Genomic DNA, 114,794 nt, shown 5'->3' with positions numbered 1-114,794 from the left:
AGGACGTGTCGTTCACCTACCCGCTGCTGGCTGTGGCCGAGCGGATCAGCACGCTGCCCCGGGTCTGCGTGCACTACCGGCAGCGGCGTACCGGGGCGATCACCCGTACCCTCGACGACCGGCATTTCGAGATCTTCGACCACTGGACGCACGCGCTCGAGCTGGTCGACGAGCACTCCGACCGCGGCCCACAGCTGCGGCCACTGCTGGTACGGCGGATGCTCTGGCACTACCTGGTCGTGCTGGACAACCAGGAACGGCTGGCCCGGGGCTCGCGCAAACGGTTCTTCGCCCGGATGCACGAGGACTACCGGCGGTACGTGCCGGCCACCGGCTATCCGGCGCCAAAGGACGATCAGGTCGTCCGGCACCGGCTGGTCGAGCGCGGGTGGTACCCGGCGTACCAGGCGTGGGAGATCGCGTCCCGGGTGCGCACCGCGGTCGCCGGGGCCACCACCGCCGGCCTGAACCTGGCTCGCACGGTCGCCCGCAAGGCCCGGCAGGGCGTCTTCCAGATCTACTACCGCGGACAGCTGCGCCTGCCGGTCGACCAGAACCTCGCGGTCTTCGCCGCCTACTGGTTCCGCGGAGTGTCCTGCAACCCGGCGGCGGTCGCGGCGAAGGCCACCGAACTGGTCCCGGGCCTGCGTGCGGTCTGGGTGATCAGCCGGGCCCGGGTCGGTTCGGTGCCGCCCGGCACCGACTACGTGGTGGCCGGCACGCTCCGGTACTACCGGACCATGGCCCGCGCCCGCTGGCTGGTCAACAACGTCAACTGGCCCCGGCCGATCGTGAAGCGCCGGGGCACCACGCACGTGATGACCCACCACGGCACGCCGCTGAAGATGATGGGCCTCGACCAGGTGGACCACCCGGCGGCGGCGACGGACCGGGACTTCGCCGGGCAGATGCGCCGGGTGGACCGCTGGGACTACAGCATCACCGCGAACCGGCACACCACGGTGGCCTGGGAGCGGGCCTATCCGGCCCGGCACGAGACGCTGGAGGTCGGCTATCCGCGTAACGACCGGTTGGCGGTGGCCACCGCCGAGGACACCGCGGGGGTACGCGCGAAGCTCGGCCTGAGCCCGGACCGGACCGTCGTGCTCTACACCCCGACGCACCGGGAGTGGCTGCCGCCCGGCACGCCGACCCTGGACGTGGAGGACCTGGCCGACCGGCTGGGCCCGGACACGGTGCTGCTGGTGCGGGCGCACTACTTCCACGTGGCGCCGGCCACGGTCGCGAAGCTGGCGCGGCAGGGCTCGATCCTGGACGTCTCGGCGTACCCGGTGGTCGAAGATCTTTATCTGGCCGCCGACGTGCTGATCACCGACTACTCGTCCGCCATGTTCGACTACGCGGTCCTGGACCGGCCGGTGGTGATCTACGCGCCGGACTGGGCCGCCTACCGTGCCCTGCGGGGCGTGTACTTCGATCTGCTCGCCCAGCCGCCCGGCGCGGTCGCCACCAGCTACCCCGATCTGGTCGAGACGCTGCGCAGCGGGGTGCATGCCGGGCCGGCGGCCACCGCGGCGCGGGCCGCGTTCCGCGCCCGGTTCTGCGGACTGGACGACGGCGGGGCGGCGGAGCGGGTGGTCCGGCGGGTCTGGTTCGACGGGAAACCGAGATAACGTTTCGACGACGGGAACCGGAGATAACCGGCCGGATTCCTGGCGGTGAACAGCACTGGCCAGCGGGTTTTATCTGCGCGCCGACCATCGTTGTCATACCAAACCTGTAATGATGTGGTAACCCTAGGCGAATGGCACGTTCGCCCGATGGCCAATCGTCGATGGCGCTGGTCACAGTAGGCGCGATCGCGGGTCTAAGGGGGCCTGGATCGCCGCTGCTCCGACCGCAGGAGGTTGACGGTGTCGACCGTCAGTATCAAGGACGTCACCAAAGTCTGGCCGGACGGCACGGTGGCGGTCGACAAGGTCAGTCTGGACGTCAACGACGGCGAGTTCATGGTGCTGCTCGGCCCGTCCGGCTGCGGCAAGTCGACTGTCCTGCGCATGATCGCCGGCCTGGAGGACCCGACCAGCGGTGACATCCTGCTCAACGGAGAGCCGGTGCTCGACCTGGCTCCCCGGGAACGCAGCATCGCGATGGTGTTCCAGGACTTCGCGCTGTACCCGCACATGAGCGTGAGCGACAACATCGGGTTCCCGCTGAAGCTCTCCGGCGTGCAGCCGGAGTCCCGCTCCGAGCGGGTCGGCGACGTGGCCAGCGCGCTCGGCATCGGCGACGTGCTCGGCCGCCGGCCCAGTCAGCTCTCCGGCGGCCAGCGCCAGCGGGTGGCGATGGGCCGGGCCATCGTGCGCCGGCCCGGCCTGTTCCTGATGGACGAGCCGCTGTCCAACCTGGACAGCGGGCTGCGCGCGGAACTGCGTGCGGAGATCACCGGCCTGACCAAGGAACTCGGCGTCACCACCATGTACGTGACCCACGACCAGGCCGAGGCGCTCACCATGGCGGACCGGGTCGCCATCCTGCGCAAGGGCGTGCTGCAGGACATCGGCACCCCCACCGAGGTGTACGGCCGCCCGGCCACGCTCTACGTGGCCGCCTTCCTCGGCGCGCCCCGGATGAACCTGCTCGAGGCGTCGGTGTACGTGCACCTCGACCGCTACATCGCGCTGAATCTCGGCGAGCAGGCGCTGTACCTGCCGTGGACCGACATCCGCGCCCGGGCCGTCGCGCACTACCACGGCGAACGCATCGTCGTCGGCATGCGGGCCGAGGCGCTGACCCCGGTGGCGCCGGACGCGCCCGGCGACGTGCTGCACGGGCGGATCCGCTACCTCGAACACCACGGCCACGAGTCGCTCGCCTTCCTGGACATCGGCGCCACCGCGATCCTGGTCGACGAGATGGGCGGCGCGGTGCACGACGGTCCCGAGGAGAGGGGCGCGCTGCAGCGGTTCGGCGGAGCACTCCAGCGCCTCACCGGCCGCGCCGACCGGACCAACGGCAGCAAGCCCGGCGTCCGGGACGCGGAACAGACCAGCGTGCTGGCCGATCCGGGACGGCACCACCGGCGCCCGGCCGAGCTGGCGGTGCGGCTGGCGCCCTACCCGGCGGTGTCGCCGGGCCATCCGTTGGCCATCTCGGTCCGGATGGACGCCCTGCACTTCTTCGACGAGCGCGGCGACCGGATCGACGTCGGCTGGCGTTAGCCCCGGCGGACGCCCCCGCGCGCCTCGGCTTGGCGTGCGGTGCTCAAGTGTCCGGGCGCAGGAACCGGCGGCTCGCCCGCAGCGGGGACAATTCGGGCGCTCAGTCCTCAAGCTCCGGCAGAGTCCGGGGGGAGCGGCGCATGGCAAGCCCCGCCGGCCGGGCCTGGTTCGCGCGATGCGCAGTGCGTGTGGCTTCCGGGTGCGGAACTAGCCGCACCTCCACACGCCGGGCCCGAGGCCACCGGTCGTGTCGAGTTGCGGTGCGTAGCGCGCCATCTCGCCACACGCCCTACCCGGTGCGAGGGGGCGTGTGGAGTTGTGGTGCGTAGCGCACCATTTCGTCACACGCCCTACCCGGTGCGACCGGTCGTGTGGAGTTGTGGTGCGTAGTGCGCCATCTCGTCACACGCCCTACCCGGTGCGAGGGGGCGTGTGGAGTTTCGGTGCGTAGCGCACCATCTCGCTACACGCCGGGCTCGGGGCGACGGGGTGTGGCGCGGAGTGAACCGTCTCGCCGGGCACGGGGCAACGGGGCGTGTGGAGCTCCGGCGCGCAGCGAACCGTTCTTCCACGCGACGCGGCCAGGCCGGCCCTTGGTCCGCCGGAAGGGCCGCTGTCGAGCGAGTGGTCGATCGACAACGCCAGCGCTCCTAGGAGCACGCCTCGGTGGCGATGGCGTGACGTCGTCGGATGGCCACGATGGCTGGGGCGGCCGAACTACGTACCCGTCAATGAGGGTTTGTCATCTGATGGGCGATTGTGATCTTGGCATGTGCGCGCCTCTTACATGTCTTGCCTGGATGGCATATCGTTCGCGCACACGTCGGTGCGATGGCGTATCGACGTCGAAGTGAAGGGTGGCCGTCGTGGCGAACGCATCCGGCTTACTGGTGATCGAACGGATCCTGCGGGACCGACAGGGCATCTGGCAGCAGGTCGTGGACGACCGCGACCTCACCCGGCTGACCGGCCAGATGCTGATCAGCTCGATGGCCGCACTGGCCGTCTACGGGGCCGTGCTGGGTTCCTTCCACAGTGTCCTGATGGCGCTCACCTCGGCGGTGAAGCTGCCCCTGCTGTTCGCCGTCACGCTGGCCATCTGCCTGCCCACGCTGTACCTGTTCAACCTCGTCTTCGGCGCCCGGCTGTCGGTGCGGCAGTCGTTGTCGCTGGTCATGGTGGCGCTGACCGTGACGGCGATGCTGGCGCTGGCGTTCGCGCCGATCAGCCTCTTCTTCCTGATCACCGCGCCGGACTATGGCTTCTTCAAGCTGCTCAACGTGGCGATCCTGGGCCTCGCCGCGCTGGTCGGCCTGCGCTTCCTCACCGGCGGCATGCGGGTGCTCAACGACTACGGCCTGCTCTCCCCGGCGGCGCCGGACGTGCCGCCGGCCGCCCCCGTGCCCGCAGCCACGCCCGCGGCCACCCCGGCTCCGGCGGCCACCCCGGGCGCGGCGCCCAACGGTGCCACCCCGGCATCGGCCACCCCCGCACCGGCCGGCACCGCGGTGGCCGTCGCCGAGCCCGCCGCTCCGGCGGTCACGGTTCCGCCGGGCTACGTGCTGCAGCCGGTGCGCCCGGCGCCGGCCCCGTACCCCCGGGCCGCCCGGCCGGCCACCGGCACGCCGCCGAGCATGACGCTGCTGTACGTCTGGATCTTCCTGTTCGGGTTCGTCGGCACCCAGCTGGCCTGGACCCTGCGGCCGTTCTTCGGCAGCCCGGGGATGAAGTTCAGCCTGTACCGGGAGATCGACGGCAACTTCTACGCCGAGATCTTCCGGACCATCTCCGGCCTGGTCTGACCCGCCGGCCCGGTCCGGTGGCCGGGAACGGCCGGATGTTGTCTGCCACGAGGGCGTCGCACAGCGTAGGCTGCACGACGGTGGACGAGACATACGGTCTGCAGCGGAGCCAGGATGCGCTGCGTTCGGCTCCGGCGCGGGAGCCCGCTCGGCATGCGGTTCCGGCCACGTCGCCGCATCCGGAGTTGCTGGATCGGACGTTCGGCCGGGACGAGATCACGGTGGTCCGGCACGAGGTCCAGGCCAGCCTGACCGAGGCCGGGCTGGGCGGCGACCGGCTGCACGGGTTCGTGCTGGCGGTCAACGAGGTGATCACCAACGTCGTGTTGCACGCCGGCGGCCACGGACGCATCGTCGTGTGGCTCGCCGGCGACTCGGCGTGGTGCACCGTGACCGACTCCGGCCCGGGCATCCCGCAGCGTTTTCACCGTGCGCCGGAGGTGCCCGAGGCGTTCGAGGTCGGCGGTCGCGGCATCTGGTTGGCGTACCAGTTGTGCGACGAGGTCACCATGGCGACCGGTCCGATCGGCACCACCATCGGGTTGCGCATCTCTCTGGCCGCCGCCTGAACAGCGTCTGTGCAGGTCAGCACGATGTGACGGCCGGATGAAACACGTAAGAATCGCCGGTGAAACGTTGGGTGCGATGTTGTGGGGATTCTCCGACCGAGGGCGACTACATTAGGCCGGTGCTCGGTCTTCCTCCACACGTGACCGCCTGCCTCTTCGACCTCGACGGTGTGCTGACGCAGACCGCCCTGGTCCACAACGCTGCGTGGAAACTGACGTTCGACGCGTTTCTGCGGATCTGGTCCGCGCAGCACGGGCAGCCGTTCGTACCGTTCGATTCCGGCGACGACTACCACCGATTTGTCGACGGCCGGCAGCGAGCCGATGGCGTACGCACGTTCCTCGCCTCTCGTGGCATCACCCTGCCCGAGGGCGCCCCCGACGACGCTCCGGACGCGGAGACCGTCAACGGCATCGGAAATCGCAAGAACGAGCTCGTCCTGCAGAAGATCCAGGAGGGGGCCGTCCAGGTCTATCCCGGGTCGGTCGACTACCTGCACGCGGCCCGCGACGCGGGTCTGCGGCGCGCCGTGGTGTCGGCCAGTGCCAACTGCAAGGACGTGCTGGAGGCGGCCGGTATCGCAAACCTGCTAGAGGTACGCGTAGACGGCGTGGTGGCCCGGGAGCGACACTTGCCGGGTAAGCCGGCACCGGACACCTTTCTGCTCGGCGCCGAGTTGCTCGACACCCCTAAAGAGCACTGCGCCGTTTTCGAGGATGCGCTGGCCGGCGTCGCCGCCGGTCGGGCAGGCGGCTTCGGGATCGTGGTCGGTGTCGACCGCGTCGGACAGGCCGAGGCGATGCTGGCACATGGTGCCGACATCGTCGTCCAGGATCTGTCCGAACTCCTGACGCGATGATCGCGTAACTCCCCACAGACTTTCTTCTTTCATAGTCATCGAGAGGCACCACCGTGATCCGTGAACGGGCATATCCCGTCGACCCCTGGCACGTGCGGGAGACCCGGCTGGACCTGGACCTGCTGGCCCAGTCCGAGTCGGTCTTCGCGTTGGCCAACGGTCACATCGGGCTGCGCGGCAACCTGGACGAGGGCGAGCCGCACGGCCTGCCCGGCACCTACCTGAACTCGTTCTACGAGTTGCGCCCGCTGCCCTACGCGGAGGCCGGCTACGGCTTCCCGGAGTCCGGCCAGACGATGGTCAACGTCACCAACGCCAAGCTGATGCGGCTGCTGGTCGACGACGAGCCGTTCGACGTCCGGTACGGCGAGCTGCGCTCCCACGAACGGGTCCTGGACCTGCGGGCCGGCACGCTGGAGCGGACCGCCGAGTGGGTGTCGCCGTCCGGTCAGGCGGTGCGGATCCGCACCGTGCGGTTCGTCTCGTTCACCCAGCGGGCCGTGGTCGCGATCCTGTACGAGGTCGAGCCGCTGGAGCAGGGCGCCCGGCTGATCCTGCAGTCCGAGCTGGTGGCGAACGAGCAGTTGCCGCCGACCAGCAAGGACCCGCGGGTGGCCGCGGTGCTCGACCACCCGCTGCAGGCGGAGGAGATGCTCGAGCAGCGCACCGGCGGTCTGCTGGTGCACCGCACCAAGGCCAGCGACCTGCGCATGGCCGCGGCCATGGAGCACCTGGTGGAGACGCCCGGCAAGCACGCCATCACCACCGAGGGGCACCCGGACTGGCTGCGCACCACGGTGGCCTGCAAGCTGGAGCCGGGGCAGAAGCTGCGGGTGGTCAAGCTGGCCGCGTACGGCTGGTCCAGCCACCGTTCGCTGCCCGCCGTCCGGGACCAGGTCGGCGGCGCGCTGGCCAGTGCCCGGCTGGACGGGTGGGACGGGCTGCTCGACGCGCAGCGGGAGTACCTGGACGAGTTCTGGGACCACTCCGACGTCTCGGTCGAGGGCGACCCGGAGGTGCAGCAGGCGGTCCGCTTCGGCCTGTTCCACACGCTGCAGGCCGGTGCCCGCGCCGAGCAGCGGCCGATCGGGTCCAAGGGGCTCACCGGCCCCGGGTACGACGGCCACACGTTCTGGGACGCCGAGACGTTCGTACTGCCCGCGCTGACCTACACCCAGCCGTCCGCGGCGGCCGACGTGCTGCGCTGGCGGCACTCGACGCTGGACCTGGCCCGGGAGCGGGCGCAGACGCTGGGTCTGCAGGGTGCCGCGTTCCCGTGGCGGACCATCCGCGGCGAGGAGTGCTCGGCGTACTGGCCGGCCGGCACCGCCGGTTTCCACATCGGCGCCGACATCGCGGACGCGGTGCGCCGGTACGTGCAGGCCACCGGCGACCACGACTTCGAGCGCGAGGTCGGCCTGGAGCTGCTGGTGGAGACGGCCCGGTTGTGGCGCTCACTGGGGCACCACGACCGGCACGGGCGCTTCCACATCGACGGCGTCACCGGCCCGGACGAGTACACCGCCGTGGTCGACGACAACGTCTACACGAACCTGATGGCGCAGCAGAACATGTTCGAGGCCGCCGAGGCCGCGAAGCGCCACCCGGACGTGGCCCGCCGGCTGGGCGTGGACGACGAGGAGGCCGCGTCCTGGCGGGATGCGGCCGCGGCCGTGCACATCCCGTACGACCGGGAACTCGGCGTGCACCAGCAGTCCCAGGGGTTCACCCGGCTGCAGGAGTGGGACTTCGGCAACACCCCGCCGGAGGCGTACCCGCTGCTGCTCAACTACCCGTACTTCGACCTGTACCGCAAGCAGGTGGTGAAGCAGGCCGACCTGGTGATGGCGATGTACGTGCGCGGCGACGCGTTCACGCCGGAGGAGAAGGCCCGCAACTTCGCGTACTACGACGCGCGGACGGTCCGGGACTCCTCGCTGTCGGCCTGCATCCAGGCCGTGATGGCGTCCGAGGTGGGTCACGTGGAGCTGGCCCACGACTACCTCGGCGAGGCCGCCCTGATGGACCTGCACGACCTGCACCGCAACGCGCGGGACGGCGTGCACGTGGCCTCGCTCGCCGGCTCCTGGATCGCGCTGGTGGCCGGTCTGGGCGGCATGCGGGACTTCAACGGCCAGCTGTCGTTCGCGCCGCGGCTGCCCAGCCGGATCAACCGGCTGGAGTTCTCGCTGCTGTGGCGGGGCCTGCGACTGCGGGTGATCGTGGCGGCCGACGAGGTGACGTACTCGCTGCGCAACGGCGGTGGCTCGGCCCGCCTGGACCTCATGCACTACGGCAAGGAGGTCACCGTGACGCAGGTGAAGCCGGTGGTGGTGCAGATCCCGCCGGCCGTGCCCGCGGGGCCGGCGCCGGAGCAGCCGGCCGGCCGCGCGCCGGTCCGCCGCGCCACGCTGTCCTGACGCCCGGAACACGAAGGCCCCCGGTCGGGTGACCGGGGGCCGTTCCGTATGCGGTGCGGTACGTCAGATCATCGACACGTGTACGTGGTCGGTGTGGTCGCTCGGCCCGCTGTACGAGTGCCAGTCGGACGCCGGCTGCCAGATCTGCTTGTTCCAGATGACGTACAGGACGCCCAGCCGGTCGGCGTTGCGGACCAGGAACGCCATCAGGTTGTTGCCGTACTCCCGGGTGTCCCGGTTGTGCCACGGCGCGAACCCGCTCTTCTGCAGCGACCAGTCGCAGGCCCGGCCCTTCGGGTGCTCGAACGGCCCGCCGCTGCGGTGACAGCCGACGAAGCGGTTGAAGCCGGCCTTCTTCACCTCTTTGTACATGTGCAGCGTCCGCGGTGTGACGCAGCCGCCGGTGGTGGGGTCGTCGATGGTGCAGCCCTGCGGGGAGAACCCGCCGTCGGAGTTGCGCGGCGCGGCCTTCGCCACCCGGGACTTGACGTCCACGAAACCGCCGGTCACGGTCTTGCCGCCGACCAGGCTGAGCGCCTCCTCGGCGGCCTGCTTCTGCTTCTTCATCGAGGCCAGATGCTGCTGCTGCGCCTTGACCTCGGCGTCCAGGCTGGCCTTGCTCTTGGCGACCAGCTCGATCGCGTCGTTGAGCTCCTTCAGCTTCTTGTTGTTGATCGCGTTCATCTCCTCCAGGGAGACCGCGCGTTCCAGGAAGTTGTCGGAGCCCGCGCTGTTGAGCAGGAAGCTGGCCGCGGAGATGCCGCCGATCCGGTACTGCTGTCCGGCCACGGCGCCGACCTCCGGCAGCAGCGCGTCGCGCTTGGACTCGGCGTCGCGGACCTGGACGGCCAGCGCGAGCTGCTTCTTGGTGGACTTGGCGACCGCGGCCTTGGCCGCGAGGTAGCGCCGGCCGGTGGAGTCGAGCACGTCGTTCAGCATGGGATTGTCGTCGCCGTCGTCCGCCGTCTTGGAGGACTTGCCGGACCCGTCCGGCTCGGCGTGCGCCGGGGTCACCGGCGTGATGAGCATCGTCATGGCGACGAGTGGTGCCAGGGCGAGGATCAGCCACCGGCGAGGACTTGCCGTCATTCAGGTGTTCCTTCCGTGTTGCCGCCGACCGAGTTAGCTGACGGGTTCGGGATGGAAGCGATCCCTACCGCTCGTGTGCGTGCACACACGTGCGGATTCACCCCAGGAAAAGTGGTTCCCCGGTACGCCTTGCGGCGATTAAGCGGTGGCCTGCCGGTGCCTTGGGGGCGGCACCTTTTGGCAGTGACCGGCGGCCAGCTTACCCGACGAATCTCCGTCCTTCAGCACCACGACCGCGGCGAATTGCCGTTACTGCGCAATGACTTTGCGTGAGATTGGGCCGTAACCACGTATTAATGTGAGTCGTTGCATTCTGCCCGCGATCTCATCGCTGAACGTGGTCGATATGTAGCGCTCAGTACTACCGCTGGCGATTCGGGAATTCGTCGGTATCGTTCGTCTCGGTCACCGTTACCGAACGGTGATCGCCGTCTAATCGCCGCGAGGCGAGCCGGGGAACCACAACCCAGGTAATGGGGTGAATCCGCCCGGGCGTCCGACGTCCGGCGCGGTAGGGATCGCTTCCGTCCCGAACCCGTCAGCTAACCCGGTCGGCGGCCGACGGAAGGAAGGCACGTGAAGTACCACACTGTCCGGCGACGATTAGCGCCGATCCTCGCGCTGGTGATCGCCATGTCCGGACTGGCCGTCGCGCCGGCGCCGGCCGGCGCCGCGCCCCGCCCGCTGGCCGCGCCCGGCGACTCGGGTGACGACGGCGAGGGCGGCAGCAAGTCCCTGATCGAGCAGCTCGAGGCCGCGTCCAAGGGGTTCGTCGAGGCCAAGGAGGCGCTGGGCCGCTCCAAGAAGCGGCAGGGCGAACTCACCGGGCTGCTGAAGAAGCTCGACGCCGAACTGGGCCCGCGCCAGCAGGCGCTGGACGAGATCGCCCAGCAGACGTACCGCACCGGGCGGCTCGGGCCGATGAAGGCGCTGTTGACCGCGTCGTCCACCGGCAGCCTGCTGGACCGGGCCGAGACGCTGGAGACGCTCGCCGTCAAGCAGGACCGGGCGTTGCGCGAGCTGAAGGAGACCCGGACCAAGCAGGCTCAGGCCAAGGCCGCGATCGACGCCACGGTCAAGGAGCAGCAGAAGCAGCTCGACGTGATGGCCAAGCGGAAGTCCCAGGCGGAGAAGGCGCTCAAGGCCGCCAACCAGGGGCAGGACGCGGGTTCAGCGGGTGGTGGCGGGAACACCGACCGGGCCGCGGCGGCGCCGCGCAACTCCGACGGCTCGCTGTCCGGCGAGGGCTGCACGGTCAACGACCCGACCACCAGCGGTTGCATCACCCCGCGTCTGGCGCACGCCATGAAGGAGGCGCAGAAGGACGGGTTCACCCGCTATGTCGCCTGCTTCCGGGAGCAGAACAGCGGTGAGCATCCCAAGGGCCGGGCCTGCGACTTCGCCGCCGACAAGAACGGCTTCGGCGGGGACGCCACCGGCGCGAGCCGGGACTACGGCGACCGGCTGGCGGACTACTTCGTCGACAACGCCGACGCCCTGGGCGTGCTCTACGTGATCTGGTACCGGCGCATCTGGCTGGCCAGCAGCGACCGGTGGAAGTCCTACTCCGGTGCCGGCGGCGATCCGTCCAGCGACCACACCAACCACGTGCATCTCTCGGTGCGCTGAGCGCACCCGGCCGGATCGGGTACGGGGCCTACTTGCGCATGTAGGCCTCGTACTCCTTCAGCACCTGCTCGGTCGGCCCGTCCCCGCGGATCAGGCCGGACTCCAGCCAGATGCTCCGCTCACAGGTGTCCCGGATGGACTGCTCGCTGTGGCTGACCAGGAACACCGTCCCGGCCTCCTTGCGCAGATCCCGGACCCGCTGCTCGCTGCGGCGGCGGAACTTCGCGTCGCCGGTGGCCAGCGCCTCGTCGATCAGCAGCACGTCGTGCTCCTTGGCGGCGGCGATGGAGAACCGCAGCCGGGCGGCCATGCCGGAGGAGTACGTCCGCATCGGCAGGGAGCTGAAGTCGCCGCGCTCGTTGATCCCGGAGAACTCGATGATGTCGGCGGTCTTCGCCTTCACGTCGGCCGGCGTCATTCCCATCGCCAGGCAGCCGAGCACCACGTTGCGCTCGCCGGGCAGGTCGTTCATCAGTGCCGCGTTGACGCCGAGCAGCGACGGCTGGCCGGCGGCGTAGATCGCGCCGCTCTGCACCGGTAGCAGGCCGGCGATCGCGCGCAGCAGCGTCGACTTGCCGGAGCCGTTGCTGCCGATCAGGCCGATCGCCTCGCCGCGGTAGGCGACGAAGCTGACCCCCTTGATCGCGTGCACCTCGCGGACGGCGGCCTGCTTGGTGCCGGTGACCAGGCGCTTGAAGCTGGCCACCGGGGTGCCGCTGCCCGGGGATCCCGAGCCGTGCACCCGGTAGACCACGTGGGCGTCGTCCACGATCACGGTGGGGACGCGCTCGCCGGTGGGGTCAGCCACGGCCGTAACCCTTCTCTCCGCGCCAGAAGTAGACAAATCCGCCGATGCCGACCACCAGTGCCCACCCGGCGGCCTGGGCCCACAGCACGGCCGGCGGGTTGGCCAGTTCGACCTTCTCCATCAGCGCGTGCCGCATCAGCTCGATGTACACCAGCAGCGGGTTGGCCTCGACCAGCGCCAGTTTCCAGCCGCTGAGCCGCTCGGCGAAGAAGCTGACCGGATAGAGCACGGCGGAGCCGTACAGCCAGATCCGCATGACGAACGGGACCAGCTGGCGGATGTCGGTGAGCTTGGCGCCGAGGCGGGCACCGGCGGTGGCCATCCCCGCGTTGAACAGTGCCTGGAGCAGCAGGACCGGGGGGATCAGCAGCCACTGCCAGGTGATCGGCTCGCCGGTGCCGACCACGATGACCATCAGTACCGCCATCGCGGCCATCATGTTGCGCAGTTCCACCAGCACCACCGCGATCGGCAGGCAGGCCCGGGGAAAGTGCAACGCCCGGATCAGGCCCAGGTTGCTGGTGATCGACTGCACGCCGGCCTGGGTCACCGACTGGGTGAACCCGAACAGGAAGACCCCGATGCAGAGGTACGCGATGAAGTTGTCCATGTTCCGGTGGGTCTTGAGCAGCACCCCGAAGATCACCAGATACACCCCGGCGTTGATCAGCGGGGTGAGGACCTGCCAGAGGCTGCCCAGCCGGGTCTTGCCCAGCGACGAGGTGACCTTCGCGTTCGCGTAGGACGAGATGAAGTGCCGGTACGACCAGAGCTGCCGGGTGTACGCCGGGAAGCTGGGCAGTGCGCCGGCCGAGCTGAGGCCGTGTCGATGAGCCAGCTCCTTGAGCGTGAGGCCGGTGTCGGAATCGGCGACCGCCGTCTGGGGCATGGGGTGGCGCTCCGATCTGATCGGTCCGTCGGCATCCGCGGACCAAGGGGACTTGCGCGTCAACACACTAACCAGGTTTGCGCCGATGAAACGGAGTCGTATCGACGTGCGGCTGACGCTAGCCGACCGCACGCCGGAACGCAACCGTTACGACGTAGCGCTATAGTGACTGAGTGGCAACAGTCAAGCGAGCACCGGCGGGGGCCGCGGTGCTCCGCGGGGACATCACCAAGGCCATTCGAAACGCGGTGATGAACGAGCTGGCCCAGGTGGGCTACGGCCGCCTTTCGATCGAGGCGGTGGCGCGCCGTGCCGGGGTCGGCAAGACCGCAATCTACCGCCGGTGGAGCAACAAACTCGAGATGGTCCTGGAGATCGTCTCGGATGTCGCCGGACGGGCCGTGCCGCTGCCGGACACCGGCAGCTTCGCCGGCGACCTGCAGCTGCTCATGATGATCGCGACCAAGGCTCTGCAACACCGGTATGCCTCCCAGATCATTCCCGACCTGATGGCCGAGGCGGCCCGCAACCCCAAGATCGCCGAGACGCTGCAGAAGGCGCTGCGCAGCCATCAGCAGGCGGTCGGCGACAAGCTGGTCGGCCAGGCCGTGGCGCGCGGCGAGCTGCCCGCCGACGCCGACCCCGAACTCGCCGTCGACCTGATCCTGGGCCCGCTGTACTGGCGGCTCGCGGTGGCCCGCACCCCGGTCAGCGACGACTACCTGGAGCGGTTGACCGAGCTGGTCACGGCCGCATTGCAAGCCGGCTCATCAGCTCGTTAGACAGCTGCTCCGGCGCCATCGGCCGGGCGAAGTGGAAGCCCTGCGCCCGCAGATAGCCGAGGCTCTCCAGCCGGGCCGCCTGGGCCGGTGTCTCCACCCCCTCGGCCACCGCCTCGACGCCGAACGCGCGGGCCAGCTGCACCACCGCGTTGGCGATCGCGTCCGGGCCGGGCACCGGGGCGAACGAGCGGTCCAGCTTGATCTGGTCCACCGGGCAGGTGGCCAGCAGGCTGAGCGTGGAGGCGCCGGTGCCGAAGTCGTCGAGCGACAGCCGTACGCCCAGGGAGCGCAGCCGCCGCAGGGTGTCCTGGGTGGCGCCGCCGCCCACCGCGGTGGACTCGGTGATCTCGATGGTGAGCCGGTGTGCGGGCAGGCCGCTGTCGCGCAGCGCCTGGGCGACCTCGGCCGCGAAGTTGGGCTCGCGCAGCTGGCGGGCCGACGCGTTCACCGAGACCGAGCTGGGGCTCATGTCGCCGTACTCGGCGAGCCAGGCCGCCGCCTGCCGGGTGGCCTCGCGCAGGACCCACCGGCCCAGCGGCACGATCAGCCCGGTCTGCTCGGCGGCGTCGATGAAGGCGATCGGCCCGAGCAGGCCCTCGGTCGGGTGCTGCCACCGGAGCAGCGCCTCGACGCCGGTGATCCGGCCCTCGGGCAGCGTCACCACCGGCTGGTAGTGCAGCACCAGCTGGTCCTCGGCGATCGCGGCCCGCAACGCGGTGGCGTGCCGGCTGCGCTCCGCGCCCCGGGCCTCCATGCCGGGCTCGTACCGCTGGTAGCCACCGTCCCCGCGTTCCTTGGCGTCGTACATCGCGATGTCCGCCTGCCGCAGCAGGTCGCCCGCGTCGTCGCCGTACTGCGCGTCCACCACGCCGAAGCTGGCCTGCACGGTGAGCAGGTGGTCGTCGATCTGCGCCGGCTCGCCCAGGGCGTACGCGATCCGGCCGAGCACGTCGTCCACCGACGTCTCACTGAGGTCCTCGAACAGGATGGCGAACTCGTCGCCGCCGAGCCGCGCCACCACGTCGGTGGGCCGGACGCTGACCCGCATCCGGTCGGCCACGTGCATCAGCAGCGCATCGCCGACCGCGTGGCCGAGCGTGTCGTTGACGGTCTTGAAGTCGTCCAGGTCGACCAGCACGATGCTGATCCGGTGGCCCGGGCGGGCCTGGGCGAGGCAGGTGTGCAGACGCTCGGCGAACAGCGTCCGGTTGGCCAGCCCGGTCAGCGCGTCGTGGGTGGCCTCGTGGCTCAGCCGGTCCTGGATCTGGCGCGTCTCGGTGATGTCCCGGGCGTTGCTGACGATGCCGGCGACGCTCGGTTCGTCGGACAGGTTCGCGCTGATCACCTCCATCCAGCGCCAGGAGCCGTCGGCGTGACCCAGGCGGGCCTGGAAGGTGGCGGTGTTGCCGGGACGCGTCGCGACGTGCGCGATGTTCTCCGCGACCACGGGCGCGTCGTCCGGATGCACGAGCGGGGTGTAGCCGTTCCCCTCCAGGTCTTCGACGCTCCGGCCGAGGACCCGCTCCAGCGCCGGGCTGACGTAGCTGATCACGCCCTCCGGGCTGCTGATCGAGACCACCTCGGTGGAGTTCTGCACCAGGGCCCGGAACCGCTGCTCCTTGTCGCGCAGCGCGCGCATGCCGGCGTCCAGGCGGTTGACCAGGTTGTCGTTCTCCCGGAACGCGGTGACCTGCCGGACGATCACCAGGCCGGTGAGCACGACCGCGACTCCCGCGATCAGCAGGCGGTCGGGCGCGTCGGTGGCGACCGCGACGACCAGCAGCACGTCCGTGGCGACCACCGCGAAGTACGGCGTCAGGCTGTAGCGGCGGGCCGGCCGGGTAGCGTCGGCGACCGGCGTGCGGGCCGCGACGGTCTCCTGGCGGGCTGCCACGGCCAGCAGGAGGCAGGCCACCGGGGCGATCACCACGGTCGTGTCGAGGTACGGGTGGCCGGCGAGTTGCGTGGAAAGGGCCGGGCCGACGCCGGCCACGGTCAGAGTGAGCCCGATCGTGCGCAGTGCGCCGTGGTTGACGAAGGCGGCGCCGGTGAGCAGTACCTTGGCGGCGACGAACACCCCGAGGAGGGCGCCGATCATCAAGGCGAGCCCGGCCAGCACGGTGGCGTCCGGGGTGCCGGCGTGCACGGCGGGCCCGAAGTGCCAGAGGAAGATCGAGGTGCAGGCCATCAGGGTGGTGATGTCGAGCCAGAATGCGGCGCGTTGGGCGCCGGTGCGGATGCCCAGCGGCATCCGGGCCAGCGGCCACACGATCAGCACGACCGCGATCCCGTGCAACGCGGCGCTGTGCAGGCTCAGCCGTGCCGTCATGGTGAGGTCGGCGTTGATCGAGTCGATGATCCGGGACACCATCGATACGCTGAACACGGCCAGGGCCAGGGTGGTCAGCCGCCAGAAACGCCGGGCGGTCGGGGACACTCCGGCGGTGCCGGCCGCCCGGTGACACAGCACCGCGGCGAGCGCCGCCGAGGCCGGGCTCAGCAGCCAGCCGGCGAGCACCGGCTCGACCGGTCCGGCGACGAGCTGGGTGGCGAACCACACCACGGCCACCAGGGCCAGCGCGGCGGAGACGCGCAGGGGCCGGCTCGCCCACACGGCGCCGTGGTCGCGGGCCGGTGCCGCGTCCGGAACGTCGTGGGCCATCCGGCCTCCCTCTCGTGTCTGCGGGTACTGCCAGGCACGATCGGTAACCAACCGGAGCTGCTGAGTCTTTCCCCCGATCAGGGCGTGGCGTTCAACAGGTCGAGCACGCTGTGCTGGCAGCTGTGGTTGGTGTACACGTACGGGCCGGCCCAGTGGCTGCCGTAGGAGTCCAGCGAGTCACGGTTGTGCGCGTGGTTGCTGTCCGCCTGCCGCCGCAGGTAGGTGGTGTAGGCCCCGCCGGTCGCCGCGTTCAGCACGCCCAGCCCGCGGATCGCGGCGCCCTTGAACGAGACGCCGTCCCCGCTGCAGGTGTTGCTCTCCAGGGGTTCGGTGAGGATGCCGCCGGGGCTGAGCCTGGTGGTGAGCGCGTCGCCGATCCGGCGGGCGGTGGCCAGCAGCTCGGCATCGCCGGTGACCCGGTGCAGCTGGACCAGCGCGTTGATCAGTACGCCCTGGTTGTAGGTCCAGGCGACGTCGCCGTTGTCGCCGCAGGTGCTCAGGTTCACCCCGTCGTTGACCAGGTTCGAGCTGTTCAGCATGCCGGTGCCGCGGAACCAGGTCCAGCCGGCCTGGGCCCGCTGGCGGTAACCGGCCTCGCCGGGCACGCGCTGCGCGAGCGCCGCGTTGAGCTGGATGTAGAGGCTGTTCGCGATGGCGTTCTTCACCCTGCGGTCGGTCTTCCAGTACACGCCGCCGCCGCAGCGGGTGTCCCAGTACCGGAACATGTGCTCGGCGGCGACCCGGGCGGTGCTCAGGTACCGGCTGTCGCCGGTGAGGTCGTACGCGGCCACCCAGGCCAGCCCCCACCACCCGGTGTCGTCGACGAACTCGTTGCGGAACTGTCCCTCCCGCGCGTTCACGTTCTTGTCGTACGTGGTGGCGATGGCGTAGTCGTAGCTGCGCATGCCGGTGACCCGGATGTTCTCGATCAGGGCGGTGAGCGCGTTCGCGCCGGTCCACCAGCCGTTGGTGTCGAACAGGCCGGTGCCGCGGTCGAAGCGCATCATCAGCGCGGTGGCCGCCGCGGTGCGCCGGTCCTGCGCGTTCCAGGTGCTGCGGGCCCACGCGGTACAGGCGATGTCCGGCCGGTCGACCGCCTTGCCGCAGGCCCGCAGCGCGCCGACGCCGCGGGCGGCCCAGTCGTCGGTGTTGAACATGGCGGTGCGCCATCCGGTGGCGCCGGCCGGGATCCGGGCGTCACCGAGCCGGCTGCCGTCGCCCCAGCTGCGGCCGCCGTCGAAGGACCGGTCCAGCCAGAGCTGGTCACCGGGCTGCCCGCCGTCCACCGACGCCCAGCCCATGGCGTCGGCGTCGGCGAAGTGCAGAGCGAACCGGCGGCCGTGCAGCGTGACGGTGACCGGCTGCCGGTCGCCGGTCGCCAGGGCCGGGTCGCGACCGTCGCAGTGCCGGTTGCAGACCGCCGCGGCGGCGTGCGCGGCCGGGCCGGACGGGACGGAGACCAGCGTCGCGGCGATCGTCAGGAGTACGGCTGCGGTCAGGCTGCGCGTCTGCATACCTGTTAACAAAACAAACATATCGGCGGACGTCAATGATTTAGTAAAGAAAGGCAACCGAACGGGAACCGGTGATCCGCTCCGTCCCGGCGGTCCGCGGCCGACCGGGAGGGGACCCGCCCCCGCACCCCTCGGAGTCCGACCGTGCACACCCTCCGCCGCCCGCACGTCGACGCCACCGTCCTCGGTGCCGCGCCCCTGCTCGCCCTCGCGCTGAGCAACTCGCGGGTGGACATCGTCGCGACCCAGGTGCCGCCCGGTCCCGGCGACCCGAGCACCGCCGGCACGTGGCGCAGCGCGGACGGCGAGGTGGACCTCGAGCTGGACGGCGACGGCACCTACCGGCTCCGCCTGGCCGGCCGGCGCCGGCCCGCCTCCGGGACGTTCCGGGCCGACGGCCGCACCGTCGTGCTGTACGAACGGTCCGGCCTCCGGACCCACGCCACGCTCGTGGACGGCGCGGTGCTGGAGATGGCCGGGCGCGAGTTGTTCAGAGTCCTGCCTGATTGAGTCGCCCGCGGCCCGATGCAGACATTTAGTTTCATCTATGTGATGCTGGTGTTCGTCATTTGTTCATCCATTGAACAAGGGTGATGTGGCCGTGCCCCGCGGCCCGACAGATGGGAACCACCCATGCTCTCGAAGTCCACCATCCCCGCGGCGGCGCTGGCGGCCCTGATCGCCGGCGCCGCGGGCCTGGCCGCCCCGGGTACCCCTGCCGGTGCCGCGAGTGCCCTGGCGCCGAGCCCGGCGACCCAGACGGCCATGGCCGCCAACGCCCCCGACCACGATGCGCCGGCCGACCACCAGTGGAACGCCGCCGACGTCGTACCGATCACGCTGACCGGCGCGACCGCGACCGCCAACAGCAGTGCCGTGACCATCGCCGGCCGTCAGGTGACCATCACCGCGCCCGGCACCTACCAGATCACCGGCACGCTGAGCGACGGTCAGATCGCCGTCGACTCCGACTCCGGCGGCATGGTCCGGCTCATCCTCAACGGCGCCTCGATCACCAACTCCACCAGTTCCGCGATCAATGTGGTGGACGCGGACGAGGCGATGGTCGTGCTCGCCGCGGGCACCACGAACCGCCTGGTGGACGCCACCCGGTACGTCTACCCCGACGCGCAGACCGACGAGCCGAACGCCGCCCTGTTCAGCGACGCGAACCTGACCATCGCCGGCACCGGCACGCTCGACGTGCGCGGCAACCAGTTCGACGGCATCGCCAGCAAGGACGGCCTGGTGCTCAGCTCCGGGACGATCACGGTCAACGCGGTCGACGAGGGGATCCGGGGCCAGGACTACGTCGTGGTCGACGGCGGCACGACCACCGTGACCGCCCGCGGCGACGCCGTCCAGTCCGACGAGGACACCGACACCACCCGGGGCTACGTCTCGATCACCGGCGGCACCCTCAACCTGACCGCGACCGGTGACGGCGTGGACGCCTCGACCGACGTCGTGGTCAGCGGCGGCACCACCACCGTGCGCTCCGGCGGCGGCAGCGGCACCCAGCCGGGCGAGGAGTCGGCCAAGGGACTCAAGGGCGACGCCAGCGTGGTGATCGGGGACGGCCGGGTCACCCTCGACTCGTCCGACGACGGCATCAACACCAACAACGCGGTCATCATCGACGGCGGCACGCTGAGCGTCGCCTCGGCCGACGACGCGATCAAGGCCGACACCGAGGTGAACATCTCCGGCGCCGCCGCCGTCACGGTGACCCGGGCGTTCGAGGGCATCGAGGCGCTGCGCGTGCTGATCAGCGGCGGCACCATCGACGTGACCTCCAGCGACGACGCGATCAACTCGGTGGAGGAGGGGCTGGACGAGTTCGCCGTCTCGACCCTCGCCTACACCCGGATCACCGGCGGCACCGTGCTGGTGAACTCCGCGATCGACGGGATCGACAGCAACGGGGCGGCCACCTTCTCCGGCGGCACCGTGGTGATCAGCGGACCGGCCAGCGGCAGCCCGGGCGAGGGCGCCATCGACGCCAACGGCACCACCTCCTTCACCGGCGGCGTCGTGCTCGGCGCCGGCTCGACGTCGATGGCCGTGTTCGCCGCGCCGCCGACGAACGGACAGGGCTGGGCCGCGCCCCGGCTGAGCGCCCGGCAGAACGCCAACACCGTGATCCACCTGGTCGCGAACGGGCAGCCGGTGGTGTCGTACCGGTCGCCGAAGGCCTTCCAGGAACTGGTTTTCTCGTCCAACCGGATCACCAACGGGCAGACCTACGACGTCTACACCGGCGGCAGCGTCACCGGCACCACGGTCGGCGGGATGTCCACCACCGGCAGCCTGTCCGGCGCCACCCGGCTCACCACGGTCACCGCCGGCCAGTACAACGGCGGGCTGATCGGCTTCCCAGGCTTCCCGCCGGGCGGTCCCGGCACGCCGCCGGGCGGACCGACCACCCCGCCGGGCGGACCGACCACCCCGCCGGGCGGTCCCACCACCCCGCCGCCGTCCGGCACCCGGACCTGCACCGCCAGCTACGCCATCACCAGCCAGTGGGCGGGCTCGTTCCAGGCCGACGTGCGGGTCACCGCGGGTACGTCCGCGATCAGCGGCTGGCGGGTCGCCATGACGTTCGCCAACGGGCAGACCGTGACCCAGGCGTGGAACGCGACCGTCGCCACCAGCGGTTCCACCGTGACCGCGACGAACGTGGCGCACAACGGCAGCCTGGCGCCGTCGGCGAGCGGCACGTTCGGATTCATCGGTACGTGGAACGGTACGAACGCGGCCCCCACGCTGACCTGTACCGCCTCCTGAGTCGCCCGGTGCCGGCGTTCCCCCGTCCGCACGATCCGGGGAACGCCGGCCGGGTGACATCCTGATCCGGTGATCGACTGGTTGAACAGCACCGCGGTGACCGCGTTCGGCGTCGGCACCACCTGGGCGGAGCTGCTCGGTTTCGGCACCGGCCTGGTCAACGTGGGGCTGCTGGTCCGCCGGCACATCGCCAACTGGCCGGTCGGCATCCTCAACGTGCTGCTGCTCATGGTGGTGTTCTGGTCGGTCGGGCTGTACGCCGACGCCGGCCTGCAGATCGTCTACGTGATCCTGGGCTGCTACGGCTGGTGGGCCTGGCGGTACGGCGGCGCGCAGCACACCGAGTTGCGGGTCCGCGGCACCACCCGGGCCGAGTGGCGGTGGCTGGCCCTCGCCGGGGTCCTGCTCACCGCCGCGCTGTGGCTGTTCCTGGACCGGTTCACCGGCTCCACCGTGCCCCTGCCGGACGCGCTCACCACGGCGCTGTCGCTGCTGGCCACGTACGGCCAGACCCGCAAACTGGTGGAGAGCTGGTGGCTGTGGATCGCCGCCGACCTGATCTACATCCCGCTCTACGGCTACAAGGGCCTGTGGCTGACCGCGCTGCTCTACTGCGCGTTCCTGCTGCTCTGCGTGCTCGGCCTGCGGGCCTGGCGGGCGGCGCGGGAGGCGGACCGGGTCACGGCCCGATGAGTACGCCACCGGCCTGGTCGTCGGCAAGTTCTATCCGCCGCACGCCGGGCACCACGCGCTCATCGAGGCCGCGGCGGCCGTCTGCGACCGGTTGATCGTGGTGGTCGCGCCGTCGTCCGCGGAGTCCGTGCCGCTGGCGCTGCGCCTGGAGTGGCTGCGCGAGACGCACGGGACCGGAGTGCACGTCGTCGGCCGGTACGACGACCACCCGGTGGACTACGCCGACCCGGCGGCCTGGGACCGGCACATGGCGGTGTTCCGGGCCGCGGCCGGCACCGACCGGGTGGACGCGGTGTTCTCCTCCGAGGCGTACGGCGCGGAACTGGCCCGCCGCTTCGGTGCCGTGGCGGTGACCGTCGACCCGGCCCGGGAACGGGTCCCGGTGTCCGGCACCGCGGTCCGCGCCGACCCGGTCGGGCACTGGGACCTGCTCGGACCGGGCGTACGGGCCTGGCTGACCCGGCGGGTGATCGTGGTGGGCGCCGAGTCCACCGGCACCACCACCATGGCCCGGGCGCTGGCCCGGCACTACCGGCTGCGCGGCGGGGTGTGGGCGCGGACCCGCTGGGTGCCGGAGTTCGGCCGCGAGCTGACCGCGCGCAAACTCGCCGCGTTGCGCCGCACCCGGCCGCGGGCCACGGTCGACGAGGTGACCTGGGACCGTGCCGACTTCCGCCGGGTCGCCGCGGAGCAGAACGCGGCCGAGGACGCGGCCGCCCGGGACGGCGCGCCGATCCTGTTCGGCGACACCGACGCGTTCGCCACCACGATCTGGGAGGAGCGCTACCTGGGCAGCGGGTCGCCGGAGGTGGCCGGGCAGGTCCGGGCGCCCGCGCTGTACCTGTTGACCGACGACGCGGGCGTGCCGTTCGTGGACGACGGACTGCGCGACGGGGAGGCCGTCCGGTCCTGGATGACCGGCCGGTTCCGGGCCGAACTGGCCGCTCGGGACGTACCCCATCGGGTCCTGACCGGGGGTTATCCGGAGCGTTTGCGGGCCGCCGTGTCGGCCTGTGACGACCTGCTCGCGCGCGGCTGGTTCTTCGCCGAACCACTCAGCCCGGCCGGGTCCGGGCCGAACGGAGAGTGACGGAAACGGTGGACCGGGGGTGGCATGCGGCTCAGGACGGTGATCGGCGGGCTGGTCACGGCCGTGGCCGTGCCGCTCCTGCTCGGCGGGTGTGGCGCGCTGGGCCTGGGCGCCGCACCGGCGCCGGGCGGCACGGCGACCACCGCACCGGGCCCGGTCAGCGACGCGGGCTGGCTGGTCTCCGCCACCGGCAGCCCGACGCCCAGCCCGACCCCGTCGGTCCGCACCGGGTCCCGCCCGCCGGGCCTGCCGCCGGTGAAATTCCTGCCGACCGAGCCGGGGTGCGGCGCCTTCACCTGGACCGTCGACCCGGTGCTGATCCCGCTGACCGTCACGCCGGGCGCCGGTTCGCTGACCGTCACCTGGCCCCGCCAGTACGAGTCCGGATACCGGATCGCCGCGGTGCCGCAGCCACTGGTGCCGGGCGGCCAGCAGGAGTACACCTGGCAGACCGTGCCGGCCGGCACCGACTGCACGGTGACCGCGACCCTCCGCGGGCTCACGCCGGGCACGGCGTACGTGGTGTGGCTGGACGCGCCGGACACCGGGCACGAACGGGACGGGGCCCGGCACCCGTACAGCGGCGCCTCCGGCGTGGTGTATCCGAAGTAGGCCGGGCCGGTCAGGCCGCGATGGTGTTGCGGCCGCTCCACTTGGCCGCGTACAACCGCTCGTCGGCCACCCGGAACAACATGTCCCCGGTCATGCCGTCGGTGAGCGCGGCCATCCCGACGCTCACGGTCAGGCGTACCCCGGCCAGGATGTCGGCCCGGGCCACCGCGCTCCGGATGCGTTCCGCCATCTCCCGGCCGGTGCCCGCGTCGCCGTGCAGGAACAGCACGAACTCGTCGCCGGCGTAGCGGACCGCCTCGTCCTCCGTCCCGCAGTGCGCGCGCAGGATCGCCGCCACCTCGCGCAGCGCGCGGTCCCCGGCGCTGTGCGAGTACGCGTCGTTGACCGCCTTGAAGTGGTCCAGGTCGACCAGGAGCAGCACCAGCGGCCGCGGCAGCCGCCCGTCGTCCACGCCGGACAGCAGTTCGTCGAAGCGGCGCCGGTTGCCCAGGCCGGTCAGCGGGTCGCGGAGGATCTCCCGCTCGGCGCGGGCCCGGGCGGTCTCCGCCTCCTCGCGCTGCCGGGCCTGGCGGAGCATGGACAGCCGCTGCTGGCGCAGCAGCCACAGCTCGCGCACCTGGCCCTCGACCGCCTCGAACAGGTCCCGGCTGGACTGGCTGCCGTCCAGTTCCAGCGCGGTCACGGCCATCTCGTAGCGGATGATCTGGGCCTCGGCCGGATGTGGCCCGTACCCGCAGAGTTCCCGCGCGGCGACCAGCTCCCGGCGGGACTCCAGCAGGTCACCCTGCTCGCGCCGGCTGATGCCGAGCGCCAGGTGGGCCATCCGCGCGTGCTGGTGGCTCTTGCCGGCCCGCAGCGGGAGGATCACGTCCCGGGCCAGCTTCTCGGCCACCACCACGTCGCCCAGCTTGGCCAGCGCCAGGGCGTGTGCGGCCAGCACGCACGGGTCGTTGCCGGTGCGGTCCAGCCAGCGCCGGGTGATCGCCGCGCTGCGCCGCAACCGGACCGTGGCCTCGCTGCCCCGGCTCACGTGGGCGAGGCGCAGGCCCCAGTAGAGCAGGGTGGTGGCGTAGACGATGTCGAACGAGGTGGCGCGGCCCGGCTGGTCGAAGGCGCAGAGCCGTTCGTACGCGGCGGCGGCGGTCTCGTACATCTCGGCGACCGTCGCGGTCTCGGCGAACGAGCACATCGCGGACCGGTGCCGGTCGGTGCCGGCCGGTCCGGCGTCCAGCAGCACGCCGGCCCGGGCCAGGTCGTGCATGCCGTCCACGTACCGGCCGCGGAGCACGTGCATCTGGGCCAGGTCGCAGAGCGTCTTGGCCTCCTCGAGGACCTTGCCGGTGGCCTGGTGCGTGGCGAGCAGGCGCTCGCCCAGCCGGGTGGCCTCGGGAACCCGGCCCATGTCGAGGTAGGCGTACATCTTGGCCTGGATCAGGAAGCTGACGGATTTCTCGTCGCCCACCGCCCGCGCGATCGCCAGGTAGGCGTCCGCGGCGATCAGGGCCTCGGGGGAGCGGCCGGTGCTGGCCAGCCGGTGCACGCGCGCGGCCAGGAGCTGGAGCGGACCGTATGCCGTCACCGGCACCGGCAACCGCTTCCCGGCGTCGCTTCCGTCCTCCATGCCCCCAGTATCGACGGTTAGCTCCTCCTGCCAATCCTGCTGTCCGCTTTACTTCTCTGGACTTTGTGGACCGAAGATCATGTCGAGCTGGGCCTCGAGCGCGGCCACCGCGCTCTCCGCGGAGTAGTGACCACCGAGCAGGTAGACACCGAGCCCTTCCAGCACCGCGAGCAGGCCGGCCGCGGCACCCGCCGGATCCACCGCGCGGTTCGCCCCGCGGATCAGGCCGGTGACCAGATCGAGCATGTCGCGGGTGTCGGCGCGCAGTGGTTCGGCGGCCTCCGGGCGAACCGCAGTGTAGGCGAGGAAGGCGAGGCCCACCCGCCCGTACGCGCGGCTCTCCGGGTCGAGCGGCAGCACGGTCAGGAACAGGGCGCGCAGCAGGTCACGCGGCGCGGGATCGGGGCCGAGCCGGCCCACCGCCTCGCTGACCCTGAGCTGATGCCGCTCGCGCACCACCGCGAGGGCGAATCGCATCATCTCGTCCTTGGTGCGGAAATAGTGCTGCACCATGCCGGACGACACGCCCGCCGCGGTCGCCACGTGCCGCAGGCTCACCGCCTCCAGCCCCTGGTCGGCGGCCACCCGGACCAGCGCGTCGGCGATCAGCGTGCGGCGCTGATCATGGTCCACCCGTTTCGGCATGCCTCCATGTTTTCACAATGCAGTTGTATTGACACCTGCGCTCCCGAGCTTTTACATTGCAACTGCAACGTAAAAGACGGGAGCGAACCATGACCTACGCGATCGAGGCCACCGGCCTGGTCAAGCGGTACGGCGACGTGACCGCGCTGAACGGCGTCGACCTGGCCGTCCCGGCCGGCTCGGTGCTCGGGGTGCTGGGGCCGAACGGCGCCGGCAAGACCACCGCGGTCCGCATCCTGGCCACTCTGCTGCGGCCGGACGCCGGCACGGCCCGGATCGGCGGGTACGACCTCCGGCGCCAGGCACACGAGATCCGCCTGATCATCGGGCTCGCCGGCCAGTACGCCTCGGTCGACGAGGACCTGAGCGGGCTGCACAACCTGACCATGGTCGGGCGGCTGCTCGGCCTGCCCCGGGCCGAGGCCCGCAGACGCGCCGACGACCTGCTCGCCGAGATGGACCTCGCCGACGCCGGCGGCCGGTCCGTCAAGACGTACTCCGGTGGCATGCGGCGCCGCCTGGACCTGGCCGCGAGCCTGGTCAACCGCCCGGCCGTGCTCTTCCTCGACGAACCCACCAGCGGGCTCGACCCGGCCAAGCGCAACGACATGTGGGCGAGCATCCGGGCCCTCGCGAACCAGGGCTCGACCGTGCTGCTCACCACGCAGTACCTGGAGGAGGCCGATCACCTGGCCGACGACATCGTGGTGATCGACGCCGGCCGGGTGGTCGCCCAAGGCTCACCCGGCGACCTGAAACGCCGCGCCGGCACCCAGACGCTGGACATCCGGCTGGTCGACCCGTCCCGGACCGCCGAGGCCGCCGCGCTGGTGGCCGCCGTGGTCGGCGTGGAACCGGCCCGGCACCGCACCGCCGGGCACCTCAGCGTCCCGGTCACCGGCGGAGCCCTGATGCCCGCGGTGATCCGGCGCATCGACGACGCCGGCGTCGAGGTCGCCGAGTTGGCGCTGCGCCTGCCCAGCCTGGACGACGTCTTCCTGGCTCTGACCGGTCACACGGCACGCACCCTGGAGGGAACGACCACATGAACGTCACCGCCACCCAAGGTCTCCGCCAATGCCTCGAGCTGTCCTGGCGGTGCATCGTCAAGATCCGCCGTAACCCGTTGGTGCTGGCCGACGTGCTGATCGGCCCGGCCGTCTTCCTGGTCCTCTTCGTGTACGTCTTCGGCGGCGCCATCCAGGGCAGCGCCCAGGACTACCTCGACTACATGGTCCCCGGCGTCCTCGGGCTGACCACGTTGCTGGCCACCATGGGCGTGGGCGTCTCGCTCAACACCGACCTGGAGAAGGGCGTCTTCGACCGGCTGCGCAGCCTGCCCATCTGGCGGGCGGCGCCGCTGATCGGGGCGATCGGCGGCGACATGGTGCGGCAGGTCGTCGCGATCGCCGCCCTGCTCGGCTTCGGCACCCTGCTCGGCTTCCGGGTCCGCACCGACGCGTGGTCGGTGCTGGCCGCGTGCGGACTGGCGATCGCCTTCGCGTTGGCGTTCTCCTGGGTGTGGGTGCTGCTCGCGCTGGTGATGAAGGACCCGCAGAGCGTGCAGGGCCTGGGCGCGCTGCTGATCTTCCCGCTCTCCTTCGCCAGCAACATCTTCGTCGATCCGGCCACCATGCCCGGCTGGCTGCAGGGATTTGTCGCGATCAATCCGGTCCGGCACCTGATGGACGCGATCCGTGGCCTGATGCTGGACGGACCGGTGGCGAGGCCGCTGCTGTGGACGGTGCTGTGGATGGCCGGGGTGGTGCTGGTCTTCGTGCCGCTCGCGCTCGCCGCCTACCGCCGCCGCGCCTGAGCCGGCCGGCCCCGGGATCACCGCGTCCCGGGGTCTGACGGCCGGTCGGCCAGGGGTGCCCGCCGCCTGCGCGCTGGACAGCCGAGGTGGCCGGTCCGGGAACGGTCAGCCGGTGGGCAGGCCGGCCGCGGCCCAGGCGGCGAACCCGCCGACCACGTCGGTGGCCCGGGTGAGGCCCAGGTCGTGCAGCGAGGCGGCCGCCAGCGAACTGGTGTAACCCTCCTGGCAGAACACGATGACCTGGAGGTCGTACCGGGTGGCGAAGCCGAGCCGGGCGTCGCTGCGCGGGTCGAGCCGCCATTCCAGCACGTTGCGCTCGATCACCAGGGCGTCCGGTATCGCGCCGTGCGCGGCGCGCTGTGCGGCCGGGCGGATGTCGATCAGCACGGCTCCCCGGTCCGCGGCGCGGTGCGCGTCGTGCGGGTCGAGCCGGTGCAGGCGGGACCGGGCGGCGGCCAGCAGGTCGTCGATGCCGGCCGAGCCGGGCGGCGCGAAGGTGCCTGATGCGCCGGGTGGCGTGACGGTGCCCAGCGGAGGGGGCGGCGTGACGGTGCCCAGCGAGTGGGGTGGCGTGACGGTGCGCGGCGTGACGGTGCCCAGTGTGGAGGCGCTCACCACTGCACCCCCGCCCGCTCCAGCGCGGTGATCTCCAGGCCGCGGGCGCCGATCCGGTACCGGGTCATCGCGGTGAGCGCCGGACCGTACACGTGGATGCTGACCGCCGGCCGGTTCGTGCGGTTGGTGATGCGATGGATGTGCTGGCCACCGAACCGGCGACCGGCGCCCTCGCCGAGTTCCCGGGCGGCGATGCGCGGCGGTTGCCCGGCCGGGGACGTCACGGTGTCCTCGGTCAGCGTGCCGGAGACGACGTGGAAGGCGCCGGCCGAGCCGCCGTGGTCGTGCAGGTCGGTGCCCTGTCCCGGCAGCCAGGTGAGCAGCCACACCTCATGATCGAACTCGGCGGCGATGCGCTGGTACCAGCGTTCCGTCGCGTCGAACCGGGGCGCGACGGGCCAGCGCTCCGGGGCCGCGGCATGCCAGGCGGCGAGGGCGAGATGGTCGGTACGGACGACAGCTGCGGTCACGGGCTCCTCCTCGGGTTACCTACAACGCCTATCAGTTATATAGGTTTAGTGCCGAGGATGTGGGCGCCACCCCGAAATGATCTCAACAGGTGGTCGGCGGGCGCGGTGGTCGGCGGGCGGTTGGCGGGACGGGGTGCGCAGTGGCGTGCCGAGGCGGGGTGGGCAAGCGGCGGGCCGGCGTGGGCGGTGGCGGGTCGGCGTGGGCAGCGACGGTGGCGGGGGCGCGCAGGTCGTTGACGTCGCGCGGCGGGTCGGCAAGTGCGCGGCGGCAATGGCGGATTGGCGGCGGCGGTGGTGGGTGGGCGGCGGCGACGGCGGATTGGCGGCGGCGATGGTGGGTGGGTGGCGGCGCTGGCGGGACGCGGTGGGCGGCGTGCCGCAACGCCGGGGTGCTGCTGGCCGGGATGTGCGAGTCGCACCGGTTCGCCCGGACGTCCGCGGGCGCGATCGGCCCGCGTCCCGCCCGCGCCGAAACGAGTGCCGATCACCACTGCCCGCAAAACGATAGACAATCGCAAATAAATGCGTGCTGAATTTGTTTCGTAAAGCGCCGGAATTGCACCTTCCACTTAAGATCATCGCACGGCGAAAGTTGAAGGAAGCCGGTATTTCGGCGCCCGATTTGGGGCTGTCCTGCCCCTCATTGTCCGCACGGACCGGCTACCCGAGGACATAACGGACATTTTGCCGGTCTATCATGGACAGACGCGCGCCAACCGGGGTTTTATGGGTCACCCGAAAGAACCTCGGACCGTCTTGCCCCTTTCGTCGACACGCTCAAATTAGACGTAGTGCTATCGAACCAACACGTTCCGTTGACGGTATTCGGCCGGGAATCACCAGATCGGACCGCGACCTCAGCCGTTAAGACTAAATTGCAGCTCGGCCCGGGACTCGGCAATCGAGCCAGCTATATGGTGAGCATCGACCGCCGAGAACCGGTGCCGGAGGCCCCCCGCCCCGCCCGCCTCTAAGCCCCAGACGAACGAGGACGGACACGTGTCGATTCCCCGCCGCGGCTTAGTCGCCGCCGGCCTAGCCGTAGCCGTAGTCGGCTCCGTGGGAGCCATCTCGACCCTCAACGCCGGCGCAGAGCAGATTCCGCAGCCGCCCGCCGCAGTGTCGAGTCCGGCTGCCGCGGTCGACGACACCCCGGATCCGCCGTCCACGCTCCCGTGGGGCGCGAAGCCGCAGCGCCTGAAGATCGGCCGGCCCGGGGCCAGCAGCAAGGCCCTCGCCGCGGCCGGCGCGGACGCCGCGTTGTCCGAGCCCGGTGATTCGCTCGCCCTCGATCCGGAGTTCATGCCGAAGGGCCCGGTCACCAAGCGCGGCCCGCGCAAGACCAGCGGTCGCCCGGTCGCGCCGCCGGCGCCGGCGCGCCTCTCCGCGCTAGCCGACCCGCCCCCCGAGCCGCGGGCGAGCTACTACTACAGCACGGCCTTCCAGTTCGTGGAGAACAGCGGCTCCTACGCCAACCTGGTGATCAGCAAGCCCAGGCTGGGCGCGAACGACTATCACTCGCTGGCCGAGATCGCGGTGCAGACGCCGGACGAGCGGCAGACGGTGGAGGTCGGCTGGACCGTCAACCGGGCCATGCACGGTGACGACGACCCGCACCTGTTCGTCTACCACTGGATCGACAAGCGGGAGACCTGCTACAACTCCTGCGGATTCGTCCGGTACAGCCAGACCGTGAAGCCGGGCATGAAGCTGCCCGAGGGCGTCTCCAAGCGGTTCGGCATCCAGTACTTCAAGGACGGCGACGGCAACGGCGCCTGGTGGATCGCGTACGACAGCGAGTGGGTCGGCTTCTTCCCGGACACGCTCTGGCAGGGGCGGTTCACGTCGTCCGGTCTGGTGCAGTGGTTCGGCGAGGTGGCCTCGCCGGTCGGCGCCCAACCGTGCAGCGACATGGGCAACGGCCTTCGGCCGGACGACGAGCGCGCCGCCCGCATCGGCACGATCTCCCTGCTCGGTGGCGCGGAGGTGAGCTACTCGCTCAAGGCGGAGAATCCCTACTATGCCAACCTGCGGTTGAGCGAGCGGACCATGCGGTACGGCGGGCCCGCACCCGCCTGCTGAACCGGCGACCGACCCGCCCGGCGATGCCCGGTTCCTGACGAGGGGGCCGGGCATCGTCCTGTTCGGCGTACCCTTCGAACCGGCTGCGCACCCACGGTGTACAACCAGGTGACCGGCCGGAACGCCGAGGAGGGACCGGGCAGGCGATGAAGAAACGGGCGACGCCCGACGAGGAGCTGATGACCGCGCTCTACACCGAGCACTATGCGGTGCTGCTCAGCTTCATCTCGCGGTACGTGCACGACCGTCACAAGGCCGAGGACCTGGTGCAGGAGACCCTGCTGCGCGCCTGGAAACACATCGATCACCTCGACACCGAGCCCGGCCGTACCCGGTCCTACCTGCTCACCATCGCGCGGAACGTGGTCACCAACGCGTGGCGGGCCGAGCAGCGCCGGCCGCACCTGGTGGCCGACGAGGCCGCGGTCAACGCGATGCCGTCCGCCGACAACGTCGATCAGATGGTCGAGGGCTGGCTGGTGGCCGAGGCGCTGCAGCGTCTGTCCGCCGAGCATCAGGCCGTCGTCCGGGCCATGTACTACGAGGGGCAGAGCGTCGCGGACGCAGCCCGCAAGCTGGCCGTGCCGGAGGGAACGGTGAAGTCCCGCGCCTACTACGCGGTACGCGCGCTGCGGACCGCGTTCGAGGAGATGGGGGTTCTGCGGTGAGCGGAGCAACGCGGCTACGGCCGGAGTCCCCGCGGTGGACGGGCACCGGTCCGCGGAGGGGAGGTCTGCGATGAGTGTCGGCGATCATGACGAACTGCGCCGTCTGCTCGGCGGCTACCTGCTCGGCGGGCTGGACGAGGCGGACACCGACCGGCTGGACGCGCACCTGCGGGACTGCGACGACTGCCGTACCGAACTGGACCGGCTGGCCGCCGTACCCGAACTGCTCAAGCGTCTGCCGGAGGCGCAGCGCGCGGCCGGCGCGGTGACGACCGCGGCCCCGGTGATCGCCATCGGCACCCGGCCCAGCGCGGAACGCATCGAAGGCCTGCTCCGGAAGATGCGCGCCGAGCGGTCCCGCAGCCGGCGCATCGCCGGCGTCCGCTGGCTGGCCGCCGCGGCGGTGGTGATGATCGCCGCGGTGATCGGTTTCGGGGTGGTCACCGCGGACCGGGGTGGCCGGCAGCCGCAGGTGCTGCCCAGCCCGCAGCTGGTCACCGCGCAGTTCGAGTCGGCCGCCGGCAGCGGACTCTCCGGCGAGGCGGTGCTCACGCCGAAGACCTGGGGGGTCTCGGTGGCGCTGGACGTGTCCCGGCTGGAGGGCGACGGGCCGTTCGTGTGCCAGGTACGCAACACCAGCGGCGAGACCGAGCAGGCCGCGGTGTGGGGGCCGACGCCGACCGGCAGCGCCAAGGTGATCGGGGCGAGTTCGATCCAGCTGAGCAACGTGAGCGCCATCGCGATCGCCGACCGGGAGGGCCACGTCCTGGGCACCGCCGAGGTCAGCTAGGTCAGCGGCGGAACAGGCCGGACGCGCGCTGCAGGTCCCACTCGGCGCGCAGCCGGCCGTACAGTTCGAGGGCCTCCGGATCGCCGGCGTCCTCCAGCGCCCCGGCCAGCTCCGGGATCCGGCCCACCGCGCGGTAGTGCTCGGCGGCGGCCCGGGCGCCGGACGGGTCCCCGGTGCGCAGCGTGCGGATCCGCTCGGCGGCGGCGAACGCCCGGGCCGGCACCGACTCCTTCTTCGCCTCCTCCTCGCTGATCTGCGCCGCGGTGTCGATCACCGCGGAGTCGCCCACCGACTGGGCCAGCCGGACGATGTCCGGCAGCCACTGGTGGCGCAGCATCATCGGCGCGTACGACGGCTCCCGCAGCGGCGCCAGCACGGCCAGCGCCTCCTCCGCCCGGCCCTGCTGCTCCAGCACCAGCGCCCGGGCCATCAGCAGGAAGTCGCAGCTCTCCCGTTCCGCACTGGTGGTGGGCAGCTGACTGTCCGCGGCGTCCAGGTGGGCCTGGGCGGTCTTCAGGTCACCGCGGCGGCCGGCGATCAGCGCGGCCACGCCGTGCAGCAGCATCGCCACGGCCGGTGGTTCCCGGGTGCCGTGGAAGGTGATGCCCGGATCGTCCTCGGTGATCCAGCTGATCTCCGCGAGTGCGTCGTCCCAGCGGCCCAGCCAGTAGTACTGGACGGCGGAGGCGACCTGGAGGCTGGACGGCAGGTGATGGCGCGCGGCGACGTCCGCCGCCGACTGCAGGGTGCGCTGGGCCTCCTCCAGCCGGTCCAGGTTCTGCAACGAGAACACCCGGTTGTCCAGCAGATCGAAGAGCAACGTGGCGTCGGCGTCGCCGAGGGTGGCGATGGCCCGGTCGAGGTGTGCCAGCGCGCTCAGGTGGTCGCGGCGGATGGAGTCGATCAGCCACCGGGTCTGCAGGGCGAACGCGGCCTCGTACGGCGAGCCGGCGGCGGCGTGCGCGGCCACCGCGTTGGCCTCCGCCTCGTCCAGGTCGTCCAGCTCGCAGCGGCGGAAGTTGGCGAGCAGCACCCGGTGCCGGGTCCGCCAGATCTCCGGCACCGCCGGATCGTCCACCGCGTCGCTGAGCAGCGCGATGGCGCCGTCCGCGTCGCCCCGGCGGTACCGCATGGCGGCCAGCAGCTGGCGCATCTCGGCCCGGTCCGCCGGGTCGCGCGCCACCATGAGGGCCTCGCGCGCCTCGTCCTCCGGGTACTCGTCCAGCCGGAACAGCAGCTTCACCGCGGCCACCAGCAGGATCTCCCGCTGGGTGAGGTCCGGCACGTCCGTGGTCAGCGCCTGCCGCAGCAGGTCGGCGGCGATCCGCGGGGCCCGCCGGGTCAGTCCGGCGTGGTTGCTCACCAGCCAGTCCACCACCCACGGGTCGACCACCGCGGCGTCCGCGGCGAGCTGTTCCGCGATCCGGGTGACCGCGCTGCCCGCCCGGGCCAGCGCCTCGGCGGCGTGCCGGCGCAGCGTGGCCCGCAGCGGCCCGGGGATCGCGTCGTGCAGCGCCTGCCGCAGGAACGGGTGCCGGAAGGTGAGGTGGCTGCCGGACTCCAGCACCACGCTGGCGCCGACCGCCTCGGCGAACGTGCGGGTCAGCAGCACCGGCGAGCGGCCGGTGAGCGCCACCAGGTCGGTGGTCGCGAACTCCATGCCGAGCAGCGCGGCCAGCCGCAGCACTTCCTGGGTGTCGGGGGAGAGCGAGTCGAGGGTACGGCCGACCGCGGCGAGCAGCGACCCGGGCAGCCGGTCGGCCACCGTGCCGTCCACCTCGGCCACTCCGTCCACCACCGTCACGGACCGCTGGCGTACCAGGTCGGCGGCCATCTCCCGGGTGTAGAGCGGATTGCCGGCGGTACGGACGGCGAGCGCGCGCAGGCTCTCGCCGGGTGCGGCGCCGACGATGCCGCCGATCAGCGTCTCCACCTCGGGCGGGCTGAGCGGGGCCAGGTCCAGCAGTACGCCGTCGCGGCTCCCCACGGCCCGGCGCAGCTGGGCCAGCTCCCGGCGCGCGGACTCCGGCCGGGACGCCGCGACCAGCAGCAGCGGGAGCCGTCGTACCGCCGCGGTGAGCCGTCCCCAGACCAGCAACGTGGCGTCGTCCGCCCAGTGCATGTCGTCGATCACCAGGACCAGCGGGCCCTGCCGGCTCGCTTCCCGGATGAAGGCCAGCAGCCCCTCGTCCTGGTCGCCCTGGAGCTGTTCGGCCACCGCCGCGAGCCGGGTGTCGCTGGACGTGGTCTCCAGCCCGAGCGCCTCCATCAGCACCTGCAGCGGGACGCGCTGGCCGAGTTCGTCGGCCACACCCCAGGCAATCTGGCAGTCCACCCCGGCGAACGCGGTGGTGAGCAGTTCGGACTTGCCGATGCCGGGTTCGCCGTCGATCCACACCGCGCCGCCGCGCCCGGCCCGGACGTCGGCGACCAGGCCGGCGAGCACGTCGAGTTCGGCCCGCCGGCCGACGAACGTGTTGCGCGGCCGGGACAGGTGGGCGGGCTGGACCCGGAGCAGGGGCAGCGGCTCGGCGGCCGGAACCTCCAGGATGGAGCGTTGCACCCGGCGCAGGGCCGGACCGGGTTCGACGCCGAGCTCGTCGATCAGCGTGCGCCGGGCGGCCTGGTAGACGTCGAGGGCCTCGGCGGTCCGGCCGGCCTGTGCCAGGGCCCGCATGAGCAGCTCGTACAGGCTTTCCTGGAGCGGATGCTCGCGGACCAGTCTCTGCAGTTCGGCGACCAGGTCGGCGCTGCCACCGAGATCCAGGAGGGTACGCGCGCGCCGCTCCAGCATGGCCAGGCGCATCTCCGCCAGGCGCGGCCGTTCCCGCTCGACGAACGGCCCGGACACCCCGGTGTACGGTTCTCCCCGCCACAGGGCGAGCGCCTTGTCCAGGGTGGCGACGGAGCCGGCCGGGTCGCCGTCGCGGAGTTGCCGCGCGGCCTCGTCCCGCAGCCGGGTGAAGTCCGTCACGTCCAGGCTGGACAGTCGCAGGTGGTAGCCGCCGGGCACCGTGGCCAGCAGTTCGGCGGCCGGTCCGAGCGCGCGGCGCAGCCCCGAGACGTACGTGTGCAGGCTGCCGCCGGCGCTGGCCGGCGCGCTGTCGCCCCAGACCGCGTCGATGAGTTCGTCCCGGCTGACCGCCCGTGCGGAGTTCAGGGCCAGCACCGCGAACACGGCGCGCTGGCGGGACGGTCCGAGTGGTGGGTCGGCGTCACCGGCCCGGGCGCGCAGTTGTCCGAGCACCTGGACGTGAAGCTCGACCACACGCCCTCCTGACGATTTGTATCTGTTTTTCCGGCCGCCCGGGCCATTGTTGTCCACGCCTGCAAATTCGGCCAGACGTTGTGGAGCAACTCTGGAGAAGTCGTGAAGCCTCGCTCAGCACACTGCCATCGATTGACCGATGTCGAGGGGGCAGCAGTGAAGATAGTGGTGCACGCGGCGGACGCGTTGAGCCGGGCCGGACTGTCCGGTCTGCTGGACGCGGTGCCCGGGACGGAGATCGTGGCGAGTTGGGTGGACGCCGACGTCGCCGTGGTGGCGGCCGACCGGCTGCGGCACGACGTGGTGTCGATGCTGCGTGCCGAGGCGGTCCGGGCCGAGGTGCCGGTGGTCCTGGTGGTTCCGGAGCTGACCGACGCCGAACTGCTCACCGCCATCGAGTGCCGGGTGATGGCGGTCCTGCCCCGTACCGCGCTGACCGAGGACCGGCTGTGGCACTGCGTGCGTACCGCGTTGGCCGGCGGCGGGGTGATCCCGCCCAGCCTGGTCGGCGGTCTGCTCAAGCACATGGGCCGGTTCCAGCGCGAGGTGCTGGCACCGCACGGCCTGAACGCGTCCGGCCTCACCGAGCGGGAGATCGACGTGCTGCGGCTGATGGCCGAGGGGCTGGAGACGCCGGAGATCGCGGCCAAGCTGTGCTACTCGGAGCGGACCGTGAAGAACGTGCTGTACGGCGTCACCCACCGGCTCAAGCTGAAGAGCCGCTCGCACGCCGTGGCGTACGCGATGCGTGCCGGGGTCTTCTGACGGTCACGGTGCCGGTGGGACGAACCGGAACGTGGCCGTGACCGCGTCGAACAGGTCGTGCATCTCCGCGGCCAGCGCCACGATCGGCGTGCTGCCGGTGACCAGGGCCACCCGCGCCTGACCCGGGCCGGGGAACGGCACGAACGTCTGCAGCAGCGCCGCGCGGATCCAGCCGGCCCCCTCCGGCAACGTGACGTCCTCCACACCCCGGGTCCGGGTGACCCGGCCGACGTGCGGCAGGTCGACCTGCTCGACGACGCGCCACGGCCGGTCGTCGCCGGTCCGCCCGACCGGGCGCAGGTACTCGCCGACCGACGCCACCTCGCCCGGCGCGGCCACCACCGACACCGTGACGGTCGCGGTGAGCAGCGCGCCGCCGAGACCGTCGACCATCACGCCGCAGTACGCCGCGCCGTGGGCGTGTGCGGTGCGGGCGGCGCCGCGCAGGGCCCGTACCAGTGCGGTGCGGTGCGTGCGCAGCTCCGGCATCTGCCGGACCCGCTGCCGGACCAGGCTGTTGATGCTGCCGTCGCGGGTGTTCGGGTGCACGTCCACCTCGAACCAGGTGGGCGGCACGGCCAGGGTGAACCCGGTCGGTGCGGCGACGGCGGCGCTCAGCACGCCGCCGTGCCGCCCCGCCCCATCGTGGCCGCGGCCCGGTCGGCGAGGTCGCCGACCAGCCGGCAGTTCTCCTGGACCCGAATCCGGCCGTCGGACCAGCGCGACCCGAAACGCGCGATCGCCTCGTCCACCCGCGGGTCGCCGACGTCGCCGCGGAGCCATCCCGGTGCCGTCCACATGGCCTCCGAGATCTCCGTCAGCGTCGTCGAGAACGTCCGCAGCTCCAGGTGGTCCATGCCGGAACTGTGGCACCGCGCCGTCCCCGGACGGAAGTGACCGGGGCGAACGCCCACGATTCCAGGTGTCTTCGTGCCAACGGCTACGTGTCGGATCTCCGACCGGGACACCATCGGCCGCAACGTGATCATGGAGGGGTGGATGAGCCGGCCGTCGGACTGGTGGGTGCTGGACCTGGCGTCGGACCCGGCGCCGGGGTCACCGGACGACGTGGAACGTCTCGCCGGGAGCCTCGCCGAGTTCGCCGACCGGGCCGAGGGTGCGCACCGCACCGTGCTGCGGATGCGGGACGACGACGCGGTGCTGGCCTGGGCCGGCCTGTCCCGGGACACGTTCCGCGAGCGGTTCGGCGAGTTCCCGGCGCAACTGGCCAAGGTGCACGCCGCGCATCGGCTGGCGGCCGACGCGTTGACCGCGTTCGCGCCGCGACTGCGGGCCGCCCAGGCACAGGCCGACCGGGCCCTCGCCGAGGGCCGGGACGCCCGGTGCCGGCTGGCCGGCGGGCCGGATCCGGAGCAGCTCCGCCAGGCGCTGCGCGATGCCGAGGCCGCGCGACGGGCCGCCGCCGCGGAGCCGGACGCGTACCGCGCGCTGGAGGCCGCGCGGACCCTCGCCGACCAGGCCCGGCGCCTGCGGGACGACGCGGCCGTCGCGTGCGCGCGGGCGGTCGACGTGGCGTCCGACGCGGCCGTGCCGCCGCGGGAGTTCTGGGACAAGCTCGCCGACGCGTTCACCATGCTCTGGGATGTCGTGCACGAGGTGGCCAAGTGGGTGGCGCTGGTGGCCGGTGCGGTGGCGCTGCTGCTGGGCGGTCCGGCGGCCTGGCTCGCGCTCGGGGCCGGCACGTTGCTGCTGGTCGCCGCGGCGGCCCGGGCCGACCGCGGCGCGATGTTCGACCTGGTCCTCGGCCTTCTCGGACGGGTTCCGGGGGTACGGGGGCGGAGCGCGCCGGACCGGCCCGCGCCCGGGAACCACACCGCCCTGGGCGGGTCCGAGCGGGCGTCGATGCGGAATCTGCTGACCGCGTCGCGGCCCGAGACGCCGGTGATCGTGGAACTGGTGACCGGGGAACCGGGGGCGGCCCGTACCGGCCCGGTCACGCCCGACGCCGGAGCGGTACGGTACGCCGAGACCGACCTCGACCTGCCCGGCGCGCTGCCGTTGACGCTGACCCGCACGCACCGTTCCGACGCCCGCCCCGGCCGGTTCTTCGGCACCCACTGGACGTCCACTCTGGACCAGCGGATCCGGCTGCGGGACGGCGGCGTCGAGCTGCTCACCGAGGACGGCGTGCTGCTCGACTATCCCGAGCCGGACGGGACGGAGCCGGTGCACCCGCGGCACGGCACCGGTCCGCCGCTGCGCCGTACCGGCGACGGTGGGTTCGTGGTCAGTGACCGGCCGGTCGGCCGGCGGCGCTGGTTCGCCGCGCCGGACCGCACCGGCGTCGCGCTGCTGAGCGCCGTCACGTCCGGAGCGGACCGGATCGACATCGCCCGCGACCCGCACGGCGTACCGACCGCGCTGACCGGCCCGGGCGGGACGCGGGTGACCGTCGGCGCGGTGGACGGCCTGATCACCGCGCTGCAGGTGACCGGCGACGACGGCCGGCCGGTGCCGGTGCGGGAGTTCGACTACGACGACGGGCAGCGGCTGGTCGGCGTGGCGAACGGCTCCGGCCTGGCGACCGCGTACGGCTACGACCCGGCCGGGCGGCTGGTCCGCTGGGCGGACCGGGTCGGCACCTGGTACGCCTACCGGTACGACGCCGCGGGCCGGTGCGTGCGCGCCACCGGACCCGACGGCTACCTGAACCACCGGTACGAGTACCGGCCGCGCCGGATCCGGTGCACCGACTCACTCGGGCACCGCAGCACCGTCTGCCTCGACGACCTCGGGCAGGTGGTGGCCGTGGTCGACCCGCTGGGCCGGACCACACCGGGGCACCGGCCGCCGGTGCCGAACCAGCCGCCGGTCGGTGCCGGGCCGCCGGTCCGCCACGCCGGCTACCGGTACGAGACCGACGGCCGTCTGCTCGCCCGTACCGGCCCGGACGCGCGGGGCGAGCGACGGGCGTACGACGCCGAGGGCAACCTGGTGGAGATCGTGGACCGGCACGGCGACCGGACCGCGCTGGAGTACGGCCCGTTCCGCCGGCTCCGCACCCGGACCGGGCCGGCCGGCGCGCAGACCCGGTTCACCTGGGACACCGAACTGCGGCTGACCTCGGTGACCGACGAGCACGGGCGGTGCCGGACGTACGAGTACGACGCGGTGGGCCGGCTGGTCCGGGAGCGCGACGGCGACCACCGGGCGCGCACCTTCGAGTACGACGCCGCCGGCCGGATCGTCCGGCCGGACCTGCGCGGGACGGCCTGACCCGGCGCCGGGCGCAATCAGGGCCGCTCGGCGCCGTACAGCCGGTCGCGCTGGGCCTGCGGCAGCGAGCACGCGGCGGTGCCGCCCGGCAGCATGTGCCGGTGGTCCGCCACCCAGCGGTACGCCGGCCACGCGGCGAACCGGACCGGCCGCAACTGCAGCGCCCGCCCGGGCACCTGCCAGAGCCGGCCGGCGTCCCGGAGCAGCAGCGCGATCGCGTCCGGACCCGAGGCCACCGTGCCGTCCGCGGCCACCCACTGCACCGCCGCCTCGGCCTGCTCCTGGGTCAGGCCGAGCGACGGCAGGTCGGCGAACTGCCACGGCACCACGGTCGCGCGGGTCGGGATGCGGCGCTCGACGAACCGGGCACAGTCGCTGCAGAACGAGCAGTCACCGTCGTAGACAAAGGTCGCGGTCACCCGCCAATCATGTCACGCGCCGCAGCTTGACCAGGTAGGTCTGGGCGACCACCACGACCGCCAGGAACGCGCCGCTGATCACCTGCTGGTAACTGGACTGCACGTTGCCGACCTGATTGATCATGTTCTGGATGACGCCGAGCAGCAGGACCCCGGCCACGGTGCCGGCGATCGTGCCCGCGCCGCCGGTGAGCAGCGTGCCGCCGATCACCACCGCGGCGATCGCGTCCAGCTCCATGCCGGTGCCCAGCACGGTCACCCCGGACCCGAGCTTGGCCGCGTTGATCGCACCGGCCAGCCCGGCCAACAGCCCGGACAGGACATAGACCCAGATTTTGGTACGCCGGACCGCCACGCCCATCAGGCTCGCCGCGTCCTCGCTGCCGCCGACCGCGTACACCGCCCGCCCGAACCGGGTCCGCGCCAGTGCCACCATGCCGATCGCCACCAGCGCCCCGACCAGCCACACCTGGTACCCGATGCCGAGGAACGAGCCGGTGCCGAAGGTGCGGAACGCGTCGCTCTCCACCAGGTAGGTGTTCGAACCCTCGCTGCTGAACGCCCGCATCAACCCGCGCGCACCGAGCAGCGCGGCCAGCGTCACGATGAACGGCGCCATCCGGGTGTACGCGATGAGCAACCCGTTCGCGACACCGATCGCGCCGCACACCGCGAGCGGCGCGAAGAACGCCGGCAGCAGACCCCACTGCGAGGCGTACGCGCTGACCACGCCGCCGAGCACGTAGAGCGAGCCGACCGACAGGTCGATGCCGCCGGTGATGATGACGAACGTCATGCCCAGCGCGATCAGCATCGGCGGGGCGGCCGCCATCAGGATCGTGCCGGCGTTGTCCGCGCTGCGGAAGTTCGGCCAGGTGGCGGACGCGATCAGGACCACCACCAGGAGCACCGCCAGGGCGCCCTGCCGCTGCACGATGCCGACGACGCGGTCGGTGCGTTCCGCCCGGCGCACGTCCGCGGCGGCCACCACCGTCGGTGCCTGCTGTTCCGGGGCGATCTGCTGGGTCACCGGGTCTTCCTCTCACGGGCCACGTACACGGCGATGAGGATGATGACGGCCTGCACCATCTCCGTCGTGGACGGCTGCAGGTTGTGTTTGATCATGGTGGCGACCACCAGCTGCATCAGCAGGGCGCCCGCCACGGTGCCCAGCACCCGGACCTTGCCGCCGGTCAGCGGGGTGCCGCCGACCACCACGGCGGTGATCGCGGACAGCTCGATGAGCAGGCCCACCGCCGAGGCGTCACTGGACTGGATGCGGGCCACCGCCAGCACCCCGGCGATCGAGGCGAGAATGGCGCACACCACGTACACGGTGATCAGGACCCGTTTGACCGGCAGGCCGGCGAGTTCCGCCGAGGCGCGGTTGCCGCCGATGGCGAGCAGGCGTCGGCCGAAGACCGTGCGCCGCACCACGAACGCCACCACCACGACCAGCGCCGCGGCGATCCACACCAGCACCGGCAGGCCGAACAGGTCGCCGGAACCCAGGTAGAGCAGGTCGGCGTTGCGGACGTCGCGCAGCTGCCCCTCGGAGAAGACCAGCGCCAGCCCGCGCCCGCCGACGAACAACGCCAACGTCGCCACGATCGGTTGCAGCCCGACCCGGGCCACCAGGGTGCCGTTGATCAGGCCGACGACCAGGCCGGCCAGCAGGGACACCCCGATCGCCGCGATCACCCCGTACCCGAGATAGAGCGGGATGAGCGCCGCGGCCAGGGCCATCACCGACCCGACCGACAGGTCGATGCCCTCGGTGCCGATCACCAGGGCCATGCCCAGCGCCACGATGATGATCGGCGCCACCTGGATCAGCTGGATGCGCAGGTTGCTCCAGGTCAGGAAGTTCGGCGTGAACAACACGTTGTAGAGGACCAGCAGCACGATCGCGACGTAGACGCCGTACACCGGCAGCCACGCGCGGACCCGCGCCAGGTCCAGGGTGGGCCGCCGGACGGCCACGGTCTCAGTGCTCATCGGTGTCCTCCGGTGCCGCCGCCGCGATCGTCTCCAGCAGGTCCTCGGTGGTGACCTGGTCACCGGTCAGCACGCCGACCACCACGCCGTCGCGCAGCACCACGACCCGGTCCGCGCCCTCGATGAGTTCCTCCGCGTCCGACGAGACCAGCACCACGCCGAGCCCCTCCGACGCCAACTCGTCGATCAGGGACTGCACCTCGGCCTTGGCGCCCACGTCGATGCCGCGGGTCGGCTCGTCCAGCAACAGCACCTTGGGCTCGGTGGCGAGCAGCCGGGCCAGCAGCACCTTCTGCTGGTTGCCCCCGGACAGGTCGCCGACCCGTTGATGCGGACTGGACGCCTTGATCCGCAACCGTTTCATGTACCGGTCGACCACCTCGTCGACCCGGGCGTCCGACACCACGCCCAGTTTGGACATCCGCGGCAGGACCGCCAGCGCGATGTTCTCCCGCACCGACAGGCCGGCCACGATGCCCTCGGCCTTGCGGTCCTCCGGCTGGATCGCGATGCCGGCCTTCACGGCGGCCACGGTGGTGGGCCGCTTCAGGGTCCGGCCGTCGACCTGGATCTCGCCACCGTCCAACGGGTACGCCCCACCGATCGCCTTGATCGTCTCGCTGCGCCCGGCCCCGAGCAGCCCGCCCAGTCCGACCACCTCGCCCGGACGCACGTCGAAGCTGATGTCGTGCAGCTTGCGCCGGCTGTTCAGGTCGGTGACCCGCAGCACCGGCGGGGCGTCGGCGTCCCCGGTGGTCTCCCCGGAGAACGCGGTGGCACCCTCCCGGCGTACCTCCGACATGTCCCGCCCCAGCATCAGCGAGACCAGCCGGATCCGCTCCAGGTCGGCCAGCCGCCCGGTGTGCACCACCCGGCCGTCGCGCAGAATGGTGACCGCGTCGCAGATCTTGTACAGCTCGTCCAGCCGGTGGCTCACGTACACGATGCCGATGCCGTCGGCGTGCAGGTTCCGGATCACGCCGAACAGCGTCTCCACCTCACGCGGCTCCAGCGACGACGTCGGCTCATCCATGATCACGACCTTGGCGTCGATCATCACGGCCCGGGCCAGCGCCACCATCTGCTGCGCGCCCAGGGCCAGCGTGCCGAGCCGCCGGCGGACATCGGTGACGACGCCGTACCGGTCCAGGATCTCCGATGCCTCCCGGTTCATCCGGGCCTCGTCCAGCATGCCGAACCGGTTGCGCGGCTCTCGCCCGAGGAACAGGTTGTGCGCCACGCTCATCAGCGGGATGAGGTTGACTTCCTGGTAGATCGTGGAGATGCCGGCGCGCTGAGCGTCCATCGGAGTGCCGAACGAGGCCGGCTGATCCTGATAGCGAAGGTGGCCGCCGTCCGGCTGATACACACCGGTCAGCACCTTGATCAAAGTGGACTTGCCGGCGCCGTTCTCACCGACCAGGGCATGCACCTCGCCGGCCCGCAACTCGAACGACACGTCGTCGAGCGCCCGCACGCCGGGGAACACCTTGCTGACGTTGACGACCTCCAACAGCGACATGATCGCATTCACTCATTTCCCAACACATTCCGTCAAGACCTCCGTCAATTTCGCACATCGACGGGGGTGGGGTGTCGGCAATCTGCGTGCCGCGTGTGTGGGTCTCGGGTGCGGTGCGCGCCGTAGCTCCGCACGCACGGTTCGCGCGATGGCGGTGTGTCGAGTTGCGGCACGCAGCGCGCCCCTGCGCCACACGCCACGGCCGAGAAGCCGTCCGCAGCCGGCAGGGGAGGCGAAGTCGTGCAGCTGTGTCGACAGACGACAGACGACCCCGGCTGCACAAGATCTCCCGGCAACCGAGGCAAACACCACCGCCGGAAGACGACGCCGAGTGCGGACCCGACGGCGCGGACCTTAGCCACCCGCACCGACGCCGCTCCGTGCAGCGAACGCCACCGTGGTCGTCGCGCCCATACCGACGCTGGTGTACCAGTGGAGCGCTCCACTGGTACACCAGCGTCGAGGGCGCTCAGCCGAGTGGAGCGGCGTCGGCCCAGGTGGCGTCGGCGGGGTAGCTGCCGGGGTTGTCCCAGGCGTTACTGCCTCCGGTGGTGGCGATATACACCGCCTCGCTGTAGTGCCGCCAGTAGTGGCCGGGGTAGTTGAACGACTCCAGCGACACGTTGCCCGCGCCGCCGTTCAGGGGTGGCTGGGCACAGAACGTCGCGTCCTGGGCGAACACCGTGGAGTTGTCGTTCGACGCCTTCTGCAAGCGGTAGCCCGCGTGCCGCAGGTACTGCCCGGAGAAGTTGGCCGACTCGAACGAGTAGCAACTGCTCTCCGCCAGGCCGGGCCGGACGATGTACGTGGCGTCCAGCCGGTCGGTGGCGCCGCTGCCCGGGCCGAGCACGTCGGTGCGGGCCAGGCCGTCCCGGTGGCGGAGGTACCGGTCGGTGAAGCCGGGCGTGGTGACCCGGAACGACCGCCGCTGTCCCGCCGCCAGGTCGGCACCGCTGCGCCACCATCCGGGGACCACCGCCCAGGTGGCGTCGGCGGCGAAGGTGCCGCCGGTGCTCTGCTCCACCCAGATCTCGGCGTTGCGGTGGCGCAGGTAGTGGCCGGACAGGTTGGCCGACTCCAGGGACGTGCCGCCGCCGGACAGGCCGGGCCGGGCGCAGTAGGTGGCGTCCGCGTTGAAGGTGCCGCCGCTGTTCGCCTCGCTGTACACCCGGTTGCCGCGGTGGCGCAGGTACCGGCCCGGGAAGTTCCGGGACTCGAACGAGTAGCACGCGCCGTTGGACAGGCCGGGCCGCACGTAGTACGTGGCGTCCAGCTTGTCGACGGTGGCGCTGCCGGCGGTCACCGGGTCGGTACGGGCGGCGCCGTCCCGGTGGCGCAGGTAGCGGTCGGTGAGGCCGGGCGTGGTGACCCGCAGCGAGGACAGCCGGTTCAGCGGCAGGGTGGTGCCGTTCGCCGCGCCGAGGACCCGTTGGTGCAGCTCGCGTACCCGGGCGAAGTCCATTTTGCGGATCTGCCGGTCGTACGTGAAGAAGCCGTTGAGTTCCTCCTCCACGTCCGTCGGTTCGGTGTAGACGGATCCGGAGAGGCCGTTGCCGTTGATGAGTTCGGTCAACCGGCCGGTGATCTGCAGGTACCGGTTGGTGAGGGCGGTCGGGTCGGGCAGCCATTCGTAGGCGAACTTGCCGGACGTCGGCCATTCGTGACCGGGGGTACGCAGGCCCAGTCCGCCGTATTCGCCGTTGACCGCGATCCGGGTGGCGGTGGGCGGGCGGCTGATGCCGGGTCCGACGTACACGTGGTCGTCGATCACGTCGCCGTTGCCCGGGTCCGGGTCGGAGTCGCAGCAGTTGGAGCCGGAGTTGTGGTTGACCAGCCGGGTCGGGTCCCAGCTCTTGACCAGGTCGGCGATGCGGCCGGCGTCGTACTCGCCCCAGCCCTCGTTGAACGGCACCCACTGGACGATCGAGGTGATGTTCTTGTGTTCGTCGATCATCTCGCGGAGCTCCCGCTCGAACCGGGTGCGCCCGGCCTGCGACGGTTCCCGGCCGCTGCCCAGCGACGGCATGTCCTGCCACACCATCAGGCCGAGCCGGTCCGCGTGGTAGAACCAGCGGTCCGGTTCCACCTTGATGTGCTTGCGGACCATGTTGAAGCCCAGCGCCTTCTGCTGTTCCAGGTCGAAGGCGAGCGCCGCGTCGGTCGGTGCGGTGTACAACCCGTCCGGCCAGTAGCCCTGGTCCAGCGTGCCGAGCTGGAACACGAACCGGCCGTTCAGAGTGGGCCGCAGCGTGCCGCCGAGCATCGCCTTGCCGAGCGAGCGCATGCCGAAGTACCCGCCGACCGTGTCACCGCTGGCCAGGGTGACCCGCAGGTTGTAGAGGTAGGGGTCGTCCGGCGACCAGAGCCGGGCATTGGGTACGGGTATCCGCAACGACGCGCCGACCGTGCCGGTGGCGGTGCCGACGACCGTGGAACCGGAGAGTGCCTGCGCGGTCACCGCGGTGCCCGGGGTGGTGCCCTGCACGACCAGGTCCAGGGCGCCGGCGGCCACGTTCGGGGTGGTGTCCAGGCGGGTGATCCGGGCCTGGTCGGTGGGTTCCAGCCAGACGGTCTGCCAGATGCCGGAGTTCGGCGTGTACCAGATGCCGCCGCGGCTGCGCCGTTGCTTGCCGACCGGGATGTCCTGGGCGTCGGTCGGGTCCCACACGCCCACGATCACCTCGTTGGCGCCGGACCGCAGCGCGCCGGTGATGTCGTACGAGAACTTGTCGTAGCCGCCCTCGTGCGTACCCATCAGGGTGCCGTTGATCCAGACCTTGGACTGCCAGTCCACGCCGCCGAAGTTGAGCTGGACCCGGCGCCCGGCCCAGCCGGCCGGGACGGTGAACGTGCGGCGGTAGTACATGAAATCCTCGTGCCGCATGATCCCGGAAAGGGCGCTTTCGATCGGGTACGGGACCAGCACCTCCTCGCCGAGCGTGGTGTTCACCGGGGGCGTGTTGAGGTTCGGGGCGGCGGCGAACTGCCAGATGCCGTTGAGGTTCTGCCACTCGGTGCGGGTGAGCTGCGGGCGCGGGTATTCGGGGAGCGGGTTCGTGGTGGAGACCTGGTTGGTCCACGGGGTGGTGAGCGGCGGGGTCTTGGGGTCGAACGCGGCGGCGGGGGCGGACGTGGCGACCAGTCCGCCGGCGGTAGCGGTGAGTGTCGTGGCGGCCACGGCTATGCGGCGTCGCCAGGACCGGGGGGAGCGGGGATGTGCAGTCACGTGCTCTCTCCTTCGAGAAAGTCGACCAGCTTGACACACATACTGACGTGACCGAACATCGGCGGCAATAGACAAACATCTATGGTGGTTGCGGAACCGACCGTGGTGTTCCACTGGAGCGCTCCAGTGGAACACCACGGTCCGGCGATCAGGAGTACGAGTTCGCCAGGTCCGCCTTGGCGTTGCTCTGGTCGTACTCACGGTCGGTGATGATGATGTTCTCCGGGATCGGCTCACCGTTGAAGAACTTGGTGGCGGTCTCGAAGGCCAGCGGGCCGAACCGCGGGTTCGACTCGATCACCGCGTACAGCCAGCCGTCCACGATGGCCTGCACCGCGCCGCGCGTGCCGTCGATCGAGACGATCTTGACGTCGCCGGCCTTCTTGCCGGCGCTCTTGAGCGCGGTGACGGCGCCGAGCGCCATCTCGTCGTTCTCCGCGTAGATGCCGTTGATGTCCGGGTTGGACTGCAGCAACTGCTCGGAGACCTTCTGGCCCTCCTCGCGGGAGAACTGGCCGGTCTGCTCAAAGGTGATCTTGACGTCCGGCGCGATCTTGGCGATCTGGTCCTTGAAGCCCTTGGTACGCAACGTGGTCACGTTGTTGCCGGGCGCGCCGAGCAGGATCGCGACCGAGCCCTTGTTGCCGAGGGCTGCCGCCATCTTGTCCGCGGCGCGCTTGCCCTGCTCCTCGAAGTCCGACCCGATGAAGGTCAGGTAGTTGGTGCAGGACTCCGCGTTGATCTTCCGGTCGATGGTGATGATCGGGACCTTCTTCGCCGAGGCCTTGGCGAAGACCGAGTCCCAGCCGTCCGAGTTGAGCGGCGCGACGATCAGCAGCTGGACGCCCGAGTCGATCATCTGCTCGACGTCGCTGATCTGCTTGTTGAACTGCGAGTTGGCGTTGGTCGCCTGGAGGTTGTCCTTCGGGATGCCCAGCTTGGCCGCTTCGTCGCGAATGGACTTCGTCTCGGCGATGCGGAACGGGTTGGCCTCCTTCTCCGACTGGGAGAAGCCGACCTTCGCGGTCTTCAGGTCGATCTTCGTGCCGCCGAACTGGTCCAGCGTGCACGACTTGGCGCCGGGGGCGGCCGACTGCGCCACCTGCGCGGCGTTGGCAGCTGCTCCACTGTCGCCGGTGGCGCCGGAATCCTCCGACTTGGCACACGCGCTGACGAGAAGAAGGGCCGCTCCGAGGGAAATGACTGCCGGCCTCCAGCGACCGGACATGGCGCTCATGACATGGGCTCCTTAGCAGGTGGATGGGGACATCAGGGGGTAACCATCCGGAAACACATTCACCCACTATCGAACTTTTCTTGTCAAGGTCAGCTCCATAACCAACCAGAAACGAACGCGGAGCCGCCGACCGTGCGCAGTGGAACGTCGACCGCTCCGGGCCGGGTGGCGAGTGCGAGGGCAGAAAGGACGGTTCGCGGGGCACTGTCGATGCACCTACCTTCCGGAGCGGGCGGCGTACCTGATGAACTGCCCTACCGGCCGGTAGTAGAGAGGACCTCACTGTGAGTGCTGACGGCGATGTGCAGCCCTTCGCCGGTGAGCTGTTCCTGACGCTGGCCGCGGAAGGGCGCCTGGTCCTCGACGCCGCCGCCGCCGACCCGGTCATCGCGGATCTCGAGCAGACCCTGGAGGCGGTCACCCGGCGCCTGGAGCTGCTGACCATCTGGCGAAACAACCCGGGCCTGGCCATGGACTGCCTGCCCGCGGACATCGCCGCCAGCCTCACCGACGCCGCGTTCCTCGACCAGCTGACCCCGGGCCGGCTGGAACGCGCGGTGGAGGAACTGCCCAAGTACATCGAGGCGCTTCGCATCGCCAGTCGCGGCTGAGCCCGCACCGTGTTTGGGCGCCGTGAAGTCGCCGTGGAGATTTCCTGAAGAGCGCGCCTCCACACTGTTCGTAATTGACAGTGGTCCATCGGAGGTAGCAGTGGAACCGATCCGGGTAGCCCTGCAGGCTACTGACCCGCTCAGTCACGCCGGGCTCGCCAACATCCTGCAAGCCCGCGAGGGATTCCGGCTCCTGCCCAGGACCGGACGGTCGGAAGCCGACGTCCTCGTGGTCGCGACCGACCGACTGACCGCGGAAATCATCGCGTCCCTGCGTCGCGCGGCCGGTGAGATGCCGGCTCCGGTCGTGCTGGTGGTCAACGAGATCACCGAGTCGGAGCTGCTCACCGCGGTGGAGTGCCGGGTGGTGGCGGTCCTGCCGCGCGCCGCGGTCACCGCCGAGCGGCTGACGCAGAGCATCACGGCCGCCGCCCAGGGTGGTGGCGTGCTGCCGTCCAACCTGGTGGGCGAACTGCTCAAGCACGTCCAGCGGCTGCAGCGGGAGGTGGTCACGCCGTCCGGGATCAGTTCCGCCGGGCTCACCCAGCGTGAGGTCGACGTGCTGCGCCTGATGGCGGACGGCCTCGACACCAACGAGATCGCCGGCAAGCTGTGCTACTCGGAGCGCACCGTGAAGAACGTCATCTACGGCGTCACCCACCGGCTCAAGCTGCGCAACCGGTCGCACGCGGTGGCGTACGCGCTCCGCAGCGGGATCATCTGACGCCGCGAATTCCGGTTGCCCGGGCGGGTTGGATGGACCCATGGCACCCGCTCTGACCACCCCGCCCAAGCTCCGCCCCGGTGACCGGGTCGCGATCGTCTCGCCGTCGTTCGCCGCGCCCGGTGCGTTTCCGGCCGTGCACGAGCAGGCGTTGCGCCGGCTGCGCACCGAGTTCGCCCTGGAGCCGGTGGAGTATCCGACCACCCGGCGCCTCGGTGCGTCGCCGGCCGACCGCGCCGCGGACCTGATGGCGGCGTACGCCGACCCCACCATCCGGGCGGTCCTGGCCACCATCGGCGGCGACGACCAGATCACCGTGCTGCCGCACCTGGACCCCGCGCCGTTCCGGGCCGACCCCAAGCCGTTCTTCGGCTACTCCGACAACACCAACCTGCTGAACTGGCTGTGGGCGCACGGCATCGCCGGCTACCACGGCGGTTCCACCATGGTGCACCTGGCGCGCGGCGCCGGCCTGCAACCGGTGTCGACCCGGTCGCTGCGGGCCGCGCTCTTCACCACCGGCGACCTGGAGATCCACCCGGTGGAGCGGTTCAGCGAGGAGGAGGTCGACTGGGCCGACCCGGCCGCGCTGACCGGGTCCGCGCCGCAGACGCACAGTCCCGGCTGGGTGTGGCACCGGCCGGACACCGTGGTCAGCGCGCCGACCTGGGGCGGCAACCTGGAGATCCTGCACTGGAACCTGGCCGTGAACCGGTGGATCCGCCCGGTCGAGGAGTACGCCGGGTGCGTGCTGCTGCTCGAGACGTCCGAGGAGATGCCGAGCGCCGAGGACGTGTACCGGATGCTGCGCAACGCCGGGGAGCGCGGCCTGCTCCGGCAGTTCCCCGCCGTGCTGGTCGGTACCGCCAAGGGGACGAGCCTGGCCGAGCGGCGCGCCCCGGAGGAGCGGCAGGCGTACCGCGACGGCCAGCGGGAGGCGGTGCTCCAGGCGCTGAGCGACTACCACCCGGAGGCGATGGCGGTGTTCGGCGTGGACTTCGGACACACCGACCCGCAGTGGGTGCTGCCGTACGGCGGGCGGATCACCGTGGACGGACCGGCCCGGCGGATCACCGCGCACTACTGAGGGCCTACTCCGCCTGACCGAAAGTGGCCACCTCGGCCTCGAACAGTTCGTCGGCGTCCAGCCCCATCGAGGCGAAGTTGCCCTCGATCTCCAGGCTGACCAGGCCGTGCATCCGGCTCCACAGCAGGACCGCCCGGGCCGCGGCGCCCGGGTCCAGTTCCTCGTGCCCGCGCCGGCGCCCCCACTCGGTGAGCTGGCCGGCCAGCGGCCGACTCGGGGCCGGACCGGTGGTCAGCACGCCGAGCACCACGTCCATCACCGCCTGCGCGGCCTTGACCAGGTGCTCGTCGTGGGCGTCGTATCCGGGAAGGGGCGCAGCGAAGAGCAGTCGGTACCGGTGTGGCTGCGCGGTGGCCCACGCCCGGTACGCGGCGGCCATCTCGCGCAGACCCGGCCCGGCCGCCTCCAGTTCCGCCGCCAGATCGGTGTACGCGTCCACGATCAGCTCGGTGAGCAGCGCGTCCCGCCCGGCGTAGTAGCGGTACAGCGCCGGACCGGAAACGCCCAGTTCCTTGGCGATCGCGTTGACGGAGAGGGCGGCCGGCCCGCCCTCGGCCAACTGCCGTAGCGCCACGTCCTTGATCTCCTGCAGCATCTGGGCGCGGAATCTGTCCCGGATGCCGCCGGCCGCCGATGCCACGTGATCTCCCCCTACGCCGTCGCGGACCCGAACGCTACGGGCTCACCCTGACGCTAGAGTATCTAACCGCCGGCGTGGGGTATCAGTTCGCCGACGTTTCGGGCGGCAACGAGATCAGGTAATCCACCACGCCGCTCGTTTCATACAGCCTCGGTCGCGCGGTCAGCATCGGGCACCGGTGGTCGATGGCGGCCAGCGCCGCGGACGCGGCATCCACGTGCTCGACATCCCGATACATCGCCGCGAGAGCGGGCCAGTCGGATCCGTTCAGGTCGAGAATCGCGGTGGCCCGGTGCTCCAGCAGAAGGTCCAGCCAGCCCGTGTCGGTGAGCCGGTGACCGGCCTCCACGAGGCTGAGCACGGGCAGCCCGACCGCGCCCCGCTCGTCGTCGATCTCGCTGAGCGTCTCGCCGACGTCGACCGAGCCGCGGGTGCAAGCGATGATCGCCGAAGTATCCAGAATGATGTGGACCGGGCGTTCGGTCACGCCGACCGCCGATCCAGCCCGTACCGCGACCGCAGCGCGTCCCGATCCTCCGGGGTCATCCGCGCTTCGGCCTCGAGGCGGCGAGCGCGGGCGCGGGACATGCCGCCTTTGGAGATGAAGATGCCGCGTTCGTCGATGAATCCGTCGTTCGCTTCCTGCTCCCCGTCGGCCATGGACCGATAGTACAGATGTTCGGGTAGGGGTGTCAGCCCGCGGAGGCGGGTCAGTCGACCAGTTCGCGCCAGTCCGACTCGCCCAGCTCGATGTCGTAGTGCTTCGCGGCCGCCCGGATGTTCGCGAACGCCTGGTCGCGTTCCGCGTCCGTGACGTCCTGGACCTGGGCGAAGCGGGCCAGCGCGTTTCGTACGTGCCGGGCGTCGGTCAGGGGTTCCTTGCGCTTGCCCGGGAACGCGTATGCGCTGTCGGGCAGGTCCTTACGGTCCCCGGCCGAGAGCGTGCCGTGCTCGTCCACGGGCTTCCAGGTGGTAGCCATACTCCGCCGGTACCCGGGTGCGCCGGCCGCGACACCCCTCGGTCAGGCGCTGTGCCGGAACGGTTGCACCCGGGGCAGCGGCGCCGCGCCCGGCCGGTGCAGCGCGTGCCGGGCGGCCAGCATCGCGGCGGTGGCGGACCGGGTGGTTCCGCCGGGGCGGCGCAGCAGCATGCTGTCCAGGCGCGCGGCCAGTTCGGCGCGGTGGAACGGCTTGGTCAGGTAGTCGTCCGCGCCGGCCAGCATGGCCTCGACCACCCGGTGATCGTTCACGTCGGCGGTCACGAACATGATCGGCAGCAGCGCGGTGGCCGGCTCGTGGCGCAGCCGGCGGCAGAAGTCGATGCCGGACTCGTCGGGCATCCGGACGTCGAGCAGCATGGCGTCGACGGTCCCGGCGCCGATCAGGGTGTGCGCGGTGAGGGTGTCGCCGGCTTCCACCGCGTCATGGCCGAGCTTGCGCAGGGTGAGCGTCAGCAGTTCACGGTGGTCGGCGTCGTCGTCGGCTACGAGCACGGTCGGCACACGTACCTCCTTCGGTTTGTTCCCCACCCTGTTCGGCACACCCGGTCCCGGCGCTGAGCCGTTTGCGGGTACCGGCGGCGCCGGGGCCGGTGTGGCGGGTGGGACGGCCGTATTGTGGGGGTCGTGATCCGGCTCGCCACCGAGGCCGACCTTGCGGGCTTGCGCGACATCGAACGCGCGGCCGGGCGGGCGTTCGCGGACATCGGCATGGCGGCGATCGCCGCCGACGAGCCGCCGACGCTCGAGGTGCTCCGCCACTACCGGCGGAACGGTCGCGCCTGGGTCTACCTGCGGACCGCGCCGGTGGCCTATCTGCTCGCCCGGTGGGCGGACGGCGCCGTGCACGTCGAGCAGGTGTCCGTGCACCCGGACCAGGCCGGCCACGGAATCGGGCGGGCCCTGATCGAGCACGTGGCCGGCTGGGCCCGGGAGCGCGGCGCGCGGGCGCTCACCCTCACCACGTTCGCGGAGGTGGCCTGGAACGCGCCCTACTACGAGCGGCGGTGCGGGTTCCGCCGACTGCGCGACGACGAACTGGGCCCGGAGCTGCGTGACATCCGGGCCGCCGAGGCGGGACACGGGCTGGACCGCTGGCCGCGGGTGGCCATGCGCCGCGACCTGGAGCCGTAGCGGGGCGTCAGGGTGCGGTGAGCGAGTCGGCGACCCGTTCCACACCGCGCCCGTCCACCGCCGCCCAGGCCCGGGCGGACAGCGCGGCCCGGCGCGGCGCGTCGGTCAGCAGGTCCCGGAGCACCGCCACGGCGGCCTGCGCCTCGGCCGAGTCCGGCTCCCGGAGCGACGGCAGGTGCCCGACCCCGGCGGCGAGACCGCGTTCGATCGTGCGGCCGTACCCGAGGATCTGGTTCTCCACCACCCAGACCAGCGCGGCCGGCAGGCCCAGGCAGAGCAGTTCCCAGGTGGACGTGCCGCTGGCGCTGACCGCCAGGTCGGCGTCCGCGAGCAGCTTGGGCAGGTCGTCGGTGGGCGCGATGACGTCGATCCGCTGTTCCGGCCCGGGCCGGAGCGCGAGCAGCTCGGCGCGCAGCTCGTCGTCCGCGGCCACCACCACGGCCTCGAACGCCGCGCCGGTGCGCACCAGCAGGCCGGCCAGGACCGGCGCGGCACGGTAGGCGTCGGTGCCGCCGAAGAAACACACCACCCGGGGGGTACGCCCGGAGCCGGCGACCCGGGGCGCCGGTGGACGCAGCCGGCGTACCACCGAGCGCAGCAGCGCGTAGTCGAGGCCGGCCAGCCGCACCGCGCCCGCGGGCAGGGCCGGGTCGGCCAGGTCCGAGTCGAGGTTCTGGTCGACGTAGAGGTCGGCCTGCTGCCCGAGCAGGTCCCCGTCCACCACGGCGAGCACCCGGCGGCCGGAGGCCCGCAGCGCGCCGCTCTGGCCGGCCGGCAGGGTGTACGAGTCCAGGATCACCGCGTCGAGCGCCAGCCGGTCCGCCGCGGCGAGCAGCCCGGCCGTGTCGGCGGGCGCCGGGTGCCACGGCAGTCCCCGGGCGCGGAGCTGCTGCTCGGCCCAGGGCAGACCGCCCAGGTCGCTCAGGAAGTGCACGTCCACGCCGCGGGCGGTCAGTTCCTCGGCGAGCGCCACGCACCGCACCAGATGACCGACCCCGGTACGCGCTCCCGCGTCACACCGAACCCCGACGATCACGCCGAGCCGCCCTTGGCGTGCGCTCCCGGCCCCTGCTTCGCTGCGGTGCAGTCGCTCACGCCTGGACTAGGGCCTTCTGCTCCACGTGCGCGTTGAGGGCGGTCAGTTCGGGACGGTGGGCCAGCCAGTCGGTGAGCGTGCGCACCGGCACCGCCTGGTCGCCGAAGTGCGCGATGACCGCCTCGATCAGCGCCCAGTCCTCCGGGGTGTCCAGCGTCAGGCGCAGGTGCGACAGGTCGGGCTGCAGCGTGAGCCCGAGCACCGTGTAGTCCTCCGGGTGGGAGTAGATGTACGACGTCACGTGCGTGCGGTGGTAGTCGGTGGCCAGCTTGTCGATCGACCGCAGCACGTCGGTGCGGACCACCTCGACGTCCAGGCCGCGGGGCAGCGTGCGGTGGATCGACGTGCTCAGGTAGTCGACGTACGGCGCCGCGGTGAACACCTTGACGGCCAGCGCGATGAGTTCCGGGTCGAGCAGCGGCGAGTCGGCGGTGAACCGCAGCACGACGTCCGACTCGTACTCGTCGAGCACGCCGAGGAAGCGGGCGAGCACGTCGTCGACCGGGCCGCGGTACACCGGGACACCGATCCGCTCACACTCCGCCACGATCTGGTCGTCGAGTGGTTCCTCGGTGGTGGCGACGACGAGCTGGTCGAGCACCTCGCTGGCCTGGGCGGCGCGGATGACCCGGTCCAGCACGGTGCGTCCGCTGAGCCGGCGGAGCACCTTGCCGGAGAGCCGGGTGGAGTCCATCCGGGCTTGGACGATGCCGAGCGTAGACATCAACGTTCCTTCGTCGAGAGGGTATGCGGTCTGTGGTCAGTGCCGGGCGCGACGCAACAGGTCACGGGCCCGGCGGGCGGCACCCATCCCGACTTCCGCCACCTTGTAGGCGCGTGAGCCGCGAAGGGCGCGGAGCTGCTTACGGGTTTTCCGCAGCTCCTTCTCCTTGCCCGCGAGCTGTTTCTCGTACCACTTCACGTGCTTTCGGGTGTCGTCCAGCTGTTGCCGGAGCGCACGGAGCTGTTCCTGGTGCTCCCGCAGCGAGTCCGGCGGCGGCACCTCGGCGGGCACCGGGGTACCGAACTCGTCCGGGTCCACGTCCAGGCCGGCGGCGCCGACCAGGACGGCGGTGAGCGTACCGGCCTCCGTGGCGGCCGGCCAAGGATGTGCGTATCCGCCGGTCAGCAGCGTGTCGGCGAACCGGTGCAGGGCGGCCACCGCGGCGGCCGGCGCGCTCACCGTGGTGGTGCCGAGCCGGCTCGGGTCGAGCAGCGCGTACGTGTCACCGTCCAGCAACACGTTGTCGACGGTGGCGTAGCCGCGTTCCGCCGACAACGTGCCGAGCCACTCGGCCCAGCCGGTCAGCAACCGCCGCACGGCGGGCAGGTCGTAGCGGACGCACGCGCCGAGCAGCAGTTCCTCCAGCAGCCGGCCGGTGGGCATCGGCCCGTCCAGCCGGCCCGGGTCCCGCTGCGGCGTGGCCCGGGTCTCGCCGCCGACCACCCGTCGTTCCCAGGTGCCCTCGGGGGTTCGGGTCAGTTCGGTCACCGGGCCGTCACCGGAGAGCACCGGCGGCAGCGCCGGGGCGGTCGCCGGCCGGGTCGCCCGGTGCGCCACCACCAGCCAGGACGCGGCCAGTTCCGGGCCGAGGCCGGCCCGCACGGCGGTCCCGGCCAGGCGCCGGGGGTCGCTGAGCACCGGGGCACCGGCGTACGCGGCGGCGACCGCACCCGCGGCCGCGGCGGCGAGCGCACCGCCCGGTCCGGCGCGCAGCGCGTCCGGGGTGGCGATCAGGGCCGGCGCGTGGGGGAGCGGCCAGGTCGCGCCCAGCCAGCCCACCTCCAGCCCTTCGCCGGTGAGCAGGGCGGTGAGGCGGTCCGGGGTGCCGGGCCGGCTGTCGTCGAACTCGCCGAGCGGGTACCACTCGCTGTCGGTGTGCGGCGAGGTGGACGGCGAGCGGTCGACCAGGCGGTGCACGCCGAGTTCGTTCTCCACGCTGAGCAGCAGCGTGCCGCCCGGCCGCAGGACCCGCTGCAGCGCCCGCACGCTCTCCCGCCAGTCGTACTGGGGTCCTTCCACCGAGCACAGCCGGTCCACGCCGTCGAGCGCGATCACCAGGTCGTAGCGTTCGGCGTCGGTGAGCTTGGCCAGCGTGCCGCAGAGCACGGCGCCGCCGTTCCCGGCCGCCGCGGTGGCGTCGACGTGCGAACGCAGCAGCAGGGTCACCGACGCCTGCCGGGCCAGCGCGTTCACCAGCGTCTCGTCGTGCGGACCGGCCACCAGCACCTGTCCGCCGGGCGGGACCAGCGGCGCCAGGCGGTCGAGCAGGTGGGCGAGGACGGGACCGCCGGCCGGGGGGCGCTCGTCCGGGCGCCGGTCGGACCACTTCAGCATCTCGCCGCCGATCATGGACATGCCCGGCATCACGCTGAGCTCCTTCTCTTCGCCCGCGGCCTGACTCGTCATGCCGCTTCCTCGGAGAGCACGGACTTCGCGTCGGCGACCACCGCGGTCTCGGCCGGCTCCAGGTGTCCGCGCCGCCACCCCAGCATCGCGCGCAGTTCGGCCGGTCCGGCCAGCTGCCCGGCGCCCAGCTCGGCGAGCGCGGAGGCGGTCGCCTCGACCGGGTCGGGGTGCACGCCGTGCAGTTCCGGCCACTGCCGGCGGATCCGGTCGGCGGTGGCGATGTCCTCGCGCTCCAGCTGCATCGGGTCGCCGTACACCGCGGGCGCGCAGCCGGCGGCGGCGCCGTAGAGCACGGCGCTGCCCAGCCGGTTGGACGCGACCCGGCGGTGCCGGCGCAGCTCGGCGAGCTGCTTGTAGAGGAACCGGGTGTCGGTGCCGCGCCACTGGTGGCCGCGGTAGCCGTGGCAGACGACCCGGCCGGCCCGCTCGTACTGGGCGCGGATCTCGGCGATGTGGTACTCGTGCCAGTACAGGCAGAACGTCACCGGGCCGGGCTCGGTGGCGATGACCTCGTCGATCAGCCGCTGGTGGTCGCCCTTGACGCCCTGGCGCTCCCAGCCGTGGAACGGGTAGAAGATGGTGCCCTCGCGCTCGTGGTCCGGCTCCGGGTCGGGCTCCACGGCCAGCAGGTACAGCCAGGGGGACCCGGTCACGGTGGCCTGCCGGCGGCCCATCGACCAGGCCCGACGCCGGGTCTGCTCGGACCAGACGAAGATCGGCCGGCCACTCACGTACGGCGTGCCGCCGCCCAGCCCGTCCACCACGTTCCAGCCGTGCTGGACGTACCCGTCAATTCTGGGCGGTTTGTCCCGATCCAGGCCACAGTACTCGGCCAGCACGTGGGCGTGGCCGTAGAAGTGGTTGGCGTGGTGCACCGGGTCAGCTCCTCCGGGGCCGGCGGTCAGCCGGCCAGGATGGTCCGCAGAGTCTCCACGACGCGATCCTGCTCGGCGTCGGTGAGATCCACGAACAGCGGCAACGAGAGTTGCTCAGCGTAGAACAACTCCGCGACCGGGCACATGCCGCGACGGTAACCCAGGTCCTCGAACACCGGGTGCCAGTACGCCGGGATGTAGTTGACCTGCACACCGATGCCCGCCGCCCGGAGCCGGTCGTAGACCTCGCGGCGCCGGCCGTCCAGAATCCGCACCGGATACAGGTGACGCATCGGATCGACCCAGGCACGCCGGGTGGGCAGGCGGAGACCGGGCACGTCGGCGAGCAGTTCGTCGTAGCGGGCGGACAGCTCGGCACGGCGGGCCTTGAACGCGCCCAGCCGCTGCAACTGCGAGCTGCCCAGCGCGCACAGCACGTCGGGCAGCCGGTAGTTGAGCCCGAACTCGTGCACCTCCTGGTGCCAGCCGCCCTCGTCCGGCTGGCGCATCCGGGAACGGTCGCGCACCAGGCCGACCGTGCGGAACGTGCGGGCCCGCCGGACCAGCTCCGGGTCGGGCGACGCCACCGCGCCGCCCTCCGCCGTGGTCAGGTTCTTGGTCGGGAAGAAGGAGAAGGTGGTGAGGTCGGCCAGCGTGCCCACCGGCCGGCCACGGTACGTCGAGCCGATCGCGTGCGCCGCGTCGGCCAGCAGCGTCGCCCCCGCGGTGTCGGCGATCTTGCGGAGTTCGTCGTACTCGGCGGGGTGGCCGGCGTAGTCGACGGCCGTCACGGCCCGGGTCCGGGACGTGGTGAGCGCCTGGACCGCCGCCGGGTCGAGGTTCGCGGTGTCCTCCTCGACGTCCGCGAAGACCACGGTGGCGCCGAGCATGGCGGCCGTCGACGCGGTGGCCACGAACGTCATCGGGGTGGTGATGACCTCGTCGCCGGCCCCGATGCCGGCGGCCGCGTACGCGGTGTGCAGCGCCGCGGTGCCGTTGATCACCGAGACGCAGGGTGCGCCGGCCACCGCCTCCAGGTCGGCCTCGAACGCCTCGACCCGGGGCCCGGTGGTGAGCCAGTCGGTGCGCAGGGCGGCGGTGACGGCCTCGATGTCCGCTTCGGTGATCTGCTGCTTGCCGTACGGCAGCATCACTTGTCCTCGAGCAGCGCGCGCATCTCGTCGACGGAGAGCCACAGGTCGTTGTTGTCCGAGCGGTAGTTGAAGCCGTCCTCGACCGGCTCGCCACCGGTCGGCGTCTGGTAGCCCCAGCTCGCCACCACCGGCTGGACCAGGTAGCGGTCCGGGAAGCGCAGCGTGCGACGGCTGTCGTCGGCGGCGATCATCTCCTCGTGCAGCTTCTCGCCGGGACGCATGCCCATCTCGTGGGTGGGCGCGTCCGCCGCCACGGCCTGGATCAGGTCGAGGATGCGCATGCTCGGGATGCGCGGCACGAACAGCTCGCCGCCCTGCATCACGTCGAAGGAGTCGACCACGAACCGGACCGCGGCGGGCAGCGTGATCCAGAACCGGGTCATCCGCTTGTCGGTGACCGGCAGGCTCTTGCCCTCGGCGTTGAGCCGGCGGAACAGCGGCACCACGGAACCGCGGCTGCCCATCACGTTGCCGTAGCGGACCACGGCGAACCGGGTGGGGTGGGTGGCGGCGTAGTGGTTGCCGGCGATGAAGAGCTTGTCCGCGACCAGCTTGGTGGCGCCGTACAGGTTGATCGGGCTGGACGCCTTGTCGGTGGAGAGGGCGACCACCTTCTGTACGCCGGCGTTGATTGCGGCGTCGATCACATTCTGCGAGCCGTTGATGTTGGTCGCGACGTATTCGGACGGGTTGTACTCCGCGGTGTCGACCTGCTTGAGCGCGGCCGCGTGCACCACGTAGTCGATCCCGTGCATGGCGCGTTCGAGCCGCTGCAGGTCGCGGATGTCACCGATGAAGAAGCGCAGCCGCGGGTCGTCGCCGAACATCTGGCGGACCTCATACTGCTTCAGCTCGTCACGCGAGAACACCACGATGCGCTGCGGGTCAAGGTGCTCCAGCGCATGGCCCAGGAACGCCTTGCCGAAAGAGCCGGTGGCTCCGGTGACAAGGATGGACGATCCGCTCAGTACAGACACAAACGCTCCCGGGGGTGGGGTACGACAGCCGGCTCGATGCGGAAGCATAACCGGGCCATCCCACGGTGGGTTACCGGCCGACACATGACGGCGGCAATTCACCCCTCGTTAAGCTGCTATTTCGAGCCTCGTCGGCCGTGCTGCCACAATGTAGTGTCCCTCGCTCGCCCCAATGGGAGAACCCAATGACTGAACTGCAGAGACTTCGGAACGCGTTCCGGACGTCACTGGACCTGGCGCCCGACGCTCCCGTGGACGATCTGCAATATCAGGACAACGCTCAGTGGGATTCGCTGGCGCACATGTCGTTGGTCGCCGCGATCGAGGACGAGTTCGACATCATGATTGATACGGACGATGTCATCAACATGAGCAGCTTCGCCGAGGCTGTCCGAATTCTCGGTAAGTACGGGGTGACGTTCGATGAGTGACCGCGTGGCCGGAGTCACCGGAGCATCCCGGGGCATCGGCCGCGCCGTCGCGCAGCGGCTCGCCGAGCAGGGACACGACCTGGTGCTGCACGGCCACGGCGCGGACGCGGTGACCGAGGTCGCCGCGGAGCTCTCCGCCAAGTACGGCGTGACGGCCGTCGCCACCCACGGTGACATCGCGGATCCGGAGACCAGCCGGGTGATGATGCGGGTGGCGTTCGAGAACTTCCGCCGCCTGGACGCGCTGGTGGTCAACGCCGGTACGCACGCGGCCGGGATGCTCGGCATGACCGACGACGCCACCGTGCAGCGGCTCTTCGCGGTCAACGCGGTCGGTGCGGCGCACACCCTGCAGGGCGCCGTCCGGCTGCTCGGCCGTGGGCGTACCCCCGCGGTGGTCCTGGTGTCGTCCATCACCGGCACGGTCGGCATCGCCGGCCAGGCCGTGTACGCGGCCAGCAAGGCCGCGGTGGCCGCGCTGGCCCGCTCGGCGGCCAAGGAACTCGGCCCGCGCGGCATCCGGGTCAACGCGGTGGCACCCGGCTTCATCGCCACCGACATGCTCGCCACGCTGGACGACGAGGGCCGCGGCAAGCGCATCGGCGACACCGCGTTGGGCCGGCTCGGTGAGCCGGGCGAGGTGGCCGACGTGATCGCCTTCCTGCTGTCCGACCAGGCCCGGTTCGTCACCGGGCAGGTGCTGGGCGTCGACGGAGGTCTGACGCTGTGACCCTGCTGCACCCGCAGGCCCGCCTCATCGATGCGACCTCGGGTGAGGTCGCCGACGGCGCGGTACTCCGGTCCCTGGTCGACGCGGCGGTCGCCGAGTACGCCGGCCGGCCGGCCGGTGCGGTGTTCGCCCTGATGAGTACGGACATCCCGACCATCGCCCGTTACCTCGCGGCGCTCGAGGCCGGGCGCCCGATCGCGCTGCTCGACCCGCAGCTCGCCCGCGAGTCTCTGCTCGACTTCGTGGACCGGTTCGCGCCTGTCCTGGTCACCGGCGCCACCGGGGAACCGCCGGCGGGCTACCGGGCGGACGGCGGCGACTGGGTCCGCCAGGGCCCGGCCGCGGCGGTACACCCCGATCTCGGCCTGATGCTCACCACCAGCGGGTCCACCGGCAACCCCAAGCTGGTCCGGCTGTCCGGGGCGGCGGTGCTGGCCAACGCGGAGGCGATCGCGCAGAGCCTCGGCATCACGGCCGGCGAGGTGGCACCCACCACCCTGCCGCTGTTCTACTCCTACGGCATGTCCGTGCTGAACAGCCACCTGCTGCGCGGCGCCACGGTGGTGCTGGAACGCACCGGCATCCTGCAGCGCGACTTCTGGAACGCCACCACCACGTACGGCTTCACCTCGATGGCCGCGGTGCCCTATCAGTACGAGATGCTCCGCCGGCTGCGCTTCGATCCGGCGAAGTACCCGACGCTGCGCACGCTGACCCAGGCCGGCGGGCGGCTGCGGACCGAACTGGTGCAGGACTTCGCGGCCCGGATGGACGCGGTCGGCGGCCGGTTCTTCGTCATGTACGGCCAGACCGAGGCGGCGCCCCGGATGGCCACGCTGCCGCCCGACCGCCTCGCCGACAAGCTGGGCTCGGTCGGCCTCGCGCTGCCCGGCGGGTCCTTCGCGATCGAGGACGACGAGGTGGTCTACCGCGGCCCCAACGTCATGCTGGGGTACGCCGAGACGGCCGCCGACCTGGCCCGCGGCGACGACCTGGGCGGCGTGCTGCGCACCGGCGACCTGGGCCGGCTGGACGACGAGGGCTTCCTGTTCCTGACCGGCCGGCTCAAGCGGATCGGCAAGGTGTTCGGGGTCCGCGTCAACCTGGACGACGTCGAGCGGCATCTGACCGGGCACGGCGCGGTGGCCGCGGTGGCCGGCGAGGACAAACTGCACGTCTTCGTCGAGGGTGCCGACCAGGCGCAGGCCCAGGTGGTCCGCAAGGAACTGGCGGCGTGGCTGGACACACACTTCTCCGGCCTGGATGTGCGCGGCATCGATGCGCTCCCGCTGTTGCCCACGGGTAAGGTCGATTACCGAACCCTGGAGGCGTCGCTGTGAGTGTGTTCACGCTGCCGCAGGCTGCCAAGGAAGCCTCGCTGGTCAAGGAACTGTCCGACCTGGTGGCGCACCACCGCGCCGCCTGCGCGCCGTACCGGAACATCCTGGCCGCCGCCGGCACCCCGGACACGTTCGACCAGGTGGCCGATCTGCCCTGGCTGCCGGTCCGGCTGTTCAAGAACCTGGAACTCAAGAGCATCCCGGACGACGAGGTCTTCAAGGTCCTCACGTCCAGCGGCACCACCGGCGAGGTGAGCCGGATCTATCTGGACAAGGCGGCCGCCGCCACCCAGACCCGGCAGCTCGGCGCGACCGTGCAGACCGTGCTCGGCCCGAAGCGGCTGCCGATGCTGCTGGTGGACACGAAGTCGTTGCTCAAGGACCGGCGTTCGTTCAGCGCCCGGGGCGCCGGCGTGCTCGGCATGGCCACGTTCGGCCGTGACCATGTGTGGGCGCTGGACGCGGACGGCAAACCGGACGTCGAGGCGATCCGGGGCTTCCTGGCCGCGCACGGTGACGCGCCGTTCCTGATCTTCGGGTTCACCTACCTGGTCTGGCTGCACCTCTACGAGGTGGCCCGCGAGCACGGCCTCGACCTGGGCAACGGCATCCTGATCCACTCCGGCGGCTGGAAGAAGCTGGTGGACCAGGCGGTCGACCCGGACGAGTTCCGCCGCCGGCTGTCCGCGGACACCGGCCTGCGGAACGTGCACAACTTCTACGGCATGGTCGAGCAGATCGGCACGATCTTCCTCGAGGGTCCGTCCGGCGGCTCGCTGTACTGCCCGGACTTCGCCGACGTGGTGGTGCGCGACCCGGAGACCTGGGCGGAGCTGCCGCCCGGCAAGCCCGGCCTGCTCGAGGTGGTCAGCACGCTGCCCACGTCGTACCCCGGTCACGTCCTGCTCACCGAGGACCTGGGCGTGGTGCACGGCGTCGACGACGGCGACTGGCCCGGCAAGCGTTTCTCGGTCCTCGGCCGGCTGCCGCGGGCCGAGGCCCGGGGCTGCTCGGACACCTATCAGAAGGCGGCGTGATGCGGATCCGGTTCGGGGCCCCGGCCTCCCTCGACGAGCTGACCGCGCCGTCGCCGGACCGGCTCACCGTGGGCGACCCGCGGGTGGTGGACTTCCTCGCCCGCTTCGCCCGCAAGCTGCTGGTCCCGGCGGTCGCCCGCCGGCACCCCGAGCTGGCCTCGCTCGGGTTCTTCCTGCGGCCGGCCGAACTGGCCCGGGCGGTCACCCACATGCAGCGGACCGACGACGCCCTGGTCTTTCCGCGCGGCAACGTGTTCCACATCCCGCCGGCCAACGTGGACACCATCTTCGTGTACTCCTGGGCGTTGTCCGCGCTGGCCGGCAACCACAACGTGGTACGCATCTCGGAACGCTCCGCCACCGCCGCGGACACCGTGCTGGAGGCGCTGAACGCGACCGTGGCGGACGCCGATCCGGTCATCGCGCGCACCCAGCGCATGGTCACCTACGGCCGGGACGACGCCGTCACCGGCGCGCTGAGCCGGTGGTGCGACCTGCGGGTGATCTGGGGCGGGGACGCCGCGGTCGAGACCATCCGGCGGCAGCCGCTGCGCCCGTCCGCGCGGGACCTGACGTTCCCGGACCGGACGTCCTGGGCCGCGCTGTCGGTCGCCGGCTGGCAGGCCGCCGAGCCGTCCGCCCGGCGGGCCGCGGTCACCGGGTTCTCCAACGACGCCTACTGGTTCGACCAGGCCGCCTGCTCGTCGCCGCGCACCGTCTTCCTGGTCGGCGAGCCGTCCGCGGCCGAGGCCGTGCAGCGGGAGTTCCTCGAGCTGCTCGGTGACGTGGTGGCTGAGCGCGGCTGGACCGTGGACGCCGCGATGGCGGTGGAGAAGCGGGTCAACGCGTACGGGCTGGCCGCGACCGGCGCGGCCACCGCGCTGCACTTCCCGGGCAACGCCGTCACCGGCATCCAGCTGGCCGACGTCGGCGGCATGCCGAGGCGGTGGATCGGGGCCGGCGCGTTCCCGTTCGCCACCGTGTCGTCGCTGGCCGATCTGGTGCCGGTGATGACCCGACAGGATCAGACCTTCAGTCATTTCGGGTTCCCTGCGGAGGAGCTTCGGACCTTCGTCCGGTCATTGGGGGGCCGGGGTATCGACCGGGTTGTACCCTTCGGCTCGGCGTTGACGTTCAGCTCCCTCTGGGACGGCTACGACCTGCCTCACGAGTTCACCCGATTGACCAGCTTGCAGATCTGAGGACCGTGCACAGATGACCAGCCCCGTGTTGTCCGTTGTCATCCCCATGTACAACGAAGAGCTGGTGATCTCTGCGCTGGTCGAGCGCCTGCGCCCGGTGCTGGACCAGCTCGGCGTCGGGTACGAGGTGGTGGCGGTGGACGACGGGAGCCGGGACGCCACGGCGCAGCTGCTGCTGGACGCCGGTCGCAGCTGGCCGCAGCTCCGCCTGATCCGGTTGCGCAGCAACAGCGGGCATCAGGCCGCGTTGACCGCCGGGATGCAACGCGCCCTCGGCGGATGGATCGTCACCATCGACGCCGACCTGCAGGACCCGCCGGAGGTCATCGCCGACATGCTGGCGCTGGCCCGGGAGCGCGGTCTCGACGTGGTGTACGGCGTGCGGTCCGATCGCAGCACGGACACCGTGTTCAAGCGGCGGACGGCCGGGTTGTACTACCGGGTCATGCGCCGGATCGTCGGTGGCGAGGTGCCCGCTCAGGCGGGTGACTTCCGCCTGATCAGCCGGGACGTGGTCGAGGTGCTGCGGCGGCTGCCCGAGCGGGCGCCGGTCTACCGCCTGCTCGTACCCTCGCTGGGTTTCCCGTCCGGCGAGGTGGCGTACGTCCGGGAGCGCCGGGTGGCCGGCACCACCAAGTACCCGCTGCGCAAGATGGTCGCGCTGGCCTGGGACAGCACCGCGAACTTCACCGCGGCCCCGTTGCGGGTGGCCACCTACCTCGGTCTCACCGCGTTCCTGGTGTGCCTGGCCATGGTGGTCCTCGGCATGGTGGCGTACGCCAACGGCACGGTGATTCCCGGCTGGACGTCACTGTTCCTGGCGGTGTGGCTGCTCGCCGCGGTGCAACTGATCTGCCTGGGCCTGCTCGGCGAGTACGTCAGCCGGATCTACCGGATCGTGCAGAACCGTCCCAGTTTCCACATCGGGTTCGACTCGGCCGCCGAGCCGGTTCAGATGGAGATTCCGAGCCAGCGCACCGCTTCACCGGATCCCCTGTCGATTCCGTGACGACGGCCGCATCAACGGAACGCACCGGGTCCTTGATCGGCCCGGTGTACCGGAGGTTGTACGCTCCGGGCGGCGGTTACTGACCGTTCCCCGACGGACGGCTTCGCCACTTTCCGTGACCACCGCTCCACCAGTTCGCAGATCTGAGGACCGTGACGGCTGCCGACCTGATCGAGCACACCGAGACCGCGCCGGCGCCGGCACCGAAACGGCGGCTGTCGTTCCGGCCGGTGCTCGCGCCGCTGCCGTGGTTGGTGCCGGTGGCCGGGTTGGTGGTCGGGTTGCGCTGGACCGGCGTACCGGCGGCCGACATCGCGATCTACGCCGGGTACCTGGTCGCGTACGTGGCGTTGCCGGGCACCCTGGTGCACCGCCTGTTACGCGGCAGCCGGGGCAACGTGCCGGAGGACGTCGGGTACGGCGCCGCCACCGGGCTGCTCCTGCAGCTGGTGGTCTGGGCGGTGGCCGCCGGTACCGGACAGCAGCAGTTGCTGCGCTGGTGGATTCTGCCGGTGGTGCTGGCGTTCGTCGTGGTCCCGAAGTGGCGCCGGCACTGGCGGGTCACCGACCTGCGGCCGCTGCCGCTGCGCTGGTCGTGGCTGGTGGCGGTGAGCATGCTCCTGCCGGTCGGGACGGCGGTCGGGGTCTGGGTGTCCACCCCGCTGCCGCCGGCCGCCGCGGTCTACTACCCGGACGTGATGTACCACCTGTCGCTGGTGCACGAGATGACCCGCTCGTGGCCGTTCGAGGTGCCGCAGCTGGCCGGGGACACTCTGCGCTACCACTATCTGTCGGACGCCGACATGGCGGCGGCCCACCTGATCAGCGGACTCGATCCGGCGACCATCATGCTGCGGCTGTGGCCGGTTCCGATCGGCGCCATCGCGATCCTGGCGTTCGCGGCGCTCACCCGGGAGGTCACCGGCACCTGGTGGACCGGTCCGCTCGGCGGCGCGGCCGCGGTGGTCGGCCTGCCGCTGGCACTGGGCAACCGGGTGCCCGGTGCGGGTGGCCCGGCGTTCACCTATCTCAGCCCGTCCCAGACGTATGCGCTGCCGGTGCTGGCCCTGTTCGCCGCGATCGCCGTCGACGCGCTGCGCCGGCGGCCGCTGAACGGCGGATGGCTGCTCGTCCCGGTCCTGGCGTTCGCCGCCGCCGGCACCAAGTCCAGCGCGCTGCCGCCGCTCGCCGCCGGGCTGGCGCTCGGGGCCGTGGTGGCGCTGGTCGCCCACCGGCGGATTCCGTGGGCCGTGCTCGGGCTGCTCGTCGCCACGGTCACCGGCATGCTCGCCGGCCTGCGCTTCTTCGCCGGTGGCGGGGCCGGTGTGCTGTCCCTCCAGCCGCTGGCCGTGCTGCGGTTCATGGACCCGTACTCCCGCACCATCGGCGCGTTCGACAGCGTGGACGCCGGCGACACGTTGCTGCCGCTCGGGCTGGTGTACACGAATTCCGAGGGCTGGTGGTTCGTCGCCGGGTTGATCGGCTGGTGGCTGCTGGTGCAGACGCCCCGGTTGCTCGGCTGGTTCGGCATCGGCGCCCGCCGGATCCGGACCGACCCGGTCGGGTGGTTCCTCGGCGGCACGGTGGCGGCCGGAGCCGTCGCCTCCTGGCTGTTCTTCCATCCCGCCGCGAGCCAGGTCTACTTCTACCTCTGCGCTCTGCCGTTCGGCGCGATCCTGACGGTTTGGTTCGCCGCCGATCTGGCGCGCCGCCGGATGACCTTCTTCCTCGGGTTTCTGGCCGGTGTGCTCTGGGTGGTGTACGCCCCCGAGGTGCTGCTGCCGGAGAAGGACTCGTTCGTGGCCTGGCAGGACGCGCTCTACATGCCGGTGGTGCACACCCTGGTCGCGGTGGGCGCGGCGTTCCTGCTGGCCGTCGTGGTGGTGTGCATCGTCCGCCGGGGCTTCCCGGTCCGCCGGCTGGCGCTGGCCGGGATCGCCGCGGTGGCGGCCGCCACGGTCGGCGGCGGGCTGGCCAACAGCGCGGTCGGCCCGGTGGAGCGGATCCAGCAGGTGCTGGCCTGGCCGCCCGGCGCGGAACCGGACAAGCTGATCGGGAAGGCCGAGTCGGCGGCCGCGCTGTGGCTGTTCGAGAACACCGGCCGGGACGACGTGGTGGCCACGAACGTGCACTGCACGCCGGTGTACCGGTTCAAGAACTGCGACTCGCGCGCGTTCTGGGTGTCCGGGCTGGGCGGGCGGCGCACGGTCGTGGAGAGCTGGGGCTACTCCGACGCCACGGTCGCCGCCAACGGGCGGGACGAGCGCAAGTACATGTTGCAGCCGCCGCCGTACCCGTCGGTGCGCGACCAGAACGACAGCGTCTTCGCCGACGCCGACCCGGCCGACCTGGCCTACCTCCGCGAGCGGTACGGGGTGCGCTGGCTGTTCGCGGACAGCCGGGCCGGGCCGGTGTCGCTGCAGCTCACCTACATCGCGACACTCCGGTACCGGTCCGGCCCGGTCTCCATCTACGAGGTGCCCTGACCCGGTCATCCGACCGTGCGGACCACCTTGCCGCGGGTTGCGTCGCTGCGGACGTACATGCTCACCGTCCGTACCTTGAGCTCGGTGAGGCCGTGCTGACCAGGTCCCCGCCGGGGCGGATCAGCGGACCAGCGCGGCCATGCCGGCGTCGTCCGCGCGGACCAGGACCTGGCTGGACCTCGACGAGCGTGATCGTCTACGAACACGTACAGAAGGGTGCCGATGTCAGCAGTCACGAGCAGACAACGACACCCTTCCCTATATCGGTACGGCCGAGTCCTCCACCAGCCCAGAATCAGGACTCAATCAGCTAGCCTGCAGGCCCTCCGGTGTTGCGGACATGTCGGTCAGTCCTGGACCCACAGCACCCACCAGCTACCGGATTGCTCACAGGACCACCGGTCCCAATAGAAGCTCGCGACGCCGTCGGCCCCCACCACGTCGCACAGCCACTTATAGCGGTATTCGCCGGCCCGGTGCCAGATCTCGTCCGCCGTGCTTGTGGCGACGGCGCTCAGCGGCGTGTACGCAGCCGCCGGTGCCGGCGACACGGCGACCTGGGCTACACCGACCACAGCGGCGACGGCCACCCCGGCAGCGAGGTTCCGTACCCGGCGCCGACCTGTCTTTAGCATCTTTTGCTTCCTTCCTACCCATTCCGGTGCGGACATGTCGATCAGAGCCCTCTCTGGACCCACAGCACCCACCGATCGCCGGATTTCTCGCAGGAGAAGTTGGTCCACGCGTAGGGGACGCCCGCGATCCCCGCTTGCTCGCACAGCCACTTGTAACGGTGGTCGCTCTGCCTGTGCCAGATCTCGTCTGCCGTGCGTACAAGGTCGCTACCTGGGACTGCCCGGCTTGTGGCGACGGCGCTCAGCGGCGTGTCCGCAGCCGCCGGTGCCGGCGACACGGCGACCTGGGCTACACCGACCACAGCGGCGACGGCCATCCCGGCGGCGAGGTTCCGTACCCGGCGCCGATCTGGGGCGACGGCCGTTGCCCACATGGTTCGTCGTTGCATGTGTATCTCCCTTTCGATCCGAACGCCCCCGTGCGGGCCGCTCGTGGCGTGGCCAGCGTCTTCGTGGCGGCAGTTGCGAAACGGCCGTTGACGCCGAACAGGATGGGTAGATGGGGGGTCGAGGTCGATCGGCGCTAGTGCTGCGCGAATCATCAGACCGTCGATGTGTTGAAGTACCTGTCTAGCGGCTGACAAGTTGTCTTGCTTCCGATTGGCCTGCTCGGACAATGGGTCGGACAACTGCTGGACAACTCACGGGGTGAATCAGCACCTGACCGCGTCCGGGAGCCGGACGCTCGACCTCGTCCAGCCGCAGCAATTAATTCGAACTCGTAGCACGCTTTGAATTCGAAGCAAGTAGGATCATGTCGTGACCGACGCCACGCCGCCCCTGGACGCCGGGCAGCTCGCCGCCTATCTCGTGCTCAAGGAGGTCAGCAGCCTGCTCCAGCACGCGGTCGAGCAGCAGCTCCGGGCGGACGGTGACCTGAGCGGCACCCAGTTCCAGATCCTGATGCGGCTGTACGACGCGCCGGCCGGAAGCCTGCGGATGACCGACCTGGCGGACGGCCTGGTGCACAGCCGCAGCGGGCTCACCTACCAGGCCGCTCAGCTGGAGAAGGCCGGGCTGATCGCGCGTGCCCCCGGCGAGGACGACGAACGCAGCACCACCGTCACGCTGACCGACGCCGGCCGGGCGCGGCTGGACGCGGTCCTGCCCGGGCACGTCGAGGTGGTGCAGCGGTTGCTGTTGTCCGCGCTGGACCGCCGGGACGTGGCGACGCTCAGCGAGGTGCTGGGCCGGGTCCGCGACCGGATGCGTTCCGCGCCGCCGCGCTCCGCGGCGACCCGGCCGGCCCGCCCGTCCCCGACCGGTTGAGACGCAGGTCGGGTTATCCCTACCCTCGACTGGCCCGCAGGCGGGATCGGAAGGGAGGCGCCCGTTGCCTAGCGTCGATGACATGACCGCCACGTACGCCCCCGCCGCCCCCTCGCCCGTCGTCCGGGTCCTGCGCCAGCTCGTTCGCGACTCGCGGTACGTCCTGCTCGGCTTCCCGCTGGGCCTGCTCGCGGTGGTGCTCACCATGGTCGGGTTCTTCCTCGGCATCGGCCTCACCGTCATCTGGATCGGGCTGCCGGTGCTGATGGTCACGCTGCTGCTGGCCCGCGGCCTGGCCACCGTGGAACGCTTCCGGATCCGCAGCGTGCTGGGCCGCGACGTCCCGCAGCCGCGCTACAAGCAGGTGATCGGGCCCCGCTTCTGGCGCCGGATCTTCCGGCCGTTGTCCGACCCGCAGTGCTGGTTCGACCTGCTGCACGGGATGTTCCGCTTCATCCCCAGCACGATCGCGTTCTCGTTCGTGGTGACCTGGTGGGCCGGCGCGATCGGCGGCCTCACGTTCCCGCTCTGGGACTGGTCGATCTACCGCGGGCCGGACAACACCGACCTGCCGGAACTGATCGGGCTGGGCGACGCCGCGGCCACCCGGATCATCTTCTACCTGGCCGTCGGGGCGTTCTTCGCGGCCACGCTCTACCCGGTGGTGCGGGGGGTCGCGCTGATTGAGGCGGGGTTCGCCCGGGCGCTGCTGAGCACGATCGCCGAACTGCGCCAGCAGGTCGCCGAGGCGCAGGACGAGCGGGACACCGCCCGGGCGCAGAAGGTGGCGGCCGTGTCCGCGGAGGCCACCGCGCTGCGCCGGCTGGAACGCGACATCCACGACGGTCCGCAGCAGCGCCTGGTCCGGCTCGCGATGGACCTGGGCCGTGCCGAGCAGCAGTTCACCACGGACCCGGAGGCGGCCCGGGCGACCGTCGCGGAGGCGCTCACGCAGACCCGCGAGACGCTGGACGAGCTGCGCGCGCTGTCCCGCGGCATCGCCCCGCCGATCCTGGTCGACCGCGGCCTGCGCGCGGCGCTGACCGCGCTGGCCGGGCGCTCCACGGTGCCGGTGGACCTGGACGCGCCGGAGCTGGACCGGATGGAGCCGACCGTGGAGTCGACCGCGTACTTCGTGGTCGCCGAGGCGCTGACCAACGTCGCCAAGCACAGCCACGCCACCGAGGTGCAGGTGAGCCTGCAGCGCTCGATCGACGGTCTGATGATCACCGTGACCGACGACGGGGTGGGCGGCGCCAGCCCGGCGAAGGGGCACGGCCTGGCCGGGCTGATGGACCGGGTTCATGCGGCCGGCGGCGTCCTCAGCGTGGTGAGTCCGGAGGGCGCGGGCACCACGCTCACGGTGGCCCTGCCGGTCTGACACCATGTCGGCATGCGGGTGGTCATAGCGGACGACGCGGTGCTGCTGCGCGAGGGCCTGGTACGCCTGATCGAGGAGAACGGCCACACCGTGGTCGCCGCGGTCGGGGACGGGCCCTCGCTGGTCGACGCGGTGGTGGCGAACCGGCCGGACGTGTCGATCGTGGACGTCCGGATGCCGCCCTCGCACACCGACGAGGGACTCCGTGCGGCGGTCGAGGCCCGCACCCGGGTGCCGGGCAGCCCGGTTCTGGTGCTCTCCCAGTACGTCGAGGTCTCGTACGCCGACGACCTGCTGGCCGACCGCCTCGGCGCGGTCGGTTATCTGCTCAAGGACCGGGTGTCCGAGGTCGCCGAGTTCCTCGACCAGCTCGAGCGGGTGGCCGGCGGCGCCACCGTGCTGGACCCGGACGTGGTCGGCCAGCTGCTGGTCCGCCGGCGCCGTGACGACCCGCTGCGGAACCTCACGCCGCGGGAGCGCGAGGTGCTGGCGTTGATGGCCGAGGGCCGGTCGAACACCTCGATCGCCCGCCGGATGGTGGTCACCGAGGGCGCCGTCGAGAAGCACGTGCGCAACATCTTCACCAAGCTGGACCTGCCGCCGGACGACGAGCAGCACCGGCGCGTGCTCGCCGTGCTCGCCTACCTGCAGGAGTAGGGGTCAGGTCACCGCCTGGGCCAGCAGGATGCCGAGGTACGCGGCGGCCAGGCCGGCCAGGACGCTGCCCAGCACGTTCGCCACGGCGTGCCGGCGGAGTCCCGCGCGGGCCAGCCGCAGCGTCTCGTACCCGAACGTGGAGTACGTGGTGAGGGCGCCGCAGAACCCGGTGCCCACCAGCGTGGCCACCGCCGAGGGTGCGGGCAGTCCGACGAGAAGGCCGAGCATCAGCGAGCCGGCGACGTTGACGGCCAGCGTGCCCCACGGGAAGGCGGACCGTAGCCGGCGCCGGACGGCCAGGTCGGTGAGATAGCGCAGCGGCGCACCGACCGCCGCGCCGAGGGCGACCAGCAGCACGGTCACCGGCGGGCGCCGAGGGCCGACTCGGTGACCGCGGCGCCCAGCCACACCGCGAGCAGTGCGCCGCCCACCGTGGCGCCGAGGTACCCCAGCGCGATCAGCGGTGCGCCGTGCGCGACCGCCTGCTGGACGTCGACGACCGAGGTGGAGAACGTGGTGTAGCCGCCCAGCAGGCCGACGCCGAGGAACGGGCGGATCAGGCGCCGGTCCGGCCACCGGTGGGTCACCAGCGCCATCAGTACGCCGATCAGCAGGCATCCGGAGACGTTGACCGTCCAGGTCGCCCACGGGAAGGCGTCCGGCCGGTGCGGCCAGGCGGTGGCGATCGCGTGCCGGGCCAGAGCGCCGAGCGCGCCACCGGCGGAGACGGCCGCGACGACCGGGCCGGCGTGCGGGCGGGCGGTCGGCATGCGCTCAGGCTAACCGGATGCTGCGGCGCCCCGGTTCGTTCGCTTTTCGTTCAGCGCTGAGATAGGAAGGGTTTCACCACGGACTGTTAGCCTTCGGCGCCGTTACCGGTCTCCAGAGAGGTACTCCCGATGTCGGACCGCTCCGCTGCCCTGTTCTCCACTCCGGGCACGGACTTCGCGGCCGCACTCGCCACCCCGCCGCTGCCCAACCTGCGGCGGATCGGCGGCGAGATGTTCGCCTGGAGCGACCGGGACCCGGAGCGCGGCCCGGCCCTGCCCCGCGGCGCGGTGCTGCGTTTCCTGCTCGGCCAGGTGGGCGGGTCCGGACGCACCGTGCTGGTCGCCGGACCGCACGCCGACGAGCTGGTGGCGTCCCTGGCCGACGCCGGGGCGCAGGTGACCTGGCTGCTGCGCTCGCTGGGCGATGCGGAGCATGCCGCCGCCACCCATCCCGGGATCACCGTCCTGGCCGGCGCGATCGGCAAGCTGGATCCGGGCACCCGGTTCGACCTGGTGGTGGCCGCCGACGGCGTGGACCGGCTGAACTCGGCCGAGGGGGAGCAGCTGCCGGCCGCCGAGCTGATCGACCGGCTGGTGGCGGCGCTCGCCCCGGACGGCGCCCTGGTGCTGACCCACGACAACCTGTTCGGCCTGCAGCACACGGTGCGCCTGGAGCCCGGGCCGCGCCCGGACGCCGCCTGGTATCCGGCCGACGTGCACGACGACCGCCGCCCGGCCTCGCAGGAGCAACTGGCCGCCCGGCTCACCGGGGCGGGCCTCGTGGTGGACGCCGCGTACGCGGCCTTCCCGGACCCGTCCGCCCCCACCGTGCTGGTCGGGTCCGGCCCCCTCGGCGACATGTCGTCGCCGTTGCGGCCGTGGCTCGCCGCGGCGCTGTCCCAGGCCTTCACGGCCGCGTTCCGTCGCCGCCCGGTGCTCACCGATCCCCGCCGGCTGATGGCCCGGGCGCTGCGGGCCGGCGCGGAGGGCACGGTTGCCGCGGCCTGGCTGCTGGTCGCCCGCGCGCCCGGCGCCGGTGCCACCCCGCTCCGGCGCCACGACGTGCTGATCGGCGATGCCGAGGGCACGTACGCCTATGAACTGGTGCGGGACGGCATCGGCGTGCGTACCAGCGTGCTGTGTCCGGCCGAACCGCTGGAGCGGGCCGGACTGCGCCGGATCGCCGAACCGGTGGCCCTCGGCGCGGGCGCCGGGTACCTGCTGGAGGAGCGCCTGCTGCACCTGTGCGCCGGGTACGACCTCCCGGCGCTGCGCACCGAACTGGGCCGCTTCGAGGCGTGGCTGCGCGGGCAGGCGGCGGACGGTGCGCTGACCGGCCCGGCGGCGCTGACCGGCGTGGCGGACGTGCTGGTCACCGAGGCCGGCCCGGTCCGGCTCCCGGCCCGGTGGGAGCCGGTCGAGCCGGTGCCGCTGCGGACCGCCCTGGTCCGCGCGGTGTGGCGGTTCGCGGTGCAACTGATCACCGCGGGGCATCCGCACCCGTGGCCGGTCACCTCCAGCGCCGTGGATCTGACCGCGGTGCTGCTCGGCATGGTCGGCCACCGGATCGACGCCGCGGACGTCCGGGCCGCGGTGCAGCTGGAGGTCGCGGTGGAGACCGCCGATCACCAGCTCGGCCTGGGTGAGCAGGGCGAGCGGGTACGCCACCTGCTGGCCGTCTCGCCGGGCACCGCACCGGTGGACGCCGAGGGCTACCGGGAGCTGACCGAGGCCCTGTGGCGGCAGCGCTACCAGGCCAGCCACCTGCTGGCGATGATGGAGTGGACCGAGCAGATCATCTCGTCCCGGGACAACACGCTCAGCAAGCTCGACTGGGAGATCCAGTTCTACCGGCGCAGCTGGGCCGGGCGGTTCCTCATGGTGGGCCGCACCGGGTACCGGATGCTCCGCCGCGACGGCCGCAAGGTCGTCCGCCGGGTCCTCGGGCGGGGATAGCCACGGGCCGGCGCCGGCCCCGTCGGGACCGGCGCCGGCGCCGGATCTAGATCAGGTCCCAGGTGAGCGGCGTGCCCTTGGCCGCGTCCGCCCGGAAGGTACGGCCGAGCACCGTGCCGATGGTGTCCGGCGCCAGGCCGCCGGTGGGGCGGATCGAGCGGACGTTCTGCTCGGTGAGGACGTCGCCGGCGCGCACGTCGGCGACCACGTACAGCGAGCGCCGGAAGCGCAGGCTCTCCTGCTCGGCCTCGGTCGGGCCGATGTGCGTGGTGCCCAGCGCCTGCCAGGCCCGCTCCGACTCCACCACCAGCGCGGCCAGTTCCTGCGGCTCCAGTGAGAACGCCGAGTCCACGCCGCCGTCGCCGCGGCTCAGCGTGATGTGCTTCTCGATCAGGCAGGCGCCGAACGCGACGCTGGCCACCGGCACGCCGATGCCCAGCGTGTGGTCGCTCAGCCCGATCGGCACCCGGAACGTGTCGGCCAGCACCGGGATGCGGCGCAGGTTGGTCTGCTCCGGCGGCGCCGGGTACGACGCGGTGCAGCTGAGCACGACCAGTTCGGTGCAGCCGGCGCCCTGGGCGGCCTCGACCGCGGCGGCGATCTCCTGCACGCTGGCCATGCCGGTGGAGATGATCAGCGGCTTGCCGGTGCTCGCCGCGAGCCGGACCAGCGGCAGGTCGGTGATCTCCGACGACGCAATCTTGTACAGCGGCGCGTCCAGCTTCTCCAGCAGGTCCACCGCGGTGCGGTCGAACGGGCTGGAGAACGGCGTCAGCCCGTGCCGGCGGGCCCGCTCGAAGATCGGCTCGTGCCACTCCCACGGCGTGTGCGCGCGCTCGAACAGCTGGTAGAGGTACTCGCCGGACCACAGGTCGTGGCCCTTCGAGATCTGGAAGCGCGGGTGCTGCACGTCCACGGTCATCGTGTCGGCGGTGTACGTCTGCAGCTTGATCGCGTGCGCGCCGGCCTCGGCGGCCACGTCCACCAGGGCCAGGGCGGTGTCCAGCGAACCGTTGTGGTTGCCGGACATCTCGGCCACCACGTACGGCCGCTGCCCGATGCCGATGGGGACGCCGTTCACCTGGAACGTGCTGTTCATGCTCTGCCTCTCTCGGTCCACACCACGGTCTGCGGGGTGCCGTCGACCAGTCGTTCGTATCTGCGCGTCTCGCGGAACCCGAAGCGCCGGTGCAGCGCGAGGACCTGCTTGTTGGCGGCGAGAGTCTCCCCGCCGAGTCGTTCCACCTTGAGGTCGTCGAACGCGTAGTCGACCGCCTCCCGCTCCAGCCGCATCCAGGCCGGCAGCAGCGCGTTGCGGGCGGTGAGACCCGCGACGTCGAGGTAGAAACCCCAGGTCGGGACGTCGCCACGGCAGTCGAACATGACCACGCCGCAGGCTTGCCCGTCGTCTTCGAAGATCAGCACGCGCCGGTTCGGGTCCGCGGTGGCCGCCGCCCACCAGGCGGCGTGCTCCTCCGGCGGAATGACGTGGGTGGTCAGGCTCACGCTGCGCACCTCGGGATGGTTGCGCCAGGTGAGCACGGTGTCACGGTCGGCCGCGACAGCAGCACGAAGCACTTCGGAGAGCAACCTTTCGCGTTCGGGACAGACGCGTCACCGTGCGGATGTCGCCCGGGTCGACGGTTGCGGTGCGGGCGGAGCCAGGGACACCGCGGCTGACGAGTCGGCGTTGATAGTAGCCGGAATCCGCCTCGCGTCCGCCGTGCGACCCGTGTGCCGGTGCACGCCGCGCAGGATCGCGTACAGCGGATAGCTGTTCAGCGCGACCAGCCGGTGCTTGAGCCCGGACACCCCGCCCGGCGGCCGGTGACCGGCCGGGCGGTGCCGGCGGTACAGCGCGGCCAGCCGGCCGAAGAACTCGCGGCGGTCCCGGGGCAGCACCCGGGTGTCGTTCCCGATCACCACGAGTAGGTGGTTGATCATCAGGGTGAACAGGGCGGCGCGCAGCCAGGGCTCCGGTTCCCGGGCGGCGACCCAGGTGAGCAGGTGCTCGTACTGGTCGAAGGCCTCGAAGTGGCGCCGGCTGCGGGTGGTGGTGATCGCGCCGGGCCGGCCGACCCGGTAGTGGTAGCAGACCTGGTCGAGCACCGCGACGCGCCTCGCGGCGATCAGGACCGGGTGGCTGAACGGCACGTCCTCGTACCAGCCGGGGCGGAACTCCAGGCCGATGGCGTCCAGGTGGCCGCGCCGGATCACCCGGTTCCACGCGGTGTGCTGGATGCCGAGCAGGCGCTCCCGGGTGGCCGGGCCGCGCAGCAGGTGGCTGCTGGCGTCCACCTCGGCCCGGCCGTCGGAGTGCATCCGCAGGTGGTCCACCAGCAGGACGTCCGGGTGTTCGGCACGCAGCTTGGCCAGCACCGCGCGGACCGCGCCGGCCGGGAGCCAGTCGTCGCCGTCGACGAACCAGACGTACTCGCCGTGTGCCGCGGCCAGCCCGGCGTTGCGGGCCAGCCCCAGGCCGACGTTCCGCGGCAGGTGGACGACGTGCAGGTCACCGTGCCGGGCGGCGTACCGGTCCAGCATCGCGCCGCAGGCGTCCGGCGAGGCGTCGTCGACCGCGACCACCTCCACCGCCGCGTTCTCCGCGTCGGTGAGGCCGGCGCGGATCGACTCGAGACACTGGTGGAGGTGGCCCTCGACCGCGTGCACGGGCACGACGACGGTGAGCAGAACAGTCATTCGATCACCGTTGATGCCGAAGGTGACCGGCGGGCGAACCGCAGTTGGCCGGAAAGGGGTCGGCCGACCAACCCTCGCGGTGGCCGGCATTCGCGGATGACCGATCCGCGACCCGGCCACGGCGGAATCCTCACACCGGGCGGGCAGCGGCCGATCTGGTGCACGCGAAACCGTCGGAAGGGTTGCGTAATGGGTGCTACGCAGGTGCTCCAGGCTGTCACCGGGCTGCCGGGGCGGGTGCGCGGTGCCGGGCCCCTGCTCGGCGCCTCCGGGCTGCTGGCCGTCGTCGCCGCGGGCTGGTTCGCGGTCAACGCGGTCCGCCCGGTCGGTCCGCCGGGGCTGCTCTGGCTTCCCGCGCCGGTCTCCGCCGTACTGCTCATCGCGGTCCTCTGGCGCACGTCGCGGTTCGCCGCGCTGCCGCCACCGATCCGGCGGTTCTGGCGGCATCTGGCGGTGGTGGCGACGCTGGTCGGCGTCGGCTGCACCCTCCAGGCCGTCCGTGTGGTGCGCGATCCGGACGCGGGTGGTGCCCAGTCGTCGCCGGCCGAGCTGCTGGTCAACGGCGCCGCGGTGCTGGTGATCGTGTACGCGCTCTACCGCCTCCCGTTCGCCCGGCAGAGCTCCGGCGACCTGTTCCGGATGGTCCTGGACGCCGGCACGGTGATGCTGGCCACCGCCGTGTTCACCTGGCACTTCCACACCCGCGGGCTGACCGGGGTGGAGGGCGACCGTGGCGCGCTGACGGTCTCCCTGGTGGTCACCGCGCTGGCCCTGGTCGCCGTGTTCGCGCTGGCCAAGGTGTTGTTCTCGGGGTACACCTTCATCGACGGCACGGGCCTGCGGCTGATCGGCCTGGCCATGATCGTCGGCGTGATGACCCCGCTCCTGCAGCGCGCCTGGCACGCCGACGGCCGGCTGAACATGGTGCAGGTCGGCATGCCGGCGGTGTTCTTCCTGTCCGCCTGGGCCGGCGAGCGGCAGCGGATCGCGCCGCCCGTGCCGCGCCGGGGAGCGGCCCATCCGCCCCGGCGCACGTTCAGCGTTCTGCCGTTCCTCGCCGTGGCGGCGGTCGACGGACTGCTGGTGTTCGTGTCCTGGGTCCAGCACGAGGACCAGCCGGTGGTGGTCGGCGCCGCGGTGGCGGTGACCGCTCTGGTGGCGCTGCGGCAGACCACCGCGCTGCGGGACAACGCCCGGCTGCTGGCCCGGCTGGACCACGGCGCGAACCACGACGGGCTGACCGGGCTGCCGAACCGGGTGTACTTCCACACCCGCCTGGCCCGGGTGCTGACCGCGCCGGTGCCGCGCCCGGTGGCGGTGGCCCTGATCGACCTGGACGACTTCAAGGAGGTCAACGACACGCTCGGCCACGAGGTCGGCGACCAGCTGCTGGTCGCCGTCGCGGAGCGGTTGAGCACCTGCGTGCGGGCCGAGGACACGGTGGCCCGGCTCGGCGGCGACGAGTTCGTGGTGGTGCTGGACGGCACCGATCCGGCCGTCGCCGACCTCGCCACCGGCCGGATGATGGAGGCGCTCCGCCGGCCGGTGCTGATCGACGGCCACGAGCTGCCTATCCGGGCCAGCATCGGCATCGCCGACGGCCGCACCGGCGACCAGGCGAGCATGCTGCTGCGCCGGGCGGACATCGCGATGTACGCCGCCAAGAAGGTGCCCGGTACCGCGTCGGTGCACTACGACGACACCATGGCCACGGTCACCACGGACCACGCGCACCTCGGCGCCGAGCTGCGCGCGGCGCTCCAGTCCGAGCAGCTGTTCCTGCTCTACCAGCCGGTCGTCGCGCTCGACGACGGGCGGGTCCGCGGCGCCGAGGCGCTGGTCCGCTGGGTGCACCCGGTGCACGGCACGCTGCCGCCGGACGCGTTCCTGCCGCAGGCGGAGCGGACCGGCCTGATCGTCCCGCTGAGCCGGTGGGTGCTGCGTACCGCGCTGCGACAGATGGCGGCGTGGCGGGCCGAACACGGTGCCGACGCGCCGGGCGTGCTCAATGTCAACGTCTCGGCCCGCGACCTGCGCGAGCCCGACTTCGCCGACGGCGTGAAGGCGCTGCTCGACGAGTACGGCCTCGCGGCCGACCAGATCACTCTGGAGATCACCGAGACGATGGCGCTGGAGCCCGGTACGTCGGTGGACAACCTGCACCGGCTGCGCGGGTACGGCGTCCGGGTCTCGCTGGACGACTTCGGCACCGGGCACTCCACGCTCACGTTGCTGCACGACTGCCCGATCGACGAGATCAAGCTGGACCGGGCGTTCACCCAGGCCCAGGTCGACGGCCGGGTACCGGTCGCCGCCGCGGTGATCCACCTCGCCCAGGCGCTGGGCCTGCACGCGGTGGCCGAGGGCGTGGAGACGGCCGAGCAGGCCGAGCTGCTGCTCTCCCTCGGTTACGTCGCGGCGCAGGGCTACTACTTCGCCCGCCCGATGCCGGCCGCCGAGTTCGGGGCCCTGCTCGGCGGGGACGCGCGGCCGGCGCTGGGCCCGGCCGAGTGGCAGATGTCGGCCTGAGGATTGCATCCCCGCGGACCGGGTATCTCCTCGGGGCGGGCACGTTGACGTGCCCCTACGTATCGCTGGAGGTACCGATGGCTTTCGACGACAAGGTCGGCAACAAGTCCGAGGAAATTGGCGGCAAGGTCAAGGAGGGCGTCGGCCGGGCGACCGACGACGAGCAGCTCGAGGCGGAGGGCAAGACCGACCAGACCACCTCCAACCTCAAGCAGGCCGGCGAGAAGATCAAGGACGCCTTCAAGCACTGACCCCCACGGGTACGCACGGAAGCCGCGGCCGGCCGGCCGCGGCTTCTCGCGTCGGACCTCAGGTCGAGGGGAAGAGCAGCTCGTCCATGGCCGGCCCGGGCAGCGGCTCGGCGAAGTAGTAACCCTGTCCCAGCTCGCAGTTGCCGTCGGCCAGCTCGTTCAGCTGCTCGATGTCCTCGATGCCCTCGGCGACCGTGGACAGCTGCAGCGCCTGGCCGAGCTGGATGATGCCGAGCGTCAGCGCGGCGGCGGCGAGGTCGTCGCCGACGTCGTCCACGAACGACTTGTCGATCTTTAGGATGTCCACCGGGAACCGGCGCAGGTACGCCAGCGACGAGTACCCGGTGCCGAAGTCGTCGATCGCCAGCCGGACGCCGAGCGCCTTGAGCCGCTCCAACTGCGCCAGCGTGCCCGGGCGGTGATCCACCACCAGCGACTCGGTCAACTCGATGACCAGGCTGGCCGCCGGCAGGCCACTGTCGGCCAGCGCGGACTCCACCAGCGCGGGCAGATCGCCCTGGTCCAGCTGCACGGCGGACAGGTTCACGCTGACCGACAGCGGCTGATCGGTCCGGCGCTCGTTCCACCGGGCGGTCTGCCGGCAGGCCTCGCGCAGCACCCATTCGCCGATCGGCACGATCAGGCCGGTCTCCTCGGCGAGCGGGATGAACTCCAGCGGCGGGACGAGTCCGCGCTCCGGGTGCTGCCAGCGGACCAGCGCCTCCAGGCCGGTGATCTCGCCGGTGCGCAGGTGCACGATGGGCTGGTAACGCAGCTCGAACTCGTGCCGGACCACCGCCCGGCGCAGGTCCGCCTCCATCGCGAGCCCGGCCTGGAACGACGCCTGCATCTCCGGTTCGAAGATCTCGTACCGGTCCTTCCCCTGCTTCTTCGCCTGGTACATGGCGAGGTCGGCGTGCACCATCAGCTCCGCCGCGTCGTACGTGCCGGCCTCGGCGAACGCGATGCCGATGCTGCAGCTGACGAACGTCTCCTTGCCGGCCAGGTCGAACGGCTCGCGCAACGCCTCGAGGATGCGCTCGGCGACCGGCACCACCTCCTCGACGCCGGCCACCCCGGGCACCAGCACGGCGAACTCGTCGCCGCCCAGCCGGGCCGCGGTGTCACCGCCCCGCAGGCAACCGGTGATCCGCTCAGCGACGCCGATCAGCAGCAGGTCACCGGTGGCGTGCCCGAGCGAGTCGTTGACCACCTTGAAGCGGTCCAGGTCGACGAAGAGCGACGCCACCCCGCCGGTGGGGGCGGTGGCGAACGCGTTCTCCATCCGCGTCTGGAACAGCGCCCGGCTGGCCAGCCCGGTCAGCGAGTCGTGGAACGCCTGGTTCATCGCCTCCAGCGTCTGCGCGTCGGTGAGTGCCAGGCTGACGTGCTCGGCGAAGACCGCGAGGATCTCCTGGGACTCCTTGTCCCATTCCCGCTGCGCCGCGTACGAGCCGACCACCAGGCTGCCGACCACGGCGCCGTTGGAGTGCACCGGCACCGCCATGGCGGACTTGAGGCTGGCCTTGGTCATCTCCGGCACCGCGATCGGCGAGTTCCCGTAGTCCTCCACGAACACCAGTTCGTCGCCCAGGATGGCGAGTCCACTGACCCCGCCGGCGACCAGCGGAATCCGCTTGAGCCGGGCCAGCACCTCGGGCGCCACGCCGCTGCACGCCACCATGCTGCCCAGGCTGGGGTCGTCCGTCTCGATCAGGTTGAGGCCGGCCATCTCGACGCCCAGCAGTTCCCGGGCCCCGGCCGTGACCGCCTGCAGGATCTGGTCCAGCGGGGCCCGGCGGGCGATCGCACGCTGGATCGCGGACAGCTGTTCGAGCAGGCGCTGGCGCTCCTTGAGCGAGCCGACCAGGCGGTCGTTCTCCTTGGCGTGCCGCCGTTCCGACTCGATCACGTGCAGCGCCTGCAGGCTCAGTTCCAGCACACCGGCCATGCCGCGGAGCAGGCAGACCTCCTCGGCGCTGAACGGGACACCCGCGCGGGCCAGCACCAGTGCGCCGGGGGAGTCCCCGGCGATCGTCGCGGAGGTCATCGCATGGGTACGCCCGTGCAGCTCGATCGTGGTGCGGCGGGCGCCGGCCGCCTCGGCCAGCTGGAAGGCGGGCACCCGGTCCGCGGGCAGGCCGACGGCGGCCGCCACGCCGTCGTCGAGGAGCAGGACGGCGATGTCCGCGTTCAGCGCGCGGGCGGCGCACTCCACCGCGGCGTGCCGGGCGGCCGGCCCGTCCGGCCGGTCGGCGAGGACCACCAGGAAGTCGGTCAACTCATCTGTGGCGGGCACGCCGGTCTCCATGCTGGAAGCGTCGGCCGATCCGGCGGTGATCTGAGGCGTTCCGGGTCGGGGGTGCGCCCGAACTCACATGACCGCCGTACCCGCTCTCACACGCCCGGGCATGATTCGGTCATGGGCTGCGGTCATTCGGGCACGACTTTCCTCCCAGTTCGTGCCGTCCTGATGGGTTCTGGTCGCGTCTGTCGGCGCGGGAAATCGGGCAAGGTTCCAACAAAGTTGCCTGGTCTGTGACGGAGCCCACAGGTTTCCCCGGTGTTACAAATGGTCCACGGCAGGCGCGGCACGAAATGCGACCGCCGTGGCGGCCGGAGGTGCGGATTGAATGCAGAGGAACGGCAACACCGGATCGTCGCCCTGGCGCGACGCCAAGGCGAAGTCGACGTGGCGAAACTCGCCGCCGAACTCGCCGTTTCGGCGGAAACGATCCGGCGTGATCTGCGCCTTCTGGAAAAGCACGGACTGCTCCGCCGCACACACGGCGGCGCGTACCCCGTGGAAACCGCGAAGTTCGAGACCGATCTGGCGATCCGGACCACCCGCGGGGTTCCGGAAAAGCGTCGGATCGCCGCGGCGGCGGTCGCACTCATCGGCGACGCGGAAACCATCTTCATCGACGAGGGATTCACTCCGCAACTGATCGCGGAGGCGCTGCCCACGGACCGCCCGCTCACCGTGGTGACCGCGTCGCTCAACACGGCGGCGTGGCTGTCCACCAACAGTCCGGCCACCGTGCTGCTGCTCGGCGGCCGGGTCCGCGGCCGCACGCTGGCCACGGTCGATCACTGGGCCAGCGGCATGCTCGCCGGATTCGTCCTCGACCTCGCCTTCGTGGGCGCCAACGGGATCTCCCGCGAGGTGGGGCTGACCACCCCCGATCCCGCGGTGGCGGACGTGAAGGCACACGCCGTGCGAGCCGCCCGCCGACGAATATTCGTCGGCATGCACACCAAATTCGGCGTACGGACTTTCTGCCGTTTCGCCGAGATTTCCGATTTCGAGTCACTGGTCACGGACACCGGTCTGCCGGCGTCCGAGGCGCACCGTTATTCCCGGCTCGGGCCGCAGGTGCTCCGGGTCTAAATCGCTCCGCATCCCCCACTGCCGGCAGGTACGTCGATGTCGGCCGGTTCCCGCATGTCCTAATCGGAGGAACTGCTGTGCAAAAACCAGGAAAGAAACTGTCCGTACTGTTGGCCGGCGCCACCGCCGGCGCACTTGTGCTGTCCGGTTGTTCCGGTGCCGGTTCGACCGGCGGTAGCGGCGAATCGGCGGACAACACCATCACCGCGCTGATGGTCGGCAACCCGCAGATGGAGGACATCCAGAAGCTGACCGCCGACACCTTCACCAAGCAGACCGGCATCACCGTGAAGTTCACGATCCTGCCGGAGAACGAACTGCGCGACAAGGTCACCCAGGACGTGGCGAACCAGGGCGGGCAGTACGACGTGGTCACCGTCGGCGCGTACGAGGTGCCGATCTGGTCGAAGAACAACTGGCTGCACGAACTCTCCACCCAGGCCGGCGCGGACACCGCCTACGACACCGGCGACCTGCTCAAGCCGATGGTGCAGTCGCTGACCGGCGAGGACGGGAAGATGTACGCGGCGCCGTTCTACGGCGAGTCCTCGTTCCTCATGTACAACAAGGAGATGTTCGAGGCCAAGGGCCTCACCATGCCGGAGAAGCCGACCTGGGCGCAGGTCGCGGACTTCGCGGCCAAGTTGGACGACAAGAAGGGCGGCGTGGCCGGCATCTGCCTGCGCGGCCTGCCCGGCTGGGGGGAACTCTTCGCGCCGCTGACCACGGTGGTCAACACGTACGGCGGCACCTGGTTCGACAAGGACTGGACGCCGAAGGTCAACGCGCCGGAGTTCCAGGAGGCCACCAAGTTCTACGTGGACCTGGTCCGCAAGCACGGGCAGTCCGGCGCGCCGCAGTCCGGCTTCACCGAGTGCCTGAACACGTTCGGCCAGGGCAAGGCCGCCATGTGGTACGACGCCACCAGCGCGGCCGGCACGCTGGAGGACCCGAAGGCCAGCAAGGTGGCCGGCAAGGTCGGATACGCGTACGCGCCGGTCAACAAGACCGAGTACTCCGGTTGGCTGTGGACGTGGGCGTGGGCCATGCCGAAGACCACCAAGAAGGCGGACGCCGCCTGGAAGTTCATCTCCTGGGCGACCAGCAAGGACTACGAGAAGCTGGTCGGCGAGAAGCTGGGCTGGTCCCGGGTGCCGTCCGGCAAGCGCACCTCGACGTACTCGATTCCCGAGTACAAGGAGTCGGCCAAGGCGTTCGCGGACATCACGCTCGGTTCGATCGAGAACGCGAACCCGCAGAACCCGGGAGTGCAACCGCGGCCCGCGCTGGGCGTGCAGTTCGTCGGCATCCCCGAGTTCGCGGACCTCGGCACCAAGGTGTCGCAGGAGGTCAGCGCGTCCCTGACCGGCAGCAAGACGGTCGACCAGGCGCTGAACGACGGTCAGAAACTCGCCGAAGACGTGGCGAAGAACTACCGGAAGTAGGGCCCGCGGGGGCGTCGCCGCGGCGACGCCCCCGCGCCACCGAAAGGCCAGACATGACCGACGTCATCGACCGGGCGGATCGGCGGACCGCGACACCCGTCCCCCCGGTCCGGAATCCCGCCAAGGAGCGCTGGGTCCGCCGGGCCCCGCTGCTGCCGGCCCTCATCTTCGCGATCGTGGTCACCCAGGTGCCGTTCCTGGTCACGATCTATCTGTCCACCCTGGACTGGAACGCCCTGCGCCCGGGGGCGCGGGAGTTCATCGGCGTGGACAACTACGTCACCGTCCTGACCGACAGCCGGCTCCGCGCCGCCCTGCTCAACACGATCTGGCTCACCGCCGGTGCGGTGATCTTCTCGATGATCCTCGGGCTCGCGCTCGCCGTCCTGCTGGACCGCAAGTTCTTCGGCCGGTCGATCGTGCGTACGCTGCTGATCACACCGTTCCTGGTGATGCCGATCGCGGCCGCCCTGCTCTGGAAGCACGCCCTCTACAACCCGGCGTACGGCCTGATCAACGGCCTGTTCGGCGGTTCGACCGACTGGGTGTCGAACTATCCGAAGGCCGCGGTCATCGCCACCCTGGTGTGGCAGTGGACGCCGTTCATGATGCTGATCCTGCTGGCCGGTCTGCAGTCGCAGTCCGAGGACGTCCTCGAGGCGGCCCGGGTGGACGGCGCCGGTGCCTGGCAGATCTTCCGCCGGATGACCCTGCCGCACCTGCGGCAGTACCTGGAGCTGGGCGCCCTGCTCGGATCCATCTACCTGGTCAACACGTTCGACGCGGTGTTCACCATCACCCAGGGCGGCCCCGGCGCGGCGACCACCAACCTGCCGTACGAGATCTACCTGACCACGTTCCGCAAGTTCGAGTACGGCGAGGCGGCCGCGGCCGGCGTGATCGTCGTGATCCTCACCATCATCGTGGCCACGTTCGCGCTCCGGGTGATCTCGAGCCTGTTCCGGATGGAGGAGGGCCGATGAGCAAACGCCTCAGCACCACCGTCTGGGGCACCGTCGCGTGGATCGCCGGGATCGCGTTCGTGTTCCCGGTGATCTGGATGGTGCTGACCAGCTTCAAGCAGGAACAGTCGGCCGCCAGCAACCCGCCGACCTGGTTCTTCACGCCCACGCTGGACCAGTACGCCCAGGTGTTCGACCGCAACATCATGCCGTTCCTGCTGAACTCGCTGATGGCCAGCATCTTCTCCACGCTCCTGGTGATCGTGCTGGCCACGCCGGCCGCCTACGCACTGTCGCTGCGGCCGGTGGCGAAGTGGACCGACGCGCTGTTCTTCTTCATCAGCACCAAGATGATGCCGCCGGTGGCCGCGCTGCTGCCGATCTACCTGCTGACCAAGCAACTCGGCATGCTGGACAACGTCTGGACGATGGTCGTCCTCTACACCTCGATGAACCTGCCGCTGGCGATCTGGATGATGCGCTCCTTCCTGCTCGAGGTGCCTCGCGAGGTGCTGGAGGCCGGCGAGGTGGACGGCGCCAGCCTGCTCACCTCGATCCGGAAGATCATCCTGCCGATCGTGTCGCCCGGTCTGGCCGCCACCGCGCTGATCTGCTTCATCTTCGCCTGGAACGAGTTCTTCCTGGCGGTCAACCTCACCGCCACGAACGCGGGCACCGCGCCGATCTTCCTGGTCGGCTTCATTTCCTCGGAAGGGCTGTTCCTGGCCCGGCTCTGCGCCGCCGCGACGATCGTCTCGCTGCCGGTGCTGGTGGCCGGCTGGATGGCGCAGAACAAGCTGGTCCGAGGCCTGTCGATGGGAGCCGTCAAGTGAAGGCAGCGGTCGTCGTCACCCCGGGCACGATCGAGATCCAGAACGTGCCCGATCCCACCCCGGGACCCACCGACGTGGTGGTCCGGCCCGCCGCGGTCGGCATCTGCGGCACCGACCTGCACATCATGGAGGGCGAGTTCGCTCCGGCCTTCCCGATCGTGCCCGGCCACGAGCTCGCCGGCGAGATCGTCGCGGTGGGTGCGGCGGTCACCGGGTACGCGGTCGGCGACCGGGTCGCGGTGGACCCGTCGCTCTACTGCGGGTACTGCTACTACTGCAAGCGGGCCCGCGGCAACCAGTGCGAGAACTGGGGCGCCATCGGGGTCACGGTCGGCGGCGGCGCCGCCGAGTACGTGGCCGCCCCGATGGCCAACCTGTACCGGCTGCCGGAGCACCTGCCGGCCGGCGACGCGGCGCTGATCGAGCCGCTGTCCTGCGCGGTCCGCGGGTTCGACGTGCTGCCCCGCGGCATGGCCGAGACGTACCTGATCTACGGGTCCGGCACCATGGGCCTGATGATGCTGGAGTTGGCCAAGCGGGCCGGCGCGGCCACCGTCTCCATGGTGGATCTCAATCCGGAACGGCTGGCCACCGCCAAGCAGCTCGGCTGCACCGCGGCGGTGACCAGCGCGGACGAGCTGGACGCGCCGCGCGGCTGGGACGTGGTGATCGACTGCACCGGGGTCGAGGCGGCGATCCGGGACGGGCTGGGCCGGGTCGGCCGGGGCGGCACGTTCCTGCAGTTCGGCGTCGCCAACTACGACGCCCGGGTGGCGATCGAGCCGTACGAGATCTACCGCCGGGAGATCACCATCACCGGCTCGATGGCGGTGCTGCACAGCTTCGACCGGGCCGGCGACCTGATGGCCGCCGGGGTGCTGGCACCGGACGTGTTCGTCAGCCACCGCTTCCCGCTCGCCTCGTACGCCGAGGCGCTGGAGCAGTTCCGGGCCGGCGTGGGCCGGAAGATCCTGATCGAGCCCTGACGATCTTCCTGTCACCATCGGTTAGATAGTCGTCACGTCGGGTTGTCAAAGCCCGGCGTGACGACTGAAATGAAGGCGTGGCCCCCCAGGATGCATCGACGTGGACGCTCGCCACCGGCCGTCTCGGCTCCCTGTCCCTGGTCCTGCTCGCCCTCGCCGCCACCACCCCGCTCACCGTGGTCACCACGGCCGTGCCGGCCGCACACGCCCGCGGCGAGACCGGCTTCGTCCCGGCCGGCTTCGTCGCGGTCGGCCTGATCGTGCTGTGCTTCGCCACCGGCTACGCGGCCATGTCCGGTCGCGGCCCGCACGCCGGCGCGCTCTACGCGTTCATCGCCCGTGGCCTCGGCCGCCCGGTCGGCGTCGGCGGCGCCTGGGTCGCGCTGATCGCCTACCACGCCCTGCAGATCGGCCTGTACGGCGCGGTCGGTGCCGCGGCCGCGCCGCTGCTGACCGCCTGGTTCGGGGCGGCCGCGCCCTGGTGGCTGGTGGCGGCGATCTGCTGGCTGGTGGTGGCGGTCTGCGGAACGGCCCGCGTCGACGTCGTCGCCGGCCTGCTCGGCCTGCTGGTCCTGGTGGAACTGGCGGTGATCGGCGGAGTGGCCGTCGCGAGCCTGCTGCACCCGTCGGACGGCCGGATCACCTGGGCCGGCATGGTGCCACCCGGCGGCCCGGCCGACCGGCCCGCCCTCGGCCTGCTGCTGGTGGCCGCCGCGTTCGCGTTCGTCGGCTTCGAGGCCACCGCGGCGTTCGGCGAGGAGGCGATCCGCCCGCGCCGGTCCGGCCGGTCCACGTACGCCGTCGTGCTCCTGCTCGCCGTGCTCTATCCGATCGCGTCCTGGGCGATGAGCGTGGCCGCCGGCCCGCAGGTCGCCGCGCTGGCCGCGGCCCGCGGCCCGGAGTTGTGGTTCGACCTGACCGGCGAACGGTTCGCGCCGTGGGCGGTGACACTGGGCCGGATGCTGGTGCTCACCGGCCTGCTCGCCGGGCTCGTCGCCCTGCACCACGTGATCGCCCGGTACGCGTTCGCGCTCAGCCGCGAGGGACTGCTGCCCCGGCCGCTCGGTCGCGCCCGCCGCCGGACGTCCGCCCCGCGCGCCGCGTCACTGACCCAGAGCACGATCGCCGCCGCCGCGATCGTCACGGCGGCCGTCCTGGACCCGGACCCGCCGACCGAGATGGTCCGCTGGCTCACCGTCACCGGCGCGCTCGGCATGTTCCTGCTGCTCACCGCCACCGCCCTGGCCACCCTGATCTTCCTCAACCGGTCACCGAGCGGCGAGAACGTGTGGGTACGGTTCCTCGCGCCCGGGCTCGCCACGGTGGGCCTGGGCGCGCTGGCCTACCTGGCGTTCGCCCAGCTGCCCACGCTGCTCGGCGTGCCCGGTCGGGCGCCGCTGGTCTGGATCGTGCCGGCCGGGTACGCCCTGGTGCTGCTCGCCGGGATGGGCTACGGCCACGGGTTGCGGAAGGCGCGACCGATCCGGTACGCCGGGATCGGACTGGGCGGCTCGGCCGTGGTGGGGACGCCGTCCGTACCCAAGCAGTCGGTGCCGAAGCAGCGGGCGCCCGGCGCGCACCGTCCCGAGCGGGTCAAGCGTTGACGGCGCCGTCGGTGTCCGGATGACCCGGTCCGTCACGGATGGCGGGGCCTGCGGGCGGCTCGGTGCTCGCCTCGAGGGTGACCGGCCGTGTGGAGTGTTGGTGCGGAGCGGACCACGCCGCCACACGCGCTGACGCGGCTCGAACAACGTGGAGAGCTAGGGCGAGCTGCACACCGCACCCCCACACATCCGTCCGGCCCGCGAGGGGTTGGCGGGGTGCGCGCCGCCGCCGGGTCGGACGACCGTCCTCAGTGGAACGCTACCGTCGTTGTGCGGGCGCCAGAACGACGCCGGTGTGCCACTGGAGCGCTCCAGTGGAACACCAGCGTCGGTATACCGGGGATCGTAACCACGCTGGTGTTCCACCGACGCCCGGCAGTGCTGCGGCATGCGGGTCCGGCCCGAACGCGATCCGGCCCGGGCGTCAGCCGAAGAACTCCTGGATCTGGGCCAGCGTCAGGTAGCCCTGCTGCTCCAGCTCCCGGGGCACCGACGGCAGCGCCCGGGTGGTCACCTCGACCTTGCGGACGTCGGCCGGCAGCTCCGGCAGCGGCGGCAGCGGCGGCAGTCCGGGCAGGCCGATCGCCTCCCGGATCACCTCGAACATCCCGGTCACCTCGCCGACGGCCAGGACCAGCAGGTCTTCCGGGCGGGAGCCGGCCGAGGCGGGCAGCGCGCAGGTGAAGTTGGCCCGTACCTTGTCGTCGATCTTGCGAATGTCCGCGCTGGGCCGCAGGTGGTCGAGCCGGCCCTCGGCCACGATGCCGAGTTCGCAGGTGGCGACGCCGGACCGGCGCCACCACGCCTGCCAGGCCGGGTCCACGTCGAGCGCGACCACCACGTGCAGCAGCGCGGTCATGTAGGCCTGGGGTGCCTGGCCGTCGCGGGTGGTGCCCATCAGCGGGTGCAGCCAGGAGACCGCCCAGGCGTCGGCGTTCGAGCCGGTCTCCGGGCAGACCGGGGTGCGGTGGTCCCACGGCCGGCGGGTGGCGATCCGGTACGCCCGTTCGGCGACCGGCAGCAGCGCGCATCCGGCCGGTGTGCGGTGCGCGAAGCGGGTCAGCGCCGGGGGACTGGCCAGCACCCGCCGGTACGCCTGTTCGCCGGCGGCCACCACGGCGCACCGGACGCCGAGGAACTCCTCGCCGGCGGCGGCCCGGTAGTGCGCCGGGGTGTCGAGGTCGTACAGCGCCCGGGCGAGGTGGTCGGCGAAGTCGCGGATGTCGTCGGCGCTGTGGTCGGACAGCGCGTCGGTGAGCCGGTCGTACGCGTCGGCGGCCGGATCCCGCCCGACCGCGCCGACCAGATCCCAGAACGTCTGCTGGTCCATGCTCGCATCGTGACATTCCCGCCCGGGTGCGGACGGAATGTCACCCGGGCGCGTCCGGGGAATCACCCTCCCGATCCGCGCGCCGTCCCGCCGCTAAATCGCCCAGACCGGAACATAAGGGTATGAGAAGAGCTATGGCGCTCGTCGCCACGGTCGGCCTGCTGGTGGGCGGGGCGGTGGCCGCGCCCGCGGCGTCCGCGCAGCCGGATCGCAGCGCGCCCAGATCTGTGTCCGCCATCGCCTGGGGGGCCTGCGCCGACACCGTGCTGCAGAACTACCGGGCCGAGTGCGGGTTCCTGACCGTGCCGCTGGACCACGCCCGCCCGTACGGTCCCACCATCCGGCTGGCGATCTCCCGGATCCGGCACACCCGTGAGCCGTACCAGGGGGTCATGCTGGTCAACCCGGGCGGGCCCGGCGGGGCCGGGCAGGTCCTGTCGGTGCTCGGCAACTTCGTGCCCGGCGGCGCCGGTGCCTCGTACGACTGGATCGGTTTCGACCCGCGCGGGGTCGGCCGCAGCGTGCCGGCGCTGGCCTGCGACGGCGACTACGCCGGTTACCGCCGGCCGCCGTTCGTGCCGTCCACCGCGGCGATCGAGAAGGCCTGGCTGGCCCGGAGCGCCGGATACGCCAAGGCCTGCGCCAAGGCGGGTGGCCCGCTGCTCGGTCACCTCAAGACCACCGACACGGTGCAGGACATGGATCTGCTCCGCCGCGCGCTCGGCGCCGAAAAGATCAACTTCTACGGCTTCTCGTACGGCACCTACCTCGGCCAGGTCTACGCCACCCGGTACCCGGCGCGGGTCCGCCGGATGGTGTTCGACGGCGTGGTCGACCCGCGCCGGGTCTGGTACGACGCCAACCTCGACCAGAACCGCGCGTTCGACCGCAACATCAAGGTCTACTTCGACTGGCTGGCCGACCACCACGCCGTCTATCGGCTCGGCACCACCGGCACCGCGGTGGAGAAACGGTTCTACGCGGTGCAACGGGACCTCGCCCGGAAACCGGCCGGCGGGGTGATCGGCCCGGCCGAGCTGACCGACGTGTTCGTGCAGGCGGGCTACTACGTCTTCGGCTGGCGGGCGGTCGCCGAGGCGTTCGCCGGCTGGGTGCACCGCCGGGACCCGGCACCGCTCAAGGCCCTCTACGACGAGAGCAACCCGCAGACCGAGGGCTCCGACAACGGGTACGCGATCTACCTCGCGGTGCAGTGCACGGATACCCGGTGGCCGCGGTCCTGGTCGCAATGGAAGCGGGACCACTGGCGCATCCACGCCCGCGCGCCGTTCATGACCTGGGGCAACGCCTGGTTCAACGCGCCCTGCCGGAGCTGGGCCGCGAAGCCGGGCACGCCGGCCCGGGTGGACGGCGCGAAGACGCCGCCGGTGCTGCTGATCAGCGAGACGCTGGATGCGGCCACGCCGTTCAGCGGCGCGCTCGCGGTCCGCAAGCGGTTCCCGCGGTCGGTGCTGATCGAGGGGGTCGGCGGGACCACCCACGCCGGTTCGCTGTTCGGCAACGCGTGCGTGGACGGGGCCATCGCGGCCTACCTGGCCGACGGCACCCTGCCCCGGCGGGTCAAGGGGAACTCCTCCGACGTGAAGTGCCGGCCGCTCCCGCCGCCGGCCGTGTCCGCGGCCCAGAGCCGGCGGGACACCGCGGTCACCGGCCGGGGGCGGCCCCCGACGCTCCGCGGCCGGCGCGGCCGGGCCGCGCCGGCCCCGCCCCCCGCGGCCGGCCCCGCCGCGGCGGGTGACCCGCCCCACCACCAGGGGCTTCCGGCCGATCTCTCGGCTAGGCTGGCGCCTGCGAAGGGGAGTAGTCCTCAATGTCGCGGTCGACACGCTGAGACGCTCGCGTCTCCGGCCGCGCGGCCTCATCGAGGCGGACGAGACCTTCGGCTCTGGCTGTGTTCGCACGGCCGGGTCGAGGTCGCCCCGCGCCCCCTCCCGGTCGTTCTTCGGGAGGCATCTGTGGAAGGTTTTCTGGTCGCGACCGCGGTCAGCTTCGCGGTCATCTTCGTCGCCGAACTCGGCGACAAGTCCCAGCTCATGGCGATGACCTTCGCCACCCGGTTCCGGACCTGGCCGGTGCTGATCGGCATCACCGTGGCCACCGCCGTGGTGCACCTGGTCTCGGTCGGCATCGGGTTCGGCCTGGGCGCCACGCTCCCCACCGGCTGGATCTCGCTGGTCGCCGGCATCGCGTTCCTGGCGTTCGGCGCGTGGACGCTGCGCGGCGACTCGCTGACCGACGAGGAGAAGGGCAAGGCGGAACGCTCGACCGGTTCCGCCATCCTGGCCGTCGGCGGTGCGTTCTTCCTGGCCGAGCTGGGCGACAAGACGATGCTGGCGACGATCACGCTGGCCACCCAGTACGGCTGGTTCGGCACCTGGGTCGGCTCCACGGTCGGCATGGTGGCCGCGGACGCGCTGGCGATCCTGGTCGGCCGGTTGCTCGGGCGGCACCTGCCGGAAAAGGTCATCAGGTACGGCGCCGCGGCGCTCTTCGCTATCTTCGGGATCTGGCTCCTCGCCGAGGCGGTCAGTCAGCTGAGCTAGGAGGCCACATGCCGGCGGACCGGCCCAGCTGGGTGGAACTCAGCCACGTGATCTCGGCCGGCATGATCACCTATCCGGGGCTGCCGGGGCCGGAGATCACGCCGCACCTGACCCGGGAGGCCTCCCGCGCCACCTACGCCGAGGGCGTCGAGTTCGCCATCGACCGGATCTCCATGGTCGGCAACACCGGTACGTACCTGGACAGCCCGTACCACCGGTACGCCGACGGCACCGACCTGGCCGGGCTGCCGCTGGAGCGACTCGTCGACCTGCCCACCGTGGTGGTCCGCACGGCCGGCAGCGGGGTCCGGGGCGTGGACGTCGACGTGCTGGCCCCGCTCGACGTGGCGGGCCGGGCGGTGCTGCTGCACACCGGCGGCGACCGGCACTGGGGTACTCCCCGGTACGTCGAGGACGCGCCGTACCTGACCGCGGCGGGCGCCACCTGGCTGGCGGAGCGCGGCGCCGTGCTGGTCGGCATCGATGCGGTCAACATCGACGACGTCGCACCCGGCAACGGGGGAGCGCGGCCCGCGCACAGCATCCTGCTCGCCGCCGGCATACCGGTCGTGGAGCACCTGACCGGGCTGTCCGGCCTGCCGCCGACCGGGGCCCGGTTCACCGCGGCGCCGCCCCGGGTCGCGGCGTTCGGCACCTTCCCGGTGCGCGCCTACGCCGCCGTGCCCGCCCACGCCCGCGGACCCGCCGGCCCCGGCGTCCACCGGTGACGCCTGACCGGGGGAGAAAACCCGATTCCGCTCAGATCGCCGCCGCCGGTTGCCGATGATGGCCGTGTGAGCCGCATCCTCCCGCTGCCCGGAGCAGTCCGATGACCGACCTCGCCCGGTTCCCGGCGACCACCGAGGGCATGTCCCCCACCGAACTGGGGGTGGCTCGTGCCGCGGCGCTGTTCGAACGGGTCGACCCCGGGCGGGCCGCCGCGCTGCTGGAGACCGTGCTGGCCGAGGACCCGGACACCGCGGCCGGCTGGATTTTGATGGCCCGCATCCGCCTGGTGCTGGACCAGGTCGACGCCGCCCTGGACGCGGCCGGCCGGGCGATCCGGCTGGCGCCGGAGGACCCGCGTCCGGTGGGCGCGGCGAGCCGGGCGCTGACGCTGCTGGGCCGGCACGACGAGGCGGTCGCGATGGCGTACCGGGCGGTCATCGCGGAGCCGCAGAACCCGCTCTGGCACGACCGGGTGGCGTGGGCGCTGCTGGCCGCGGACCGGCAGACCGCCGACGCCGAGCAGGCCGCGCGGACCGCCATCGGGCTGGCCCCGGACGAGGCGCACTACTACTTCACCCACGGCGTGGCGCTGGACGCCCTCGGGCACGCCGACCAGGCCCGGCAGGCGCTGCTGACCTCGTTGCGCCTGGAACCGGAGAACCCGGTCGCCCAGCACCGCCTGGCCGTGCTGAACGGCGAGACCCGCCGGGAGAACGAGCCGAAGCGGCGCGGCTGGAAGCTGTTCGGGCGGAACAAGGACGCGGGCAGCAGGTCGTCCCGCCCGGAGGAATATCTCCCCTGACCGGCGCCGGTGCGCGTCCGGCCGGAGAACGCCGGCCGGGAACCCGTTGACACTGGGTGATCCCGTCGGTACAACGGTCCCACCGCACCTCCCCGGCGGTCCGTGCTCCGCCCTCCACTGTCGATCACCGGGGTGGCCCTCCCGGTCGCAGTGAGGAGCTATGCCCGTGGCTGAGCTGTACGCCCCGGCGCCGGCCGCGGGCGACGCCGGGTTCAAGGCCCGGGTGCAGCGGTTCGGCGGCCACCTCGCCGGCATGGTGATGCCCAACATCGCCGCCTTCATCGCGTGGGGCCTGATCACCGCGCTGTTCATCCCGGACGGCTGGCTGCCGAACGAGCAGCTCGCCGTGCTCGTCGACCCGACGGTCCACGTCCTGCTGCCGGTCCTGATCGGATACACCGGCGGGCGGATGGTGCACGGCCAGCGCGGCGCGGTGGTGGGCGCGGTCGCCACGGTCGGCGTCGTGGTCGGCGCGGACTCGCCGATGTTCTTCGGGGCGATGGTGGCCGGGCCGCTCACCGCGTACCTGTTGAAGCTGGTCGACCGGGCCACCACCGAACGGGTCCGGCCCGGCTTCGAGATGTTGATCGACAACTTCACCGCCGGGATCGTGGGCGCGCTGGCGGCGATCGCCGGTGTGCTCGCGATCGGGCCGGTGATGCGGGTGTTCACCGACGCCGCCGGCGCCGGGGTCGACGCGCTGATCCGGCACGACCTGCTGCCCGCGGCGGCCCTGCTGATCGAACCGGCCAAGGTGCTGTTCCTGAACAACGCGATCAACCACGGCGTGCTCGGACCGCTCGGGGTGGCCGAGTCCGCCGAGACCGGCCGCTCGATCCTGTTCCTGCTGGAGACGAATCCGGGTCCCGGCCTCGGCATCCTGCTGGCCTACCTGTGCTTCGGCCCGCGGGCGTTGCGGCCCAGCGTGCCCGCTGCCACGGCGATCCAGTTCCTCGGCGGCATCCACGAGATCTACTTCCCGTACGTGCTGATGAAGCCCAGCCTGGTGGGTGCCGCGATCGCCGGCGGCGGGGCCGGCATCGTGACATTCATGGTGACCGGGGCCGGCCTGGTCGCCACGCCGTCGCCGGGCAGCATCTTCGCGTACCTCGCCAACAGCCCGCGCGGCGCGCACCCGGGGGTGCTGGCCGGCGTGGTGGTCGCCACCGGCGTGTCGTTCGCGGTGGGATCGCTGCTGCTCGGCCTCGGCCGCCGGGACGGCGACGAGGACGCCGGTCGGACGGGCGGAGCGGAGCGATGACCGGCATCGACGGCCGGAACGTCCGCAAGGTGGTGGTCGCCTGCGACGCCGGGATGGGCAGCAGCGTGATGCTGGCGGGTCAGCTCCGGCGGCAGCTCGGCAGCTGTCCGGTGGTGGTGGAGCATCACCCGGTCGGCGCCATTCCGGCCGACGCGGACGTGGTGCTCTGCCACACCGCGCTCACCGCGCGGGCCCGGTCCCGTGCGCCGGGCTCGGTGGTGGTCGGGTTCCGCCTGTTCCTCGGCGACCCGGCGGTGGCCCGGGTGGTGACGGCCGTGCGGACCGGCGGCCGGGTCGACGACGCCGGGGGGAGTTGAGCGGTGCACGGCGCCCTGATCATCTCCACCGCGCCGGCGGGCCGCGCCGCCCCGGATCCCCGGTACGAGGAACCCGCGCTGGTGGTGACCTGGGTTCCGGACGACAATGGCGGCGTGCTGAGACGTGCACTGGTGAGGCTGGCCGGATGAGACTGGCCCGTGCCGTGCTGTCCGCACGTGCCGTCCGCACCGCCGAGACGGCCACCGACCGGGTGGCGGCGATCCACCGGTGCGCCGACGTGCTGGAGGAGATCGGCGCGGTGGCACCGGGATACCGGCAGGAGATGCTGGCCCGGGAGCGCGTGATGTCGACGTACCTGGGTGAGGGCGTGGCCATTCCGCACGGCCTGGACACCTCGCGCCGGCTGGTGCGACGCGACGCGCTCGCCGTGCTGCGGTTCCCGGACGGCGTGGACTGGGGTAACGGCCGGGTGACGGTCTGCGTGGCGATCGCGGCGCGCGGCGACGGGCACATCGAGTTGCTCGCCGCGCTGGCCGAGATCCTGTTGGACCCGCCGCGGGCCCGGGCGCTGCGGTCCTGCGGGTCCGCCTGGGACGTGGTCCAGATGATCAACCGGGCGGTCGTCGCCGGGTACGACCGGTGATCCGCACGGTGGCGGTGGGTGCGCGGGCCGGCCTGCACGCCCGGGCCGCGGCCCGGATCGCCGGTGCGGCCGGTGCCCTGCCCACGCCGGTCACGGTGCGCGTGCCGGGGCGCTCCCCGGTGCCGGCGGACAGCGTGCTGTCGCTGCTGACGCTGGGCGCGGTGCACGGCGCCCGGCTGACCCTGGAGGCCGACGGCGAGGGTGCCGCGGAAGCCCTGGACGAGCTGGCCGCGCTGCTCGCCACCGACCCGGAGCTCGCCACCGACCCGGAGCTCGCCACTGACCCGGAGCTCGCCACCGACCCGGACCGCGGCGCATGACCGAGGTACTGCGCGGGCTGGGCGCCAGCGCGGGCGTCGCCACCGGGCCCGCGTACCGGCTGGCCGACCCGCCCCGGCTGCCGCCCCCGCACCCGGTGACCGATCCGGACGCCGAGCTGGACCGGGCGTACGCCGCGATCGACGCGGTGTGCCGGGACATCGGCGAGCGCGCCGCCGCGGCCGCGGAACCGACCACCGCGGAGATCCTCCGGGTGCAGGCGGCGCTGGCCGGCGACCGTACGCTGCGGGACGGCGTCGCGATGGCGGTACGGGCCGGCCACCCCGCACCGCACGCGGTCGCCGCGGTGCTCGCCGAACACCGCTCCGCGCTGCTCGCCGCCGGTGGTCTGCTCGCCGCCCGCGCCGCTGACCTGGACGACCTGCGGGACCGGGCGGTGGCCCACTGCCTGGGGCTGCCGATGCCCGCGCTGCCCGACCCGGGACATCCGTTCGTGCTGCTGGCCGTGGACCTGTCCCCGGCGGACGCGGCGATGCTGGACCCGTCGCGGGTGCTCGCGGTGGTGACCTCGGCGGGCAGCTTCGTCAGTCACACCGCGATCCTGGCGCGGGCCCGCGGCCTGCCCACCGTGGTCGCGTGTGCCGGGGCGCTGGACATCCGGGACGGCACGCCGGTCACGGTGGACGGCGCCACCGGCCGGGTCGCGGTGGGTGCGGACGAGCCGGCCGGCGCGGCGCCGCGCCGGTCGCGGATCGAGGCCGTGACCGGGGACCTGCGCGGTCGTACCGCCGACGGGCATCCGGTCGCGCTGCTGGCCAACATCGGCGGCGTCGCCGAGTGGACCGGCGGGACCGCCGAGGGGGTCGGCCTGTTCCGGACCGAGATGCTGTTCCAGCACCACATCGACGCGCCCACCGAGGCCGAGCAGACCGCCGCGTACGCCGAGGTGTTCCGTGCCCTGCCGGACTGCCCGGTGATCGTCCGGACGCTGGACGCCGGCGCGGACAAGCCCCTGCCGTTCCTGCGCGAGGACCACGAGCCGAACCCGGCGCTGGGCATCCGTGGCCTGCGGGTGGCCCGCCGCCGGGAGGACATCCTGCGTACCCAGATCGCGGCGATCGCGGCCGCCGCGGCCGGGTGCCGGGCCCGGGTGTCGGTGATGGCGCCGATGGTCACCACGGTGGCGGAGGCCGCACAGTTCGCCGCGCTGTGCCGGGACGCCGGTCTGCCCACCGTCGGCGCGATGGTGGAGGTGCCGGCGGCGGCGGTGCGGGCCGTGGAGATCCTGCAGGTGGTCGACTTCCTCAGCGTCGGCACCAACGATCTGAGCCAGTACACGTTCGCCGCCGACCGCCGCAGCGGCGAACTGTCCGACCTGCTCGACCCGTGGCAGCCCGCGCTGCTCTCGCTGGTCGCGCTCTGTGCCGCGGCCGGCGCCGCGGTCGGCCGCCCGGTCGGGGTGTGCGGCGAGGCGGCGGCCGACCCGGACTTCGCGGTGCTGCTGGTCGGTCTCGGCGTCAGTAGCCTGTCGATGGCGCCACCGGCCGTCCCGGCGGTACGGGCCGCGCTCGCCGCCCGCACCCTGGACGATTGCCGGCGTGCCGCCCAGGCCGCGCTCGCGGCGCGCGACCCGGCCGCCGCCCGGGCCGCGGTCCGGCTCTGACCGTCACGGTTCCCGCAGGCCCTCCTTGGCCCGGGACTCGGTCGGGCCGTGCGCGTGCGCGGTGGTGAGCGTGCGCGCGGTGTCGATCAGCGGCACGTGGCTGAACGCCTGCGGGAAGTTGCCGACCAGGCGGCGGGCCTCGGTGTCGTACTCCTCGGACAGCAGGCCCACGTCGTTGCGCAGCGCGAGCAGCCGCTCGAACGTCTCCCGCGCCTCGGCGTGCCGGCCCATCAGCGCGTAGTTGTCGGCGAGCCAGAACGTGCAGGCCAGGAACGCGCCCTCGCCCGGCGGGAGACCGTCCACATCGGTGCCCGGGTGCTGCGTGTACCGCTGGACGAAGCCGTCCTTCAGCAGATGTTCCTCGATCGCCGCGACCGTGCCGACGACCCGCTCGTCGGTGGCCGGCAGGAAACCCACCAGCGGCACCATCAGCAGTGCCGCGTCCAGTTCCGTGGAGCCGTAGAACTGGGTGAACGTACGGCGCTCGGCGTCGTACCCCTGGTCCAGGATCTCGGCCCGGATCTCGTCGCGCAGCCGCCGCCACCGGTCCGCCGGCCCGTCCAGGTCGAACTCCTCGACCGCCTTGACCGCGCGATCGGCGGCCACCCACGCCATCAGCTTGGAGTGCACGAACTGCTTCGGCCCGCCGCGGACCTCCCAGATGCCCTCGTCCGGGTCCCGCCAGTGCTCCTCGACGAACTCCATCAGCTTCACCTGCAGGCCCCACGCCGGGTCGTCGGCCTTCAGCCCGGCCCGCCGGCCCTGGTGCAGCGCGTCCATCACCTCGCCGTACACGTCCAGCTGGAACTGTTCGGCGGCGGCGTTGCCGATCCGGACCGGGTTGCCGTCGTAGCCGGTCAGCCAGTCCGCGATGTACTCGTCGAGGCGGCGCTCGCCGGCCACCCCGTACATGATCTGCAGTTCGGCCGGGTTGCCGGCGATGGCCCGCAGCAGCCACTTGCGCCACGCCGTCGCCTCGCTCTGGAAGCCGGAGTACAGCAGGCTCTGCAGCGTGATGGTGGCGTCCCGCAACCAGCAGAAGCGGTAGTCCCAGTTCCGCACGCCGCCCAGCTTCTCCGGCAGCGAGGTGGTGGCGGCCGCGACGATGCCGCCGGTCGGCGCGTACGTCAGCGCCTTCAAGGTGAGCAGCGACCGCACCACCGCGTCCCGCCACTCGCCCTCGTAGGTGCAGGCCGACACCCAGCCGCGCCAGTAGCCCTCGGTGACGCCGAGTTCCTCGATCGGGTCGATCGGCTCCGGCGGCGGCAGATGCGACGCCCGCCAGGTGAGCACGAACGGCACCCGCTCGCCGGTGGACACCGTGAAGTCCGCCCGGGTCGCCAGGTTCTCCCCGCGGGTCGGCACCCGGGTGCGCAGCCAGGCCGCGTCCGGCCCGGCGACCGCCACCAGCGCGTCCTGCTCCCGGTACACCCACGGCACCACGTGCCCGTAGTCGAAGCGCAGACGCAGATGCATGACCATCGGTACGTTGCCCCGCACGCCCTCGACGATCCGCACCACGTCCGGCGCCTCGCCGCGCGGCGGCATGAAGTCGATCAGCCGGACGGTGCCCTCGGCGGTGTCGAACTCGGTCTCCAGCACCAGCGTCTCGTGGCGGTACCGGCGGCGCACCGCGGTCACCTCGCCCGCCGGTGCCAGGGTCCAGTGCCCGTTGGAGTCGGAGCCGAGGAGCGCCGCGAAGATGGCGCCCGAGTCGAAGCGCGGCACGCACAACCAGTCGATGGAGCCGTTCCGCCCGACCAGTGCCGCGGTCTGGGTGTCGGCGATGACCGCGTAGTCCTCGATCGGAAGCGCCATGGTCACGTTCTACCCGTCTGTCTCGTCCAGTGAACCGAAGAGCCGTCTCCGATAGCGTGAATCGGCCACGGCACGTCTGCACGAGGGACGGAGATTTCTCATGGCACGGCCTCGCATCGTCATCGTCGGCGCCGGCTTCGCCGGGTTCGCCGCCGCCCGCAAGCTGTCGAAGCTCTCCCGCGGCGGCGCCGACATCGTGCTCGTCAACCCCACCGACTACTTCCTGTACCTACCACTGCTGCCCGAGGTCTCGGCGGGCATTCTGGAGCCCCGTCGGATCTCGGTCTCGCTGGCCGCCGTGCTGCCCGGCGTGCGGGTGGTGCTCGGCGAGGTGGACGGCTTCGATCTGGACGGACGGACCGTGTCGTACCGGGACCCGGAGGGGGAGAAGGGCACCCTGGGGTACCACCGGCTGGTGATCGCCGCGGGCAGCGTCAACAAGCTGCTCCCGGTGCCCGGCGTCACCGAGTACGCACACGGCTTCCGCGGCATCCCGGAGGCCCTGTTCCTGCGCGACCACATCACCCGGCAGATCGAGATGGCGGACACCACCGACGACCCGGCGGAGCGGCAGGCCCGGTGCACGTTCGTGGTGGTGGGCGCCGGCTACACCGGCACCGAGGTCGCCGCGCAGGGGGTGCTGTTCACCGACTCGCTGGTCAGGCACCGTCCACGGCTGGCCGGGCGGCCCCGCTGGCTGCTGCTCGACACCGCCGACCGGGTGCTGCCGTCGCTCGATCCGCGGCTGGCCGTGGCCGCCGACAAGGTGCTGCGCGGCCGTGGCGTACAGGTGCGGCTGGGCACCAGCGTGCGGGAGGCGATGCGGGACGGCGTCCACCTCAGCGACGGCGAGCACGTGCCCACCCGGTCGCTGATCTGGTGTGTCGGGGTGCGCCCCGACCCGTTGGTGGCCGATCTGGGCCTGCCCACCACGCACGGACGGCTGGTGGTGGACGAGTTCCTCACCGTGCCCGGGCACCCGGACGTGTACGCGTGCGGCGACGCGGCGGCGGTGCCGGACCTGACCCGGCCGGGCGAGATCACCGGGATGACCGCGCAGCACGCGACGCGGCAGGGCGCCACGGTGGCCCGCAACATCGCCGCCTCGTACGGCACCGGCCGGCGCCGCGCGTACCGCCACCACGACCTGGGGTTCGTGGTGGACCTCGGCGGGCTGGACTCGGCGGCGAATCCGCTCGGCGTTCCGCTGCGTGGCTTCCCGGCCAAGGTGGTCACACGCGGTTACCATCTGCTCTCGATGCCCGGTAACCGGGTGCGGGTCGCGACGGACTGGGTCCTCGACGCGGTATTGCCACGTCAGGACGTCCAGCTCGGACTGGTACCGGGCAGTTCGGTGCCGCTGGACAGCGAATTCCCGGGCTAGACAACCGGTTTTTCCCCGGTCGCGCGACCACCCCCGGTAATTGCGAGCCGCGTCTCATTCAACGGTCGGCGGGCAAGATCAGTCGTACGCTCGCGCTCAGTCACGTCGTTGAAGGGACCACCATGTCCACCGCTGCCGAAGCCACGGGGGCCCACACGGGCGCTTCGACCGAACCGGATCCGCGCCGCTGGGTCGTGCTGTGTGTGATCGCCATCTCCCAGCTGATGGTGGTTCTGGACGCCACCATCGTGAACATCGCACTGCCCCAGGCGAAGCAGGATCTGGGCATCTCCACCGCGAACCAGCAGTGGGTGGTGACCGCGTACACGCTGGCGTTCGGCGGTCTGCTGCTGCTCGGCGGCCGGATCGCCGACTTCTGGGGGCGCAAGCGCACGTTCCTGGTGGGTGCGGTCGGCTTCGCGGTCGCGTCGGCGATCGGCGGCCTGGCCACCAACGGCCTGATGCTGTTCGGCGCCCGGGCGCTGCAGGGCGTGTTCGGGGCGCTGCTCGCCCCGGCGGCGCTGGCGCTGCTCACCGTGCTGTTCACGGAGGGCAAGGAGCGGGCGAAGGCGTTCGCCGTGTACGGCGCCATCGCGGGTGGCGGCTCGGCGGTCGGCCTGCTGCTCGGCGGCGTGCTCACCGAGTACGCCGACTGGCGCTGGTGCCTGCTGGTGAACATCCCGATCGCCGGTCTGGCGCTGGCCCTGGCCATCCCGCTGGTGCCGGAGAGCCGGGCGCACGGCGACACCAAGTACGACGTGCCCGGTGCCGTGGTGGTCACGCTCGGCCTGACCTCGCTGGTGTACGGCTTCACCGAGGCCGCCTCGGACGGCTGGGACGCGCTCAGCACGATCGCATTCATCGGCGCCGGGGTGGTCCTGCTGGCGATCTTCGTGGTGATCGAGGCGCGGACCAAGAACCCGCTGCTGCCGCTGCGCGTGGTGCTGGACCGTAACCGCGGCGGGGCGTACCTGACCTCCATGCTGGTCGGCGCCGGCCTGTTCGGCGCGTTCCTGTTCCTCACGCTGTACCTGCAGTTCGTCCTCGGGTACACGCCGCTGGAGGCCGGTTTCGCCTCGCTGCCGGTGACCGTGGGCGTGCTGATCGCAGCGGTCATGGCCAGCAACCTGATGCCCCGGCTCGGCGCGAAGCCGCTGATGGTGGCCGGCTCGGTGCTCGCCGCGGCCGGCATGTTCATGCTGCGCTTCATCGAACTCGACACCGGGTTCTGGACCCACCTGATGCCGGCGCAGATCCTGCTCGGTCTCGGCCTCGGCTTCACCTTCGTGCCGCTGTCCAGCCTGGCACTGGTGGGTGTGCCGGACCACGACGCCGGCGCGGCGAGTGCCGCGTTGAACGCCACCCAGCAGGTCGGTGGCTCGCTCGGTACGGCCCTGCTGAACACCATCTCGACTAGCGCGATCACCGCGTACCTGGCGAGCCGGGTGGTGCCGGGTCAGCCGCCCGCGGCCCAGGAGCAGCTGGCCGCGCAGATCGAGGGTTACTCGTCCGCGTTCACCTGGGCGGCCGGGCTGATCCTGTTCGCCGGGGTGATCACCGCGGTGCTGGTCAAGGTGCAGAAGGAGGACCTGCCGACCGATCGGGCCGCGGCCCACGTCGGCTAGGTGCCGCACGCCGCGCCACCTCCGACGCGCGATCGGGGGTGGTGCGGCGGGAGAAATGGTTCACAAGTAATAATTCGGACATGCGATCTCCCGCTTACCTCCTGGCCGCGGCGCTCGCCGTCACGCTGGTGGCGCCACCGACCGCGGCCCACGCCGCGGTCGCCCCGCGTTCCGCCGCGATCGTGTCGCAGTTCCCGATCGAGGTGGCCCTGCCGGTCACGGTCGCCTGGTACGGCTTCGACGGCGCGCGCTTCACCCCGGTCCTGGACGGCACCGGGCGCGGGCACACGATGCGCCTGGTCACCCGCTACGGCGGCACGATCCGGCCGATCCTGCACGGCGCCGGCATGGGAATCCGGTTCCCGCGCAAGTGCGCCGGCAGCCGGTGCCCCAAGGCGGTGCTGCAGAGCCCGCACGCCGCCGACCTGAACCCCGGCGTCCGCCCGTTCACCTACGGCGCCACCGTGCGGCTGGCGCCCAGCCAGACCACGTCCGGACAGAATGTGCTGCAGAAGGGCTTCTCCGCCACCGGCAGCCAGTACAAGCTCCAGATCGACGGCCGGGCCGGCCGGCCGAGCTGCGTCCTGGTCGGCACGCGTACCGGCATCAAGCTGGTCCGCAGCGCCGTGACGGTGGCCGACGGCATCTGGCACACCGTGCAGTGCCGCCGGATCGGCACGGTCTTCCGGATCCTGGTCGACGGCGTGGTCCGCGGGCAGATCGCGGTGCCGGCGTCGTTGTCGGTGGTCAACGGCCGGCCGCTGAGCATCGGCGGCAAGGGCGTCTATCCGGACAACGACCAGTTCCAGGGCCACCTCGACAACGTCTACGTGCAGGTCGGGTGACGCCTACCGGAGCCCGTCGGCCATCGCCGTGAGCAGCTCGGCGGTGGCACTGTCCCCGGACAGTTCCCACGCGAACGCGCCGCCCAGGGACCGGCTCCGGGCGTACCCCATCTTGGCCTTGACGGTCTCCGGGGTGTCGTATCCCCACCATTCGGCGCCGCAGGCGGCGTAGGCGGTGCCACCCGCCGTGCCGGACGGCGGACAACGGTCCCGCAGCACCCGGTAGTCCTCCAGCCCCGCCTGGAACCTGCCGGGTGCCGGGCCGGTGCCGCGCGTCCCCGGCGTGGGCGCGGTGACCCCGGTCCAGCCCCGGCCGTAGAACCCGATGCCGAGCAGGATCTTGCCGGGCGGTACGCCCAAGGCCAGCAGCTTGTCCACGGTGCTGCCGGCGGTCGCGGTGGAGCGCGGGATGCCGGGGTACGCGGTGAGCGGCGAATGCACGGCCGTCGGACCGGTGCCGCCGCCGGTGCCGAAGTAGTCGTACGTCATGGCGCTCAGCCAGTCCACCGACACCGACGCCGCGGCGTAGTGGGCCTTGTCCAGCTTGCCGACGTCCCCGGGGACCGCGGCGCTCACCACCGCGTCCGGGCCGAACCGGCTCCGCAGCGCGGCGAGCAGCCGGGCGAGCGCGTCCGGCCCGCTGGTGTCGCAGGCCAGGCCGCAGGCGTTCGGGTACTCCCAGTCGATGTCGATGCCGTCGAAGACCCCGGCCCAGCGCGGATCGGTGAGCAGCGCATGGCAGCTGGCCGCGAACGTGTCCGGGTCCCGGGAGGCCGCGGCGAACCCGCCGGAGCCGGTCCAGCCGCCGAACGACCAGAGCACCTTGAGTCGCGGATGCCGTTCCTTGAGCTCCCGGAGCTGACCGATGGTGCCCCGCAGCGGACCCGTGTCCGCGACACCGTCCACACTGGACGCGGCCGGGACCGGCTTCTGGTGGTCGGTCCAGGCGTTGCTGGTGGTGCATCGGCCGTCGGTGACCTTGCCGAACGCGTACACCAGGTGGGTGAGCCGGGCCGCGGCACCGCTGTCCGCCACGTCGCGGACCTGGTAGTCGCGGGCGTAGACGCCCCAGTCCGCGAAGTAGCCGACCACCCGGGCCGGTGCGGCCGGGGGCGGGGCGGGTGCCGCCGAGCAGGCCGCGGTGAGCAGCAGCGTGGCGGCGACGGCGATCCGGAGGGACGCCCGCACAACGGGCCTCCATCCCTTGGCAGCGGTACGCCTCGACGCTAGCGCGGCGACGACGGGAACGACCCGGGCTTTCCCCCGATCGTGTAGTCCGCGATTGTGTAGCAGGTCTCGTCGTCGACGGCTCCGGTCGAGGCGTCGATCCGGATCGCGGTGGGGTGCCCGTCGGCCGGGTCCCGGTCCACCGTCACCTGGTCGGCACCGTCCGCCCGGGCCCGTTCGGCCTGATCCTCCATCTGGCCCAGGGTCGGCACCAGGTTGGCGATCCGCAGCATCAGCGCTCGCCGGCCGGCGTCGTCCAGGCCCTCGGTGCGGGCCACCTTGTGCCCGGCCACGGCCACCTGGAACCGGCCGATCAGCGCCCGCTCACCACAGGACGACTCGAACGTGAACTTGTAGTCGGACGGCTCGCTCCACACGGGCGGCGACGCGGCCGGTTCCGCGCCCGCCGTGGCGCCGGGCCGGTCGGCGCAGCCGGTGGCGGCCACCGCGAGGATCGCACCGAACAGAACACCCCTGAGTCGCACGAAGTCCTCCCGTCGTCCAGGCCGCCACCGGCGATACGCAATACGACGGTGGCGGTGCCGGACCGGTTCCGCCGGTGCGCCGGAATTTCACCGCCGGCGGGACCCCACGCCGCCCGCGATGGCGACGCCCACGGCCGCGAAGCCGACCTGCAGGACCAGTTCGATCCAGTCGATGCCGCCCGTGTCCGCGACCCCGAACGCGCCGGCCACCAGGGTGCCGAGAATGGCGGCGACGACGCCGATGACCAGCGTCAACCAGAGCGGGATGCGCTGCCGGCCGGGCACGACCAGGCGGCCGGCCGCACCGATGATCAGGCCGATGAGGATGGCGGTGAAAAAGCCGGTGACTTCCATGGGCATGGATTGCCCACTGCCGCGGTCCGGCGAAACGTCACGTGTCGTTGCCGACCTCACGGCCATCCGGGCCGCGAGCTGTGCGATCGTTTCTGAGTGGTCGTAAGCACCGGCAGCCCGCCCGAACCGGCCCGTCACTGGCGCGCCGACCTGCGTGCGCTGCTGGGCTGGCGGCGGGTGCGCAACCGGCTGCGCGCGGTGCTCCGCAGTGCCCTGGTGACGTTCGTCGTGCTCACCCTGACGTTGTGGCTGATGCCCGGCGTGGCGAGCGCGGACATCGTCGAGACCCTGAACCTGGTGCTGCTGGTGGCCGCGGTCGGCGCGGTGCTGCGCCCGCTGCTGCTGGTCGGCATCACCGCGCTGGGCGGCTGGGGCGCGATGCTGCTCGGCGTCGTGGCCCAGGTGATCGTCATCGTGGTGGCGCTGGAGCTGGACCCGGCCAACCGGATCCGCAACCTGCCCACGCTGGTGGCGGCCGCGATCCTCGCGGTGATCTTCGCGGCCATCCTGGACTGGATGGCGGACAGCGGCTCCGACGACACGTTCGTCAAGGAGAACCGGCGTCTCATGCGCGCGGTGCGGCGGCGGCAGTCCCGGCGGGCCGGCGGACGGGTGCTCACCCTGCGCCGCCCGCGGCCGGGCACCGAGCCGGGGATGCTGATCATCCAGCTCGACGGCGTGGCGGTGGGCGTGCTCAAGTGGGCGATCCGGGCCGGCAACCTGCCCACGATCGGGCACTGGCTGCGGTCCGGCAGCCACACCATGCGCCGCTGGCACACCGGGCTGCCGTCCACCACCCCGGCGTCGCAGGCCGGCATCCTGCACGGCGCGTCCCGGCACATCCCGGCGTTCCGGTGGTTCGAGAAGGACGCCGGGCGGCTGATGGTGTCCAACCGCCCCCGGGACGCCGCGGTGATCGAGTCGCGCCTCAGCGACGGCAACGGGCTGCTCCGGGACGGCGGTGTCAGCATCGGCAACGCGTTCTCCGGGGACGCGGTGACCAACCTGCTGACGGTCAGCCACGCCGCCCTGCCCGGCCGGTCCGCGCGGGGCTGGGCGGCGTTCATGGCGTCGCCGTACGGCTTCACCCGCGCCCTGGTGCTCGGCGTCGGCGAGGTGATCACCGAGCTGCACCAGGCCCGCCTGCAGCGGCGGCGCAACCTGGTGCCGCGGGTCAGCCGGTCCGGCGTCTTCCTCGCGCTGCGGCCGGCCGCGATGCTGCTGCGCGACGTCAACGTGTCGCTGGTCGCCGAGCAGATGGCCCGCGGCGCCCCGGTGATCTACTGCGATCTGGTCGACTATGACGAGGTGGCGCACCACGCCGGACCGGCCCGGCCGGAGTCGATGCGTCAGCTGGAGAGCCTGGACCGGATGCTCGGCGTGCTGGAACGCCTGGCACCCGAGGCGGCCCGGCGCTACCACCTGGTGGTGCTCTCCGACCATGGCCAGAGCCAGGGCCCCACCTTCCGGCAGAGCTGGGGCGAGACGCTGGACGAGGTGGTCGAGCGATACGCCGCCCCGGACGCCGCGACCGCACCGCAGACGCCGGCCGAGGCCGAGGCCACCCAGGAACCCGACTTCCCGGAGCCGCCGATCGCGCCGCTGCTGGTGGTGTCCTCCGGCAACCTCGCGCTGCTCTACCTGACCCAGGTCCCCGGCCGGCTGGATCGCGCCCGGATCGACCAGGAGTATCCGCGGCTGATCGCGGGCCTGGTCGCGCATCCGGGCATCGGCCTGGTGGTGGTGCAGGACGAGGACGGGCCGGTGGCGATCGGTACGGCCGGCACGCACCGGCTGACCGACGGCACGGTCGACGGGGTGGATCCGCTGCTGCCGTACGGGCGGCACGCCCGCGCCGACCTGGTGCGGCACCAGCAGACCGCCCACGTGGGCGACCTGGTGCTGATCAGCGCGGTGGACCCGAACACGAAAGAGGTCGCCGCGTTCGAGGAACTGGTCGGCTCGCACGGCGGCCTGGGCGGCTGGCAGACCGAGGCGGTGCTGGTGCACCCGGCGGGCTGGCGGGTCACCGACGACGAGCTGAACGGCTCCGATGCGGTGCACCACCAGCTGACGGAGTGGCTGTCCGCGCTTGGGCTACGCGCGGAGCCGGCCGAGGCCGACCAGCCGCCGTCGCCGGCCGCGCCGGAGCTGGCGCCGCCGGCCGCCGTCCCGGACCGGGACTACCGCGGCGCGCCGTCGACACTTTCGGCCACCCGCGACGGTTAATGTCAAATGTGCGATTCCAAAGGTTTGCCCGTTTTCTAACCGCTGCGGTCGCCACGACGGCCGTCGCCGTACCGGTCCACTCCGCACCCGCGTCCGCGCTCAGCACCCGGTCCTCGGCCGTGCCGGCCTTCAACGGCAGCGTGTACGCGATCGCCTACCGCGGCAACACCGTCTACGTCGGCGGCTCGTTCACCAGCGCGACCTGGGGCCGGACCACCCACACCAGGCGGCGGCTGGCCGCGTTCGACGCCCGCACCGGCGCCCTGCTCGCCTGGAACCCGGGCGCCGACCGCACCGTCCGCGCGCTCGCGGTGAGCGGCTCCGCGGTGTACGCCGCCGGCGACTTCGGCACCATCTCCGGTCTGCGCCGCGACAACCTGGCCCGGCTGGACGCCGGCACCGGCCGGCCGGGCGCGTTCCAGCCCACCGTCGCCGGCACGCCGCACGCGCTCTGGGCCGGCAACGGCAGGCTGTACGTCGGCGGCAGCTTCTCCGCGGTGAACGGCAGCAGCCGCCGCAACCTGGCCGCGTTCTCGCTCACCAGCGGTGGCCTGGACGCCGGGTGGCGGCCCAGCGCGGACGGCACCGTCTACACGTTGACCGGCTACGGCACCAAGGTCTACGCCGGCGGCTCGTTCCACAAGGTCAACGGCGTCAGCGGCACGCTACGGGCGGCCGCGCTCGCCGGCACCGGCGGCGCGGTGGACCGCACCTTCCTGCCCAAGGCGCCCGCCCAGGTCAACTCGCTCGCGGTGGACGGCACCGGGGTGTACGCGGCCACCGGCGGCCAGGGCGGCCGGGCGATCGCCTGGACCACCCGCGGATCGGTGCGGTGGCAACGGCTGTTCGACGGCGACGCCACCGCGGTGGTCCGGCTGAACGGCGTCACCTTCGTCGGCGGGCACTTCGACCGGGCCTGCCTGACCCTGACCAACGGCGCCCAGGGCACCTGCGCCGGCGGTTCGCTGTCCCGGGTCAAGCTGGCCGCGGTGGGCAGCAGCGGTGCGCTGACCGGCTGGGCACCGCAGGCGAACGGCGTGGTCGGGGTGCGCGTCCTCGCGGTGAACCGGGCGCTCGGCGCGCTCGGCGCGGGCGGCGACTTCACCGTCGTCGCCGGCCAGTCCCGCAAGCGGTACGCCGCGTTCCGCTAGAGCTTGGCGGACCGGCTGAGAAGTCCGATGACGGTCCAGTACCGGCCGGGCATCATCCGGACCAGCCGGTCCGCCAGCTTCGCCGGCGCGGTGATGACCACCCGCGGCTTGCCTGCCTGCACCGCCGCCACGATCCGGCGCGCGGCCTTCTCCGGCGGCAGCGTCAGGGCCTTCTCGGAGAACCGCCGCGCCGCCTCGGCCTGCACACCGTCCGGGTCCGGCCCGCTGATCCGGGCGTTCAGCGCGATGTTCGTCCGCACCCCGCCCGGGTGCACCGACGTCACCCCGACGCCGCGGTCGGCGAGTTCGTGGCGCAGCGCCTCGGAGAACCCGCGCACCGCGAATTTGCTGGTCGCGTACGCCACCTGGGTCGGCGGCGCGAGCAGCCCGAACAGGCTGGACAGGTTCACCACGTGTGACCCGGGCCGGGCCAGCAGCTGGGGCAGGAACGCCTTCGTCAGGCGTACCACGGCCCGCACGTTGACCTCCATCAGCCAGTCGAAGTCGGCCATGTCGACCTGCTCGAACGTGCCGGACAGCACCACCCCGGCGTTGTTCACCAGCAGATCCACCCCGCCGTGCCGGGCCGCCACCTCCGCGGCCAGGTCCAGGCGGTCGCCGCCGTCGGCCAGATCGACCATGTACGTGTCCACCGCCGCCGCGCCCGCCTCCCGGGCCGACTCGGCCACCCGGGCCAGCCCCGGCGCATCCCGGTCGACGAGCACCAGGACCGCACCCCGCCGGGCCAGATCCAACGCCAGCGCGGACCCGATGCCGCCGGCCGCCCCGGTGATCACGCAGATCCGCCCGGCGAACTGCTTCACACCGTCACCGTTGTCCACATCGGCCCATTATGCGGCCCGCACCGGGCCCGCCGGGTAGCCGAACCACGTCACCAGGTCGGCGAGTGACCCGAGTCGCAGATCCCCGTCGAGCCCGCGCAGCGCCGCGGTGTACGCCCCGGCCGCCCGGGCCGCCGCCAGACCCACGTCCGCGTCCTCGACCACCAGGCAGGTGTGCGGCGGCACCCCGATGATCTGCGCGGCCCGCAGGTAGCCGGCCGGATCCGGCTTGCCGGCGGCGATGTCGTCCGTGGTGACCAGCACCGGCGGGACGATGCCGGCGACGCCGAGCCGGGCCTTGGCCAACCGGGCGTCGGCACTGGTCACCACGGCCCACGGCAGGTGGAGCCGGTCGAGCAGATCCACCGCCCCCGGCGCGGCGGCGACGTCCGACAGGTCGTCGTACTGCAGCTCCAACTGCCGCGCCGCGGACACCGCCACCGCCGCCTCGTCGAGATGCGGAAGCAACGTGCGTACGGTCCGCTCACTCGGACTGCCGTGCGCCAGCGCGATCGCCCCGGCGGCGTCCACGCCGTGCTCGGCCGCCCAGGTGGTCCAGGCGCGCTCCACCGCCGCGTCTGAGTCGACCAGCGTGCCGTCCATGTCGAAGAGCACGGCCCGGATGTCCGTCGGATTCACCGTCTACCCACCTCGCCCGGTTGATCGCGTCCCTTCTTCCTATCCCGGAACGCGGAAGACCCCCGCCGGGAGTGGCGGGGGTCACGTCGGCGGCCAGGTATCGGCTGGCGGTCGCTTTCCGGGTGGCGCTGCTTTCCGGGTGGCGCTGCTTTCCGGGTGGCGCTGCTTCCTGGTGGCGCTGCTTTCCGGGTGGCGGTCGCTTTCCGGGTGGCGGTCGGTTTCCGGGTGGCGCTCGGTTTCCGGGTGGCGCTCGGTTTCCGGGTGGCGCTCGGTTTCCGGGTGGCGGTCGCTTACCGGGTGGCGGTCGGTTACCGGGCGGCGCGGCGGGTCCGGCGGGCGGCGGTCTTGACCGCTTCGGCCGTGCCCGGGTCGGGCTTCTCGGGTGGCGGATCCAGGTTGGCGCCGCGAGTGCGCGGCGACGGCTGGCTCTTGGCCGCCGTGGCCTTCGCCGCCGTGGTCTTGGCGGCGGTGGCTGTGGCCAGCGTGCTCGCGGCCGGGCCGTTCTGGGTGGCCGGGCTATCCTCGGCGGCCGTGGTCCGGGCCGGGGCGCCCGCGGTCCGGCCGGCCGTGTTCCGGGCTGCTCCGGCTGTGCTCTGGCCGGCGGTATTGGGGCCGGCCGTGTTCTGACTGGGTGCGGATGCCGTGCCCCTGGCGGCGGTGGCCTCGGCGCGGTCCCGGGCCTTCTCCCGCTTGACCAGCTCGGCCAGCACCACCTGGTCGTACTTCGCCTCGGCCGCTTCCGCCTTGGCCTGCGCCTTCGAGGCCCGGGCGGCCGCCTTCGCCCGCTGCTTGGCGAGCCGGGCACGCTCGGTGTCGGCGAGTTTGAGGGCGCGCTTGAGCCGTTTCGCCTCGGACTCGGCATGGCGCAGCGCCTGGGTCTGCTGCTCGATCAGGTTCGCGTTGGTCTGCAGCCGGTGGTCCAGTTCGGTGACGCCGGCACGGGCCTTCTCCGCGGCCGCATTAGCCGTCGAGGATTTCGTCCGGCGGTTGTCCAGCGCAGAGGTGGCGGGTGTGGTCATGGCCATCACTCCCTTCCGTCCACGACATACCCGACCCTATCGAAGGCAACCCCCTCGCGACGCCGATCTACTTGCATCGCACCGCGGGATCGGGGATTCCAGGCTCGGCGGACCGTCGGCGGCGCGGACGCCGGGCGCAATCGGCGGAGGCGGCGCAGAGAGGGCGGCTCCGCGGGCGTATGTAGCGCAGTCGGCAGCATGCCGCGCGTGTGCGTTTCAGGCGCTGAGCGAGCCGCGTCTCTACACGTGGGGGTGGGGGCGTGGGGGTGTGTGGTTTTCGGGTGGGGTGCGAGCCGCGTCTCTACACGTTGGGGTGGGGGCGTGGGGGTGTGTGGTTTTCGGGTGGGGTGCGAGCCGCGTCTCCACACGTTGGGGGAGGGCGCGTGGCATTTCGGGCGGAGAGCGAGTTGATCAGTGGCGACGTTGCTGCGGTGAGGGTGACCAGGATCTCGGGGTACGCCATGCGGGAGGACGGTGTGCGGTTTGACCGGTTCTTCAAGTCGGCGCCGTCACCGTTCGACCGAGCGCGTCACAGACCTTGGCGGGCGAGCCGAACCCCTGCGCGAAACGGCCTCACGGGGCGATTCGGCTCCAAGATCTGCGGGCGCCGCCAAGATCTACGCATTAAATGCCGTTTATCGGTCACTGTGCGGCGCCGGTGTGTCTGCCGTCCCTGGATCCGGCCACCACGTGTGCGACCTGGAGGACCGGGCCGCGAAAGTTGCCGCCCCGCGGGCGTTCGCGGCGTGATTGGTAATTCGCAGCGATGGGTATCAGTGGCGCGCAGAACGAAGACATACGTTGAAGTGGAGCAAACGCCATGCTGGTTCTCGGCCTCATTCTCTTGCTGTTGGGCATCTTCCTGGATGTGTCCATCCTGTACACAATCGGCATCATTTTGCTGGTGGTAGGCGCTGTGCTGTGGATTCTCGGCGCGGTTGGCCGTCCGGTTGGCGGACGAAAAGTCTGGTTCTGAGTTAGTCCGTAAAAGGGTGCCCGCACCACGGGCACCCTTTTTACGTGCCGAGTACCGCGAACGCGTGCGGGGCCAGCCGGACCACCGTGTCGCCGCTGCCGGGATGGGTCAGCTCGGCCTCGCCGTTCAGCACCGAGGTGGCGTGCGGCGCCGGGATCTCGGCGGGCTCGGTGCCGACGTTCAGGCACACCAGCAACCGGTGGTCACCATCGGAGACCTGGTAGGCGAACTGCTCGTTGGTCAGGTGCACCCGGCGGGTACGTGCGGCGTGCAGCCAGGCGTGCCGGCGGCGCAGGCCGATCAGGTCCTGGTGCAGACGGTAGGTGGGCCAGCCGTACGGGGCGAGGTCGTCGGGCCGGGCCGGGAACTGCGGGCGGACCGCGTCGTCGCCGTGCTCGCGATCCTCCTTGACGCCGCGGTAGCCGTGTTCGTCGCCGGCGTACACCGAGGGGGTGCCGCCCACGGTGAGTAGCACGGCCAGCGCCAGCGGGATGTCCCGCTCGTCGGTCAACCGGCTGGCCAGGCGGGTCACGTCGTGGTTGCCGACGAAGGTCAGCGGCACGAATGTGTCCAGGAAGTCGTTGTGCCGCTGCAGCGCATGGTCGAGTTCGAAGAAGTTGCGTTCGTTGAGCCCGCTCCAGATCGCCTTCCACAGTTCGTACTGGGTCACCGCGTCCATCGTGGACCGGGCCACGACGTCCGGATAGTCACCGTGGATGACCTCGCCGACGAAGTAGGCGCCGGGATGCCGTACCCGCACCCGGGGCAGGACGTCGGCCCAGAATTCGGTGGGTACGGCGTACGCCGCGTCCAGCCGCCAGCCGTCGGCGCCCCGGTCCAGCCAGTGCCCCAGCACCTCGGCGACGTGGGCGCGTACCGCCGGCTCCTGATGGTTGAGCGCGACCAGCGCGTCGTGGCCCTCGAACGTCGCGTACGACGGCTCGGTCCCGGGCTGCCACGGGCCGTCCGGCCAGGTGAGGTGGAACCAGCCGGCGGTCGCCGCGGCCGGGCCCTGCTCGAGCACCGCCCGGAAGGCCGGATGTCCGCGGCCGATGTGGTGGAACACGCCGTCCAGCAGCACCCGCAGGCCGCGCCCGTGTGCAGCGGCGACCAGCGCGTCGAAGTCCGCGTCGTCGCCCAGCCGCGGATCGATGCGGAGCAGGTCGACGGTGTCGTACCCGTGGGTCTCGGCGGCGAAGACCGGGCCGAGCAGCAGCCCGGACGCGCCCATCTCCACCGCGTAGTCCAGCCAGGCGTCGAGCCGGCGCAGCCGGTGCGTGTCGCCGTCGCCGTCCCGCCGTGGCCAGGCCCCGGTGAAGCCGAGCGGGTACACCTGCCACCACACGGCATGTCGGACCCAGTCCGGCTCCATGGCGCCTCCCTTTGCGGACGGACGAGGACGCCGGCCCGAACCGGGCCGGCGTCCTCGTGGAACAGAGCCGTCAGATGGTGTCAGACGTCAGATGGTGTCGCTGGCCAGGTGGGTGCGGAGCTTGGTGAGGGCCTTGGTCAGCAGCCGGGAGACGTGCATCTGGGAGATGCCGATCTGGTCGGCGATCTGCGACTGGGTGAGGTTGCCGTAGAAGCGCAGGGTGAGGATCTTCTGCTCGCG

Annotated in this window: 106 protein-coding genes, 1 pseudogene and 2 riboswitches (1 of these 109 running past the window's edge); of the genes and pseudogenes, 59 read left to right on the top strand and 48 right to left on the bottom strand. The window is 71.9% G+C overall.

The features are described from left to right. From LDL48_RS16710 to LDL48_RS16685, 6 genes are all read left to right on the top strand, one after another. Positions 1-1,634: the 3' portion of a bifunctional glycosyltransferase/CDP-glycerol:glycerophosphate glycerophosphotransferase gene (locus LDL48_RS16710; protein WP_225256055.1), read on the top strand. 541 nt of this gene lie to the left of the window's left edge; the window shows 1,634 of its 2,175 coding nt (coding positions 542-2,175); its start codon lies off the left edge, out of view; it ends in the stop codon at positions 1,632-1,634. 240 nt (positions 1,635-1,874) lie between these two features. Further along, entirely contained in the window at positions 1,875-3,182 is a 1,308-nt protein-coding gene (locus tag LDL48_RS16705) for an ABC transporter ATP-binding protein (RefSeq protein ID WP_225256054.1), read from the top strand. 866 nt (positions 3,183-4,048) lie between these two features. Continuing rightward, positions 4,049-4,984: a hypothetical protein gene (locus LDL48_RS16700; protein WP_225256053.1), complete on the top strand. Its 936-nt coding sequence runs from the start codon at positions 4,049-4,051 to the stop codon at positions 4,982-4,984. 80 nt (positions 4,985-5,064) lie between these two features. Beyond that, positions 5,065-5,553 carry an ATP-binding protein gene (locus LDL48_RS16695; protein WP_225256052.1) on the top strand — a complete coding sequence of 163 codons (489 nt, stop codon included), beginning with the start codon at positions 5,065-5,067 and terminating at the stop codon, positions 5,551-5,553. A gap of 119 nt (positions 5,554-5,672) precedes the next feature. Next, the gene (locus LDL48_RS16690; protein ID WP_225256051.1) at positions 5,673-6,413 is read left to right on the top strand and encodes an HAD family hydrolase; all 741 of its coding nucleotides are present in this window, start codon (positions 5,673-5,675) and stop codon (positions 6,411-6,413) included. Between the two features lie 53 nt (positions 6,414-6,466). Then, a complete protein-coding gene (locus LDL48_RS16685; protein ID WP_225256050.1) occupies positions 6,467-8,833 on the top strand; it encodes a glycoside hydrolase family 65 protein in 2,367 nt (788 codons plus the stop codon). Positions 8,834-8,896: 63 nt separating this feature from the next. Here the strand turns inward: LDL48_RS16685 and LDL48_RS16680 are convergent, their stop codons facing one another. Continuing rightward, entirely contained in the window at positions 8,897-9,922 is a 1,026-nt protein-coding gene (locus LDL48_RS16680; RefSeq protein ID WP_225256049.1) for a coiled-coil domain-containing protein, read from the bottom strand. Positions 9,923-9,927: 5 nt separating this feature from the next. Beyond that, a riboswitch (cyclic di-AMP (ydaO/yuaA leader) is annotated at positions 9,928-10,077 on the bottom strand. Positions 10,078-10,338: 261 nt separating this feature from the next. Beyond that, positions 10,339-10,495, top strand: a riboswitch (cyclic di-AMP (ydaO/yuaA leader). Between the two features lie 60 nt (positions 10,496-10,555). Between LDL48_RS16680 and LDL48_RS16675 the strand changes: the two genes are divergently transcribed. Further along, entirely contained in the window at positions 10,556-11,551 is a 996-nt protein-coding gene (locus LDL48_RS16675) for a coiled-coil domain-containing protein (protein WP_255628342.1), read from the top strand. A gap of 28 nt (positions 11,552-11,579) precedes the next feature. On the opposite strand, the gene LDL48_RS16670 is transcribed toward LDL48_RS16675, so the two are convergent. Both LDL48_RS16670 and LDL48_RS16665 read right to left on the bottom strand, forming a co-directional pair. After that, positions 11,580-12,359, bottom strand: a complete 780-nt coding sequence (locus tag LDL48_RS16670) for an ABC transporter ATP-binding protein (protein WP_225256047.1) — start codon at positions 12,357-12,359, stop codon at positions 11,580-11,582. Next, positions 12,352-13,248 (bottom strand): ABC transporter permease, encoded by an 897-nt coding sequence (locus LDL48_RS16665; RefSeq protein WP_225256046.1) that lies wholly within the window; start codon positions 13,246-13,248, stop codon positions 12,352-12,354. Before LDL48_RS16665 ends, LDL48_RS16670 begins: the two co-directional genes overlap by 8 nt. A gap of 173 nt (positions 13,249-13,421) precedes the next feature. On the opposite strand from LDL48_RS16665, the gene LDL48_RS16660 reads away from it, so the two are divergent. Next, positions 13,422-14,030 carry a TetR/AcrR family transcriptional regulator gene (locus tag LDL48_RS16660; RefSeq protein ID WP_225256045.1) on the top strand — a complete coding sequence of 203 codons (609 nt, stop codon included), beginning with the start codon at positions 13,422-13,424 and terminating at the stop codon, positions 14,028-14,030. Here the strand turns inward: LDL48_RS16660 and LDL48_RS16655 are convergent. Further along, complete coding sequence (locus LDL48_RS16655; RefSeq protein ID WP_225256044.1) at positions 13,993-16,692, bottom strand: putative bifunctional diguanylate cyclase/phosphodiesterase; 2,700 nt, start codon at positions 16,690-16,692, stop codon at positions 13,993-13,995. The genes LDL48_RS16660 and LDL48_RS16655 overlap by 38 nt on opposite strands. Before the next feature lie 77 nt (positions 16,693-16,769). After that, positions 16,770-18,206, bottom strand: coding sequence for a glycoside hydrolase family 76 protein (locus tag LDL48_RS16650; RefSeq protein ID WP_225256043.1), 1,437 nt, complete (start codon positions 18,204-18,206; stop codon positions 16,770-16,772). Positions 18,207-18,350: 144 nt separating this feature from the next. Between LDL48_RS16650 and LDL48_RS16645 the strand changes: the two genes are divergently transcribed. From LDL48_RS16645 to LDL48_RS16625, 5 genes are all read left to right on the top strand, one after another. After that, on the top strand, positions 18,351-18,716 hold the full coding sequence (locus tag LDL48_RS16645; RefSeq protein ID WP_225256042.1) for a hypothetical protein: 366 nt from the start codon (positions 18,351-18,353) through the stop codon (positions 18,714-18,716). Between the two features lie 123 nt (positions 18,717-18,839). After that, positions 18,840-20,993, top strand: coding sequence for a carbohydrate-binding domain-containing protein (locus LDL48_RS16640; protein ID WP_225256041.1), 2,154 nt, complete (start codon positions 18,840-18,842; stop codon positions 20,991-20,993). A gap of 69 nt (positions 20,994-21,062) precedes the next feature. Further along, on the top strand, positions 21,063-21,686 hold the full coding sequence (pnuC, locus tag LDL48_RS16635; protein WP_225256040.1) for a nicotinamide riboside transporter PnuC: 624 nt from the start codon (positions 21,063-21,065) through the stop codon (positions 21,684-21,686). Positions 21,687-21,699: 13 nt separating this feature from the next. Further along, entirely contained in the window at positions 21,700-22,776 is a 1,077-nt protein-coding gene (locus LDL48_RS16630) for an AAA family ATPase (RefSeq protein WP_225256195.1), read from the top strand. 24 nt (positions 22,777-22,800) lie between these two features. Continuing rightward, a complete protein-coding gene (locus LDL48_RS16625) occupies positions 22,801-23,388 on the top strand; it encodes a fibronectin type III domain-containing protein (protein ID WP_225256039.1) in 588 nt (195 codons plus the stop codon). Between the two features lie 10 nt (positions 23,389-23,398). Here the strand turns inward: LDL48_RS16625 and LDL48_RS16620 are convergent, their stop codons facing one another. Beyond that, positions 23,399-24,970, bottom strand: a complete 1,572-nt coding sequence (locus LDL48_RS16620) for a GGDEF domain-containing protein (RefSeq protein WP_225256038.1) — start codon at positions 24,968-24,970, stop codon at positions 23,399-23,401. A gap of 48 nt (positions 24,971-25,018) precedes the next feature. After that, positions 25,019-25,615 carry a TetR/AcrR family transcriptional regulator gene (locus LDL48_RS16615; protein ID WP_225256037.1) on the bottom strand — a complete coding sequence of 199 codons (597 nt, stop codon included), beginning with the start codon at positions 25,613-25,615 and terminating at the stop codon, positions 25,019-25,021. Between the two features lie 89 nt (positions 25,616-25,704). Here LDL48_RS16615 and LDL48_RS16610 point away from each other — a divergent pair, with 89 nt between their 5' ends. Beyond that, positions 25,705-26,664, top strand: a complete 960-nt coding sequence (locus LDL48_RS16610) for an ATP-binding cassette domain-containing protein (RefSeq protein ID WP_225256036.1) — start codon at positions 25,705-25,707, stop codon at positions 26,662-26,664. After that, positions 26,661-27,431: an ABC transporter permease gene (locus tag LDL48_RS16605; protein ID WP_225256035.1), complete on the top strand. Its 771-nt coding sequence runs from the start codon at positions 26,661-26,663 to the stop codon at positions 27,429-27,431. Before LDL48_RS16610 ends, LDL48_RS16605 begins: the two co-directional genes overlap by 4 nt. A 105-nt stretch (positions 27,432-27,536) precedes the next feature. Here LDL48_RS16605 and LDL48_RS16600 read toward each other — a convergent pair whose 3' ends face one another. Both LDL48_RS16600 and LDL48_RS16595 read right to left on the bottom strand, forming a co-directional pair. Further along, a complete protein-coding gene (locus LDL48_RS16600; RefSeq protein WP_308016465.1) occupies positions 27,537-28,046 on the bottom strand; it encodes a rhodanese-like domain-containing protein in 510 nt (169 codons plus the stop codon). After that, positions 28,043-28,516, bottom strand: coding sequence for a cysteine dioxygenase (locus LDL48_RS16595; RefSeq protein ID WP_225256034.1), 474 nt, complete (start codon positions 28,514-28,516; stop codon positions 28,043-28,045). Before LDL48_RS16595 ends, LDL48_RS16600 begins: the two co-directional genes overlap by 4 nt. Before the next feature lie 1,059 nt (positions 28,517-29,575). Between LDL48_RS16595 and LDL48_RS16590 the strand changes: the two genes are divergently transcribed. From LDL48_RS16590 to LDL48_RS16580, 3 genes are all read left to right on the top strand, one after another. Then, positions 29,576-30,598 carry a neprosin family prolyl endopeptidase gene (locus LDL48_RS16590; protein ID WP_225256033.1) on the top strand — a complete coding sequence of 341 codons (1,023 nt, stop codon included), beginning with the start codon at positions 29,576-29,578 and terminating at the stop codon, positions 30,596-30,598. 146 nt (positions 30,599-30,744) lie between these two features. Beyond that, the gene (locus LDL48_RS16585) at positions 30,745-31,266 is read left to right on the top strand and encodes a sigma-70 family RNA polymerase sigma factor (protein ID WP_225256032.1); all 522 of its coding nucleotides are present in this window, start codon (positions 30,745-30,747) and stop codon (positions 31,264-31,266) included. Between the two features lie 70 nt (positions 31,267-31,336). Continuing rightward, positions 31,337-32,056, top strand: a complete 720-nt coding sequence (locus tag LDL48_RS16580) for an anti-sigma factor family protein (protein ID WP_225256031.1) — start codon at positions 31,337-31,339, stop codon at positions 32,054-32,056. A 1-nt stretch (position 32,057) separates the two neighbouring features. On the opposite strand, the gene LDL48_RS16575 is transcribed toward LDL48_RS16580, so the two are convergent. Next, on the bottom strand, positions 32,058-35,324 hold the full coding sequence (locus LDL48_RS16575; RefSeq protein WP_225256030.1) for an ATP-binding protein: 3,267 nt from the start codon (positions 35,322-35,324) through the stop codon (positions 32,058-32,060). Positions 35,325-35,480: 156 nt separating this feature from the next. On the opposite strand from LDL48_RS16575, the gene LDL48_RS16570 reads away from it, so the two are divergent. Then, entirely contained in the window at positions 35,481-36,089 is a 609-nt protein-coding gene (locus tag LDL48_RS16570) for a helix-turn-helix transcriptional regulator (protein WP_225256029.1), read from the top strand. Positions 36,090-36,092: 3 nt separating this feature from the next. Here LDL48_RS16570 and LDL48_RS16565 read toward each other — a convergent pair whose 3' ends face one another. Next, on the bottom strand, positions 36,093-36,710 hold the full coding sequence (locus LDL48_RS16565; protein ID WP_225256028.1) for a hypothetical protein: 618 nt from the start codon (positions 36,708-36,710) through the stop codon (positions 36,093-36,095). Further along, entirely contained in the window at positions 36,704-36,946 is a 243-nt protein-coding gene (locus tag LDL48_RS16560) for a hypothetical protein (RefSeq protein WP_225256027.1), read from the bottom strand. Before LDL48_RS16560 ends, LDL48_RS16565 begins: the two co-directional genes overlap by 7 nt. 142 nt (positions 36,947-37,088) lie before the next feature. Here LDL48_RS16560 and LDL48_RS16555 point away from each other — a divergent pair, with 142 nt between their 5' ends. Beyond that, a complete protein-coding gene (locus tag LDL48_RS16555) occupies positions 37,089-39,326 on the top strand; it encodes a DUF6531 domain-containing protein (protein ID WP_225256026.1) in 2,238 nt (745 codons plus the stop codon). A 17-nt stretch (positions 39,327-39,343) separates the two neighbouring features. Here the strand turns inward: LDL48_RS16555 and LDL48_RS16550 are convergent, their stop codons facing one another. From LDL48_RS16550 to LDL48_RS16525, 6 genes are all read right to left on the bottom strand, one after another. After that, positions 39,344-39,745, bottom strand: a complete 402-nt coding sequence (locus LDL48_RS16550) for a thiol-disulfide oxidoreductase DCC family protein (protein ID WP_225256025.1) — start codon at positions 39,743-39,745, stop codon at positions 39,344-39,346. Positions 39,746-39,752: 7 nt separating this feature from the next. After that, positions 39,753-40,775: an ABC transporter permease gene (locus LDL48_RS16545; RefSeq protein ID WP_225256024.1), complete on the bottom strand. Its 1,023-nt coding sequence runs from the start codon at positions 40,773-40,775 to the stop codon at positions 39,753-39,755. Next, the gene (locus tag LDL48_RS16540; RefSeq protein ID WP_225256023.1) at positions 40,772-41,743 is read right to left on the bottom strand and encodes an ABC transporter permease; all 972 of its coding nucleotides are present in this window, start codon (positions 41,741-41,743) and stop codon (positions 40,772-40,774) included. Before LDL48_RS16540 ends, LDL48_RS16545 begins: the two co-directional genes overlap by 4 nt. Next, positions 41,733-43,265, bottom strand: coding sequence for a sugar ABC transporter ATP-binding protein (locus LDL48_RS16535; protein ID WP_225256022.1), 1,533 nt, complete (start codon positions 43,263-43,265; stop codon positions 41,733-41,735). The genes LDL48_RS16540 and LDL48_RS16535 overlap by 11 nt, the downstream gene beginning before the upstream one ends. Before the next feature lie 469 nt (positions 43,266-43,734). Next, complete coding sequence (locus LDL48_RS16530) at positions 43,735-46,491, bottom strand: AbfB domain-containing protein (RefSeq protein ID WP_225256021.1); 2,757 nt, start codon at positions 46,489-46,491, stop codon at positions 43,735-43,737. Between the two features lie 148 nt (positions 46,492-46,639). Beyond that, positions 46,640-47,728, bottom strand: a complete 1,089-nt coding sequence (locus tag LDL48_RS16525; protein ID WP_225256020.1) for an ABC transporter substrate-binding protein — start codon at positions 47,726-47,728, stop codon at positions 46,640-46,642. A 284-nt stretch (positions 47,729-48,012) separates the two neighbouring features. Here LDL48_RS16525 and LDL48_RS16520 point away from each other — a divergent pair, with 284 nt between their 5' ends. The 3 genes from LDL48_RS16520 to LDL48_RS16510 all read left to right on the top strand — a co-directional run bounded on the left by LDL48_RS16520 (position 48,013) and on the right by LDL48_RS16510 (position 50,150). Next, positions 48,013-48,339, top strand: a complete 327-nt coding sequence (locus LDL48_RS16520; protein WP_225256019.1) for a hypothetical protein — start codon at positions 48,013-48,015, stop codon at positions 48,337-48,339. 100 nt (positions 48,340-48,439) lie between these two features. Continuing rightward, entirely contained in the window at positions 48,440-49,063 is a 624-nt protein-coding gene (locus LDL48_RS16515) for a helix-turn-helix transcriptional regulator (RefSeq protein WP_225256018.1), read from the top strand. Positions 49,064-49,103: 40 nt separating this feature from the next. Continuing rightward, positions 49,104-50,150: a S66 family peptidase gene (locus LDL48_RS16510; protein ID WP_225256017.1), complete on the top strand. Its 1,047-nt coding sequence runs from the start codon at positions 49,104-49,106 to the stop codon at positions 50,148-50,150. Positions 50,151-50,154: 4 nt separating this feature from the next. On the opposite strand, the gene LDL48_RS16505 is transcribed toward LDL48_RS16510, so the two are convergent. From LDL48_RS16505 to LDL48_RS16485, 5 genes are all read right to left on the bottom strand, one after another. Further along, positions 50,155-50,790 carry a TetR/AcrR family transcriptional regulator gene (locus LDL48_RS16505; RefSeq protein ID WP_225256016.1) on the bottom strand — a complete coding sequence of 212 codons (636 nt, stop codon included), beginning with the start codon at positions 50,788-50,790 and terminating at the stop codon, positions 50,155-50,157. Positions 50,791-50,872: 82 nt separating this feature from the next. Further along, a complete protein-coding gene (locus LDL48_RS16500) occupies positions 50,873-51,277 on the bottom strand; it encodes a PIN domain-containing protein (protein WP_225256015.1) in 405 nt (134 codons plus the stop codon). Beyond that, entirely contained in the window at positions 51,274-51,450 is a 177-nt protein-coding gene (locus tag LDL48_RS16495) for a hypothetical protein (RefSeq protein WP_225256014.1), read from the bottom strand. Before LDL48_RS16495 ends, LDL48_RS16500 begins: the two co-directional genes overlap by 4 nt. A 50-nt stretch (positions 51,451-51,500) precedes the next feature. Then, complete coding sequence (locus LDL48_RS16490) at positions 51,501-51,770, bottom strand: DUF6582 domain-containing protein (RefSeq protein ID WP_225256013.1); 270 nt, start codon at positions 51,768-51,770, stop codon at positions 51,501-51,503. Between the two features lie 42 nt (positions 51,771-51,812). After that, positions 51,813-52,292 (bottom strand): response regulator transcription factor, encoded by a 480-nt coding sequence (locus LDL48_RS16485; protein ID WP_225256012.1) that lies wholly within the window; start codon positions 52,290-52,292, stop codon positions 51,813-51,815. A 123-nt stretch (positions 52,293-52,415) separates the two neighbouring features. On the opposite strand from LDL48_RS16485, the gene LDL48_RS16480 reads away from it, so the two are divergent. After that, entirely contained in the window at positions 52,416-52,922 is a 507-nt protein-coding gene (locus LDL48_RS16480; protein ID WP_225256011.1) for a GNAT family N-acetyltransferase, read from the top strand. A gap of 7 nt (positions 52,923-52,929) precedes the next feature. Here the strand turns inward: LDL48_RS16480 and LDL48_RS16475 are convergent, their stop codons facing one another. The 6 genes from LDL48_RS16475 to pseB form a co-directional block, all read right to left on the bottom strand. Continuing rightward, positions 52,930-53,904 carry a spore coat protein gene (locus LDL48_RS16475; RefSeq protein ID WP_225256193.1) on the bottom strand — a complete coding sequence of 325 codons (975 nt, stop codon included), beginning with the start codon at positions 53,902-53,904 and terminating at the stop codon, positions 52,930-52,932. A gap of 109 nt (positions 53,905-54,013) precedes the next feature. Next, the gene (locus LDL48_RS16470; protein ID WP_225256010.1) at positions 54,014-54,745 is read right to left on the bottom strand and encodes a cytidylyltransferase domain-containing protein; all 732 of its coding nucleotides are present in this window, start codon (positions 54,743-54,745) and stop codon (positions 54,014-54,016) included. Positions 54,746-54,778: 33 nt separating this feature from the next. Continuing rightward, on the bottom strand, positions 54,779-56,428 hold the full coding sequence (locus tag LDL48_RS16465) for a hypothetical protein (RefSeq protein ID WP_225256009.1): 1,650 nt from the start codon (positions 56,426-56,428) through the stop codon (positions 54,779-54,781). Next, complete coding sequence (locus LDL48_RS16460) at positions 56,425-57,303, bottom strand: hypothetical protein (protein WP_225256008.1); 879 nt, start codon at positions 57,301-57,303, stop codon at positions 56,425-56,427. The genes LDL48_RS16465 and LDL48_RS16460 overlap by 4 nt, the downstream gene beginning before the upstream one ends. Positions 57,304-57,329: 26 nt before the next feature. After that, positions 57,330-58,454, bottom strand: coding sequence for a DegT/DnrJ/EryC1/StrS family aminotransferase (locus tag LDL48_RS16455; RefSeq protein WP_225256007.1), 1,125 nt, complete (start codon positions 58,452-58,454; stop codon positions 57,330-57,332). After that, entirely contained in the window at positions 58,454-59,434 is a 981-nt protein-coding gene (gene pseB / locus LDL48_RS16450; RefSeq protein ID WP_225256006.1) for a UDP-N-acetylglucosamine 4,6-dehydratase (inverting), read from the bottom strand. Before pseB ends, LDL48_RS16455 begins: the two co-directional genes overlap by 1 nt. Before the next feature lie 185 nt (positions 59,435-59,619). Here pseB and LDL48_RS16445 point away from each other — a divergent pair, with 185 nt between their 5' ends. From LDL48_RS16445 to LDL48_RS16415, 7 genes are all read left to right on the top strand, one after another. Continuing rightward, the gene (locus LDL48_RS16445; protein ID WP_225256005.1) at positions 59,620-59,865 is read left to right on the top strand and encodes an acyl carrier protein; all 246 of its coding nucleotides are present in this window, start codon (positions 59,620-59,622) and stop codon (positions 59,863-59,865) included. Beyond that, a complete protein-coding gene (locus tag LDL48_RS16440) occupies positions 59,858-60,595 on the top strand; it encodes an SDR family NAD(P)-dependent oxidoreductase (protein WP_225256004.1) in 738 nt (245 codons plus the stop codon). The genes LDL48_RS16445 and LDL48_RS16440 overlap by 8 nt, the downstream gene beginning before the upstream one ends. Further along, a complete protein-coding gene (locus LDL48_RS16435) occupies positions 60,592-61,935 on the top strand; it encodes an AMP-binding protein (protein WP_225256003.1) in 1,344 nt (447 codons plus the stop codon). The genes LDL48_RS16440 and LDL48_RS16435 overlap by 4 nt, the downstream gene beginning before the upstream one ends. After that, positions 61,932-62,972, top strand: a complete 1,041-nt coding sequence (locus LDL48_RS16430; RefSeq protein ID WP_225256002.1) for a LuxE/PaaK family acyltransferase — start codon at positions 61,932-61,934, stop codon at positions 62,970-62,972. The genes LDL48_RS16435 and LDL48_RS16430 overlap by 4 nt, the downstream gene beginning before the upstream one ends. Then, positions 62,972-64,174, top strand: a complete 1,203-nt coding sequence (locus LDL48_RS16425) for an acyl-CoA reductase (RefSeq protein ID WP_225256001.1) — start codon at positions 62,972-62,974, stop codon at positions 64,172-64,174. The genes LDL48_RS16430 and LDL48_RS16425 overlap by 1 nt, the downstream gene beginning before the upstream one ends. Positions 64,175-64,187: 13 nt before the next feature. Beyond that, entirely contained in the window at positions 64,188-65,183 is a 996-nt protein-coding gene (locus LDL48_RS16420) for a glycosyltransferase family 2 protein (protein WP_225256000.1), read from the top strand. Between the two features lie 152 nt (positions 65,184-65,335). Then, positions 65,336-67,669 carry a hypothetical protein gene (locus tag LDL48_RS16415; RefSeq protein ID WP_225255999.1) on the top strand — a complete coding sequence of 778 codons (2,334 nt, stop codon included), beginning with the start codon at positions 65,336-65,338 and terminating at the stop codon, positions 67,667-67,669. A gap of 347 nt (positions 67,670-68,016) precedes the next feature. On the opposite strand, the gene LDL48_RS16410 is transcribed toward LDL48_RS16415, so the two are convergent. After that, complete coding sequence (locus LDL48_RS16410) at positions 68,017-68,259, bottom strand: hypothetical protein (protein ID WP_225255998.1); 243 nt, start codon at positions 68,257-68,259, stop codon at positions 68,017-68,019. Positions 68,260-68,345: 86 nt separating this feature from the next. Beyond that, entirely contained in the window at positions 68,346-68,693 is a 348-nt protein-coding gene (locus LDL48_RS16405) for a hypothetical protein (RefSeq protein ID WP_225255997.1), read from the bottom strand. Positions 68,694-69,063: 370 nt separating this feature from the next. Here LDL48_RS16405 and LDL48_RS16400 point away from each other — a divergent pair, with 370 nt between their 5' ends. The 3 genes from LDL48_RS16400 to LDL48_RS16390 all read left to right on the top strand — a co-directional run bounded on the left by LDL48_RS16400 (position 69,064) and on the right by LDL48_RS16390 (position 71,611). Beyond that, the gene (locus LDL48_RS16400; RefSeq protein ID WP_225255996.1) at positions 69,064-69,573 is read left to right on the top strand and encodes a MarR family winged helix-turn-helix transcriptional regulator; all 510 of its coding nucleotides are present in this window, start codon (positions 69,064-69,066) and stop codon (positions 69,571-69,573) included. An 82-nt stretch (positions 69,574-69,655) separates the two neighbouring features. After that, a complete protein-coding gene (locus LDL48_RS16395) occupies positions 69,656-70,954 on the top strand; it encodes a sensor histidine kinase (protein ID WP_225255995.1) in 1,299 nt (432 codons plus the stop codon). A 12-nt stretch (positions 70,955-70,966) separates the two neighbouring features. After that, entirely contained in the window at positions 70,967-71,611 is a 645-nt protein-coding gene (locus tag LDL48_RS16390) for a response regulator (RefSeq protein ID WP_225255994.1), read from the top strand. A 3-nt stretch (positions 71,612-71,614) separates the two neighbouring features. On the opposite strand, the gene crcB is transcribed toward LDL48_RS16390, so the two are convergent. Together crcB and LDL48_RS16380 are read right to left on the bottom strand one after the other, a co-directional pair. Continuing rightward, positions 71,615-71,974, bottom strand: a complete 360-nt coding sequence (gene crcB / locus LDL48_RS16385) for a fluoride efflux transporter CrcB (RefSeq protein ID WP_225255993.1) — start codon at positions 71,972-71,974, stop codon at positions 71,615-71,617. Continuing rightward, positions 71,971-72,381, bottom strand: a complete 411-nt coding sequence (locus tag LDL48_RS16380; protein WP_225255992.1) for a fluoride efflux transporter FluC — start codon at positions 72,379-72,381, stop codon at positions 71,971-71,973. The genes crcB and LDL48_RS16380 overlap by 4 nt, the downstream gene beginning before the upstream one ends. Positions 72,382-72,510: 129 nt before the next feature. Between LDL48_RS16380 and LDL48_RS16375 the strand changes: the two genes are divergently transcribed. Then, positions 72,511-74,337, top strand: coding sequence for a hypothetical protein (locus LDL48_RS16375; RefSeq protein WP_225255991.1), 1,827 nt, complete (start codon positions 72,511-72,513; stop codon positions 74,335-74,337). A gap of 46 nt (positions 74,338-74,383) precedes the next feature. On the opposite strand, the gene pseI is transcribed toward LDL48_RS16375, so the two are convergent. From pseI to LDL48_RS16360, 3 genes are read right to left on the bottom strand one after another with little or no spacing between them, the layout of a single operon-like run. Next, entirely contained in the window at positions 74,384-75,436 is a 1,053-nt protein-coding gene (gene pseI / locus LDL48_RS16370) for a pseudaminic acid synthase (RefSeq protein WP_225255990.1), read from the bottom strand. Beyond that, a complete protein-coding gene (locus LDL48_RS16365; RefSeq protein WP_225255989.1) occupies positions 75,433-75,915 on the bottom strand; it encodes a GNAT family N-acetyltransferase in 483 nt (160 codons plus the stop codon). Before LDL48_RS16365 ends, pseI begins: the two co-directional genes overlap by 4 nt. Before the next feature lie 36 nt (positions 75,916-75,951). Continuing rightward, a complete protein-coding gene (locus LDL48_RS16360; protein WP_225255988.1) occupies positions 75,952-77,037 on the bottom strand; it encodes a glycosyltransferase family 2 protein in 1,086 nt (361 codons plus the stop codon). 189 nt (positions 77,038-77,226) lie between these two features. Here LDL48_RS16360 and LDL48_RS16355 point away from each other — a divergent pair, with 189 nt between their 5' ends. Together LDL48_RS16355 and LDL48_RS16350 are read left to right on the top strand one after the other, a co-directional pair. After that, positions 77,227-79,566, top strand: coding sequence for a putative bifunctional diguanylate cyclase/phosphodiesterase (locus LDL48_RS16355; protein ID WP_225255987.1), 2,340 nt, complete (start codon positions 77,227-77,229; stop codon positions 79,564-79,566). 77 nt (positions 79,567-79,643) lie between these two features. Continuing rightward, positions 79,644-79,817, top strand: a complete 174-nt coding sequence (locus LDL48_RS16350) for a CsbD family protein (protein WP_225255986.1) — start codon at positions 79,644-79,646, stop codon at positions 79,815-79,817. 58 nt (positions 79,818-79,875) lie between these two features. On the opposite strand, the gene LDL48_RS16345 is transcribed toward LDL48_RS16350, so the two are convergent. Beyond that, positions 79,876-82,116 carry a putative bifunctional diguanylate cyclase/phosphodiesterase gene (locus tag LDL48_RS16345; RefSeq protein WP_225255985.1) on the bottom strand — a complete coding sequence of 747 codons (2,241 nt, stop codon included), beginning with the start codon at positions 82,114-82,116 and terminating at the stop codon, positions 79,876-79,878. A 267-nt stretch (positions 82,117-82,383) separates the two neighbouring features. Then, complete coding sequence (locus LDL48_RS44530) at positions 82,384-82,584, bottom strand: hypothetical protein (protein WP_225256208.1); 201 nt, start codon at positions 82,582-82,584, stop codon at positions 82,384-82,386. On the opposite strand from LDL48_RS44530, the gene LDL48_RS16335 reads away from it, so the two are divergent. The 6 genes from LDL48_RS16335 to LDL48_RS16310 all read left to right on the top strand — a co-directional run bounded on the left by LDL48_RS16335 (position 82,510) and on the right by LDL48_RS16310 (position 89,038). Beyond that, positions 82,510-83,208 (top strand): DeoR/GlpR family DNA-binding transcription regulator, encoded by a 699-nt coding sequence (locus LDL48_RS16335; protein ID WP_225255984.1) that lies wholly within the window; start codon positions 82,510-82,512, stop codon positions 83,206-83,208. The two genes, LDL48_RS44530 and LDL48_RS16335, sit on opposite strands and share 75 nt — an antisense overlap. 77 nt (positions 83,209-83,285) lie before the next feature. Next, a complete protein-coding gene (locus LDL48_RS16330) occupies positions 83,286-84,653 on the top strand; it encodes an ABC transporter substrate-binding protein (RefSeq protein ID WP_225255983.1) in 1,368 nt (455 codons plus the stop codon). Positions 84,654-84,706: 53 nt separating this feature from the next. Beyond that, positions 84,707-85,636 (top strand): carbohydrate ABC transporter permease, encoded by a 930-nt coding sequence (locus LDL48_RS16325; RefSeq protein ID WP_225255982.1) that lies wholly within the window; start codon positions 84,707-84,709, stop codon positions 85,634-85,636. After that, entirely contained in the window at positions 85,633-86,448 is an 816-nt protein-coding gene (locus LDL48_RS16320) for a carbohydrate ABC transporter permease (protein ID WP_225255981.1), read from the top strand. The genes LDL48_RS16325 and LDL48_RS16320 overlap by 4 nt, the downstream gene beginning before the upstream one ends. Then, positions 86,445-87,434: a zinc-dependent alcohol dehydrogenase family protein gene (locus LDL48_RS16315; RefSeq protein ID WP_225255980.1), complete on the top strand. Its 990-nt coding sequence runs from the start codon at positions 86,445-86,447 to the stop codon at positions 87,432-87,434. Before LDL48_RS16320 ends, LDL48_RS16315 begins: the two co-directional genes overlap by 4 nt. A 77-nt stretch (positions 87,435-87,511) precedes the next feature. Next, positions 87,512-89,038, top strand: a complete 1,527-nt coding sequence (locus tag LDL48_RS16310) for an APC family permease (protein ID WP_225255979.1) — start codon at positions 87,512-87,514, stop codon at positions 89,036-89,038. Positions 89,039-89,462: 424 nt separating this feature from the next. Here the strand turns inward: LDL48_RS16310 and LDL48_RS16305 are convergent, their stop codons facing one another. After that, the gene (locus LDL48_RS16305) at positions 89,463-90,368 is read right to left on the bottom strand and encodes a DUF4240 domain-containing protein (protein WP_225255978.1); all 906 of its coding nucleotides are present in this window, start codon (positions 90,366-90,368) and stop codon (positions 89,463-89,465) included. Positions 90,369-90,490: 122 nt separating this feature from the next. Here LDL48_RS16305 and LDL48_RS16300 point away from each other — a divergent pair. From LDL48_RS16300 to LDL48_RS16255, 10 genes and pseudogenes are all read left to right on the top strand, one after another. After that, a pseudogene (locus LDL48_RS16300) lies at positions 90,491-91,936 on the top strand (alpha/beta hydrolase); the annotation flags it as partial. A gap of 408 nt (positions 91,937-92,344) precedes the next feature. Next, positions 92,345-92,932, top strand: coding sequence for a TMEM165/GDT1 family protein (locus LDL48_RS16295; RefSeq protein ID WP_225256192.1), 588 nt, complete (start codon positions 92,345-92,347; stop codon positions 92,930-92,932). Between the two features lie 8 nt (positions 92,933-92,940). Further along, on the top strand, positions 92,941-93,660 hold the full coding sequence (locus LDL48_RS16290; RefSeq protein ID WP_308016464.1) for a cyclase family protein: 720 nt from the start codon (positions 92,941-92,943) through the stop codon (positions 93,658-93,660). A gap of 101 nt (positions 93,661-93,761) precedes the next feature. Beyond that, positions 93,762-94,463: a tetratricopeptide repeat protein gene (locus LDL48_RS16285; protein ID WP_225255977.1), complete on the top strand. Its 702-nt coding sequence runs from the start codon at positions 93,762-93,764 to the stop codon at positions 94,461-94,463. 166 nt (positions 94,464-94,629) lie between these two features. Further along, complete coding sequence (locus LDL48_RS16280) at positions 94,630-95,724, top strand: PTS transporter subunit EIIC (RefSeq protein WP_372472128.1); 1,095 nt, start codon at positions 94,630-94,632, stop codon at positions 95,722-95,724. Next, positions 95,721-96,041, top strand: a complete 321-nt coding sequence (locus tag LDL48_RS16275) for a PTS lactose transporter subunit IIB (protein ID WP_225255976.1) — start codon at positions 95,721-95,723, stop codon at positions 96,039-96,041. The genes LDL48_RS16280 and LDL48_RS16275 overlap by 4 nt, the downstream gene beginning before the upstream one ends. Positions 96,042-96,044: 3 nt before the next feature. Beyond that, the gene (locus LDL48_RS16270; protein ID WP_225255975.1) at positions 96,045-96,191 is read left to right on the top strand and encodes a hypothetical protein; all 147 of its coding nucleotides are present in this window, start codon (positions 96,045-96,047) and stop codon (positions 96,189-96,191) included. Between the two features lie 2 nt (positions 96,192-96,193). Beyond that, positions 96,194-96,646 carry a PTS mannitol transporter subunit IIA gene (locus LDL48_RS16265; RefSeq protein WP_225256189.1) on the top strand — a complete coding sequence of 151 codons (453 nt, stop codon included), beginning with the start codon at positions 96,194-96,196 and terminating at the stop codon, positions 96,644-96,646. Beyond that, positions 96,643-96,966, top strand: coding sequence for an HPr family phosphocarrier protein (locus LDL48_RS16260; protein ID WP_225255974.1), 324 nt, complete (start codon positions 96,643-96,645; stop codon positions 96,964-96,966). The genes LDL48_RS16265 and LDL48_RS16260 overlap by 4 nt, the downstream gene beginning before the upstream one ends. Further along, entirely contained in the window at positions 96,963-98,588 is a 1,626-nt protein-coding gene (locus tag LDL48_RS16255) for a putative PEP-binding protein (protein ID WP_225255973.1), read from the top strand. The genes LDL48_RS16260 and LDL48_RS16255 overlap by 4 nt, the downstream gene beginning before the upstream one ends. Before the next feature lie 3 nt (positions 98,589-98,591). On the opposite strand, the gene LDL48_RS16250 is transcribed toward LDL48_RS16255, so the two are convergent. Continuing rightward, positions 98,592-100,406 (bottom strand): glycoside hydrolase family 15 protein, encoded by a 1,815-nt coding sequence (locus LDL48_RS16250; RefSeq protein ID WP_225255972.1) that lies wholly within the window; start codon positions 100,404-100,406, stop codon positions 98,592-98,594. A 100-nt stretch (positions 100,407-100,506) separates the two neighbouring features. On the opposite strand from LDL48_RS16250, the gene LDL48_RS16245 reads away from it, so the two are divergent. The 3 genes from LDL48_RS16245 (at position 100,507) to LDL48_RS16235 (ending at position 104,260) form a co-directional block, all read left to right on the top strand. After that, the gene (locus LDL48_RS16245; protein WP_225255971.1) at positions 100,507-101,790 is read left to right on the top strand and encodes an NAD(P)/FAD-dependent oxidoreductase; all 1,284 of its coding nucleotides are present in this window, start codon (positions 100,507-100,509) and stop codon (positions 101,788-101,790) included. 122 nt (positions 101,791-101,912) lie between these two features. Next, positions 101,913-103,415 (top strand): MFS transporter, encoded by a 1,503-nt coding sequence (locus LDL48_RS16240; protein ID WP_225255970.1) that lies wholly within the window; start codon positions 101,913-101,915, stop codon positions 103,413-103,415. Positions 103,416-103,495: 80 nt separating this feature from the next. Next, a complete protein-coding gene (locus tag LDL48_RS16235) occupies positions 103,496-104,260 on the top strand; it encodes a LamG-like jellyroll fold domain-containing protein (protein WP_225255969.1) in 765 nt (254 codons plus the stop codon). Positions 104,261-104,263: 3 nt separating this feature from the next. Here LDL48_RS16235 and LDL48_RS16230 read toward each other — a convergent pair whose 3' ends face one another. From LDL48_RS16230 to LDL48_RS16220, 3 genes are all read right to left on the bottom strand, one after another. Then, on the bottom strand, positions 104,264-105,448 hold the full coding sequence (locus LDL48_RS16230) for a glycoside hydrolase family 18 protein (protein WP_225255968.1): 1,185 nt from the start codon (positions 105,446-105,448) through the stop codon (positions 104,264-104,266). Positions 105,449-105,486: 38 nt separating this feature from the next. Then, positions 105,487-105,972: a DUF6174 domain-containing protein gene (locus LDL48_RS16225; protein ID WP_225255967.1), complete on the bottom strand. Its 486-nt coding sequence runs from the start codon at positions 105,970-105,972 to the stop codon at positions 105,487-105,489. Between the two features lie 87 nt (positions 105,973-106,059). Continuing rightward, positions 106,060-106,326 carry a GlsB/YeaQ/YmgE family stress response membrane protein gene (locus LDL48_RS16220; RefSeq protein WP_225256188.1) on the bottom strand — a complete coding sequence of 89 codons (267 nt, stop codon included), beginning with the start codon at positions 106,324-106,326 and terminating at the stop codon, positions 106,060-106,062. 96 nt (positions 106,327-106,422) lie between these two features. On the opposite strand from LDL48_RS16220, the gene LDL48_RS16215 reads away from it, so the two are divergent. After that, positions 106,423-108,555, top strand: coding sequence for an alkaline phosphatase family protein (locus LDL48_RS16215; RefSeq protein ID WP_225255966.1), 2,133 nt, complete (start codon positions 106,423-106,425; stop codon positions 108,553-108,555). Between the two features lie 119 nt (positions 108,556-108,674). Further along, on the top strand, positions 108,675-109,706 hold the full coding sequence (locus LDL48_RS16210) for a hypothetical protein (RefSeq protein ID WP_225255965.1): 1,032 nt from the start codon (positions 108,675-108,677) through the stop codon (positions 109,704-109,706). Here the strand turns inward: LDL48_RS16210 and LDL48_RS16205 are convergent. The 3 genes from LDL48_RS16205 to LDL48_RS16195 all read right to left on the bottom strand — a co-directional run bounded on the left by LDL48_RS16205 (position 109,703) and on the right by LDL48_RS16195 (position 112,206). Further along, positions 109,703-110,530: an SDR family NAD(P)-dependent oxidoreductase gene (locus tag LDL48_RS16205; RefSeq protein WP_225255964.1), complete on the bottom strand. Its 828-nt coding sequence runs from the start codon at positions 110,528-110,530 to the stop codon at positions 109,703-109,705. The genes LDL48_RS16210 and LDL48_RS16205 overlap by 4 nt on opposite strands. Before the next feature lie 27 nt (positions 110,531-110,557). Further along, entirely contained in the window at positions 110,558-111,187 is a 630-nt protein-coding gene (locus tag LDL48_RS16200; protein WP_225255963.1) for an HAD-IA family hydrolase, read from the bottom strand. Between the two features lie 308 nt (positions 111,188-111,495). Then, positions 111,496-112,206 carry a hypothetical protein gene (locus LDL48_RS16195; RefSeq protein WP_225255962.1) on the bottom strand — a complete coding sequence of 237 codons (711 nt, stop codon included), beginning with the start codon at positions 112,204-112,206 and terminating at the stop codon, positions 111,496-111,498. Positions 112,207-113,026: 820 nt separating this feature from the next. On the opposite strand from LDL48_RS16195, the gene LDL48_RS16190 reads away from it, so the two are divergent. Beyond that, entirely contained in the window at positions 113,027-113,182 is a 156-nt protein-coding gene (locus LDL48_RS16190) for a hypothetical protein (RefSeq protein ID WP_225255961.1), read from the top strand. Positions 113,183-113,222: 40 nt separating this feature from the next. Here LDL48_RS16190 and LDL48_RS16185 read toward each other — a convergent pair whose 3' ends face one another. Further along, the gene (locus tag LDL48_RS16185) at positions 113,223-114,554 is read right to left on the bottom strand and encodes an alpha-amylase family glycosyl hydrolase (RefSeq protein WP_225255960.1); all 1,332 of its coding nucleotides are present in this window, start codon (positions 114,552-114,554) and stop codon (positions 113,223-113,225) included. A gap of 87 nt (positions 114,555-114,641) precedes the next feature. Beyond that, positions 114,642-114,794, bottom strand: a 153-nt coding sequence (locus LDL48_RS16180) for a sigma-70 family RNA polymerase sigma factor (protein WP_225256187.1), incomplete at its 5' end; no start/stop codon positions are given.

Source organism: Jidongwangia harbinensis (assembly GCF_020216025.1).
GTDB classification, from domain to species: domain Bacteria; phylum Actinomycetota; class Actinomycetes; order Mycobacteriales; family Micromonosporaceae; genus Actinoplanes; species Actinoplanes harbinensis.
The sequence above is the reverse complement of the archived record's forward strand: the minus strand, read 5'-3'. Positions and strand labels throughout refer to the sequence as shown.

What these genes read in the sequence shown, in the direction of transcription:
- LDL48_RS16680 (WP_225256049.1), bottom strand. Translation starts at nt 9,922, where the DNA reads ATGACGGCAAGTCCTCGCCGGTGGCTGATCCTCGCCCTGGCACCACTC.
- LDL48_RS16675 (WP_255628342.1), top strand. Translation starts at nt 10,556, where the DNA reads ATGTCCGGACTGGCCGTCGCGCCGGCGCCGGCCGGCGCCGCGCCCCGC.
- LDL48_RS16665 (WP_225256046.1), bottom strand. Translation starts at nt 13,248, where the DNA reads ATGCCCCAGACGGCGGTCGCCGATTCCGACACCGGCCTCACGCTCAAG.
- LDL48_RS16655 (WP_225256044.1), bottom strand. Translation starts at nt 16,692, where the DNA reads ATGGCCCACGACGTTCCGGACGCGGCACCGGCCCGCGACCACGGCGCC.
- LDL48_RS16650 (WP_225256043.1), bottom strand. Translation starts at nt 18,206, where the DNA reads ATGCAGACGCGCAGCCTGACCGCAGCCGTACTCCTGACGATCGCCGCG.
- LDL48_RS16640 (WP_225256041.1), top strand. Translation starts at nt 18,840, where the DNA reads ATGCTCTCGAAGTCCACCATCCCCGCGGCGGCGCTGGCGGCCCTGATC.
- LDL48_RS16625 (WP_225256039.1), top strand. Translation starts at nt 22,801, where the DNA reads ATGCGGCTCAGGACGGTGATCGGCGGGCTGGTCACGGCCGTGGCCGTG.
- LDL48_RS16620 (WP_225256038.1), bottom strand. Translation starts at nt 24,970, where the DNA reads ATGGAGGACGGAAGCGACGCCGGGAAGCGGTTGCCGGTGCCGGTGACG.
- LDL48_RS16615 (WP_225256037.1), bottom strand. Translation starts at nt 25,615, where the DNA reads ATGCCGAAACGGGTGGACCATGATCAGCGCCGCACGCTGATCGCCGAC.
- LDL48_RS16610 (WP_225256036.1), top strand. Translation starts at nt 25,705, where the DNA reads ATGACCTACGCGATCGAGGCCACCGGCCTGGTCAAGCGGTACGGCGAC.
- LDL48_RS16605 (WP_225256035.1), top strand. Translation starts at nt 26,661, where the DNA reads ATGAACGTCACCGCCACCCAAGGTCTCCGCCAATGCCTCGAGCTGTCC.
- LDL48_RS16585 (WP_225256032.1), top strand. Translation starts at nt 30,745, where the DNA reads ATGAAGAAACGGGCGACGCCCGACGAGGAGCTGATGACCGCGCTCTAC.
- LDL48_RS16580 (WP_225256031.1), top strand. Translation starts at nt 31,337, where the DNA reads ATGAGTGTCGGCGATCATGACGAACTGCGCCGTCTGCTCGGCGGCTAC.
- LDL48_RS16560 (WP_225256027.1), bottom strand. Translation starts at nt 36,946, where the DNA reads ATGGACCACCTGGAGCTGCGGACGTTCTCGACGACGCTGACGGAGATC.
- LDL48_RS16555 (WP_225256026.1), top strand. Translation starts at nt 37,089, where the DNA reads ATGAGCCGGCCGTCGGACTGGTGGGTGCTGGACCTGGCGTCGGACCCG.
- LDL48_RS16540 (WP_225256023.1), bottom strand. Translation starts at nt 41,743, where the DNA reads ATGAGCACTGAGACCGTGGCCGTCCGGCGGCCCACCCTGGACCTGGCG.
- LDL48_RS16535 (WP_225256022.1), bottom strand. Translation starts at nt 43,265, where the DNA reads ATGTCGCTGTTGGAGGTCGTCAACGTCAGCAAGGTGTTCCCCGGCGTG.
- LDL48_RS16525 (WP_225256020.1), bottom strand. Translation starts at nt 47,728, where the DNA reads ATGAGCGCCATGTCCGGTCGCTGGAGGCCGGCAGTCATTTCCCTCGGA.
- LDL48_RS16510 (WP_225256017.1), top strand. Translation starts at nt 49,104, where the DNA reads ATGGCACCCGCTCTGACCACCCCGCCCAAGCTCCGCCCCGGTGACCGG.
- LDL48_RS16495 (WP_225256014.1), bottom strand. Translation starts at nt 51,450, where the DNA reads ATGGCCGACGGGGAGCAGGAAGCGAACGACGGATTCATCGACGAACGC.
- LDL48_RS16490 (WP_225256013.1), bottom strand. Translation starts at nt 51,770, where the DNA reads ATGGCTACCACCTGGAAGCCCGTGGACGAGCACGGCACGCTCTCGGCC.
- LDL48_RS16465 (WP_225256009.1), bottom strand. Translation starts at nt 56,428, where the DNA reads ATGACGAGTCAGGCCGCGGGCGAAGAGAAGGAGCTCAGCGTGATGCCG.
- LDL48_RS16455 (WP_225256007.1), bottom strand. Translation starts at nt 58,454, where the DNA reads ATGCTGCCGTACGGCAAGCAGCAGATCACCGAAGCGGACATCGAGGCC.
- LDL48_RS16445 (WP_225256005.1), top strand. Translation starts at nt 59,620, where the DNA reads ATGACTGAACTGCAGAGACTTCGGAACGCGTTCCGGACGTCACTGGAC.
- LDL48_RS16440 (WP_225256004.1), top strand. Translation starts at nt 59,858, where the DNA reads ATGAGTGACCGCGTGGCCGGAGTCACCGGAGCATCCCGGGGCATCGGC.
- LDL48_RS16425 (WP_225256001.1), top strand. Translation starts at nt 62,972, where the DNA reads ATGCGGATCCGGTTCGGGGCCCCGGCCTCCCTCGACGAGCTGACCGCG.
- LDL48_RS16420 (WP_225256000.1), top strand. Translation starts at nt 64,188, where the DNA reads ATGACCAGCCCCGTGTTGTCCGTTGTCATCCCCATGTACAACGAAGAG.
- LDL48_RS16405 (WP_225255997.1), bottom strand. Translation starts at nt 68,693, where the DNA reads ATGCAACGACGAACCATGTGGGCAACGGCCGTCGCCCCAGATCGGCGC.
- LDL48_RS16395 (WP_225255995.1), top strand. Translation starts at nt 69,656, where the DNA reads ATGACCGCCACGTACGCCCCCGCCGCCCCCTCGCCCGTCGTCCGGGTC.
- LDL48_RS16390 (WP_225255994.1), top strand. Translation starts at nt 70,967, where the DNA reads ATGCGGGTGGTCATAGCGGACGACGCGGTGCTGCTGCGCGAGGGCCTG.
- LDL48_RS16380 (WP_225255992.1), bottom strand. Translation starts at nt 72,381, where the DNA reads ATGCCGACCGCCCGCCCGCACGCCGGCCCGGTCGTCGCGGCCGTCTCC.
- LDL48_RS16375 (WP_225255991.1), top strand. Translation starts at nt 72,511, where the DNA reads ATGTCGGACCGCTCCGCTGCCCTGTTCTCCACTCCGGGCACGGACTTC.
- pseI (WP_225255990.1), bottom strand. Translation starts at nt 75,436, where the DNA reads ATGAACAGCACGTTCCAGGTGAACGGCGTCCCCATCGGCATCGGGCAG.
- LDL48_RS16360 (WP_225255988.1), bottom strand. Translation starts at nt 77,037, where the DNA reads ATGACTGTTCTGCTCACCGTCGTCGTGCCCGTGCACGCGGTCGAGGGC.
- LDL48_RS16355 (WP_225255987.1), top strand. Translation starts at nt 77,227, where the DNA reads ATGGGTGCTACGCAGGTGCTCCAGGCTGTCACCGGGCTGCCGGGGCGG.
- LDL48_RS16350 (WP_225255986.1), top strand. Translation starts at nt 79,644, where the DNA reads ATGGCTTTCGACGACAAGGTCGGCAACAAGTCCGAGGAAATTGGCGGC.
- LDL48_RS16325 (WP_225255982.1), top strand. Translation starts at nt 84,707, where the DNA reads ATGACCGACGTCATCGACCGGGCGGATCGGCGGACCGCGACACCCGTC.
- LDL48_RS16320 (WP_225255981.1), top strand. Translation starts at nt 85,633, where the DNA reads ATGAGCAAACGCCTCAGCACCACCGTCTGGGGCACCGTCGCGTGGATC.
- LDL48_RS16305 (WP_225255978.1), bottom strand. Translation starts at nt 90,368, where the DNA reads ATGGACCAGCAGACGTTCTGGGATCTGGTCGGCGCGGTCGGGCGGGAT.
- LDL48_RS16290 (WP_308016464.1), top strand. Translation starts at nt 92,941, where the DNA reads ATGCCGGCGGACCGGCCCAGCTGGGTGGAACTCAGCCACGTGATCTCG.
- LDL48_RS16285 (WP_225255977.1), top strand. Translation starts at nt 93,762, where the DNA reads ATGACCGACCTCGCCCGGTTCCCGGCGACCACCGAGGGCATGTCCCCC.
- LDL48_RS16275 (WP_225255976.1), top strand. Translation starts at nt 95,721, where the DNA reads ATGACCGGCATCGACGGCCGGAACGTCCGCAAGGTGGTGGTCGCCTGC.
- LDL48_RS16255 (WP_225255973.1), top strand. Translation starts at nt 96,963, where the DNA reads ATGACCGAGGTACTGCGCGGGCTGGGCGCCAGCGCGGGCGTCGCCACC.
- LDL48_RS16250 (WP_225255972.1), bottom strand. Translation starts at nt 100,406, where the DNA reads ATGGCGCTTCCGATCGAGGACTACGCGGTCATCGCCGACACCCAGACC.
- LDL48_RS16245 (WP_225255971.1), top strand. Translation starts at nt 100,507, where the DNA reads ATGGCACGGCCTCGCATCGTCATCGTCGGCGCCGGCTTCGCCGGGTTC.
- LDL48_RS16240 (WP_225255970.1), top strand. Translation starts at nt 101,913, where the DNA reads ATGTCCACCGCTGCCGAAGCCACGGGGGCCCACACGGGCGCTTCGACC.
- LDL48_RS16235 (WP_225255969.1), top strand. Translation starts at nt 103,496, where the DNA reads ATGCGATCTCCCGCTTACCTCCTGGCCGCGGCGCTCGCCGTCACGCTG.
- LDL48_RS16220 (WP_225256188.1), bottom strand. Translation starts at nt 106,326, where the DNA reads ATGGAAGTCACCGGCTTTTTCACCGCCATCCTCATCGGCCTGATCATC.
- LDL48_RS16195 (WP_225255962.1), bottom strand. Translation starts at nt 112,206, where the DNA reads ATGACCACACCCGCCACCTCTGCGCTGGACAACCGCCGGACGAAATCC.
- LDL48_RS16190 (WP_225255961.1), top strand. Translation starts at nt 113,027, where the DNA reads ATGCTGGTTCTCGGCCTCATTCTCTTGCTGTTGGGCATCTTCCTGGAT.
- LDL48_RS16185 (WP_225255960.1), bottom strand. Translation starts at nt 114,554, where the DNA reads ATGGAGCCGGACTGGGTCCGACATGCCGTGTGGTGGCAGGTGTACCCG.